Origin of the sequence: Salisediminibacterium halotolerans (genome assembly GCF_003814815.1) — a bacterium.
GTDB classification, from domain to species: Bacteria; Bacillota; Bacilli; order Bacillales; family Salisediminibacteriaceae; genus Salisediminibacterium; species Salisediminibacterium halotolerans.
In genome coordinates, this window is record NZ_RKQQ01000007.1 from 115,343 (window position 1) to 230,685 (window position 115,343).

General features: G+C 46.6%; 111 protein-coding genes, 1 tRNA gene and 1 other annotated feature (2 of these 113 running past the window's edge). Of the genes, 91 read left to right on the forward strand and 21 right to left on the reverse strand.

Features of this window, described 5'->3' with window-relative positions; genetic code table 11:
• On the reverse strand, nt 1-633 hold the 5' portion of the coding sequence (locus EDD67_RS12685) for a Gfo/Idh/MocA family protein (protein WP_242006052.1). The gene continues 357 nt to the left of window position 1, outside the view; only the first 633 of its 990 coding nucleotides appear in the window; it begins with the start codon at nt 631-633; its stop codon lies off the left edge, out of view.
• 22 nt (nt 634-655) lie between these two features.
• Nucleotides 656-1,453, reverse strand: coding sequence for an NAD kinase (locus tag EDD67_RS12690; protein ID WP_121440508.1), 798 nt, complete (start codon nt 1,451-1,453; stop codon nt 656-658).
• Between the two features lie 145 nt (nt 1,454-1,598).
• Between EDD67_RS12690 and sppA the strand changes: the two genes are divergently transcribed.
• From sppA to EDD67_RS12715, 5 genes are all read left to right on the forward strand, one after another.
• Nucleotides 1,599-2,588, forward strand: coding sequence for a signal peptide peptidase SppA (gene sppA / locus EDD67_RS12695; RefSeq protein WP_121440507.1), 990 nt, complete (start codon nt 1,599-1,601; stop codon nt 2,586-2,588).
• A 10-nt stretch (nt 2,589-2,598) separates the two neighbouring features.
• On the forward strand, nt 2,599-3,174 hold the full coding sequence (locus EDD67_RS12700) for an RDD family protein (protein ID WP_121440506.1): 576 nt from the start codon (nt 2,599-2,601) through the stop codon (nt 3,172-3,174).
• A gap of 85 nt (nt 3,175-3,259) precedes the next feature.
• Nucleotides 3,260-3,760 (forward strand): thiol peroxidase, encoded by a 501-nt coding sequence (gene tpx, locus EDD67_RS12705; RefSeq protein WP_093073489.1) that lies wholly within the window; start codon nt 3,260-3,262, stop codon nt 3,758-3,760.
• Nucleotides 3,761-3,831: 71 nt separating this feature from the next.
• Nucleotides 3,832-4,830 carry a class I SAM-dependent methyltransferase gene (locus tag EDD67_RS12710; RefSeq protein WP_121440505.1) on the forward strand — a complete coding sequence of 333 codons (999 nt, stop codon included), beginning with the start codon at nt 3,832-3,834 and terminating at the stop codon, nt 4,828-4,830.
• A 290-nt stretch (nt 4,831-5,120) separates the two neighbouring features.
• A complete protein-coding gene (locus EDD67_RS12715; protein ID WP_121440504.1) occupies nt 5,121-6,314 on the forward strand; it encodes an acetate kinase in 1,194 nt (397 codons plus the stop codon).
• A 49-nt stretch (nt 6,315-6,363) separates the two neighbouring features.
• On the opposite strand, the gene EDD67_RS12720 is transcribed toward EDD67_RS12715, so the two are convergent.
• Nucleotides 6,364-6,684, reverse strand: a complete 321-nt coding sequence (locus EDD67_RS12720) for a hypothetical protein (protein ID WP_121440503.1) — start codon at nt 6,682-6,684, stop codon at nt 6,364-6,366.
• Nucleotides 6,685-6,707: 23 nt separating this feature from the next.
• Complete coding sequence (locus EDD67_RS12725) at nt 6,708-7,172, reverse strand: universal stress protein (RefSeq protein ID WP_093073481.1); 465 nt, start codon at nt 7,170-7,172, stop codon at nt 6,708-6,710.
• A 192-nt stretch (nt 7,173-7,364) separates the two neighbouring features.
• Here EDD67_RS12725 and EDD67_RS12730 point away from each other — a divergent pair, with 192 nt between their 5' ends.
• Both EDD67_RS12730 and EDD67_RS12735 read left to right on the forward strand, forming a co-directional pair.
• The gene (locus EDD67_RS12730) at nt 7,365-8,123 is read left to right on the forward strand and encodes an SDR family oxidoreductase (RefSeq protein WP_121440502.1); all 759 of its coding nucleotides are present in this window, start codon (nt 7,365-7,367) and stop codon (nt 8,121-8,123) included.
• Between the two features lie 77 nt (nt 8,124-8,200).
• Nucleotides 8,201-8,884 (forward strand): metal-dependent hydrolase, encoded by a 684-nt coding sequence (locus EDD67_RS12735; protein WP_121440501.1) that lies wholly within the window; start codon nt 8,201-8,203, stop codon nt 8,882-8,884.
• A 19-nt stretch (nt 8,885-8,903) separates the two neighbouring features.
• Here the strand turns inward: EDD67_RS12735 and EDD67_RS12740 are convergent, their stop codons facing one another.
• Complete coding sequence (locus EDD67_RS12740) at nt 8,904-9,590, reverse strand: hypothetical protein (RefSeq protein ID WP_121440500.1); 687 nt, start codon at nt 9,588-9,590, stop codon at nt 8,904-8,906.
• A 189-nt stretch (nt 9,591-9,779) separates the two neighbouring features.
• Between EDD67_RS12740 and EDD67_RS12745 the strand changes: the two genes are divergently transcribed.
• The gene (locus EDD67_RS12745) at nt 9,780-11,087 is read left to right on the forward strand and encodes a CBS domain-containing protein (protein WP_093073473.1); all 1,308 of its coding nucleotides are present in this window, start codon (nt 9,780-9,782) and stop codon (nt 11,085-11,087) included.
• Here the strand turns inward: EDD67_RS12745 and EDD67_RS12750 are convergent.
• Nucleotides 11,074-11,373 (reverse strand): YtpI family protein, encoded by a 300-nt coding sequence (locus tag EDD67_RS12750; protein WP_093073471.1) that lies wholly within the window; start codon nt 11,371-11,373, stop codon nt 11,074-11,076. The two genes, EDD67_RS12745 and EDD67_RS12750, sit on opposite strands and share 14 nt — an antisense overlap.
• 121 nt (nt 11,374-11,494) lie before the next feature.
• Between EDD67_RS12750 and EDD67_RS12755 the strand changes: the two genes are divergently transcribed.
• The 14 genes from EDD67_RS12755 (at nt 11,495) to EDD67_RS12820 (ending at nt 28,423) form a co-directional block, all read left to right on the forward strand.
• The gene (locus EDD67_RS12755; protein ID WP_121440499.1) at nt 11,495-12,436 is read left to right on the forward strand and encodes a DHH family phosphoesterase; all 942 of its coding nucleotides are present in this window, start codon (nt 11,495-11,497) and stop codon (nt 12,434-12,436) included.
• 140 nt (nt 12,437-12,576) lie between these two features.
• The gene (dnaE, locus tag EDD67_RS12760; protein WP_158638257.1) at nt 12,577-15,957 is read left to right on the forward strand and encodes a DNA polymerase III subunit alpha; all 3,381 of its coding nucleotides are present in this window, start codon (nt 12,577-12,579) and stop codon (nt 15,955-15,957) included.
• An 81-nt stretch (nt 15,958-16,038) separates the two neighbouring features.
• On the forward strand, nt 16,039-17,280 hold the full coding sequence (gene ystJ, locus EDD67_RS12765) for an NADP-dependent malic enzyme (RefSeq protein WP_277872132.1): 1,242 nt from the start codon (nt 16,039-16,041) through the stop codon (nt 17,278-17,280).
• A 68-nt stretch (nt 17,281-17,348) separates the two neighbouring features.
• Nucleotides 17,349-18,011 (forward strand): FadR/GntR family transcriptional regulator, encoded by a 663-nt coding sequence (locus EDD67_RS12770; RefSeq protein WP_093073465.1) that lies wholly within the window; start codon nt 17,349-17,351, stop codon nt 18,009-18,011.
• 83 nt (nt 18,012-18,094) lie between these two features.
• Nucleotides 18,095-18,976 (forward strand): acetyl-CoA carboxylase, carboxyltransferase subunit beta, encoded by an 882-nt coding sequence (gene accD, locus EDD67_RS12775; protein WP_121440497.1) that lies wholly within the window; start codon nt 18,095-18,097, stop codon nt 18,974-18,976.
• On the forward strand, nt 18,969-19,955 hold the full coding sequence (accA, locus tag EDD67_RS12780) for an acetyl-CoA carboxylase carboxyl transferase subunit alpha (RefSeq protein WP_093073461.1): 987 nt from the start codon (nt 18,969-18,971) through the stop codon (nt 19,953-19,955). Before accD ends, accA begins: the two co-directional genes overlap by 8 nt.
• A 137-nt stretch (nt 19,956-20,092) precedes the next feature.
• Entirely contained in the window at nt 20,093-21,052 is a 960-nt protein-coding gene (pfkA, locus tag EDD67_RS12785; RefSeq protein ID WP_093073459.1) for a 6-phosphofructokinase, read from the forward strand.
• 135 nt (nt 21,053-21,187) lie between these two features.
• Nucleotides 21,188-22,942: a pyruvate kinase gene (gene pyk, locus EDD67_RS12790; RefSeq protein WP_121440557.1), complete on the forward strand. Its 1,755-nt coding sequence runs from the start codon at nt 21,188-21,190 to the stop codon at nt 22,940-22,942.
• Nucleotides 22,943-23,027: 85 nt separating this feature from the next.
• A complete protein-coding gene (locus EDD67_RS12795) occupies nt 23,028-23,441 on the forward strand; it encodes an FxsA family protein (protein WP_093073457.1) in 414 nt (137 codons plus the stop codon).
• An 86-nt stretch (nt 23,442-23,527) separates the two neighbouring features.
• Complete coding sequence (locus EDD67_RS12800; RefSeq protein ID WP_093073455.1) at nt 23,528-23,998, forward strand: DUF441 domain-containing protein; 471 nt, start codon at nt 23,528-23,530, stop codon at nt 23,996-23,998.
• 333 nt (nt 23,999-24,331) lie between these two features.
• Nucleotides 24,332-25,450 (forward strand): citrate synthase, encoded by a 1,119-nt coding sequence (gene citZ, locus EDD67_RS12805; RefSeq protein ID WP_121440496.1) that lies wholly within the window; start codon nt 24,332-24,334, stop codon nt 25,448-25,450.
• A gap of 131 nt (nt 25,451-25,581) precedes the next feature.
• Nucleotides 25,582-26,850, forward strand: a complete 1,269-nt coding sequence (gene icd / locus EDD67_RS12810) for an NADP-dependent isocitrate dehydrogenase (protein ID WP_121440495.1) — start codon at nt 25,582-25,584, stop codon at nt 26,848-26,850.
• A 79-nt stretch (nt 26,851-26,929) separates the two neighbouring features.
• The gene (mdh, locus tag EDD67_RS12815; protein ID WP_093073449.1) at nt 26,930-27,865 is read left to right on the forward strand and encodes a malate dehydrogenase; all 936 of its coding nucleotides are present in this window, start codon (nt 26,930-26,932) and stop codon (nt 27,863-27,865) included.
• A gap of 78 nt (nt 27,866-27,943) precedes the next feature.
• Entirely contained in the window at nt 27,944-28,423 is a 480-nt protein-coding gene (locus tag EDD67_RS12820) for a hotdog family protein (RefSeq protein ID WP_121440494.1), read from the forward strand.
• A 531-nt stretch (nt 28,424-28,954) separates the two neighbouring features.
• Here EDD67_RS12820 and EDD67_RS12825 read toward each other — a convergent pair.
• Nucleotides 28,955-29,137, reverse strand: a complete 183-nt coding sequence (locus EDD67_RS12825) for a hypothetical protein (protein WP_121438734.1) — start codon at nt 29,135-29,137, stop codon at nt 28,955-28,957.
• 131 nt (nt 29,138-29,268) lie between these two features.
• Between EDD67_RS12825 and EDD67_RS12830 the strand changes: the two genes are divergently transcribed.
• The 17 genes from EDD67_RS12830 to EDD67_RS12910 all read left to right on the forward strand — a co-directional run bounded on the left by EDD67_RS12830 (nt 29,269) and on the right by EDD67_RS12910 (nt 46,332).
• Entirely contained in the window at nt 29,269-29,985 is a 717-nt protein-coding gene (locus EDD67_RS12830; protein ID WP_121438733.1) for a response regulator transcription factor, read from the forward strand.
• Nucleotides 29,978-31,759 (forward strand): two-component system histidine kinase PnpS, encoded by a 1,782-nt coding sequence (gene pnpS, locus EDD67_RS12835; RefSeq protein ID WP_121438732.1) that lies wholly within the window; start codon nt 29,978-29,980, stop codon nt 31,757-31,759. The genes EDD67_RS12830 and pnpS overlap by 8 nt, the downstream gene beginning before the upstream one ends.
• 79 nt (nt 31,760-31,838) lie before the next feature.
• Nucleotides 31,839-34,469 carry a DNA polymerase I gene (polA, locus tag EDD67_RS12840; protein ID WP_121438731.1) on the forward strand — a complete coding sequence of 877 codons (2,631 nt, stop codon included), beginning with the start codon at nt 31,839-31,841 and terminating at the stop codon, nt 34,467-34,469.
• Nucleotides 34,470-34,483: 14 nt separating this feature from the next.
• On the forward strand, nt 34,484-35,314 hold the full coding sequence (gene mutM / locus EDD67_RS12845) for a DNA-formamidopyrimidine glycosylase (RefSeq protein WP_121438730.1): 831 nt from the start codon (nt 34,484-34,486) through the stop codon (nt 35,312-35,314).
• A 19-nt stretch (nt 35,315-35,333) separates the two neighbouring features.
• Entirely contained in the window at nt 35,334-35,924 is a 591-nt protein-coding gene (coaE, locus tag EDD67_RS12850; protein WP_121438729.1) for a dephospho-CoA kinase, read from the forward strand.
• Between the two features lie 160 nt (nt 35,925-36,084).
• On the forward strand, nt 36,085-36,489 hold the full coding sequence (gene speD / locus EDD67_RS12855; RefSeq protein ID WP_121438728.1) for an adenosylmethionine decarboxylase: 405 nt from the start codon (nt 36,085-36,087) through the stop codon (nt 36,487-36,489).
• A gap of 455 nt (nt 36,490-36,944) precedes the next feature.
• Nucleotides 36,945-37,355: a DUF1499 domain-containing protein gene (locus EDD67_RS12860; RefSeq protein WP_093072885.1), complete on the forward strand. Its 411-nt coding sequence runs from the start codon at nt 36,945-36,947 to the stop codon at nt 37,353-37,355.
• A gap of 37 nt (nt 37,356-37,392) precedes the next feature.
• The gene (nrdR, locus tag EDD67_RS12865) at nt 37,393-37,875 is read left to right on the forward strand and encodes a transcriptional regulator NrdR (protein WP_093072886.1); all 483 of its coding nucleotides are present in this window, start codon (nt 37,393-37,395) and stop codon (nt 37,873-37,875) included.
• A 54-nt stretch (nt 37,876-37,929) separates the two neighbouring features.
• A complete protein-coding gene (locus tag EDD67_RS12870; RefSeq protein ID WP_158638128.1) occupies nt 37,930-39,360 on the forward strand; it encodes a replication initiation and membrane attachment family protein in 1,431 nt (476 codons plus the stop codon).
• Complete coding sequence (gene dnaI / locus EDD67_RS12875; protein ID WP_093072888.1) at nt 39,360-40,304, forward strand: primosomal protein DnaI; 945 nt, start codon at nt 39,360-39,362, stop codon at nt 40,302-40,304. Before EDD67_RS12870 ends, dnaI begins: the two co-directional genes overlap by 1 nt.
• Before the next feature lie 94 nt (nt 40,305-40,398).
• Nucleotides 40,399-41,505: a cyclic dehypoxanthinyl futalosine synthase gene (mqnC, locus tag EDD67_RS12880; RefSeq protein WP_121438726.1), complete on the forward strand. Its 1,107-nt coding sequence runs from the start codon at nt 40,399-40,401 to the stop codon at nt 41,503-41,505.
• A 438-nt stretch (nt 41,506-41,943) separates the two neighbouring features.
• Nucleotides 41,944-43,896 (forward strand): threonine--tRNA ligase, encoded by a 1,953-nt coding sequence (gene thrS / locus EDD67_RS12885; protein WP_121438725.1) that lies wholly within the window; start codon nt 41,944-41,946, stop codon nt 43,894-43,896.
• 55 nt (nt 43,897-43,951) lie between these two features.
• Nucleotides 43,952-44,068, forward strand: a sequence feature (ribosomal protein L20 leader region).
• 90 nt (nt 44,069-44,158) lie between these two features.
• Nucleotides 44,159-44,668: a translation initiation factor IF-3 gene (gene infC, locus EDD67_RS12890; protein WP_121438724.1), complete on the forward strand. Its 510-nt coding sequence runs from the start codon at nt 44,159-44,161 to the stop codon at nt 44,666-44,668.
• A gap of 82 nt (nt 44,669-44,750) precedes the next feature.
• Complete coding sequence (gene rpmI / locus EDD67_RS12895) at nt 44,751-44,942, forward strand: 50S ribosomal protein L35 (RefSeq protein WP_093072892.1); 192 nt, start codon at nt 44,751-44,753, stop codon at nt 44,940-44,942.
• A gap of 41 nt (nt 44,943-44,983) precedes the next feature.
• Complete coding sequence (rplT, locus tag EDD67_RS12900) at nt 44,984-45,340, forward strand: 50S ribosomal protein L20 (protein ID WP_121438723.1); 357 nt, start codon at nt 44,984-44,986, stop codon at nt 45,338-45,340.
• A 91-nt stretch (nt 45,341-45,431) separates the two neighbouring features.
• Complete coding sequence (locus tag EDD67_RS12905) at nt 45,432-45,707, forward strand: DUF1294 domain-containing protein (protein ID WP_121438722.1); 276 nt, start codon at nt 45,432-45,434, stop codon at nt 45,705-45,707.
• Nucleotides 45,708-45,735: 28 nt separating this feature from the next.
• Nucleotides 45,736-46,332, forward strand: a complete 597-nt coding sequence (locus EDD67_RS12910) for a TVP38/TMEM64 family protein (RefSeq protein ID WP_222591963.1) — start codon at nt 45,736-45,738, stop codon at nt 46,330-46,332.
• Nucleotides 46,333-46,417: 85 nt separating this feature from the next.
• Here the strand turns inward: EDD67_RS12910 and EDD67_RS12915 are convergent, their stop codons facing one another.
• On the reverse strand, nt 46,418-46,831 hold the full coding sequence (locus EDD67_RS12915; RefSeq protein WP_093072895.1) for a sigma-w pathway protein ysdB: 414 nt from the start codon (nt 46,829-46,831) through the stop codon (nt 46,418-46,420).
• Between the two features lie 170 nt (nt 46,832-47,001).
• On the opposite strand from EDD67_RS12915, the gene EDD67_RS12920 reads away from it, so the two are divergent.
• From EDD67_RS12920 to pheT, 5 genes are all read left to right on the forward strand, one after another.
• On the forward strand, nt 47,002-47,499 hold the full coding sequence (locus tag EDD67_RS12920) for a dUTP diphosphatase (RefSeq protein ID WP_121438721.1): 498 nt from the start codon (nt 47,002-47,004) through the stop codon (nt 47,497-47,499).
• A 78-nt stretch (nt 47,500-47,577) separates the two neighbouring features.
• Entirely contained in the window at nt 47,578-48,657 is a 1,080-nt protein-coding gene (locus tag EDD67_RS12925; RefSeq protein WP_121438720.1) for a M42 family metallopeptidase, read from the forward strand.
• Nucleotides 48,658-48,768: 111 nt separating this feature from the next.
• The gene (locus EDD67_RS12930; protein WP_121438719.1) at nt 48,769-49,524 is read left to right on the forward strand and encodes a TrmH family RNA methyltransferase; all 756 of its coding nucleotides are present in this window, start codon (nt 48,769-48,771) and stop codon (nt 49,522-49,524) included.
• Nucleotides 49,525-49,867: 343 nt separating this feature from the next.
• On the forward strand, nt 49,868-50,902 hold the full coding sequence (pheS, locus tag EDD67_RS12935) for a phenylalanine--tRNA ligase subunit alpha (protein WP_121438718.1): 1,035 nt from the start codon (nt 49,868-49,870) through the stop codon (nt 50,900-50,902).
• 38 nt (nt 50,903-50,940) lie between these two features.
• Nucleotides 50,941-53,361 (forward strand): phenylalanine--tRNA ligase subunit beta, encoded by a 2,421-nt coding sequence (pheT, locus tag EDD67_RS12940; RefSeq protein ID WP_121438717.1) that lies wholly within the window; start codon nt 50,941-50,943, stop codon nt 53,359-53,361.
• Between the two features lie 222 nt (nt 53,362-53,583).
• Here the strand turns inward: pheT and EDD67_RS12945 are convergent, their stop codons facing one another.
• Nucleotides 53,584-53,805 carry a hypothetical protein gene (locus EDD67_RS12945; protein WP_123875851.1) on the reverse strand — a complete coding sequence of 74 codons (222 nt, stop codon included), beginning with the start codon at nt 53,803-53,805 and terminating at the stop codon, nt 53,584-53,586.
• 50 nt (nt 53,806-53,855) lie between these two features.
• Nucleotides 53,856-54,791, reverse strand: a complete 936-nt coding sequence (gene rnhC, locus EDD67_RS12950) for a ribonuclease HIII (RefSeq protein ID WP_121440556.1) — start codon at nt 54,789-54,791, stop codon at nt 53,856-53,858.
• Nucleotides 54,792-54,947: 156 nt separating this feature from the next.
• Here rnhC and zapA point away from each other — a divergent pair, with 156 nt between their 5' ends.
• The 14 genes from zapA (at nt 54,948) to EDD67_RS13020 (ending at nt 71,532) form a co-directional block, all read left to right on the forward strand.
• Nucleotides 54,948-55,199: a cell division protein ZapA gene (gene zapA / locus EDD67_RS12955; RefSeq protein ID WP_093072902.1), complete on the forward strand. Its 252-nt coding sequence runs from the start codon at nt 54,948-54,950 to the stop codon at nt 55,197-55,199.
• Between the two features lies 1 nt (nt 55,200).
• Nucleotides 55,201-55,743 (forward strand): CvpA family protein, encoded by a 543-nt coding sequence (locus tag EDD67_RS12960; protein WP_093072903.1) that lies wholly within the window; start codon nt 55,201-55,203, stop codon nt 55,741-55,743.
• Between the two features lie 139 nt (nt 55,744-55,882).
• Nucleotides 55,883-57,610, forward strand: coding sequence for a DNA polymerase/3'-5' exonuclease PolX (polX, locus tag EDD67_RS12965; protein WP_121440555.1), 1,728 nt, complete (start codon nt 55,883-55,885; stop codon nt 57,608-57,610).
• An 18-nt stretch (nt 57,611-57,628) separates the two neighbouring features.
• Nucleotides 57,629-59,986, forward strand: coding sequence for an endonuclease MutS2 (locus EDD67_RS12970; RefSeq protein WP_121440554.1), 2,358 nt, complete (start codon nt 57,629-57,631; stop codon nt 59,984-59,986).
• Nucleotides 59,987-60,276: 290 nt separating this feature from the next.
• Entirely contained in the window at nt 60,277-61,989 is a 1,713-nt protein-coding gene (locus EDD67_RS12975; RefSeq protein ID WP_121440553.1) for a long-chain-fatty-acid--CoA ligase, read from the forward strand.
• Between the two features lie 50 nt (nt 61,990-62,039).
• Complete coding sequence (locus EDD67_RS12980; RefSeq protein ID WP_123875852.1) at nt 62,040-62,261, forward strand: hypothetical protein; 222 nt, start codon at nt 62,040-62,042, stop codon at nt 62,259-62,261.
• 323 nt (nt 62,262-62,584) lie between these two features.
• Entirely contained in the window at nt 62,585-64,279 is a 1,695-nt protein-coding gene (locus EDD67_RS12985; protein WP_121438611.1) for an AMP-binding protein, read from the forward strand.
• 125 nt (nt 64,280-64,404) lie between these two features.
• On the forward strand, nt 64,405-65,004 hold the full coding sequence (locus EDD67_RS12990) for a fatty acid metabolism transcriptional regulator FadR (RefSeq protein ID WP_242005903.1): 600 nt from the start codon (nt 64,405-64,407) through the stop codon (nt 65,002-65,004).
• Nucleotides 65,005-65,019: 15 nt separating this feature from the next.
• Nucleotides 65,020-65,796, forward strand: coding sequence for an enoyl-CoA hydratase (locus EDD67_RS12995; protein WP_121438610.1), 777 nt, complete (start codon nt 65,020-65,022; stop codon nt 65,794-65,796).
• Nucleotides 65,797-65,869: 73 nt separating this feature from the next.
• The gene (locus tag EDD67_RS13000) at nt 65,870-66,640 is read left to right on the forward strand and encodes an electron transfer flavoprotein subunit beta/FixA family protein (protein WP_121438609.1); all 771 of its coding nucleotides are present in this window, start codon (nt 65,870-65,872) and stop codon (nt 66,638-66,640) included.
• A gap of 15 nt (nt 66,641-66,655) precedes the next feature.
• Complete coding sequence (locus tag EDD67_RS13005) at nt 66,656-67,624, forward strand: electron transfer flavoprotein subunit alpha/FixB family protein (protein ID WP_121438608.1); 969 nt, start codon at nt 66,656-66,658, stop codon at nt 67,622-67,624.
• A 269-nt stretch (nt 67,625-67,893) separates the two neighbouring features.
• Complete coding sequence (gene trxA / locus EDD67_RS13010; RefSeq protein WP_093072913.1) at nt 67,894-68,211, forward strand: thioredoxin; 318 nt, start codon at nt 67,894-67,896, stop codon at nt 68,209-68,211.
• 130 nt (nt 68,212-68,341) lie between these two features.
• The gene (uvrC, locus tag EDD67_RS13015; RefSeq protein WP_121438607.1) at nt 68,342-70,123 is read left to right on the forward strand and encodes an excinuclease ABC subunit UvrC; all 1,782 of its coding nucleotides are present in this window, start codon (nt 68,342-68,344) and stop codon (nt 70,121-70,123) included.
• Nucleotides 70,124-70,284: 161 nt separating this feature from the next.
• The gene (locus EDD67_RS13020) at nt 70,285-71,532 is read left to right on the forward strand and encodes an aspartate kinase (RefSeq protein ID WP_121438606.1); all 1,248 of its coding nucleotides are present in this window, start codon (nt 70,285-70,287) and stop codon (nt 71,530-71,532) included.
• A 64-nt stretch (nt 71,533-71,596) separates the two neighbouring features.
• Here EDD67_RS13020 and EDD67_RS13025 read toward each other — a convergent pair whose 3' ends face one another.
• Nucleotides 71,597-72,025 (reverse strand): DUF2507 domain-containing protein, encoded by a 429-nt coding sequence (locus EDD67_RS13025; protein WP_158638117.1) that lies wholly within the window; start codon nt 72,023-72,025, stop codon nt 71,597-71,599.
• A 185-nt stretch (nt 72,026-72,210) separates the two neighbouring features.
• Here EDD67_RS13025 and EDD67_RS13030 point away from each other — a divergent pair, with 185 nt between their 5' ends.
• From EDD67_RS13030 to EDD67_RS13095, 14 genes are all read left to right on the forward strand, one after another.
• Entirely contained in the window at nt 72,211-73,560 is a 1,350-nt protein-coding gene (locus EDD67_RS13030; protein ID WP_093072917.1) for a TrkH family potassium uptake protein, read from the forward strand.
• 354 nt (nt 73,561-73,914) lie between these two features.
• On the forward strand, nt 73,915-74,526 hold the full coding sequence (locus EDD67_RS13035; RefSeq protein WP_121438605.1) for a succinate dehydrogenase cytochrome b558 subunit: 612 nt from the start codon (nt 73,915-73,917) through the stop codon (nt 74,524-74,526).
• Nucleotides 74,527-74,548: 22 nt separating this feature from the next.
• Entirely contained in the window at nt 74,549-76,321 is a 1,773-nt protein-coding gene (sdhA, locus tag EDD67_RS13040; RefSeq protein ID WP_121438604.1) for a succinate dehydrogenase flavoprotein subunit, read from the forward strand.
• Nucleotides 76,318-77,082, forward strand: coding sequence for a succinate dehydrogenase iron-sulfur subunit (gene sdhB, locus EDD67_RS13045; protein WP_121438603.1), 765 nt, complete (start codon nt 76,318-76,320; stop codon nt 77,080-77,082). Before sdhA ends, sdhB begins: the two co-directional genes overlap by 4 nt.
• 77 nt (nt 77,083-77,159) lie before the next feature.
• Nucleotides 77,160-77,621: an acyl-CoA thioesterase gene (locus EDD67_RS13050; protein WP_093072921.1), complete on the forward strand. Its 462-nt coding sequence runs from the start codon at nt 77,160-77,162 to the stop codon at nt 77,619-77,621.
• A gap of 59 nt (nt 77,622-77,680) precedes the next feature.
• Nucleotides 77,681-78,526, forward strand: coding sequence for a PRD domain-containing protein (locus EDD67_RS13055; RefSeq protein ID WP_158638116.1), 846 nt, complete (start codon nt 77,681-77,683; stop codon nt 78,524-78,526).
• A gap of 229 nt (nt 78,527-78,755) precedes the next feature.
• Complete coding sequence (locus EDD67_RS13060) at nt 78,756-79,019, forward strand: phosphocarrier protein HPr (RefSeq protein WP_093072923.1); 264 nt, start codon at nt 78,756-78,758, stop codon at nt 79,017-79,019.
• Nucleotides 79,019-80,734 carry a phosphoenolpyruvate--protein phosphotransferase gene (gene ptsP / locus EDD67_RS13065; RefSeq protein ID WP_093072924.1) on the forward strand — a complete coding sequence of 572 codons (1,716 nt, stop codon included), beginning with the start codon at nt 79,019-79,021 and terminating at the stop codon, nt 80,732-80,734. Before EDD67_RS13060 ends, ptsP begins: the two co-directional genes overlap by 1 nt.
• 192 nt (nt 80,735-80,926) lie before the next feature.
• Nucleotides 80,927-81,403, forward strand: a complete 477-nt coding sequence (locus EDD67_RS13070; protein WP_093072925.1) for a MarR family winged helix-turn-helix transcriptional regulator — start codon at nt 80,927-80,929, stop codon at nt 81,401-81,403.
• 31 nt (nt 81,404-81,434) lie between these two features.
• Nucleotides 81,435-82,280 carry a glutamate racemase gene (gene racE, locus EDD67_RS13075; protein WP_093072926.1) on the forward strand — a complete coding sequence of 282 codons (846 nt, stop codon included), beginning with the start codon at nt 81,435-81,437 and terminating at the stop codon, nt 82,278-82,280.
• A gap of 89 nt (nt 82,281-82,369) precedes the next feature.
• Complete coding sequence (gene rph / locus EDD67_RS13080; RefSeq protein ID WP_093072927.1) at nt 82,370-83,164, forward strand: ribonuclease PH; 795 nt, start codon at nt 82,370-82,372, stop codon at nt 83,162-83,164.
• On the forward strand, nt 83,161-83,763 hold the full coding sequence (locus tag EDD67_RS13085; protein WP_093072928.1) for an XTP/dITP diphosphatase: 603 nt from the start codon (nt 83,161-83,163) through the stop codon (nt 83,761-83,763). The genes rph and EDD67_RS13085 overlap by 4 nt, the downstream gene beginning before the upstream one ends.
• Nucleotides 83,760-84,269: a metallophosphoesterase family protein gene (locus EDD67_RS13090; protein WP_121438601.1), complete on the forward strand. Its 510-nt coding sequence runs from the start codon at nt 83,760-83,762 to the stop codon at nt 84,267-84,269. The genes EDD67_RS13085 and EDD67_RS13090 overlap by 4 nt, the downstream gene beginning before the upstream one ends.
• An 86-nt stretch (nt 84,270-84,355) precedes the next feature.
• A tRNA-Arg gene (locus EDD67_RS13095) sits at nt 84,356-84,432 on the forward strand.
• A 63-nt stretch (nt 84,433-84,495) separates the two neighbouring features.
• Here the strand turns inward: EDD67_RS13095 and EDD67_RS13100 are convergent.
• Nucleotides 84,496-84,867 carry a hypothetical protein gene (locus EDD67_RS13100; protein ID WP_093072930.1) on the reverse strand — a complete coding sequence of 124 codons (372 nt, stop codon included), beginning with the start codon at nt 84,865-84,867 and terminating at the stop codon, nt 84,496-84,498.
• A 173-nt stretch (nt 84,868-85,040) separates the two neighbouring features.
• On the opposite strand from EDD67_RS13100, the gene EDD67_RS13105 reads away from it, so the two are divergent.
• From EDD67_RS13105 to EDD67_RS13170, 14 genes are all read left to right on the forward strand, one after another.
• Complete coding sequence (locus tag EDD67_RS13105) at nt 85,041-86,111, forward strand: tetratricopeptide repeat protein (RefSeq protein ID WP_121438600.1); 1,071 nt, start codon at nt 85,041-85,043, stop codon at nt 86,109-86,111.
• A 119-nt stretch (nt 86,112-86,230) separates the two neighbouring features.
• A complete protein-coding gene (tig, locus tag EDD67_RS13110) occupies nt 86,231-87,532 on the forward strand; it encodes a trigger factor (RefSeq protein ID WP_121438599.1) in 1,302 nt (433 codons plus the stop codon).
• A gap of 200 nt (nt 87,533-87,732) precedes the next feature.
• Nucleotides 87,733-89,010 (forward strand): ATP-dependent protease ATP-binding subunit ClpX, encoded by a 1,278-nt coding sequence (clpX, locus tag EDD67_RS13115; protein ID WP_121438598.1) that lies wholly within the window; start codon nt 87,733-87,735, stop codon nt 89,008-89,010.
• A 140-nt stretch (nt 89,011-89,150) separates the two neighbouring features.
• Nucleotides 89,151-91,475 carry an endopeptidase La gene (gene lon, locus EDD67_RS13120; RefSeq protein WP_093072934.1) on the forward strand — a complete coding sequence of 775 codons (2,325 nt, stop codon included), beginning with the start codon at nt 89,151-89,153 and terminating at the stop codon, nt 91,473-91,475.
• A complete protein-coding gene (gene yihA, locus EDD67_RS13125) occupies nt 91,472-92,089 on the forward strand; it encodes a ribosome biogenesis GTP-binding protein YihA/YsxC (RefSeq protein ID WP_093072935.1) in 618 nt (205 codons plus the stop codon). Before lon ends, yihA begins: the two co-directional genes overlap by 4 nt.
• A 71-nt stretch (nt 92,090-92,160) precedes the next feature.
• Nucleotides 92,161-92,886, forward strand: coding sequence for an amino acid ABC transporter ATP-binding protein (locus tag EDD67_RS13130; protein WP_121438613.1), 726 nt, complete (start codon nt 92,161-92,163; stop codon nt 92,884-92,886).
• Nucleotides 92,887-93,025: 139 nt separating this feature from the next.
• Nucleotides 93,026-94,414 (forward strand): glutamyl-tRNA reductase, encoded by a 1,389-nt coding sequence (gene hemA / locus EDD67_RS13135; protein ID WP_093072937.1) that lies wholly within the window; start codon nt 93,026-93,028, stop codon nt 94,412-94,414.
• Between the two features lie 15 nt (nt 94,415-94,429).
• Nucleotides 94,430-95,251, forward strand: coding sequence for a cytochrome C assembly family protein (locus tag EDD67_RS13140; RefSeq protein WP_121438597.1), 822 nt, complete (start codon nt 94,430-94,432; stop codon nt 95,249-95,251).
• Nucleotides 95,252-95,272: 21 nt separating this feature from the next.
• Nucleotides 95,273-96,208, forward strand: a complete 936-nt coding sequence (gene hemC, locus EDD67_RS13145; protein ID WP_093072939.1) for a hydroxymethylbilane synthase — start codon at nt 95,273-95,275, stop codon at nt 96,206-96,208.
• A gap of 25 nt (nt 96,209-96,233) precedes the next feature.
• Nucleotides 96,234-97,043 carry a uroporphyrinogen-III synthase gene (locus EDD67_RS13150; protein WP_121438596.1) on the forward strand — a complete coding sequence of 270 codons (810 nt, stop codon included), beginning with the start codon at nt 96,234-96,236 and terminating at the stop codon, nt 97,041-97,043.
• On the forward strand, nt 97,040-98,017 hold the full coding sequence (gene hemB, locus EDD67_RS13155; RefSeq protein WP_121438595.1) for a porphobilinogen synthase: 978 nt from the start codon (nt 97,040-97,042) through the stop codon (nt 98,015-98,017). The genes EDD67_RS13150 and hemB overlap by 4 nt, the downstream gene beginning before the upstream one ends.
• Before the next feature lie 36 nt (nt 98,018-98,053).
• Nucleotides 98,054-99,340, forward strand: coding sequence for a glutamate-1-semialdehyde 2,1-aminomutase (gene hemL, locus EDD67_RS13160; protein ID WP_121438594.1), 1,287 nt, complete (start codon nt 98,054-98,056; stop codon nt 99,338-99,340).
• Nucleotides 99,341-99,459: 119 nt separating this feature from the next.
• Nucleotides 99,460-100,350: an ABC transporter ATP-binding protein gene (locus EDD67_RS13165; protein WP_121438612.1), complete on the forward strand. Its 891-nt coding sequence runs from the start codon at nt 99,460-99,462 to the stop codon at nt 100,348-100,350.
• Complete coding sequence (locus EDD67_RS13170; RefSeq protein ID WP_121438593.1) at nt 100,343-101,617, forward strand: ABC transporter permease; 1,275 nt, start codon at nt 100,343-100,345, stop codon at nt 101,615-101,617. Before EDD67_RS13165 ends, EDD67_RS13170 begins: the two co-directional genes overlap by 8 nt.
• A gap of 65 nt (nt 101,618-101,682) precedes the next feature.
• Here the strand turns inward: EDD67_RS13170 and EDD67_RS13175 are convergent, their stop codons facing one another.
• Nucleotides 101,683-101,991 carry a TIGR04104 family putative zinc finger protein gene (locus EDD67_RS13175; RefSeq protein WP_121438592.1) on the reverse strand — a complete coding sequence of 103 codons (309 nt, stop codon included), beginning with the start codon at nt 101,989-101,991 and terminating at the stop codon, nt 101,683-101,685.
• Nucleotides 101,992-102,138: 147 nt separating this feature from the next.
• Between EDD67_RS13175 and EDD67_RS13180 the strand changes: the two genes are divergently transcribed.
• The 3 genes from EDD67_RS13180 to EDD67_RS13190 all read left to right on the forward strand — a co-directional run bounded on the left by EDD67_RS13180 (nt 102,139) and on the right by EDD67_RS13190 (nt 106,503).
• Nucleotides 102,139-102,612 carry an NUDIX hydrolase gene (locus tag EDD67_RS13180; protein WP_121438591.1) on the forward strand — a complete coding sequence of 158 codons (474 nt, stop codon included), beginning with the start codon at nt 102,139-102,141 and terminating at the stop codon, nt 102,610-102,612.
• 350 nt (nt 102,613-102,962) lie between these two features.
• On the forward strand, nt 102,963-105,617 hold the full coding sequence (locus EDD67_RS13185) for a valine--tRNA ligase (protein WP_121438590.1): 2,655 nt from the start codon (nt 102,963-102,965) through the stop codon (nt 105,615-105,617).
• A 40-nt stretch (nt 105,618-105,657) separates the two neighbouring features.
• A complete protein-coding gene (locus tag EDD67_RS13190; protein ID WP_121438589.1) occupies nt 105,658-106,503 on the forward strand; it encodes an aminotransferase class IV in 846 nt (281 codons plus the stop codon).
• A gap of 417 nt (nt 106,504-106,920) precedes the next feature.
• On the opposite strand, the gene EDD67_RS14170 is transcribed toward EDD67_RS13190, so the two are convergent.
• Nucleotides 106,921-107,046: a hypothetical protein gene (locus tag EDD67_RS14170; protein WP_277872098.1), complete on the reverse strand. Its 126-nt coding sequence runs from the start codon at nt 107,044-107,046 to the stop codon at nt 106,921-106,923.
• A gap of 131 nt (nt 107,047-107,177) precedes the next feature.
• Between EDD67_RS14170 and EDD67_RS13195 the strand changes: the two genes are divergently transcribed.
• Complete coding sequence (locus EDD67_RS13195; RefSeq protein WP_121438587.1) at nt 107,178-108,521, forward strand: Na+/H+ antiporter family protein; 1,344 nt, start codon at nt 107,178-107,180, stop codon at nt 108,519-108,521.
• 82 nt (nt 108,522-108,603) lie between these two features.
• On the opposite strand, the gene EDD67_RS13200 is transcribed toward EDD67_RS13195, so the two are convergent.
• The 6 genes from EDD67_RS13200 to EDD67_RS13225 all read right to left on the reverse strand — a co-directional run bounded on the left by EDD67_RS13200 (nt 108,604) and on the right by EDD67_RS13225 (nt 113,815).
• Nucleotides 108,604-109,473: a midas domain-containing protein gene (locus EDD67_RS13200; RefSeq protein ID WP_121438586.1), complete on the reverse strand. Its 870-nt coding sequence runs from the start codon at nt 109,471-109,473 to the stop codon at nt 108,604-108,606.
• A gap of 60 nt (nt 109,474-109,533) precedes the next feature.
• On the reverse strand, nt 109,534-110,172 hold the full coding sequence (locus tag EDD67_RS13205; protein ID WP_121438585.1) for a hypothetical protein: 639 nt from the start codon (nt 110,170-110,172) through the stop codon (nt 109,534-109,536).
• 35 nt (nt 110,173-110,207) lie between these two features.
• The gene (locus tag EDD67_RS13210) at nt 110,208-110,726 is read right to left on the reverse strand and encodes a signal peptidase I (RefSeq protein ID WP_242005904.1); all 519 of its coding nucleotides are present in this window, start codon (nt 110,724-110,726) and stop codon (nt 110,208-110,210) included.
• Nucleotides 110,727-110,945: 219 nt separating this feature from the next.
• Entirely contained in the window at nt 110,946-112,028 is a 1,083-nt protein-coding gene (locus tag EDD67_RS13215) for an HD-GYP domain-containing protein (protein WP_158638115.1), read from the reverse strand.
• A 25-nt stretch (nt 112,029-112,053) separates the two neighbouring features.
• The gene (locus EDD67_RS13220) at nt 112,054-112,644 is read right to left on the reverse strand and encodes a LuxR C-terminal-related transcriptional regulator (protein WP_242005902.1); all 591 of its coding nucleotides are present in this window, start codon (nt 112,642-112,644) and stop codon (nt 112,054-112,056) included.
• 43 nt (nt 112,645-112,687) lie between these two features.
• Complete coding sequence (locus EDD67_RS13225) at nt 112,688-113,815, reverse strand: sensor histidine kinase (RefSeq protein ID WP_162843811.1); 1,128 nt, start codon at nt 113,813-113,815, stop codon at nt 112,688-112,690.
• A gap of 356 nt (nt 113,816-114,171) precedes the next feature.
• Between EDD67_RS13225 and EDD67_RS14025 the strand changes: the two genes are divergently transcribed.
• Nucleotides 114,172-114,345 carry a hypothetical protein gene (locus EDD67_RS14025; protein ID WP_154718728.1) on the forward strand — a complete coding sequence of 58 codons (174 nt, stop codon included), beginning with the start codon at nt 114,172-114,174 and terminating at the stop codon, nt 114,343-114,345.
• 248 nt (nt 114,346-114,593) lie between these two features.
• On the opposite strand, the gene EDD67_RS13230 is transcribed toward EDD67_RS14025, so the two are convergent.
• A protein-coding gene (locus EDD67_RS13230; RefSeq protein WP_121438580.1) for a zinc-binding dehydrogenase crosses the window boundary here: on the reverse strand, nt 114,594-115,343 show its 3' portion. The gene runs 246 nt beyond the window's last position; 750 of the gene's 996 nt are visible here — the last part of the coding sequence; the start codon falls outside the window, past its right edge; the stop codon is at nt 114,594-114,596.

Consider the following 115,343-nt stretch of genomic DNA (forward strand, 5'->3'; position numbering starts at 1 on the left):
ACTGAACAGATTGGCTGCATGCCCTTTGATTTCGTGCAGCGGTCCTAATAAGTAATCAAGGAGGTCTAACGTGTGCGCCCCGGTATCGTATATTAACCCGGCGCCGCTGATTGAAGGGTTTACCCGCCAAGGCCACTCGCCGCCGTCATTTTTTTGCACGCTTTTTTGTGTATGCTGAACGGAAACAGAGCAAACGTCGCCAATGAGGCCGTTTTCGATTAATTCTTTGACTTTGTTAAATCGCGGCAGAGACCGTCTGTAATAAGCGACGAACAGCGGAACATTATTCTTTTCGCACGAAGCAATCATGTCAGAACATTCGTTCGCGCTCAGCGCCATCGGTTTTTCTACGTACACCGGCTTGCCTGCTTCAGCAGCCATGATTGTATATTCTTTATGCGAAGAAGGTGGAGTGGCAATGTAGACCGCGTCGACACGGCTGTCAGCTATTAAGTCTTCCGCTTTATCGTACCAAGCCGGCACACCGTGACGCTCCGCGTAGTCTTGAGCTTTAAGTTTATTTCTTCGCATCACAGCCTGCAGCGAACTTCCTTCTGCTAAGTGAAAAGCAGGCCCGCTTTTCACTTCCGTGACGTTCCCGCAGCCGATGATTCCCCAGCGTACAGTCTGCAAAGTTATTCCTCCAGACATTTGATTAAAGAAAGCTTCGTTTTACTTTTTGAAAGAAAAGGTTATCCTTCATCCGCAGTGTTTTGATCGGTTTCTCGGCTACACGCACTTTGATTTCGTGCGAGTGACGGATCCCGAGGGCTTCATTATCCGCGGCGATGATCGGGTGATCATTTCCGTCTTGGACGATCTTTAGCGTGAGTTCGCGCCCGTGGTTTAAAAGAAGCGGCGAACCGAGGGTCCGGTATTGATTATTGTTCAGTGAAGCAATTTCTGTCAGCTGCATGGCCTGAAGTTTAGGATCGACAACAGCTCCGTTCAGGGATTTATTGTAAGATGTGCTTCCGGTCGGTGTCGAGACAACCATGCCGTCGCCGCGAAAGGTTTCGAAATGAAAATCATCAATGTAGACATCGATTGCAAATGTTTTGATGATGTTTGAGCGGACGGAAAGCTCGTTTAAGCATTTAAAGGCTTGCAAGTGATCAACTTCCACTTCCAGTGTCGGATATTTTAAAACTTCAATGTTTTCTGTTTTTAAAGCGTTCTCAATTTTATCTAAATCAGTTGTGTCAAAATCTGTATAAAATCCTAACCGTCCGTCGTTGACACCGACATACAAGGCATCGTCACGAAAGCCGGTTTTACGAACCGCCTGAAGAAACTGGCCGTCACCGCCGAAACTGACGATAATATCGGCGTCTTTAGACTCTTCAACAAGCGAAAAGCCGTGCTTTCTGCCGATTTTGCGAATTTCCTGAACTTTCTTTTCAAGCTCGTCATCTGGTTTGTAAAATAAGTAAACGTTTTTACGATTGTTCATAACGGTGAATCGTCCTTTCTGCATTACATAATTTACCCCTTTTTATTGTACAGGACGGGGCAGTTCCATTTATACTATATATATTCTATCAAAATCAAAATATTCCTGCTTTAAGGAATGCGGAAACGGGAAGGAGAAATGACTTATGACAGGAAAACGCTGGATAGCTTTAGGTGTTGCGGCAGTGCTGTTTTTATTTTCGACAGTCTTCACAGTATTGACGCAGCAACTCGGCAGTGAAGTAGATGACTTTATCGGCGCTCAAGGTATGGGGGTTAATGAAGAAACGATGCATGCAGGAACGGACGCAGGGAAAATTGCAGTCGTACATATTGAAGGCATGCTGCAGGACACAGGCGGAGATGATTTTTTCTCTGTCGGTTATAATCACAGCCGTGTATTGAATCAGCTTGACCGGGCTGCCGAAGACGGCGAGGTTCACGGGGTCGTTTTAAGAGTGAATACACCTGGCGGCGGTGTTGTTGAAAGTGATGAGATACATGATCGGGTGCAAGCCATTCAAGATGATTACGGCAAGCCGGTTTATGTTTCGATGGGATCACAGGCCGCGAGCGGAGGCTATTATATCTCAGCTCCGGCCGAAAAAATATTCGCGAACGGACAAACGTTTACCGGTTCTCTAGGGGTGATCTTACAATCGTTTAATGTTTCCGAACTGGCAGAGGATCTAGGTATCGAGGCTGAAACGTTTACAAGCGGCGAACATAAAGATTTTTTATCTCCGTTCAGCGAATCGAATGAGGGTGAACAGGAGATAGCCGAAAGCATTATTGATGATGCGTATGAACAATTTATCGATGTGATTGATGACGGGCGGGAGAACTTAACGCGCGATGAAGTGTATGAGTTAGCTGATGGGCGCATTTATACCGGGAACCAAGCCGCTGAGAACGGTTTGATTGATGATACCGGTCACTTAGAAGACGCTGTAGATTCTCTGCAAGAGGATCTTGACCGCGGTGATCTCTCAGTTGTGGAATACGTCGGAGGTTCGGGAATGCCGTCACTTTTCGGGTTTGCTCAGCAATTGTTCCCCGGTTCTGAACAGCGGCAGCTCGAATATATTTTACAGGACAATGACGGAGCAGAACTGATGTATTTGTATACGGAATGAGGTGAATAAAATGTCAGAAAATACGAAGCATGACTATGCGGCAGAGGAAAGACAAACAGACGGGCACGAAGAAACGGAACCTGCTCCGAAAGATACAGCAGCGGAAGAGCCGCTTTACTTTGCCGGTTTTTGGATGCGCTTTTGGGCGTATTTATTTGACTTGCTGATTGTCGTCAGTCTCAACGGCATTGTGCTTGGGTTGGGTTATTTTGCCGCGGATTTAGAAGCAGTAACGATCGGGGTATTTACATTGGCAGGAATTTTCACATCAGCTGTTTCGTTCGGTTATTTTACTGTGATGACCAAGCTGATAGGGCAGACACTGGGCAAGATGCTCTTCGGCTTGCGTGTAATAGCTCATGAAGATCGGGAGTTGACTTGGACGGATTGTCTTTTCCGTGAAGTTATCGGGCGCTACATTCACCAATCGCTCGTATTTACGAATTTGCTGTATTTAATCGTCGCATTTTCGCCGGATAAACGGGGGCTGCATGATCGAATCGGACATACGTGTGTTGTATTAGAGCCCCGTAAATCAAAGCGGACGGTCCGTCAAAGTGAAACGGGGGCAGCTCAGCCTGTATAACCGTCCGTTTCAGTCATTGTGAAAAGCGTTGTGAAATGTGATACGATAACAGGTGAAATGAACTTAAACAAGGAGGACATCAAGCATGCCATCGATAACATTTAAAGAAACTCCTGTAACATTAATGGATTCTCCTGTACAAACAGGCGATACAGCACCGGATTTCACGGTTTTAGCGACCGATTTATCAGAGGTGAGCTTATCTGATTTTAAAGGCAAGAAGAAATTGATCAGTGTCGTTCCTTCAATTGATACGGGGGTTTGCGATCAGCAGACACGCAGATTTAATGAAGAAGCTGCTCAGCTGGAAGACGCTGAAGTGATCACAATCAGTGTGGATTTGCCGTTTGCGCAAAGACGCTGGTGCGCAGCAGCGGGAATTGAAAATGCGCACGTATTTTCCGATCACCGCGACCTTGATTTCGGGAAGAAATTCGGGGCAGCAATTAAAGAAATGCGCCTTTTAGCCCGTTCCATTTTTGTGGTTGACCGCAACGGGAAAGTATCCTACACAGAATATGTCCCGGAAGTGACAAATCATCCGGATTATGATGCAGCGATTGAAGCTGTAAAAGCAGCAGAATAACGGCTGAATAAAGGAAAGCATCTGTCAGGTGCTTTTCTTTTTGTGTTACAGAATAAAAAGGAGTGAAAATAATGAGTGAATCGACTGCGACAGAAACGGTCTATTCAGTTTTAGATCGCGGCGCCCAAGAATTGCAAAACATTTACGGAATGCTTTACTTAGAGGCATTGAGCCTGATGGGGGAGAACCTCCGGACCGGCTCTGTTGAACAGCATCTGACTGAAGAGGCAACGAAAAAATTAAACGGATGGCTTACAGAGACAAATGAGTTGTCCGGAGTCACTGCCGAAGAATACCGCAAAGCGATGCAGCTCGCTGTTTTAAAAGGAATGAGAGAAGCGACCCAGCCTAATCATGCGATGACGCCGGATGCAGTCGGCTTGTTCATCGGTTTTCTCACAGAAAAAATTCTCAGTTATGATGCGGCGCAGTCACCGCAGATTACTGATTTAGCTTGCGGTTCGGGAAATTTATTGACCGCAGTCATGAATCAAGTGTCGAAACCGGCGATTGGCACCGGTGTGGAAGCAGATGAAACGCTGGCAAACTTAGCTTATGTGAATGCGCGGCTGCAGGGAAAGCAAGCAGAGATCGTCCATGATGACAGCGTGAAAATGCAGATTGACAGCGAAGCGGACATTGCCGTAGCTGATCTGCCGCTCGGATACTATCCTGATGCTGAGGCAGCGAGCGGATATGAGCTGAAAGCTGAGGACGGACTGTCTTTTGTGCACCACCTGTTAATTGAAAAAAGTATCCGGTCGTTAAAAGCAGGCGGTTTTGCAATATTTCTCGTACCTAACCAGATTTTTCAGGCAGATGAAACAGGTTCTTTGCACAGTTTTGTAAAAAACAGTTCGATGATTTATGCATTTTTGCAGCTTCCGGATACGATGTTTAAGTCAAAAGATCTAGCGAAAAGCATTTTAGTTGTCCGTAAACATCAGCCCGGCATTCAACCGCCTCAGCAAGCTTTGTTGGCTGAATTGCCGTCGTTTTCAAAGGAAGCTTCGCTTCAAGACATGACGCTGCGAATTTCTGCGTGGTTCGATGAGCATTTGAGTTCATAGCAGCTTAAATGAAAAAACATATTGCGGGGGGAAACGAAAAGAATCAGCGGCGAATCGAACGGTTGACAAAAGTCTGTATTACAGTTTATTTGTCCTTTTTGGAACAGATTAGTTCCTTTGATACCCTGTGAAAAAAAGATTTCTTTAAGTATCTAATTTTTTGTTATATAAATAGTTAAAAGATTTGTAGGACAGATCTTGCATTCTTTTTTCGCTAATGGTTTAATTATTAGTGATCAGGAAAAAGAGATATTAAGATAGACGAAAAGAAAAAAGGAGCGAATTATACCATGTCTAAGATTATGGCGATTAATGCAGGCAGTTCCTCGCTTAAATTTCAGCTGTTGCAAATGCCGGAAGAAGAAATTTTAACGAAAGGTATTGTTGAACGGATCGGCATCAGTGATTCGGTTTTCACGATTGAAGTGGATGGCGAGAAAAAGAAAGATGTCCGTGATATTAACGATCATTCAGAAGCAGTCAAGATATTGCTAGATAAACTGACGGAATTCAACATTATTTCCTCGCTGGATGAAATCCAGGGGATCGGTCACCGTGTTGTTCACGGCGGTGAAAAATTCAATCAGTCTGTTTATATTACCGATGATGTGATTAAAGGCATTGAAGAAGTTTCTGAGCTTGCTCCGCTGCATAACCCGGCGAATTTAGTCGGTATTCGCGCCTTTCGTGAAATACTGCCAAATGTCCCGTCTGTCGCTGTTTTTGACACGGCATTTCACCAGACGATGCCTGAAGATTCGTATCTGTACAGTCTGCCTTATGAATATTATGAAAAATACGGCATTCGCAAGTATGGATTCCACGGCACATCGCACAAGTATGTTTCGGAACGCGCCGCTGAAATGCTCGGACGTCCGATTGAAAATTTGCGGCTGATTTCTTGTCACTTAGGTAACGGAGCCAGTATCGCTGCGATTGAAGGCGGTAAATCGATCGATACCTCGATGGGCTTCACCCCGCTTGCCGGGGTGACGATGGGAACACGTTCCGGAAACATCGATCCGGCTCTTATTCCGTTTATCATGCAAAAAGCAGATAAAACGGCTGAAGAAGTGTTGCAAGTTCTGAACAAAGAGAGCGGAATGCTTGCTTTGTCCGGATTTTCCAGCGATTTGCGCGATATCGAATTAAAAGCTGAAGACGGCCACCGCCGTGCGCAGCTTGCATTAAATGTATTCACATCGCGTATTCATAAATACATCGGATCTTATGCGACGCGGATGAATGGTGTAGATGCCGTTATTTTCACAGCAGGAATCGGAGAAAACAGCGATACCATCCGGGCCCGTGTATTGCACGGACTGGAATTTATGGGGATTTACTGGGACCCTGCATTAAATAAAATTCGCGGTCAAGAAGCGTTTATCAATTATCCGCATTCCCCGGTAAAAGTTCTTGTCATTCCGACTGATGAAGAAGTTGTTATCGCCCGCGATACAGTGAAATACGGACTGTCCAACTAGGCAGAACAATAAACAATCTCCCTAGACGAAAACGTCTCGGGAGATTGTTTTAGTTTTTCGCACGTTGTTTTACTTGAATGTTTTCCCCTGTGCGGTACCATATCCATAAATCTGTAATCACAGAAGCGCGCTCAGAGATTTCCTCATTTAAGCGGCAGCTCCGATCAAAATCTGTCTCTTCATAGAGGCGTTGCTGTTTTTCGTTAATTTCTTCTTCGATTTCACGGATGCGTGCAGGAATGTCACCGCGCGAATGTTCCCATTGATAAAGGACCTCTTCTTGTATATCCCGCGGATAAGCATCCCACGAAGCAGATAACGCCGGAATCTGAATTCCTAATCTGAGGTTAAAGTGAAACGGGACGTTCATGAATCTGATCAGCATCCTTCCGCTTAACGGTCTTTTTCACCCTCGGCTGCATCGGAACGGACAATTAATACATCGCAAGCAGCATGACGGGTTATGTGCTCGGAAACACTGCCGATTAAAAATCGCTCTACAGCGTTCAGTCCGGTTGCGCCGGTAACAATTAAGTCAACCTCATATTTTCGTGCTACATCTTTGGCAATTTTCACTTTTGGCGAACCGTAATCCAAAATGAGCGTAACATCAGTCAACCCCTCTTCCAGTGCCTGCTCTTTGTATTCTTCTAGCATCTCTCGGGCGTAATTTTCTGCTTCAGAGAAGATTGTCCGGTCATAATGTTCTACTGAGGCAAAGGTTCGCGTGTCTACCACATGAGTTAATAATAATTTCGCATCATGATCTTTGGCCAATAGAGCTGCTTTTTTGAACGCGCGCTTAGCTTCCTTGGATCCGTCGACGGCTACGAGAATGTTGTTGTAACGAATAGTCATGTGAGGGGCCTCCTTTTATTTAATTAAATGACTTACACTGTCATTATAACAAATTTTCGGAAAAATCACGAGACATCTCAAAAACAGGTCTTTAGAACTACAAGCCGTATGTTTTTACAAATCCGCTTCTGCAAACGTATAATTAAAGCAGTTTCTATCTAAATGCCGAAGTAACAGTAAAGAGGTGATTGTATGCCGCACGCTGTCATCACAGCAGGGGTTAAAGGACTAGGAAAAATGATTTCTGAAGCATTTCTCGAGAACGGGTACGATGTCACGGTTCAATATCGATCAAATGACGGTACAGTTGAAAAGCTTAAAGAAGAATGGATTAATTATGAAACAAATGTTCAGTTTGTCAACGGAGATATCGAACAGAAAGACGATATTCACAAGCTGGCGGAGGAAGCGCAAAAGTTCAGGCCGACGATTGATGTGCTCGTCTGTAATGCAGGTCCGTATATTTTCGAGCGGAAAAAATTGATCGAATACGATGATGAGGAATGGGATCGTATGGTGAACGGGAATTTGTCATCTGCCTTTTATTTATTTCAGGCTTTTATACCGATTATGCGAAAGCAGCAATTTGGACGAATCATCACATTCGGTTTTCAAGAATCCAATCAAACGCCTGCATGGAAGTATCGTTCGGCTTTTGCAGCAGCGAAGACCGGGTTGACGTCTTTAACAAAGACGGTTTCAATTGAAGAAGCCGAAAACGGCATTACAGCAAACATGATATGCCCGGGGAAAATCACGGGAGATATGAAAGAAGCTTCGATTGAAGCAGGGAAGCTGCAGCTTGACAGTGAAACACCGGTCGGACGTCCCGGAACAGGCGGTGATATCGCGAGGACAGTTCTTTTTCTCGCTGATCAGCAAGCGGACCTGATTACAGGGGCGGTTATTGAAGTGACGGGAGGCGTTGATGTTTTGCACCGTTATCGGTAAAAAAGATGAATAACAATCAGCTTGAAAGGGTACACCGACTACGGAACAAATTTTTGATAAAAGGAGCGGAATTGAGAATGAAGCTTTCTTTTCACGGACATTCTGTAGTAAAAGTGATTACAAACGGACAAACGATTTTGATTGATCCCTACTTGACAGGCAACGGTGCAACCGATTTAAATGCGCAAGAGGAAAACCCGGATGTGATTTTACTGACGCACGGGCATAACGATCATGTCGGCGATACCGTTGAAATCGCGAAAAAGAGCGGCGCTCTCGTAGTCGCGCCTTTTGAACTTGCCACGTATCTCGGATGGCAAGGCGTGGATGCTCATCCGATGCATATCGGCGGTTCGCACACATTCGATTTCGGCACAGTTAAATTGACCCAGGCTTTTCACGGGTCTTCGTATACTGAAGCTGATAATGAGAAGATCGTTTATACCGGAATGCCCGCGGGAATCTTATTGATGGCTGAAGGCCAAACTGTTTTCCACGCCGGTGATACAGCGCTCTTTTCAGATATGAAAATGTACGGTGAACAGCATAAGATTGATTTGGCGTTCTTACCAATCGGCGACAATTTTACGATGGGACCGGATGATGCATTGTTGGCAGCAAAGTGGCTCCAAGCGAAGAAAGTTGTTCCGATCCACTACGATACGTTCCCGCTGATTGAACAGGACGGCGAAGCTTTTGCGGCAAAAGTGAACCCGGGAGACGGGATTCCGATGAAAGCCGGAGATGAAATTGAATTATAAAAAACTGTGCCGGAGATCTTTAAGGATCATAGATCTCCGGCACTTCTTCGTCATATTCTTCTTCCATGTAGGTTAAAACTTCTTCATCAAACTCTTGGCGCAGAAAAACGCCGTTTACATAGTCACTGGCCTCCTGCTCGTATTCCTCGAGCAGTGTAGGAATCAGACGCTGCCAAATAACCGTCCGTTCAACATGATCACGATCAAACTCGGTCATGAATTCTTCGATCGTTTTATCAAGCGAAGCGGACATTCCTTTTATAATCGGCGGCATGCTGTCTTGATAGACTTGTACATTGTATTCTGCTTGCTGTTTGATCATCTCCTCAGAAATGGTGACATCGTATTCATCTTCGGCGTATTTGCGCCAAGCTTTTTCATAACTTTGCCGATCAAGAGCCAACTGGAGGATTTCTTCCTCATCCCAATCCTCTTCGAACTCGTGTTTTTGAATATAATAACGGATGAACCATTTTTTTAGTTCATCATCCTCGTTTGCGTCCTCGAGCAGATAAGCGCGGTTATTAAATAACGTGACCGCCCGATCGGTCAAGTCTCGATAATCTTCGGCTGAAAGCGGGGGCTGTTGATCGCTGAATGATGACTCCGGCTGATCCACTTCGACTTCCGGAGGAGTGGGCTCGCTCCCGGAAGTGCATGCTTGAAGCATTAGTAAAAATAAAACAACGGGCAAGAATCGGTGCATCCGGATGAACTCCTCTCAGAAAAATCGTTTCTCTGTTTCATTGTAGATCAGCAGCCGCCTATATGAAATAGTCGCATAGGCAGAATCTGAAAAGAACTTGAAGAATTGGCTGAAGATGATTATACTTGTCTTAGTACAGTGACGGAAAATAGAAGAAACAGTTTAATGAAATGAGGAGTGAATCTGCTTATGACGAAGCATGAGCAAATATTACAGCATATACGCTCACTGGATGTCGGAAACAAAATTTCTGTCAGACACGTTGCGAAAGTGCTTAATGTCAGTGAAGGCACCGCGTACCGGGCGATTAAAGATGCAGAAAATCAGGGTCTCGTCAGCACGATTGAACGTGTCGGGACGATCCGGATTGAGAAAAAGCAAAAAGATAATATCGAGCGCCTGACGTACGCAGAAGTTGTTAATATCGTTGACGGCCATGTCATTGGCGGACGAAATGGGCTTTACAAAACACTGAACAAGTTTGTCATCGGTGCGATGAAAGCCGAGGCGATGATGCGTTATATCGAAGCGGGCAACTTGCTTATCGTCGGCAACCGTGAACAAGTACATAAACTGGCGCTGGAATCCGGCTCAGCTGTGTTAATAACAGGCGGATTTGAAACGAGCGACGATGTCAGGCAGCTGGCAGATGAACTGCAGCTGCCGCTGATTACGACAAGTTACGATACGTTTACTGTGGCGACAATGATTAACCGGGCCATTTACGACCAGCTTATTAAAAAAGAAATTATTTCTGTCGAAGATATTTTAATACCGCTGGAGAGCACAAATTTCTTAAGTCTGGATGACACGGTCGGGCGCTGGCAGGAATTGAATGAAGCAACCGGGCATAACCGCTATCCCGTCATTGACCAGCACGCGAAACTGCACGGCATGATCACAGCAAAAGATGTGATCGGCGTCGATCCGTCGGTCAGTATCGAAAAAGTCATGACAAAACACCCGATTTCGGTGACGAGTCATACGTCAGTAGCCTCGGCAGCGCATATGATGGTGTGGGAAGGGATTGAACTTCTCCCCGTTATTGACAGCTCGAAAAAATTAACCGGCGTGATTAGCCGGCAGGACGTGCTTAAAGCATTGCAGATGATTCAGAGGCAGCCGCACGTCGGCGACACGATTGAAGATCTCGTCACGCGCCATTTTGAAGATGTCTCGAATACACAGGAAAACTGTTTCCAGCTCGAAGTGACGCCGCAAATGACAAATCATTTAGGCACGATCTCTTACGGTGTTTTAACGACGGTCGTAACGGAGTCGGGAAGCCGTGTCCTGCGCAAATATAAAAAAGGGGACCTTGTCGTTGAAAACATTACGATCTTTTTTATCAAGCCGGTGCAAATCGATGCGATCCTTCAAGTCTATCCGCGTGTCTTGGAAGTCAGCCGTAAATTCGGAAAAGTTGATGTCGAAGTGTACCACCAAGGACAAATAGTCGGTAAAGCGATGTTGATGGCCCAGCTTATTGATCGTTAGCCGCAAGCTCCTTTTCAACGTAAGGTTTAAGCTGTTTGAAATTGCGAATACCTAAAAAGATATTTGCGCCGCCGACTGCAACAAACAACAGCAGCACAAACGCAGCCGGTCCTGTTAAATAATACGCAAAGCTGTTGATTCCGAAAGCAGCTAAAAAGACGCCGGCTGCAACGCTGCTTTTGGCAGCATAAGACCGCTTTTCTGCCGGTCCGGAGCTCCTCGTCTGATTAACTTTGAAGTAGACAAACAGCACTAGTGAGATCACAATCGTTGTGATTAAAAACATATCAGCAGACTCCTTCTTTGCTCGGTGCAGGACCGAATTTTTATTGCTGTGTCTATTGTAATCTGAACAAGGCGCCGGGAGCAACTGCCGTCATCAGTGTATAACGAAGGGGATTGAAAAAATGAAGAAAAATATCTTAGAAAAAATCAAAGACTTCGAGACGATTATTATCTTGCGCCACGTGCGTCCGGATCCTGATGCGGTCGGTTCCCAAGCCGCAATGAAGGTTTTGATAAATTCTTTATACCCGGAAAAAGCGGTCTATTTAGGCGGAGAAAATGAATTGTCGCTGGCATTTTTAGCAGAGATGGATGCTGTGCCGGATCATTTGTTTTCCGAAGCGCTGATCATTGTTTGCGATACGGCAAACCGGGCGCGTATCGATGATCAGCGTTATCAGTACGGGAAAGAACTGATTAAAATCGATCATCATCCGATTGTTGATGAGTTCGGAACATTGGCGCTGATTGATGAACAAGCGAGCTCCACATGTGAAATGTTATTTGAACTGTTTTTAGAAGCTGAAAAAGAAGGCGCTGAACTTTCAGCTGAACTCGCGCGTCTATTATATGCCGGGATCGCAGCTGACACGGGCCGTTTTCGTTTCTCCAATACATCGGAGCGAACTTTTTTGGCAGCGGCCCGGTTGGTAAAAGAAGATTTTTCACGGGAAGAACTGTATAACGAGCTGTATAAAACGTCGCTTCCGCTCATGCGTTTGGAAGGTTATGTGCTATCGCAGGCGGAAATCAGCGAAGCTGGAACCGGGCACATTTTTTTACCGAAAGAAAAGCTCGAAGAATTTCAAGTGGGCCCGCAAGAAACGTCGTTAATCATTAACACTTTCTCTGCCTTAGAAGGGCTTAAAGCCTGGGTGTTTTTCGTTGAAGAAGGGGATCTCATTCGTGTGCGTCTTAGATCTAAAGGTCCGGAAATTCATAAGCTGGCGGAAACGTATCGAGGCGGCGGTCATCCGATGGCGTCCGGAGCAACTGTTTATTCATGGGAAGAAGCGGAACAATTGTTAACGGAATTAAAAAAGATGTGCCAAAGCAGCGCATGATCATCCGCAAAACGACGCAAAAAAACACTTCCAACCGAAGTGTTTTTTTATTATTTTCGGACGCTTTTCTTTAGCAAAATTATTAGGCATAATAGGGAAAGAAACATTTGTTCTACTTTATGCGGATGAGGTGTCTAAACATGGCGTATGTTCATTTACATGTACATAGTGAATACAGCTTGCTTCAAAGTACGGCAGCAATTCCGGCACTCGTCCGAAATGCCGCTGAAAAAGGGTTTGCGGCACTTGCATTAACGGACAAAAATGCGATGTACGGAACCGTGCAGTTTTATGAGCAATGCCTGGCATCCGGAATTAAACCGGTTCTCGGAGTGGAACTCACGGTCGTGCCGGCATATGCAGAGAAAGACGGTGAGTATACACTTATACTGCTGGCGAAATCGTATAAAGGGTATAAAAACCTGTTGGCGCTGACAACAGCAGCCAATTTTCACGACGAGGATAAAAAGATCCAGATCACTTATGAAGAGCTGTATCCGAAGTTAGAAGAAGTGATTGTCTTGACGCCGTTTATGAGCGGCGAGATACAGCAGCTTGTTGAAGACGGCGAGGCGGAAAAAGCGGAGAAATTAACCGGACTTTTGCAGAAATATGCCGGCAGCGAGAATGTTTTTATTGAGATTCAAAACCATTGGCAAAAAAAAGAACGGGAGCGTATGCTGGCGATTCATAAATGGATTTTAAGCTCCGGTGTCCGTCCGGTGGCAACGAATCGTGTAGAGATGCTTGAAAAAAATCAAACGGAGGCATTTCAAACGTTAAAGGCGATTCGAAAAGGAACGTCATTGCATGAGCTTTCTGACGCACCGGAAGACAGTGAAACGTATTTAAAAACAGCCGACGAGATGGCGTCGCTGTTTCCGTCTTGGCCGCAAGCTGTTGCGGAAACGGCAGCGATCGCGAAAGAGTGCAGCGTCGAGCTTCCGCTCGGAACAAAAGTGCTGCCGTCTTACCCGGTTCCGAGCAGTCAAACAGCCGAAGAATATTTGCGGGCGTGCTGTATAAAGGGCGTTCATCAAAAATATGCAGATCCGGGAGCAGATGTTTGGGAGCGTCTCGATCACGAACTGTCGATTATTTCGGATATGGATTATGATGATTATTTTTTAATTGTTCACGATTTTATGCGTTATGCGCATAATAACCGCATTTTAACGGGGCCCGGAAGAGGGTCGGCAGCCGGTTCGCTTGTTGCCTTTGTTCTTGATATCACCCAAGTTGATCCGTTGAAATATGATTTGCTTTTTGAGCGTTTTTTAAACCCTGAGCGGGTTTCGATGCCGGATATTGATATCGATTTTTCCGATCGCTCAAGGGAGTCGGTCATTAACTATGTTGCTGAAAAGTACGGTCACGACCGTGTTGCCCAAATCGTCACGTTCGGGACGCTCGCTGCGAAAGCGGCGCTTCGTGATGCGGCGAGAGCTTTAGGGACCGATCCCCGCTTGACCGATGAAGCAGCCAAACAGATACCGTCACGCGCAAGCATTCGGCTCCGCGATGCTGTCAAGGAAGTCCCGGCTTTACAGAGACAGATCAGTCAGCACAGCGAGCTGCAAACATTGTTTCGTGTTGCCGAGGAGATTGAAGGGCTGCCGCGTCACACGTCCGTTCATGCCGCTGGTATCGTTATCAGTGAACACCCTTTGTCAGAGACCGTTCCGCTTGAGAAAGGACACGGGGAGTTGGCACTTACACAGTATCCTATGGGGGATTTGGAAAAGCTCGGTTTATTGAAGATGGATTTTTTAGGTTTGCGAAATTTAAGCCTGATTGAACGGATCATAGAACTCATCAGCGAGGACCGGGGGGAATCGTTGAATGTAGCGGACATTCCGCTCGACAACAGCGCGATGTTTCAAATGTTTGGCCGCGGCGACACAAACGGTATCTTTCAACTGGAGTCGCAAGGAATGAAAAGCGTGCTTAAACGCTTAAAACCGTCGTCGTTCGAGGATATTGTCGCTGTGAATGCCCTTTACCGTCCCGGGCCAATGGAACAAATCCCCGTTTTTATTAATCGGAAAAACGGCGCAGAACCTGTCAGTTACCCTCATCCTGATTTAGAACCGATCCTTAAAAGAACTTACGGCGTGATGATTTATCAAGAGCAAATTATGCAAATTGCCTCTCTGATGGCCGGCTTCTCGCTTGCAGAGGCAGACGTGCTTCGCCGCGCTGTCAGTAAAAAAAAGCACGATGAGTTAGAGCGCGTCCGGTATGATTTTATCCGCGGGGCATTAAGTAACGGATACAGTGAAGAAGAAGCAGCGACCGTTTACGATTTAATCGAGCGCTTTGCGGACTACGGTTTCAACCGCAGTCATGCCGTTGCATACAGTATGATATCTTGTCAGCTAGGCTATTTAAAAGCTGTGTATACCGTTGAATTTTTGACAGCGTTAATGGAGCAGACGATGCATCATGAAGAAAAATTATCCGATTACATCTACGAAGCGAAATCGCGCGGGATCGCTGTCATGCCTCCGTCTGTAAACTCAAGCGGGGCAGGGTTTCATGTCGAAAACGGAGCGGTCAGAGTCGGGCTGTCAGTCATTAAGCATCTCGGTGCACAGACCGTTCGGGCAATTTTGCGGGCCCGCAAAGAAGAAGAGTTTTCCGGCCTGTTTGACTTATATGCCCGCATACCTAAACGCCTCTTGCCAAAACGATCGGCAGAAGCGCTTATCTTCGCGGGGGCGCTTGATGAGTTCGGCCAAGACCGTTCAGTCTTGCTCGCGTCTTTAGATGATGCGCTTGAATACGGAGAACGGATGAATGACGGCGAAACGAGTCTGTTTGCTGTCGAAGACCATCAGCCGTCCTATACTGATGCCGAGAAAATTCCGTTTATCGACCGGTTGAATTATGAAAAAGAGACACTCGGGTTTTACGTATCAGGTCATCCGTTGGAAGAGGCGTCTGCATTGTTGGCCTCTTACAAACGGGAAACCTTGAAGGCAATCATGAACCGGCCGTCTGAAGGGAAAAAGGTGCGCGCAGCCGGAATCATCGAAGATATCCGCACGATTCGTACAAAGAAAAACCAACAAATGGCGTTTCTTCACCTTGTCGATGAATCCGGGGATGCCGAAGTTACCGTCTTTCCGCGGGCTTACGAACAATATAGTTTGAAATTGAAAAAAGGCGAACGCATCTTTATCGAAGCGGCTATGCAGCATCATGATGAGGCATGGAAGCTTGTTTTGCACAAAGCCGCGGCGATTGACGAGCTTTTGCAAAAAGAAAAAGAAAAACAGCAGCCCGTGTTATACTTAAATATCACTGCCTACAGCGAAAAAAAAGGCACTCTGCACGAAGTCAAAACTTGGCTCCAGGATACTCCGGGGGAAATTCCTGTTGTGCTGCATTATGAATCTGCAGGCAAAACGGTGAAACTCTCGGAAATGTGGAATGTTAAGGCGGAGGGAAGGCTGCTTGCAAAACTGGAAGCGCTCCTTGGAAAAAAGAATGTATTTTTGCGGGGTGCAAGGGTGTAACAATATTCGGAATTTGTTATAATAGACAAGGACTTTAAGGTGGTCTGACCACTTCGAAAATTACAAAGGAGAGTGTTGCTCGTGGCTACATTGCGGGAAGAGGCGCTGCATATGCATCGGGAAAAAAAGGGGAAAATTGAAACAAAACCGAAAGTGCCGGTACGGAACAAGGAGGATTTGTCTTTAGCTTATTCTCCTGGGGTGGCTGAACCTTGTAAAGAAATTTTTGAAGATCCGCAGACCGTGTACGATTATACCGTTAAAGGCAATATGGTCGGGGTCGTCAGCGATGGAACAGCAGTTCTCGGATTGGGGAACATTGGACCGGAAGCAGCGATGCCCGTTATGGAAGGTAAAGCAGTGTTATTTAAATCGTTTGCCGGCGTCGATGCTTTTCCTGTCTGTCTAAATTCAAATGACGTCAATACGATTGTCGAAACCGTTAAATTAATGGAACCGACATTCGGGGGAATTAACCTTGAGGACATTGCAGCTCCGAAATGTTTTGAAATTGAAGAGCGGCTGAAACGGGAAATGAACATCCCTGTTTTTCACGATGATCAGCACGGTACAGCAATTGTCACGGCTGCAGGCCTCTTAAATGCGCTGAAGCTTTCCGGAAAAACACTTGCAGAAACGAAAGTTGTCGTGAACGGCGCAGGAGCTGCCGGTATTGCGATCATTAATTTATTGATGAGCATGGGGTGCAAATCGGTGATTCTCTGCGATTCGAAAGGCGCGATTTATGAGGGGCGCCCGTTCGGGATGAACGACTTGAAACATAACATTGCGCTGAAAACGAATCTAGAGAAAAAAGCAGGTACGCTTGAAGAAGTGATCGGTGAGACGGATGTTTTTATCGGCGTCTCAGTCGAAGGCGCGTTAACTAAAGAGATGATCGAACGGATGAATGAAAATCCGATTATTTTTGCGATGGCAAATCCGGTGCCGGAAATTATGCCGGAAGAAGCGAAAGCGGCCGGTGCAAGTGTGATCGGTACCGGACGTTCCGATTTTCCTAACCAAGTAAACAATGTGTTGGCATTTCCGGGGATCTTTCGCGGAGCCCTCGATGTATCAGCGACACATATAAATGAAGAGATGAAAGTAGCGGCCGTAAAAGCTATTGCAGGGTTAATCGCAGAAAAGGACGTTGATCCTGACTATGTAATTCCCGGACCGTTCGATAAACGCGTAGCGCCAGAAGTGGCTCGTCAAGTAGCGATCGCAGCGATGGAAACCGGAGTAGCGAGAAAAAAAGTGGATCCCGACAATGTTCGGCGCAATTGTGAGCAGCTGACGATGATTGATGAAGACGCCTGATTATCACGGGCGGCTGTGTGATCAAACACAGCTGCCCGTTTTCATTTAAAACAAGGAGGTTGCATCATTTGTCAACTGAAGGGAAAGTATACTTAAACATCGTCAAAGAAATTGACCGAATCATTAATCACGATGAACTGGCGCCTGGAGATAAACTCCCCTCGGAAAGAGAGCTGGCCGAACGTCTGCAAGCGGGAAGGTCGTCGGTAAGAGAAGCGCTCCGCGCACTGGAACTGCTTGACTTAATCGAAACCCGCAAAGGTGAAGGGACATTTATTAAGGCAGCAAACAGTCAGCAATTAATTGAGCTTTTGGCAAATTTTTTTCTGCGCGACCCGAAGGCCCGCAAAGACGTAACAGAAACGAGACGTGTGATTGAAACAGAAGCAGTGAGGCTCGGCTGCTCAAGGGCAACAGAGGAACAAAAACAAGGCTTAGCTGAAATTGTTGCTCAATCTTTTGAGAAAATGGCGGACAATGTGATCCCGTATGAAGAAGATTATCAATTTCATAAAGCATTAGTCGAAACGAGCGGGAATCGCCTGTTAATCAATATTTGGCGCCCGCTGCTTGAATATAGTAAAGTGGCCTTAAAAGCTTCGTTAGAACGTGAAGGCCGGATTGAACAGGCGCTGTATGAGCATGAAGAAATCGTGCACGCTATCTTTCGCAATCAGGAAGATACGGCCGTTTCTGCACTGCAGCGCCACTTATCGAACAGTCAGTTTTAATTTTGTTAAGAGCATGGCTGGCGCAGGATCGATCACTGAATTAAAATAATATCTATGAGTTTTTACAACGAAGAGGTGAAACAATGATTAGAGATATCTTTTCAAGAAAAAGGCATTATACGACGATACCGTCAGAAAAAGGTAAGAAAGATGTGCCTGCCGGCTTGATGACAAAGTGCCCCGAATGTAAAACGATAATGTATACAAAAGAGCTTAATCAGAATATGTTCGTGTGTGATCATTGCGGTCATCATCATCGCATCGGCTCGACACTCCGGCTTAAGTACACGCTTGATGAGAACAGTTTTACGGAGTTTAATGAAGGGATGATCTCTCAGGATCCTTTGACATTTCCGGGATACAAAGAAAAATCCGAAAAAGACCGGCAGTCTACGGGTATGAATGAAGCGATCCGAACCGGATACGGGACAATCGGAGGATATAAAGCTGTTATAGCCGTCATGGACGCCGGATTTCGTATGGGCAGCATGGGATCGGTTGTCGGTGAAAAAATCAGCCGGGCGATTGACTGTGCGATTGAGGAGGAAGTTCCTTTTATTTTGTTTTCAGCTTCCGGCGGCGCGAGAATGCAAGAAGGTGTTGTCAGCTTGATGCAAATGGCAAAGACGAGCACATCTTTAAACCGGCTGCATGAAAAAGGTCTGCTCTTTATAAGTGTGATGACTCACCCGACAACAGGCGGCGTTTCCGCGAGCTTTGCCTCGCTTGGCGATGTGAACCTGGCGGAGCCGCAAGCTTTGATAGGGTTTGCCGGACGCAGGATTATCGAACAAACAATCCGTGAACAGCTTCCGGATGACTTTCAATCAGCAGAATTTCTATTAGAGCACGGTCAGCTTGATCAAGTCGTTCACCGTCATGAACTGAAAAAAACACTTTTAACGCTCTTAAAATTACACAATGCACCGCAAGCAAAGAAAAAAGAAGGTGAAGATGATGCCTGAAGAAATGCCGTTTGAAAAGCCGATTATTGAACTTCGCAATAAAATCGCAGAATTAAAATCGTTCACAAACGAGAAGGATATTGACTTGTCCGGGGAAATTACAAAACTTGAGCGGCGTCTCGTGCAGCTGGAAGAAGATATTTATGGAAATATGGCTCCGTGGGATCGTGTGCAACTGGCCCGGCATACGCAGCGTCCGACGACACTCGACTATATCAAAGGTCTGTTTACAGATTTCATGGAATTCCGCGGCGACCGGCTTTATGGAGATGACGAGGCGATTGTCGGCGGTGTCGCTGCGTTTGACAATCAGCCGGTAACGGTGATCGGCCACCAGCGGGGCAAAGATACGAAAGAGAATATTCGCCGGAATTTCGGCATGCCTCACCCGGAAGGTTATCGAAAAGCTTTAAGGCTCATGAAACAGGCGGAAAAATTCGGCCGTCCAATCATTTGTTTTATCGATACGAAAGGGGCGTTCCCCGGGAAGGAAGCCGAAGAGCGGGGACAAAGTGAAGCGATCGCGAGAAATTTGCTGGAGATGTCCGGGTTTAAAGTTCCGGTTGTTTCGATTGTTATCGGTGAAGGAGGAAGCGGAGGCGCGCTGGCCCTAGGGGTTGCCGACCGGATTTACATGTTGGAAAATGCAACATATTCTGTTATTTCACCGGAAGGGGCAGCGACTATTTTATGGAAAGACGCCGCTCATGCGCAAGAAGCAGCAGAAACGATGAAAATTACCGCGCCTGATTTAAAAGAACTCGGAATTATTGATGATGTTATTCCGGAAATTCGCGGCGGCGCGCACAGAAACTTGGAAGCTCAAACGTCTTACATTCGAAATACGCTCAAGCAGGCGATCTATGATTTGAACAAAGAGTCACCTGAAGAGCTCGTTCACAAACGTTTCATAAAATTTAATGCCATCGGCGACTATGGCTATGTAAACGATGCCAATCCCGGCGGTGAGGAAACGTAAGTTCACCGCAGCAGCCGAGGCGAGGTTTGAAACGGTCATGCCTCTATTGTTTTTAAGCGGGGAAAGTGTTATTTTAAACTCATGTGACGCACTTATGCACTATTGAATGAAGTAAATAAACGAGGTGAGAAATTCCTATGAAACGAATTGGTGTATTAACGAGCGGAGGCGATTCTCCGGGAATGAATGCTGCGATTCGCGCTGTTGTTCGCAAAGCGATCTACCACGGCGTTGAAGTTTACGGTATTTATTACGGGTTTGCCGGCTTAATCAACGGAGATATTCATAAGCTGGATGTCGGAGCGGTCGGCGATATTATCCATCGCGGCGGTACGATGCTTTACACAGCCCGCTGTGAAGAGTTTAAGACGGAAGAAGGTCAGAAAAAAGGGATCGAACAGCTCGAAAAATTCGGTATTGAAGGGCTGATCGTGATCGGCGGAGACGGATCTTTCCAAGGTGCGAAAGCATTATCCAACCGCGGTTATCCGGCAATCGGTGTACCGGGGACGATCGACAATGATATCGCCTATACAGATTTCACAATCGGTTTCGATACAGCTTTAAACACGGTGATCGAAGCGATTGACAAAATCCGTGATACGGCTACATCGCATGAACGGACGTATGTGATTGAAGTCATGGGCCGCGATGCCGGCGACCTTGCGCTTTGGGCCGGGCTTGCAGACGGAGCGGAAACGATTATGATTCCGGAAATTGATGACAGCATGTCAGATATTGTGAAGCGGCTCAGACGCGGGCACGACCGCGGGAAAAAACACAGTATTATTGTCGTCGCTGAAGGTGTCGGCTCCGGTGTTGATATCGGAAAAGAAATTCAAGAAAAAACGAATTTAGAAACTCGCGTGACTGTGCTGGGACATATCCAGCGCGGCGGATCGCCGACAGCCCGCGACCGTGTTTTAGCGAGCCGCCTCGGTGCAAAGGCCGTGGATTTGATTCTCGCCGGAGATTCCGGCAAAGTTGTCGGGATTGTCAGCAACGACATTGTATATGACGATATTGATCACGCACTGTCAATGCCTCGCTCAATTGACGAAAGCCTCTATCAGCTGTCAAAAGAGCTGTCTATTTAACTGAAGCAGGGCAGAGCAATCTCTGAAGAGAAATAAAGCTGGGGCAAAACCTTGTCCTGGCTTTCGTTTGGAAACGATGTAAGGCATGTCTGCACATGTCAGCGTATTGAGAAAGAGGAGGATACTAATATGACAATGAGAAAAACAAAAATTGTATCAACTATCGGACCGGCCAGCGAATCACCGGAAATTTTGACGCAGCTGATTGAATCCGGAATGAACGTAGCGAGACTGAATTTCTCGCACGGCGATTATGATGAGCATAAGGCACGCATTGACGGCATTCGTGAAGCTGCGGCAAAAGCCGGCAAAACCGTCGCCTTGCTGCTTGATACGAAAGGACCGGAAATCCGCACGCAAACATTAGAAGCCGGCGCAGTTGATCTGGAAATGGGCAAGACTGTCCGCGTCTCAATGGAAGAAGTTGTCGGCAATGAAGACAAAATATCCGTTACTTACCCAGGTTTGATTAACGATGTGCACGTCGGGTCAAAACTTTTGTTGGACGACGGCTTAATCGAGCTGGAAGTCACGGCAATCGAAGAAAATGAGCTTGTTACCGAAGTTGTTAACAGCGGCACGCTGAAAAATAAAAAAGGCGTCAACGTACCGAATGTCAGTGTAAATCTTCCGGGAATTACCGACAAAGATGCCAATGATATCGTATTCGGAATCGAGCAGGGTGTCGACTTTATCGCAGCATCCTTTGTTCGCCGCGCATCTGACGTTCTGGAGATTCGTGAATTGCTGGAAAAGCATAACGCCGAGCACATTCAAATTATCCCTAAGATTGAAAATCAAGAAGGCGTGGACAATATCGTCGAAATTCTCGAAGTTTCCGACGGTTTAATGGTCGCACGGGGAGATTTAGGCGTAGAAATTCCAGCTGAAGATGTTCCGCTTGTACAAAAAGATTTGATCAAACAATGCAATAAACTAGGGAAACCTGTTATTACAGCAACGCAAATGCTTGATTCGATGCAATGGAACCCGCGTCCGACCCGCGCCGAAGCAAGCGACGTTGCGAATGCCATTTTTGACGGTACAGATGCGATCATGCTCTCGGGTGAAACAGCAGCCGGCGAATACCCTCTTGCTTCCGTTCAAACAATGGCAGGGATCGCTTTAAAAACGGAAACAGCGCTGAAATACCGCGACATCCTGCGTAAGCGTTCGAAAGAAATTGAAACAACAGTGACCGATGCGATCAGCCAATCCGTGTCCCACACAGCGTTGAACTTGAAAGCATCTGCGATTGTCACAGCAACGCAAAGCGGGCATACGGCGCGAATGATTTCGAAATACCGCCCGGAGTGTCCGATCGTCGCGATTACTACAGACGAGCATGTGAACCGGACGTTGTCGCTTGTATGGGGCGTTTATCCGCAAATCGGCTCAGCAGTTGAATCAACCGATGAAATGCTCCGAATTTCTGTCGATGAAGCGAAAAAATCCGGTCTTGTTTCAAACGGTGATCTCGTTGTCATTACCGCCGGTGTACCGATCGGAGAATCCGGCACGACGAACTTGATGAAAGTTCAAATTGTCGGCGAAGTTGCCGCACAAGGACAAGGCATCGGCCGCAAATCAAAAGCCGGCCGGGTTACAGTGGCTAAAAACGGCGCTGAAGCAGTGAGAAAAACAAATCAAGGCGATATTTTAATCACGCCTGTGACAGATAAAGATATGATGGAGGCGTTTGAAAAGGCGTCGGCTGTTATTACAGAACAAGGCGGCCTTACTTCACATGCGGCAGTGGTCGGATTGAACTTGGGCATTCCCGTTATTGTCGGAGTGGAGAACGCAACCGATCTGTTTGAGGACGGAGAATCGATTACCGTTGATGCCCAGCAAGGAAAGATTTACAAAGGTGAAGCATCTATTCTATAATAGAATAAGCAGATGAAGAGAAGGGAATTCATCCCTTCTCTTTTTTTATGAGACTGATCTGCAGTGCGAGGAAAGGAAGATCGATATGGGAAAAATATTTTTGTTGCTGCTGATTATCGTACCGGCACTTGAAATCGGTGTTTTAATTTTGTCAGGGAATACGATCGGTGTCATACCGACGATCTTGCTTATTATATTAACAGGTGTCTTAGGCGCGGCCTTAGCGAAAAAAGAAGGATTGAATGCGCTCCGAACAGCTCAGCTGCAGGCATCACAAGGCCAAGTTCCCGGCAGTGTCCTGTTAGACGGCATATGCATTCTCGTCGGCGGTGTCGTTCTTTTAACGCCGGGATTTATCACCGACGCGATCGGTTTTTTATTGCTCATTCCGCAAACGAGAGCTGTTTTCAAAGGGTTTCTTAAGCGTCTGTTTGAAAAGCTGATGCGCAATGGCCAGATGGTATACGTGTCGCGCAATGCATGGAACCAAAGACGATAATAAGGTGATGGCGGGGCTGATAATCAGCATAACCCCGCCATTTTCAATGAAAGAAAAAATCAGGCAAGGAAGGAAGTAGAGAAGATATGGCTGGCAGTACATTGTTTATGCTTGTATTACTCGGTGTCGGCATTATTGCTAAAAATCAATCACTTATGATTGCAGTCGTTTTTCTGCTCACCGTGAAGTGGGTCGGGTTAGGGGATAAAATCCTCCCGTTTGCGCAAAAAAACGGTATTCATATTGGCGTAACGATCATCACGATCGCTGTTTTGGTTCCGATTGTAACAGGCGAGATCGGGTTTCGTGATCTGCAGGAGGCTTTAAAGTCTTCTTATGCCTGGATTGCGCTTGGCTCCGGGATTTTTGTCGCAGTTATTGCAGCTAACGGAATCAATTTAATGCAAAATGACCCGCATATCACCGTTGCGCTTGTGTTTGGAACGATATTGGCCGTCGCCGTCTTCGGAGGGGTTGCTGTCGGACCGGTAATCGGAGCAGGGATCGCCTATTTAGCGATGCGGATTGTGGAAGTCACCTCATCCTTCTTCGGATGAGCGCTCCGCCCGGCCTTTTCTGATTAATCGGAATATTTGCTTCTTTGCAAATTTTTCGTTCACAAAAATGTGAAAAATGATATAATGAGAACCAAATGATTCGCTCTACATAACAGGCTGTCATTTAATTTTTTGGCTGAAGTGTTTCGAAACCGCTTTCTCGTTTCCGCAGTCAGCAAATGCTGATGAGCATATATGTGAACGAAATCATATTTGCAAAATATAATGATTACTTGAAATGAATGTGTATTCAGCTTTTTTTTCGGGTAATGGAGCGGTAGCAACTTCAGTGTCTAAGGTTCACCCTGATATTTTCTGCAAAGGAGAGGTAGCATGAGTCAAACAAAAGGATTAGAGGGTGTTGTAGCTACGACGTCGAGTGTCAGTTCGATTATTGATGATGTTTTGACGTACAGAGGATACAACATCGATGATTTGGCAAATTACGCAAGTTTTGAAGAAGTGATTTACCTCCTTTGGAATGGCAAGTTGCCGAATGAAACAGAACTGAATACGTTTAAAAAAGATTTAACCGCAGTCTCTTCCGTTCCGGATGAAGTGTTAAACCAATTAAAAACTATTCCGATCGGAGACGTTCATCCGATGGCGGCGCTTCGAACCGCAGTCTCCAATCTGGCGCTTTTTGATGACGAAGCGGATCAGCAGGATGAAGAGGCCAACCGGCGAAAAGCATTGAAACTTCAAGCACAAATGGCGACGATTGTGACAGCATTTGCACGAATCCGCAAAGGAAAAGAGCCGGTTGCACCGAAAGAAGACTTAAGTTTTGCGGGAAACTTTTTGTATATGCTCAACGGCGAAGAACCGGATGAAACGTCCGAAAAAGCGTTCAATAAAGCATTAGTTCTGCACGCGGATCACGAATTGAATGCTTCGACATTTACCGCACGTGTCTGTGTAGCCACCCTCTCGGACATTTATTCCGGGGTGACGTCTGCTATTGGAGCATTGAAGGGCCCGTTGCACGGCGGCGCTAATGAACAGGTAATGGCGATGCTTTCCGAGATCGGTTCACTTGAACATGCGGAATCATACATCAAAGATGCCCTTAACCGTAAAGTTAAAATCATGGGTTTTGGACATCGAGTGTATAAAAACGGCGATCCCCGCGCGAAACACTTGCGTGAAATGTCGCGTCAGCTTACAGAGATTACAGGCGAATCTAAATGGTATGATATGAGTGTTAAAATTGATGAAATCGTTACGAATGAAAAAGGGCTGCTGCCAAATGTGGACTTTTATTCAGCTTCGGTTTATCACAGTTTAGGGATCGATCATGATATCTTCACACCGATCTTTGCTGTCAGCCGCGTATCCGGCTGGATCGCACACATTCTTGAACAATACGAAAACAATCGCTTAATTCGTCCGCGCGCTGAATATGTCGGTGCCGATAAGCAGGACTGGATTCCGATTGATGAGCGGCCGTAACGAGTGAGTGTTTGCGCAAAGAAATTTGCTTTGTAATAGACTGAAAAAGCCGATGGAAAAATCCTTCGGCAGTTTCAGCATGTATAATTGTATCTGTAAAATAAGCAACAATTGATAAACTGGGAGGTTTTATTATGGCAGGAGAAAAAATTTCAATTAATAACGGAGTATTAAACGTACCGAATGAACCGATCATTCCGTATATCGAAGGGGACGGGATCGGACCGGACATTTGGCAGGCCGCTTCCCGCGTCATTGAAGCAGCTGTAGAAAAGGCGTATGACGGGGAAAAAAAGATCCATTGGACAGAAGTTTACGCTGGGCAAAAAGCGAAGGATAAAACAGGCGATTGGCTGCCGGATGAAACATTGGAAACGATCCGCAATTACTTTATTGCTATTAAAGGTCCGTTAACTACGCCGATCGGCGGAGGCTTTCGGTCGCTGAATGTTGCGCTTCGTCAAGAACTCGACCTGTATACTTGTGTGCGTCCGGTGCGGTGGTTCAGCGGTGTGCCGTCCCCGGTAAAACACCCTGAAGATACAGATATGGTTATTTTTCGGGAAAACTCAGAAGATATTTATGCCGGCATTGAATATGAAAAAGGAACGCCGGAAGCGAAAAGAGTGATCGATTTTCTCCAAAACGAAATGGGCGCGGATAAAATCCGCTTCCCGGAAACATCCGGAATCGGAATCAAGCCGGTTTCTGAAGAGGGAACTCACCGCCTTGTGCGGGCGGCGATTCAATACGCGCTGGACGAAGGCCGCAAAAGTGTCACGCTCGTTCATAAAGGCAACATCATGAAGTTCACCGAAGGCGCATTTAAAAATTGGGGATACGAACTGGCGGAAAAAGAATTCGGCGATAAAGTCTTTACCTGGGCGGAATACGACCGAATTGTCGAAGCTGAAGGCAAAGATGCCGCGAACGCAGCAGAGGACAAAGCGGTATCCGAAGGAAAGATTGTCGTTAAAGATGCGATTGCAGACATTTTCTTGCAACAAATCCTCCTGCGTCCGAAAGAGTTCGATGTCGTTGCAACGATGAACTTGAACGGTGACTATATTTCCGATGCTCTTGCTGCGCAAGTCGGCGGTATTGGTATTGCACCGGGGGCCAACATTAACTACGACAGCGGTCATGCTATTTTTGAAGCAACGCACGGAACGGCGCCGAAGTATGCAGGCCAGGATAAAGTCAATCCTTCATCTGTATTGCTCTCAGGTGTATTGATGCTGCGTCACCTCGGCTGGGGCGAAGCGGCCGATATGATTGAAAATTCAATGGACAAAACGATTGGAAGTAAAACTGTCACGTATGATTTTGCTCGGCAAATGGACGGCGCAACAGAAGTGAAATGCTCTGAATTCGGAGATGCCCTGATAAAAAATCTTTAACAGTAAGCGGATTTCCTGCAAGGCAGAAAGATTTCGCTCTGTCTTGCTAGTAAACTAAAATCGAAAGGTCGGGATCAATATGCCAATTAATCGCAGAAAAATTACCGTCGTCGGCGGCGGATTCACAGGAACGACGACCGCTTTAATGACCGCGCAAAAAGAATTAGGCGACGTTGTTCTTGTCGATATTCCGGATATGGAAGATCCGACGAAAGGAAAAGCTCTTGATATGCTTGAAGCCAGCCCGGTCCAAGGATTTGATGCAAATATTACCGGCACTTCCGATTACGCTGATACAGCCGGGTCTGATATCGTTGTGATTACAGCAGGTATTCCCCGAAAACCGGGGATGAGCCGTGATGATTTAATTGCGACAAACGCGAAGATCATGAAAAGTGTCACGAAAGAGATTGTAAAACACTCGCCGGATTGTTACATCCTTGTTTTGACGAATCCGGTCGATGCGATGACGTATTCAGTCTATAAAGAATCAGGCTTCCCGAAAAACCGTGTCATCGGTCAATCCGGTGTGCTTGATACAGCGAGGTTTAACACGTTTGTTGCCGAAGAGCTCGGTGTATCGGTTGAAGATGTAACCGGTTTTGTCCTTGGGGGACACGGCGACGACATGGTGCCGATGCTCAGGTACAGTTTTGCCGGCGGCATTCCGCTGGAGAAACTGATTTCTCCTGACCGTTTGGAAGAAATCGTTGAACGAACCCGCAAAGGCGGCGGCGAAATCGTCAACCTGCTTGGCAGCGGAAGTGCTTACTATGCTCCGGCAGCATCGATTGTAAAAATGGTTGAAGCGATTTTAAAAGACAAAAAGAGAATCCTGCCGGCGATTGCTTACTTGGAAGGCGAGTTCGGTTATCAGGACATGTATCTCGGTGTACCGGTCGTTCTTGGCGGAGACGGGATTGAGAAAGTGATGGAACTGGACTTAAATGAAGAAGAAAAGCAAGCGCTCGATAAGTCAGCGGACAGTGTAAAAAATGTGATGAAATTATTGTAAGACTTCCCCTGCCGTATATTTAAGCGGCAGGGAACTTTAGATTGTCCGTGAAAGCGCTGACAAACAAGGGGGGAGCCGATGTTTCAAAAAATGCGAAAGCTCGGGAAGACGATTGATGAAGTGACTGTCGGGGAAGCGCATCGGGCGGTGAAGACGATTGAAGATAAAGATTTATTGCTGTATCTCGGTCTGTCAGATGATGCGAATCCGGTTTATATTCAGCACGATTACACCGCACGCACACCTTACAAAAAACCGATTGTCCCGCACTTAATGCTGACAGGAATTGTTTCCTCTGAGATATCTGCACATTTGCCCGGCCCGGGCAGCGCCGTATTAAGCCACTCATTGGAATTTCCAAATCCTTTATATCATTATGCTTCCGTCGATGTGATTTTGCGTGTGGAAGAAGTTAACAAAGAAGCAGAGTTTATCGTCCTTTCTGTTTACGGCTCAGACGATGACGGCCGGACGATTTTGGAAGGCAGTGTGCGCGTCCGGCCGGCGTATCCATGGAAGCCGGTTACAAAAGATGCTGAGAACTTCGAAAATTTTTAGGCGGCATGGCTGACATCAAACTAATAGACTCTCTAAACCCCGCCTGTAAAGGCGGGGTTTAGACTGTAGACAAACTATATTTTTATGTCAGCCATGAATCCACTACCCTCCGCTTGCCCCGGGCAAGGACTCAGCTAGGATTCGGCGGTCTGAGGCCGCCGAATCCGGATCTTCGTCGCTTGCTTTCGAGGCTGCTGAAAAAGTAGATGACCAATTGGGTGACTGCATATTTATTCTCCCTTATAGATTGAGAAGTTTTATGAGACTGGAGCAAACTCGACGCCTGCGGGAAAAGCAACTGCCAATGTATTTGCGACGAGTAACCGCAGGAGCAGGAGACCCCACAAGAAGCGATTTCGCTTCTGAGGAGGCTGAGGCGTTGCCCGCGGCAAGCGAGTTTGCGGAGGGCTCATAATATTCTTTATTCTATGCGGCTCATAAATAAACGCCGACTTTGTTTATCCAGCACTTTTTCAGCAGCCTCCTTGCTTTCCCGGAGGCGTCGGAGGAGTGGATGCATGGCTTCTTTTTTTATGAATACACTCCATTCAAAAAAGGAGGATGACCCAGCATCCCGGCTTTCTCCTGCGGGATAGCGAGACAGGCGAGACCCTGCAAGGCATAAGCCTGAAGCGGCTCGGCGCTCGCCCGCGGAAAGAAGCCGGACGATGCGCAGTCATCCGTTCCTTTTAACATGACATCTAACGATGTCATGACTTTGTCAACACTCTGAACCCCCGCCTGTAAAGGCGGGGTTTTAACTGTGTCCATCTGCATGTTTATATAGTATGATTAGAACAGAAATCATTTCAAAATGAAAACTGATGCCTGACAGGAGGATCCCTATGCAACAAAAACTGCTCGTAGTTGACGATGAAGAATCGATCGTAACACTTCTTCAATATAACTTGGAACAAGCCGGGTTTGATGTGTCCGTCGCAATGACAGGTAAACAAGCGGTTGAAAAAGCAGAAGCGGAACCGTTTGATCTCATTGTTTTAGATGTTATGCTTCCGGAGATGGACGGCCTTGAAGTTTGTAAATCGTTGCGCGGGAGCAAAATCATGACGCCGATATTAATGCTGACGGCAAAAGACGATGAATTTGATAAAGTGCTGGGCCTCGAGCTCGGAGCGGATGATTATTTAACCAAACCTTTCAGTCCGCGTGAAGTAGTCGCCCGGGTCAGAGCGATTTTACGCCGGGCAGTATCGGAACGGGCATTGCCGACCAAAAGCGAAGAACCTGAAAAACTGCTTCTCGGCGAAGTGGAAATTTATCCGGAAAATTATGAAGTTTACTATCACGGGGAACAGATCGAGTTGACCCCGAAAGAGTTTGAACTTCTGATTTATTTAATGAACCACAAAGGCCGGGCACTCACGCGAGAACAGCTGTTAAATGCCGTGTGGAACTATGATTTTGTTGGCGATACGAGGATTGTCGATGTTCATATCAGCCATTTGCGCGACAAAATCGAGCCGAACTCGAAAAAGCCTGTTTTCATTAAAACGGTCCGCGGATTAGGATATAAATTAGAAACAGCTGATAAGTATGAATAGTTACCGGTTTCGGCTGCTCGTGCCGCTGTCTTTAATCGTTCTTATTGTTCTGGCAGGATTAGGGTTGCTTCTCGGCCCTTTTTTTAATGAATTTTATGTTGAGCGAATGGAAGACCGGTTAGCGAAAGAAGCAGATACAGCAGCTTATCATCTGGAAAGTTCCGGCGCTTTGGCGGGTGACAACAGCATTGAAACAGCTGCCTCAGAATTGGCTGAGCGCCTTGATATGCGGGTGACCGTTCTTAATACAGACGGGGATGTGACCGCTGAAACGGAAGATGAGGAGGCGTCGATGGACAACCATAGCGACCGGCCGGAAATTATTGAAGCAGCTTCCGAGGGGACGGGCCAGGCAACGAGATACAGCGATACGGTCGGCCGGGAACTTCTTTATTATGCGGTTCAATTAGAAGAAGACGGTGAAGAGGCGGGATTTATTCGGCTTGGAATGGCGACAGATGAATTGCAAGATGTGAATTCTAATATTTGGACGTTTATCGTTATTACATTTTTAATTGCTTTTACGATTATACTTGTGTTTGCGTCTAAACTGACGAATGAACTGATCCGTCCGATTGAAGATGCCCGCCGGGTAGCCAATCAGCTCGCGAAAGGCAATTATCGCTCCCGGACATATGAAGGAGGGCGTTCAGAAACGGGCGAATTGAACCGGTCGCTGAACATGTTGGCGCAAAACTTAACAGAAATTACGAACACGTATGAGAGTCAAAAAGAGCGGCTGGAAACCTTGATTGAAAATATGGGGAGCGGCTTGATTTTGATTGACGAAAAAGGAACGATTTCGCTGCTCAATCGGACGTGCCGGGAAATTTTTGACGAAGATACCGACAGCTGGCAAGGGGAACTTTACTACAATGTCATTACTCACAAAAAGATCAACTCGTTCATTCAAGAAGTTTTTTTGACGGAAGAACGTGAACGCAAACAGCTTAAGATTCCGATCGGCATTTATATTCGTCATTTTGACGTGCATGGGGCTCCGATTATTGCCAAAGACGGGAACTTAAAGGGGATCGTTCTTGTTTTCCATGACATTACGGAATTAAAAAAGCTTGAACAAGCAAGAAAAGATTTTGTAGCTAATGTTTCGCACGAACTAAAAACGCCGGTCACTTCGCTGAAAGGTTTTACGGAAACACTGTTGGGCGGAGCGATGGAAGATCCGGCAATGCGTGAGAAATTCATAAAAATTATTGCTGATGAATCAGACCGTTTAGAAACATTGATTTATGAGCTGCTTGAATTATCGAAAATCGAGGATGACCAATTCCAGCTTGATTGGCAACAAGTCAATTTGCTTGAAGAAGCAGAAGCGACGGTTAATATGCTTTCTGATAAAGCTGAGGCAAAATCGATGAAAATTATTCAAAAGCATGAAGGAGAACCTGTTCTGAGCGGAGATCCGGCAAGGGTGCGGCAGATATTAATGAATCTGATTAACAATGCGATTGTGTACACGCCCGCAAACGGCGAGATAACCGTGCGGATGAAAGAGCAGGCGGATCAAGTGGTGCTTGAAGTCGAAGATACCGGGATCGGGATGAGCAAAAAAGAAATCCCGAGAATTTTTGAACGTTTTTACCGGGTAGATCGGGCCAGGAGCCGAAATTCAGGCGGAACCGGACTCGGGCTTGCGATTGTGAAACATTTGGCTGAAGCCCATCAAGCGAAATTGACTGTCGACAGTAAACCCGGGAAAGGCACGACCTTTCGAATTGCCTTTCAAAAAGCCGATCCGGATGCTGAAGCGTGAGTGCGTGGTTAATCCCGACGATTGAGCTCTTTCGTACTTGCAATAACGAATGAATTTTTAGTGATCGGAGTGTTTGCGGATGAAGAAATTAGTATTAATTGACGGAAACAGCATAGCGTACAGAGCGTTCTTTGCTCTTCCGCTTTTGAACAATGAAAAAGGCGTATATACCAATGCTGTGTACGGATTTACAACGATGATATTGAAAATATTAGAAGAGGAAGATCCGACGCACTTGCTCGTTGCCTTTGATGCCGGCAAAACAACGTTTAGGCATGAAACGTACAAAGAGTATAAAGGGAAACGAGAAAAAACGCCTTCGGAACTGGCGGAACAGCTACCGGTTATGCGTGATTTGCTCGATGCTTTTCAAATCAAATATTACGAAGTGGAGAATTATGAGGCAGACGATATTATCGGCACACTGACGACCGAAGCGGTAAGTAGCGGCGATTTCGAAGTGAAGGTATTCACAGGAGATAAAGACCTGCTTCAGCTCGTCGACGATGGTGTAACGGTTGCGCTGACCCGCAAAGGCATCACGAATGTGGATTTTTATGACCTTGACGCCGTCAAAGACCGCTACGGATTTTTGCCGAAACAGATCATTGATATGAAGGGCTTGATGGGGGACAGTTCTGATAATATTCCCGGCGTTCCGGGTGTCGGCGAAAAAACGGCGTTAAAACTTCTCCATGAACACGGAACGTTAGAAGATGTGTATGCTGCGATCGATACTGTGTCCGGCAAAAAGCTAAAAGAAAAACTGGAAGCCAACCGGGAAAACGCTGTGATGAGTAAAGAGCTGGCAACAATCATGCTGAATGCGCCTGTAGACATCACGTGGGATGATATGGCGAGAAAAACCGCTGATCAAAGCAAACTGTCTGCTTTGTTTCAAGAATTGGAGTTTGCATCTTTATTAGAACGGATCGGCGAAGACACTTCTGCACAATCCGCTGATATAGAAGACTTAGCGTTAACGGTCGTTACGGAAGTAACCGATGAGATGCTCGTTTCGCCGTCAGCGGTTGCCGTTGAAGTGTTGGAGGATAATTATCACAGCGCAGAAATCATCGGCTTGGCGCTGGCAAATAAAAACGGCACGTATTTTTTACCGACGGATACCGCGCTCAACAGCGAAAAATTCAAACAGTTTGCGTCAGATTCGTCCTGTGAAAAATATACCTTTAATGCGAAACGGGCAGTCGTTACGCTCGGGTGGCACGGGATTGAATTAAACGGTGTTGAATTTGATATTCAGATCGCTTCTTATTTAGTTGACCCTTCGGCATCTTCGCATGAGATGGCCGATATCGCCTCGCGAAAAAAGAGCCTGCACGTTCAAACGGATGAAGCTGTTTACGGCAAAGGAAAAAAGCAAGCCGTTCCTGATGAAGCTGTTCTTTCACAGCATATCGGCCGAAAAGCAGCAGCGATTTTAGACTTGAAGCCTGATGTGGAAACGGAGCTGGAAGCAAATCATCAGCTGGAATTGTTTCGCGGACTGGAAATGCCGCTGTCGGTCATTCTTGGACAAATGGAACGCACCGGAATTGCGGTTAACCGTACAGAATTGGAAGAGATGGGGGAGAGGTTGAGCAGTAAGCTGGCTGAATTAGAAGAACAAATTCATGAAAAAGCTGGAACGGCGTTTAACATTAATTCGCCGAAGCAACTCGGCGAAGTTTTGTTTGAAAAACTGCAGCTCCCGGTGATAAAAAAAACCAAAACCGGCTATTCAACATCAGCGGATATTTTAGAAAAGCTGAAAGACCAGCACGAAATCATCCCGATGATCCTTCACTATCGTCAATTGGGAAAGCTGAATTCAACGTATATTGAAGGTTTGTTAAAAGTTATTCACCCTAAAACCGGGAAGATTCATACAATATTTAATCAGTCGATTACCCAAACAGGCCGGCTCTCATCGACAGAACCGAATTTGCAAAACATTCCGGTCCGTCTTGAAGAAGGCCGGAAAATAAGGCAAGCCTTTATCCCGGACCGTGAGAACGGCTCGATTTTCGCTGCGGATTACTCGCAAATTGAACTTCGTGTCTTGGCGCATATTTCCGGCGACGAAAATCTGATCGAGGCTTTTCGCGAAGGCAGAGACATTCACACGAAAACAGCAGCTGATGTGTTTGATGTGAATGAAGACAGTGTCACAACAGAAATGCGCCGCACGGCTAAAGCGGTTAATTTTGGGATTGTTTACGGGATAAGTGATTACGGTTTGTCGCAAAATCTCGGAATAACGCGGAAAGAGGCGCAATCGTTTATTGAGACGTATTTCAAAAGTTATCCCGGGGTGAAAAAGTATATGGAAGATATCGTCGAACAAGCACGTGAAAACGGCTATGTCACAACATTGCTGAATCGCCGGCGTTACTTGCCGGAAATTACAAGCCGCAATTTTAACCAGCGCAGTTTCGCAGAAAGAACGGCGATGAATACACCAATTCAGGGAAGTGCCGCAGATATTATAAAAAAAGCGATGGTCGAAATGGCAACCGTGCTTGAACGGGAAGGCTTCCGCTCGAACATGCTGGTTCAAGTGCATGACGAATTGATTTTTGATGTTCCGAACGAAGAAATTGAGGCGATGAAAGAACGCGTCACAGACATTATGGAGAATGCGATTAAACTCGATGTTCCGCTCGTGGCGGAAACAGCGCACGGACAGACGTGGTATGATGCAAAGTAAACGAGGTGAACAAAATGCCGGAATTGCCTGAAGTAGAAACGGTCCGCCGAACACTGGAAAAATTAATTGTCGGCGAAACGATCGCGGCCATATCGGTCGGCTGGCCGAAAATGATCAAAAAACCGGATGATGTTCACGCATTTAAAGCGAGAGCGGAGGGACAGTCGATTTCTGCTGTGCGCAGACAAGGGAAATTTCTGTTGATTGATCTCGAGGACGATGTGCTCGTGTCCCATTTACGCATGGAAGGAAAGTTCGCAGTAAAGGCAGCTGAAGAGGAAATTGACCCGCATGTACATGCGAGGTTCACGTTTTTATCCGGGCAAGAACTGCGATATAAAGACGTCCGGAAATTCGGAACGCTGCACCTGTTTGCTTCCGGAGAAGAAGTCGGTAATGCTCCGTTGAATAAGCTTGGCCCTGAACCGTTTGACCTTGAATTCACGGCGGATTACTTGCTGAAAGCTTTGAACAAAACATCCCGGGCTGTAAAAAATGCCTTGCTTGATCAAGCATTAGTGGCAGGTCTCGGCAATATTTACGTCGATGAATCGTTATTTCATGCCCAAATACATCCACAAAGACGCGGGACTACGATTACAGCCGATGAAGCCGCCGCTTTGCACGCTGCTGTCAAAGCCACGCTTCAGCAAGCGCTCGATATGGGAGGCACGTCGATTCGGTCTTATTTAAACGGAGCGGGCGAAATCGGGTATTTTCAGCAGTTTCTGCACGTCTATGGACGGGTAAATGAAAATTGCCGGGTTTGCGGAACAGCGATCGAACGCTCCGTTGTCGGCGGACGCGGGACGCATACGTGTCCGGTCTGTCAGCCTGGCCTTTAATAAAAGGAGGCCGAAATTCATGATACTCGGACTGACCGGGGGAATAGCATCAGGAAAAAGCACAGTCGGAAACATGATGAAAGAATACGGGATCCCGGTTATTGATGCGGATGAAATTTCCCGCGCAGTCGTCGCTCCTGGCGAAGAGACGCTTGAACAGATCAAAACGCATTTCGGTCAGCGCGTCATTCATTCAGACGGGACATTGAACCGTGAAGAGCTTGGCACAATTGTTTTTTCCCGCCCGGAAGAGCGGGAGACGCTGAATGAACTTATTCATCCTGCAGTTCGCAAGCGTATGCAGGACATGGCGGAGGCAAAAAAACAAGCAGGCTACCAACTGATCGTTTTGGATATCCCGCTGCTTGTAGAAAACAATTTATTTTATTTAGTTGATGAAACAGTTGTTGTCTACGCCTCGCGGGAGATACAGAAAGCCCGCCTCATGGCGCGAAACGGCTATAATGAAGAGGAAGCGGAACAGCGGCTCGCTGCACAAATGCCGATCGACGAAAAGCGATCCTTTGCCGATCATATTATCGATAACAGCGGTTCGCTCGCAGAGACAAAAAATCAAGTCGATCAGCTTATCCGGGCGTGTTTAGATTAAACAGCTTATTGCATCAAAGACATTTCCTCCGTATACTGTTATACGGTATAATAACCTTAGCCGTTAATGTGCAGATTTTACAGAAGGTTCTCAAGCGATGGATCCCCCAGAAAATTTGCGCAGCAACTATGGAATTATCTTGTTTGAAGGGGGACTTAGTATGGATACGATGGGCCGACATGTCATTGCTGAATTATGGGAGTGCAATGAAGACAAATTAAACGATGTGCAGTCATTAGAGAAACTGTTTGTTGATGCGGCGCTTAAAGCTGGCGCTGAAGTGCGCGAAGCTGCTTTTCATAAGTTCGCGCCGCAGGGTGTGAGCGGTGTTGTGATCATCAGCGAATCGCATTTAACGGTTCACAGTTTTCCGGAGCACGGGTACGCGAGTATCGATGTGTTTACGTGCGGAGGTACGATTGATCCGCACACAGCAAGTGACTTTATCACTGCAGAGCTCGAAGCGGGACGTTCTGAAATTATCGAGCTTCCGAGAGGAATGGGCCCGGTTCATATTCAAAACCGTGATTCAAAAGAAATGAACAAAGCACCGTCATCATCATGACGGAAAACCCTCCTTCTGTGTATAGGAGGGTTTCAGTTTGTCAATCGTCGTTCAGACTGTAGACAGACTATATTTTTATGTCAGCCATGAATCCACTACTCTCCGCTTGCCCCGGGCAAGGACTCAGCTAGGATTCGGCGGCCTGAGGCCGCCGAATCCGGATCTTCGTCTCTTGCTTTCCCGGAGGCGTCGAAGGAGTGGATGCATGGCTTCTTTTTTATGAATACACCCGCTTCAAAAAAGAGGATGTCGCAGTGATACTTTCAGGTGAAAGAATCCGGACGATGCGGAGTCATCCGTTCCTTTTAATAGGACATCGATCGATGTCCTGACCTTGTCAACACTCTGAATACTCCTGCTTGGTGCAGGAGTGTTTTTGCTGATAAAATTAATTACGTTAGATTGCTTAAGGGCGCAATTATTGCTATGCTGAAAGGTAATAAGGTGGGATGAGAATGGGCATGAAAGAGACGCTAAAAAAAATATTTTCAACTTCTGCAGAAACGGGCGAAAAACACCCGGAGGAAAAATATCGCACGCGCTACTATAAAATCATGAAAGATAAAGCAATGCAAGAAATTCAAACGGTGATAAATAATAAATCGGGATACGACGTTACCTCGGTTTCTGAAGATCACGGGGAAATTATCGTAAATTTAAAAAAAGGCAAAAAAGCGTTTGTCGTTATTACTGTCATTATGGTGCGTCCGTACCGGACAGCCGTCGATGTGTCAGTATCAACGGAAACCGTATTTTTTTCGGATTTTGGGTTCAGCCGTAAAGTGATTGAAGATATTTATAATGAATTGGATCAGAAGATGACGTTTGTCGGCACAGGGCTGAGCGATGAATTAAACCCGATGTAACAACGATGGAACCGAGCAGATTGGAGATGAAGGAACAATGAAATGTCCGAGTTGTCAGCATAATGGAACGCGTGTGCTCGATTCACGGCCGAGTGATGAAGGGCGTTCGATTCGAAGGCGCCGCGAATGTGAGGAATGCGGGCATCGGTTCACGACTTTTGAACGGGTGGAAGAAACGCCTTTAATTGTCGTGAAGAAAGATGGGAACAGAGAGGAATTCAGCCGCGACAAGCTGTTGCGCGGGCTTGTGCGGGCATGTGAGAAACGTCCTGTACCGCTCGAGAAGCTTGAATGGATTACCGATGAAGTTGAACGGATCACAAGAAATCAAGGCGTGTCGGAAGTGAGCAGTACAGATATCGGCGAGAAAGTTATGGCGCATTTGGCAGATGTAGATGAAGTGGCTTACGTACGTTTCGCTTCAGTGTACCGTCAATTTAAAGATTTGAGTGTGTTTGTCGACGAATTAAAAGAACTGCTTGATCGCGAGAATGGCGGGAACGGATCTAAAAACGACTGATGAGAAACGTGTAAGTTTGTTTAGCAGCTGAATGAAAAGAACGGGTGAATGACGATGGAACATTGGAAAGAAATTCTCCCGGCGAATTATTACCGGGCTTATATAAACAGAAAACTTCATCCGGAAGACATCGAAGTCTTGACGCTGTTGTATCAGCCGCTTGTCGGCGCTGTTGCCTACAGCTTGTATATGACGCTTGTAACGGATGTTTCAAAACAATCGTCCCTCAGTGCAGAACGTTCACATAAATCGTTAATGTTTTTTACGGGACAAAACTTGAATGTTTTATTTGAAGAACGTAAAAAACTTGAAGCGATCGGTCTGCTTAGAGTATATCAAGAGAAAAGAGACGGAGAATGGCAGTTATACTACCGGCTTATGGCGCCGAAGACACCTGCGGCCTTTTTTGCCGATGAGCTTTATCCGGTTTTTTTATATAATAAACTGGGCAATAAAGAACAATACCGTGAGCTGCTGGAATATTTTCGTACGGAGCCGCCCGATATCAGCGGAGCGGATGAAATTACAAAAGGAATTGACGAGGTCTTTCAATCGCTGCAGCCTTCAGAAATGAAACGAAGCACTTCTGATATGCTTTCCTCCGAAGTCTCTTCGGTTCATCTGCCGAATAAAGAAGGAGAAGCGATGTATGCGTTTAAACATCCGAGCGCGTTTAATATTGAGAAAATGTTGGCGTTTTTACCGTCGTTTATAGATAGGGAGGCGCTTGAACAGCCGGACTCCCAGCGTTTAATTGAACAGCTGGCGTTTTTGTATAAATTGAGCAACGAAGAGATGGCTCAAGTGATTCAAGATTCAATGCTTCACAGCTCGACGTTTTCCGAAGATGAATTGAAAAAACAAGCCAAACGCAGATATCTTATGCACGAGGGCGAAAAGCCGCCCCGGCTTGGACTTAGAACACAGCCTGAAGAGTTCAGAACCGTCACCTCTCCTCCGCAAACGAAAGAGGAAAAACATATTCAATATTTAGAGACAACGTCCCCGATCGAATTTTTGGAGGATATGCAGCAAGGCGGAAAAGTGTATGAAGGTGAAATGGCGTTTGTTGAACAGCTGATTTTTGATTACGGATTGAACCCGGGCGTTGTCAATGCGCTGTTGGATTATATATTTATGGTCAACGATATGAAGCTGTCAAAACCGATGGCTTCGACGATTGCGGGCCACTGGAAGCGCAAAAAAGTTTCGACCGTCAAAGAAGCGATGGATCTCGCACGGCAAGAATACGAAAAACGCCAAGAATATAAACAAAAAAGTTCTTCAGCGCCGAAAGGGTCGGCAGGGCAGTTTTCCCGCAAACAAACGCCGGTTAAAGAAGAACCGCTGCCAAAATGGATGAAAGATGACTCTTGGAAACAAACGGATGAATCCGAAGAAGATATGACGAAAGCGAAACAAAAAGCAGCAGAGTATCGCGAACTGCTGAAAAAACGAAAACAGCAGCGAAAGGAGGACCATTAATGGATTCCTTAAATGCGTCATTTCGGCAGTTTAACGACGGCCGTTTTGAAGAGCGCTGGGAAGCCTTGCGGGAAGAGACGCTGAACGATCCGCGGGTCCGGTCGTTTTTAAACGCGAATCCGGAACTAAAAGGAACGCCGGCAGAAAACCGGCTGAACGAGCTTTACCAGTATAAAAATCAATGGCTCAATTGCGACCAGTGTCCGGGACTGGAAGCCTGTCCGAACTTAATTCAAGGTTATCAGCCGGAGCTGAAGATTTACCGCGGTGATATTCAGCTGCAGTATCATCCTTGTTCGCTGAAGCGAAAAGCCGATGAGCAAAAACGTCAAGCTTCATTCATTCAAAGTCTCTACATTCCTAAAGAAATGACAGAAGTCAGCTTTGACGATTTTCATGAAGATAACCAATCCCGCATGAAAGCTTATACGAGCGCGATGCAATTTTGTGCGGAAGTTGATCCCGGCAACAACGGCCGGGGCCTTTATATACACGGACCGTTCGGCGTCGGGAAGACTTTTCTTGTCGGAGCGATCGCCAATGAACTCGCTGATGCAGAAATTACGACGATGATCGTTTATGCGCCGGATTTTTTCCGCGAATTGAAAAACGGGATATCTGACGGTTCGTACCAGGATAAGCTCGATCATGTAAAGCGGGCGCCGCTTTTAATCTTGGATGATATCGGTGCAGAAACAATGTCAAACTGGGTGCGCGATGATATTCTCGGAGCGATGCTCCAATTTAGAATGATGGAGAAACTCCCGACGATTTTTACGTCAAATTTTGACCTTGATGAACTGGAAATGCATTTTGCCTCGACGCAGCGGGGCGGCGTGGAAAAAGTTGATCAGTTAAAAGCGAAGCGAATTATGGAGCGGATCCGCCATTTAAACGATGTTATTGATATGGCCGGAGAAAATAAGCGCGAGTTAAACAACTAAAACGTTGTGAAACTTTGCAAAATGTAAGCGAAAAAATTGCCGGATATGTTACGATGATGTGGAAGCCTTAACCGATAGAATGGGGGAAGACATAATGAGTATTGATCACATTCTCGATCGGGCCCGCCGAGGAGAGCGGATCACGGTCGATGATGCCATTGAACTTTACAAAAGTGACGAAGTGGAAAAAATCGGGGAAGTTGCGAATGAAAAAATGCTGGAATGGCACCCTGAGCCTGTGACAACCTTTGTCATCGGACGGAATGTTAACTATTCGAATCAGTGCGATACGTACTGCCGCTTCTGTGCGTTTTACCGGGCGCCGAATGCCGAAGACGGTTATGTACTCGATAATGAAGAGATTTTTAAGAAGATACAGGAAACGAAGGATGTTGAAGGAACAGAGATTTTAATGCAAGGAGGCACGAATCCGAATCTGCCGTTCGATTATTATACGAACCTTTTGCGTGAAATTAAAGAACGCTTCGATATTACCATGCACTCGTTTTCTCCCGCAGAAATATACAAAATGGCTGAAGTATCCGGCAAATCCTTAGAGCAAGTATTAATCGAACTGAAAGAAGCCGGCCTCGACTCGATACCGGGCGGCGGAGCAGAAATTTTGGATAATCGAACGAGACGCCGGATCAGCAGGTTAAAAGGGACGTGGCAAGAGTGGATTGACTGCATGAAGACCGCGAAAAAAGTCGGTTTGCACGGTACGGCTACGATGGTCATCGGGTTTGGTGAAACATATGAAGAGCGGGCGCTTCATTTGCAGCGCGTCCGGGATGCACAAGATGATGCGGCGCCGTTTCTCGCGTTCATCTCGTGGAAGTTTCAGCCGGATAACACGAACATGAAGGGCGAGCATATCACTCCCCGCGAGTATTTGAAAAACCTGGCGATTTCACGGATATTCCTTGATAATATTGCGAATTTCCAATCCTCATGGGTGACGATGGGTGCAGAAACCGGCAAACAATCTCTGCACTACGGATGCAATGATTTTGGCAGCACAATGATTGAAGAAAATGTCGTCTCTTCAGCCGGAGCGACAAATAAAGTTGATACGAAACTCATTCTTCGTCTCATCCGCGAGGCAGGAAAGACACCGGCACAGCGTGACACAAAATACAATACGCTCCGTGTGTTCGAAGGCGACGAGACCGTTGAAAATGATTTCGTCATGCAAAACTGACTGATGACTGAACCGGACTCTGCAGGGTCCGGTTTTTATTTGGCATCTTTTTTATAAAAAAGAAAATGTCTTGATTTTAACTGTGCGATTCGTTATAATTCTGTCTAGAATAATGAAGCGAATGCCATGAGACGGACAAGGGTCGCTGTGTGCAGCCTGTCAGAGAAGGGGATCAACGGCTGAAAATCCCCTGGCCAGCGCAATGATTCACCACCGTTTCGCAGCGCGGCGGAACATGTTCAAATGACCAGTATGCCGGGCCGTTTTTCCGCGTTAAGGATCGAATGAAGCTGTCTGCTGTCTTCAAACCGGACAGAAATCAGGGTGGAACCGCGATGTATTGCACTCGTCCCTCGTATACGAGGGACGGGTGTTTTTTTATTGCTTCAATCCAAAACTGTTTAAATGCGAAAGGAAACAAATAAAGGAGTGGAATTTATGACAAATCAAGACGGAAACGTCGTGCTGAGCTTTCCGGACGGAAGCGAACAAACATACGAAAAAGGCGTGACAACCGAAGAAATTGCGCAAAAAATATCGCCCGGCTTAAAGAAAAATGCTGTTGCCGGAAAATTAAACGGCGACCATATCGATCTTCGCACGCCGATTAACGAAGACGGTAAAATTGAGATTTTAACTTATGATTCAGACGAGGGATTATACGTGCTTCGTCACAGCACGGCTCATTTGATGGCGCAGGCGGTTAAGCGTCTTTTCAGCGATGTCAAACTCGGCGTCGGTCCCGTGATTGAAGAAGGCTTTTACTATGATATTGACATGCCGCACACACTGACGCCGGAAGATTTCCCGGCTATTGAAAAAGAAATGAAAAAAATCATTGATGAAAACTTGGAAATTAAACGTACAGAAGAAACACGCGAAGATGTTATCGCCCGCTATGAAGCGATCGGCGATGATTTAAAACTGGAATTGTTAGAAGAAATTCCGGCCGGCGAAACGATCAGCATTTATGAACAGGGCGAATTTTTTGATTTATGCCGCGGTGTCCATGTCCCGCAAACGAGCAAATTAAAGAAATTTAAACTGCTTTCGATTGCCGGCGCATATTGGCGCGGCGACAGCAATAATAAAATGCTCCAGCGCATTTACGGCACAGCCTTCCCGAAACAGCAGCAAGTGGATGATTATTTGCAGCTGTTGGAAGAACGAAAAGAGCGTGATCACCGAAAACTCGGGAAAGAACTCGGAATATTTGCTGTAAACCAGCAAGTCGGGCAAGGACTTCCGCTTTGGCTTCCTAACGGCGCCACAATCCGCCGGATTATCGAGCGGTATATTGTCGATATTGAAGAAAAACTCGGTTACGACCATGTTTATACACCGGTACTCGGCACTGTTGACCTTTATAAAACCTCGGGACACTGGGATCATTATCAAGATGATATGTTCCCGGTGATGGAAATGGACAATGAAGATTTTGTTCTTCGTCCGATGAACTGCCCGCATCATATGATGCTGTATAAAAACGAAAAGCACAGTTATCGTAATCTGCCGCTTCGAATCGCCGAACTCGGCACGATGCACCGAAACGAAATGTCCGGCGCGCTTGCCGGGCTGCAGCGTGTCCGGGCGATGACGCTCAATGATGCGCATATTTTCTGCCGGCCGGATCAATTAAAAGCGGAATTCATCCGGGTTGTCGAGCTGATCCAAGCTGTTTATGAAGACTTTCAAATTAACGATTATTATTTCCGGCTCTCTTACCGCGATCCTGAAGATAAAGAAAAATATGTCGATAACGATGAAATGTGGGAAAAAGCACAAAAGATGCTGAAAGAAGCGGTCGATGAAACCGGAATAGAGTATGTTGAGGCTGACGGCGAAGCGGCGTTTTACGGCCCGAAACTCGACGTGCAGGTAAAAACAGCGCTCGGAAAAGATGAAACGCTGTCAACGGTGCAGCTCGATTTTCATTTGCCGAACCGTTTTGATTTAACGTATGTCGGTGAAGACGGTCAAGATCACCGCCCGGTTGTAATTCACCGCGGGGTTGTATCTACAATGGAACGGTTCGTCGCCTTCTTGCTCGAAGAATATAAAGGCGCGTTTCCGACATGGCTTGCACCGGTACAGACAGAAATTATTCCGGTAAGCGACGTGCATCTTGACTACGTCGAGCACGTGAAAGAGCGTCTTACAAGAGCCGGTATCCGCGTGCATACAGATTTGCGCGACGAGAAACTCGGTTATAAAATAAGAGAAGCGCAAGTGAAGAAAATCCCTTACGTGCTTGTACTTGGCGATAAAGAACGTGATTCTGAGAGCGTGAATGTCCGCCGCTACAGTGAACAAGAAACAGAAGAAGTTCCGCTCGATTCGTTTGCAGAGCGGCTGCAGGAGGAAATACAGACGTACGGTAAAAAACAATGATTGACATGCTGCAGTAATGCGTGATATCTTGTTTAAGTGAACGTTATATCGGATTAAAAGCAAGAAGAAGCGCCCGCTTCTCACCTGACTGACTCAAGTTGGCAGGTTACGACCATTTTTTAAATGCAATCGAAGTGTGGGCGCACGTATGTGCCCGCACTTTTTTTACGTGTCGTGATGCTCGCCGGACCTATGCCAATCCGGCAAAACATCTTGCTTTGATCCAAAAAGATCATGGAGGTGGCTCAATATCAGTAAAGACATGTTTGTGAATGAAAACATTCGTGCGCGTGAAGTTCGTTTAATCGGACCGGACGGTGATCAAATCGGTGTAAAATCCAAGCAGGAAGCGCTGGAAATGGCGCAAAATGCAGATCTCGATTTGGTAATGGTGGCTCCGAATGCGAAACCGCCAGTTTGCCGTATTATGGATTACGGGAAGTATCGTTTTGAACAGCAAAAGAAAGAAAAAGAAGCCCGTAAAAAACAAAAGGTGATCACGGTTAAAGAAGTACGCCTCAGTCCGAATATTGAAGAACACGACTTTAACACAAAATTAAAAAATGCCCGTAAATTTCTTGAGAAGGGCGATAAAGTTAAAGCCGCTATTCGTTTTCGCGGACGCGCCATCACGCACTCAGAACTCGGAAGAGATGTTTTGATGCGTTTTGCCAATGAGTGTGAAGATCTTTCCACAATCGAACAAAAACCGAAAATGGAAGGCCGCAGCATGTTTTTGATGCTTGCACCGAAAACAGACGACAAAAAATAAGTTAATAGCACCATTTCATTTCGGCCGCAACGGCCGCACCTGACAACAACAACGATTACTACTGGACAGGAGGAAATTCATTATGCCTAAAATGAAAAGCCACAGCGGCGCTGAAAAGCGCTTTAAGCGTACAGGATCCGGCCGGTTGAAGCGTTCTCACGGTTTTACCAGCCACTTGAAACGCAACCAGTCACAAAAGCAAAAGCGCAAATTGCGTAAATCAGCACTTGTGAGCAAAAGTGATCAAAAACGAATTGACGACTTAGTTCAATAAACATCACGACCTATCAAATTGATTGAAGAGGAGGGATTACGATGGCAAGAGTAAAAGGCGGATACACTACCCGTCGTCGTCGTAAAAAAGAGTTAAAACTCGCTAAAGGATATACAGGTTCGAAGCACCGTTTGTTTAAAACAGCACGCGCGCAGGTCATGAAGTCTTATCAATATGCTTACCGTGACCGCCGTCAGAAAAAACGTGAATTCCGTAAGCTGTGGATTGCACGTATTAATGCGGCTGCCCGTATGAACGGTCTTTCATACAACCGAATGATGCACGGTCTGAAGCAGGCGGGAATCGATATGAACCGAAAAATGCTCGCTGATTTAGCAGTGCACGACGAGAAAGGCTTTGCTGAACTCGCAGAAAAAGCTAAAGCGAATTTAAAATAAGCGATCAAATACGGGCGGCGTCAAGCTGGGAAATACCTGCTTGACAGCCGTCCGTTTTACATAGCTGATTGACAAGAGAGCAGGTGAGGTCATGGTCATTGCGGTTACGGCCCTCTATGCAGGCTTTGTGAGTGTTATCGGGATCATTTTTATGATCGTCGACAAACGCAGAGCGGTCCGAAAGCACAAAAACCGAATTTCTGAACGAACGTTGTTGCTAACAGCTGCTTGCGGCGCTGCAATGGCTATGTGGTTAACAGGCCGGCAAATTCGTCATAAAACGAAGAAGCCTTTGTTTCGCTGGGGATTGCCGATTTTGAGCGGGGTGCATCTCGCAGCCGCCGGGACAGTTTATTTCAGCGGATAAGAATAAAGGATGAAAGGGGGAAAGAGATATGGATGAAATGAATCAATCGCTGCTCCAGTTTGTCGATGAGGCGGGCTGGCTGGCTCCGGTTATATTTATTCTGCTGCACGTATTTCGTCCGCTTCTCATGCTTCCGATCATCGTGTTATATATTTCCGGCGGCTTTTTCTTCGGGTTCATTCAAGGGACGGTTTATACGATGACAGGTTTGGCATTAATGAATGCGCTCTTTTATTTTTTCATCATGAAATTCCCCCGATTTCGGGCTTACTTGCGCAAGTTGAAAAAAAGCGTGTTTAACGACCGGAAAATGACGATCGGTCAAGTTAATATTTTGCGGATGATGCCGTTTATCCATTTTCAGCTTCTTTCGATGTACTTGCTGGAAATGACCTCTTCCTTTCGCGAATTTATGCAGTATTCCGTATACGGTGTCATCGCTCCGTCTGTGATATATACGGCATTCGGGGGCGTCTTAACAGATATGCCTTGGTATGTCAGCGGCAGTTTTTTCGCTGTTCTGCTCTTTATATTTTGGCTGTTTGGCAAAGAAGGGGAGTATCATCAACGGATCCCCGGCTGGTTTAACCGTTGGCAGGATGCCATGGCGGCACGCTTTCGCTGAAGATTTTCGATTGGCAATAACCGCGGGGCAATTATAACTATAAGAAACAGGGACGGCTGTCACACTGACAGACCGTCCCTGTTTCTTATGATTCCGGCGGATTTTTTTGCTGCAACCGTTTGACCCATTCTTTGACAGGGCTGCGCCATTGAATTTGCGCTTTTGGATACCGAAGCATCAACTCTTTTTCAATGAATGAAAAATCACGGATATTCATGCCGTGCAGCTCATCTACATCATCTGTCCACACCATGATCGTTGTCACTTCAAACGTATCGCCGGCAGTGCCGAGAAATTTTTCACCTTCAAATATGGCGCGGTTGTAAGTTAACAGCAAGTTCTTTCGAATATTATCTGGGTCATCGAGCACAAAGAAATCCCCTTGATTTCGCGCTTTTTCTAATTTGCGCGCAGGGTCAGCAAAGTATTTGACAATGCTGTATATTATGATCGAAACGGCAATGAACAGGACAAGGCGAAACAAGATAATATGGAACATGTATAACCTCTCCTTCAAAAGGATTTACGCGCCGGATATTCGTACAAGCGGTCATCTCTTACACTTACGTATCAGAATAACGATAAGTTTCAAAAATAAAACTAGCAAAAAATGTTTATTTTCAGTATAATGACCGAGTTAGATGAATTTCAAGAAGAAGGTGTTTTGTGATGAATGTACAAAAATTATTTACGATGCAAAAAGAACTTGATACTTCAATCCAACAAGGAAGAAATTTAGCAGGCGAGCCGCTTCTTGAGCGAAAACTGCTTGCGTTTCACGTTGAAACGTGTGAACTTGCCAATGAAACCCGCTGCTTTAAATTTTGGAGCAGCAAACCGTCCGCTGATCGTTCTGTCATTCTCGAAGAATACGTGGACGGGCTCCATTTCCTCCTCAGTGTCGGCTTGGAGTTAGGGTTTCAAGATGCTGTTACAGAAAGCAGTCAGCGTGTTCAAACAGCTGAAAAGCCGGTAACGAGTTATTTTCACACAGTAATCGATAAAATTGTTCAACTCCGTCAAGATCAGACTGCCGACACGTATGAGGAACTTTTTACCGCGTATTCAGCTTTAGCCGAGGCGCTTGGTTTTTCGCCGGACGACATCGAAGCGGCTTACTTCGACAAAAATAAAGTCAATTACCGCAGGCAAGAAGAAGGGTACTGAACTTTTATTGAGAAGTGCGCAATATTTTATTAAAATGAAACAAGAAGCGATCGATACGTAATAAGGAGGTCTTCGTTAATGGATGAAACGCTGAAGATGTTAAAAGAGCTGACAGATGCGAACGGTACACCGGGCAACGAGCGGGAACCGCGGCAAGTCATGCAGAAGCATATCGCTCCGTTTGCTGATCACGTGGAAACGGATCATCTCGGGAGTTTAATCGCGAAAAAAACCGGGGCTGCTGATGATGCACCTAAAATTATGGTCGCAGGACACTTAGATGAAATAGGCTTCATGGTGACGACGATTGATGAGAACGGCTTCATCAAATTTCAGCCGCTCGGCGGATGGTGGGAGCAAGTCATGCTCGCGCAGCGTGTGACGGTAATGGGGAAAAATGGAAACATCCCAGGCGTAATCGGTTCCAAGCCGCCGCATGTATTGGCTCCGGAAGCAAGAAAGAAAGCGATCGAAAAAAAGGATATGTTTATTGATGTCGGCGCGTCAAGTAAAGAAGAAGCGGAATCGTTCGGAATCAGACCCGGTGATTCTGTCGTGCCGGTGTGCGATTTTACAGTTATGAAAAATGAAAAGTACTTAATGGCGAAAGCATGGGATAACCGGATTGGCTGTGCGATTGCTGTAGATGTGTTACGGGCGTTAGCCGACGAATCTCACCCGAATACGGTTTACGGTGTCGGAACGGTTCAAGAAGAAGTCGGGTTGCGCGGCGCAAGAACATCAGCCCACCGTATTCAGCCGGATATCGGCTTTGGTGTGGATGTCGGAATCGCCGGAGATACGCCGGGGATTACCGCAAATGATGCGCAATCAAAAATGGGAGCAGGTCCGTCGATCATTATGTACGACGCTTCGATGATTTCGCATAAAGGTTTGCGCGATTTTGTCACGGAAACGGCTGATGAAAAAGAGATTCCTTATCAGTACGATGCGATGGCCGGAGGCGGAACGGATTCAGGTTCGATTCATTTAACAGCGGACGGCGTGCCGGCTTTATCGATTACGGTGCCGACGCGTTACATTCACACCCATGCGGCGATTTTGCACCGCGACGACTATGAGCATGCGGTGAAATTAATTACCGAAGTGATCAAAAAACTTGACCGGGACACGATTACACAACTGACATTTGATTGATCTTCGAGCCGCGCCGCTTATTCAGGCGCGGCTTTTTAATGATTAGGCATTTGCAAATATCTTTGGTATAGTTAGATTAGAAACGAAGCTCTCTTAAAAAGGAGTCTGCTTATGGAACGAATTGAATCAGTGCAAAATGCAAAAATAAAATCATGGAAAAAGCTTCACACGAAACGCGGGCGCGATAAATCAGGGCTTTTTTTAATCGAGGGGCGTCATCTCGTCGAAGAAGGATTAAAATCAAATGCCGTTGTTAAAGAATTGGTTATTAGAGATGACGAAGAAATCCCTCCGGAATGGTCGGCAGCCGGCGTGCCGGTTGTTTACGTGACGCCGAAAGTGATGCAGGAACTGTCAGAAACAGAGACACCGCAAGGGTTTGCAGCTGTTTGTGAACAGCCGAAAGCTGTCAACGTGACCTTTGAACAAGGACGTTTTTTACTGATTGACGGTATTCAGGATCCGGGAAACCTCGGGACGATGATCCGCACAGCCGATGCTGCCGGGTTAACAGCGGTGATTTTAGGCGAGGGAACAGCCGATCCGTATAACGGCAAAGTCATCCGCTCGACGCAAGGGTCGCTTTTTCATATCCCTTTGCAAACGATGAACTTGTTTGACGCGATTGAACGATGCAAAGACGAGCATATTCCCGTATTCGGTTCGAGTATCGATGGGAGCACTTACAGTGTGATAGCTCCGCAGGATAATTTTGCCCTGTTGGCAGGCAACGAAGCGAAAGGTATTCAAAAGGAACTGTTGAATAAAACAGATCAAAACCTTTATATTCCGATTTACGGAGCGGCGGAATCTTTGAATGTAGCTGTTGCTGCCGGCATATTGCTCTACCATTTACGCAACGCTTGAAGTAAATAAGGATTGAAATTGGTCCGGCGAGCCGCTATAATAAAAAACAGATTTTCATCATAGCCAAGAAATACTGAGAAGGAGATCAGTATGCCGGGTAAATTTATGTCAGGGACAAAGGGCCGAAGACTGAAAGCCTTTTGCTAAATGACGGCAGAATTCACTCCAGAGCAGACACCGGGACAGCCTTTTAATAAGGTTTAAAGGTGATCCGGCAGACACCGTTATCCGTCGTTTGAGTGAATAAAGTGCAAACTTTATTAACAAGGGTGGTAACGCGAGCTTTCGTCCCTTTTTGGGGGGAAGGCTTTTTTATATGGAATAATGAAGGAGGATGAGAGGCATGCTTGAGCGTTTGCAGGAACTGTATGATGAAGCGGCAAAAAAAGTCGATGATGCTGTCACGCTGCAGCAATTGAATGATGTCCGGGTAGCTTACTTAGGAAAAAAGGGGCCGATCACGGAACTGATGAAAGGGATGGGCAGCCTTTCTGCCGATGAACGCCCGAAAGTCGGTCAAAAGGCAAATGAAGTCAGAGAATCGCTGACGAAAAAAATCGAAGAAAAAGAAGCGGTGCTGGAAAAAGAGGAATTGAATAATAAACTGAAAAATGAACAAATCGATGTCACGCTCCCGGGCCGCCCCGTGCCTAAAGGCGCCCGCCATCCGTTAACGTCGGTCGTGGAAACGATCGAAGATGTTTTTATCGGCATGGGCTTTACGGTCGCCGAAGGACCGGAAGTGGAGACGGATTATTATAATTTTGAATCGCTGAACCTTCCGAAACATCACCCGGCAAGAGATATGCAGGATACCTTTTTTATAACATCCGACCTGCTGTTACGGACGCAAACGTCGCCGGTGCAAACGCGGTCGATGGAAAAACACCGCGGACAAGGTCCGGTAAAGATCATCTGCCCCGGCAAAGTTTACCGGCGTGATGAAGACGATGCGACCCATTCGCATCAGTTTATGCAAATCGAGGGCCTTGTCGTAGACGAAGGTATACGCATGAGCGATTTAAAAGGAATCTTTGCGACGTTTGTTAAGCAGTATTTCGGCGAAGACCGTGATATTCGGCTGCGTCCGAGCTTTTTCCCGTTCACAGAACCGTCCGCGGAACTCGATATTTCTTGCGCGATGTGTAACGGCGAAGGGTGCCGGACGTGTAAACACACCGGCTGGATTGAGGTGCTCGGTGCAGGGATGGTTCATCCGAATGTATTGGAAATGGGCGGATTTGATCCGGAAAAATATACCGGCTTTGCCTTTGGCATGGGGGTTGAGCGTTTTGCGATGCTGAAATACGGCATCGATGATATTCGGCATTTTTATACAAACGATGCCCGCTTTTTGCGGCAGTTTGCCCGCGAATAAACGGTAATGTATTTCGGAAAGAAAAAGGAGGCTTCAACGTGTTAGTATCTTACCAATGGTTGCAAAAATATGTGGATTTAACGGATTTAACAGCGGAAGAAACAGCGGAAAAACTGACGCGCAGCGGTGTAGAAGTTGACGCTATGACGAACTTGTCTGAAGAAATTGACGGGCTTACAGCCGGTTATGTCGAAGCGTGCGAGCCGCACCCGGATGCGGATAAATTGAGTATATGCCGCGTGGATATCGGTGAGGATGCCCCGGCCCAAATTGTCTGCGGCGCAGACAATGTTGCCGGCGGCCAATATGTCGCTGTTGCAAAAGTCGGCGGGACGCTGCCCGGCGGGATGAAAATCAAGCGGGCGAAATTGCGCGGGCAAACGTCGGAAGGGATGATTTGCTCTTTGCAAGAACTCGGCTTTGAGAGCAAATTGATTCCAAAAAAATACAGCGAAGGGATCTTTGTTTTTCCTGAACCGGTCACGCCCGGAAGCGATGCACTGTCCCTGCTAGGTTTAAACGATACCGTTTTTGAATTGGATCTCACGCCGAACCGTTCGGACTGTCTCAGTATGTTAGGCGTTGCCTATGAAACGGCCGCGATTCTCGGCCGGAGCGTAAAGAAGCCGGAGATGCCGGTGACAGAAAGCAGCGAGCCGTCCGAAAGCCGCGTGCGTGTCGACGTTGCCGCTGCTGAGGCGAATCCTTATTACGGAGCGACGGTTATCGAAAATATTACGATAAAGGAATCTCCTTTATGGTTGCAGATGACATTGATGGCTGCCGGCATCAGACCGCTAAATAATGTAGTCGACATAACGAACTACGTGCTGCTGGAATACGGTCAGCCTTTGCATGCGTTTGACTTCGACCGGTTTAACTCAGACGAAGTGCTCGTCCGTTATGCCGAAAACGGCGAACAAATGACGACCCTTGATGAGGAAACAAGAGTTATGCAAGCAGACCATTTACTGATTACAAACGGAAAGACGCCGGTTGCGATGGCAGGCGTTATGGGAGGTGCGACGTCCGAAGTTCAAAATGACACAAAAAATATTCTGTTGGAAGCAGCGTACTTTGATCCGGTTACAGTGCGCAAAGCATCACGTGACCACGGGCTGCGCAGTGATTCCAGCGTGCGTTTTGAAAAAGGTGTTGATCCTCAGCGTGTCCGGGACGCCGGTAAACGCGCGGCTTCATTGATCGAAGAACTTGCCGGAGGGCGCGTGCTGTTGCCGCCGGAAGAATTTGATCAGCTTGACCGCTCTGAACGGCAGATCCGCGTCTCGCTGACACAAATTAACGGCTTGCTTGGAACGGATTTAACGGTTGAGGATGCTGCCGATGTCTTCAGACGGCTGCAGTTTACGTTCGAAATCAGCGACGAAACGTTTGCCGTAGACGTCCCGACACGCCGGCAAGATATTTTTATTGAAGCGGATTTGATTGAGGAAGTTGCCCGTCTTTACGGTTATGACCGGATTCCTGTGACGCTCCCCAACTCAGCAACGACGCCGGGCAAATTATCAGATAGGCAAAAGAAACAGCGTCAAACCCGGCGTTTTTTTGAAAACACGGGTATGCACGAGGCGGTCAGTTATTCGCTGACATCAGCGGCAAAAGAAGCCCGAATCGGGATTGATCAGCAAATGCCGCGTGTCGATGTCGCGCTTCCGATGTCTGAAGAGCGCAGTGCGCTGCGCACGACGCTGCTGCCTCACTTGCTTGACGCATTGGAATATAATAAAAACCGCAATGAATACAACGTGCACTTATACGAATTAGGTTCAGTATTTTTGACAGAACAAACCGCGATCAACGAACAGCCGGATGAAAAAACGTATATTTCCGGCGCTTTTATGGGCCGGTGGTTTGAACATGCTTGGCAAAAAGAAAATCGCGACGTTGACTTCTTTGCCGTTAAAGGAGTGCTTGAAGGCTTGTTTGCCGAATTAAACACGTCTGAACGCATCGCGTTTGTGCAAACAGAAAAAGAAGGCTTTCATCCGGGGCAAACCGCAGCAATTATGGCTGACGGGATAGAAATCGGTTTTGTCGCACAGCTTCACCCTTCCGTTGCAAAAACATGGTCGCTCCCTGCCGTGTTCGTATTTGAAATCGACTTTGATGAATTAATCAAAGGTGAAATGCCGATGTCGTATCAGCCGGTTCCGCGTTTTCCTGCGATTGACCGCGACATAGCTCTTATTGTAGATAAAACCGTCAGTGCCGAAGAAGTTGCCGATGTGATTCGCCGGGAAGGCGGCTCAATCTTAACCAATGTGGCGCTGTTTGATGTTTATGAAGGAGAGCATATAGAGAGCGGGAAAAAATCGCTCGCTTTTTCCCTGCGGTATCTGGACCCGGAAAAAACGCTTAAAGAAGAAGATGTCACAGACGTGCATGAAACGATATTAAAAGCTTTGTACACAGCGCTCGGCGCTGAATTGCGGCAATAAATACCAAATAAAAGCGGACTGGTGAATATCCAGTCCGCTCAGAGTGTAGACAAACTATATTTTTATGTCAGCCATGAATCCACTACCCTCCGCTTGCCCCGGGCAAGGACTCAGCTAGGATTCGGCGGTCTGAGGCCGCCGAATCCGGATCTTCGTCTCTTGCTTTCCCGGAGGCGTCGGAGGAGTGGATGCATGGCTTCTTTTTTTATGAATACATTCCATTCAAAAAAGGAGGATGACCCAGCATCCCGGCTTTCTCCTGCGGGACAGCGAGACAGACGAGACCCTGCAGGGCCAAGCCCGAAGCGGCTTGGCGCTCGCCCGCGGACTAGTAAGACACGGCGAAGTCTTTTTGAGCCGATGTCGCAGTGATACCTTCAGGTGAAAGAAGCCGGACGATGCGTCGTCATCCGTTCCTTTTAACATGACATCTAACGATGTCATGACTTTGTTAACACTCTAAGCGGACTGGTGAATATCCAGTCCGCTTTTATTTAGTTCAAAGCTTTATTCGTGTTGTTAAAATGCCATTTCGTGACCGATTTTAACGTATCAGTTCCGTATAGGCGGATGAATTCGTTTGCGGCTTTATCAACCGGCGGTCCGGCGCCTTTCGGCAGCGTGATGCCGTAATGAACGCTCAATTGATCGATTTCCTGAATAAACGCGTACCTTGCAATAATCGAGGCGCATGCAACCGCCGGGTGCATTGCCTCTGCTTTCGTAGCGAAATACAGCGGGATGTCCGGTATTTGCAAGCCGCCGCTTTTTCGCAAATAAGTGAAATACGTTTCCGGTTTAACGAATTGATCGATTAACACCGCTTCAGCTTCCGTTTGTTCAGACTGGAGCTTGGCATGAACATTATTGATTGCCTGCTGGTGAAGCATCGCTTTCATTTGCCCTTGATTCATCCCGCTTTCCTGGAGCTGATTGTATTTTTTATTGTGCAAGGTCATTAAGCTGTACGTACAGCGGTTAACAATGTCAGGCGCGATCGTTTTAATTCTTGTATCCGTCAATGTTTTCGAATCACGCACGCCAAGAGCTTCGATATTTTTAATCTCATCGGTCTGAATATAACAGGCAGCGACTGTGATCGGGCCGAAGTAATCGCCTGTTCCGGTTTCGTCACTGCCGATAACATTCATCTCAGCAATTGTTTTCGGCGGGGCATACGAATGTTTTCCGACATCTGCCGGCTTCGTTTTTTTCTCCGTCTGCCGGGTGCCTTTTGCTTTGGCCGCTTCCTCTTCGGCGTTTTTTCCTTGAAACAGCACTTTGCCGCTTTTATATCCGGTGATGGTACATTGATCAACCTTGGCTTGAAAGAGAGCTCCTTGGGGAGGAGGTTCGATAAGCGACCGGCTGTAACGGGCTTTAATCGTTCGCATTTGTTGCTCGGTTGCTTTTACAACAGCGTGACTCATGCAGATTCCTTCCTTTCACAATACAGTGTCTGTTAAAGTATAGCAGATCTCTCGTTTATGTGAATGAAACGCTCCTTTTTTCGCGTAAAGATTTTCACAGCATACCGGACGTGTTATGATACTAATCAGGATTGCAAGAAGAATGGAGGCTCACAGATGGCGGATGATCAGCGCAAAACGAAAAAAACAGTCACCATCTACGGTCAACAGTATAAAGTTGTCGGGGATGAGAGCGAAGAACATGTTGAAGAGGTCGCCCGGCTTGTCGATGAAAAAATGAATGAACTGCATAAGCTGAATCCATATATGGACACAACGAAATTGGCTGTTTTAACTGCGGTCAATATGGGGCATGAGTACGTGAGTCTGAAAAATCTATCTTATGAACAGAAAGAAGAGGAAGAATAACATGGTAAGTTTGCTTTTAATCATTATTTTACTTATGAGTCTGATCTCCGGTTACCGGCGGGGATTGATTTTACAGCTCGTGTATCTTGCCGGTGTTGTCATCTCGTTTATCGTCGCTTATTTATTTTACAAAGATGTTGCCGAATGGCTCCAGCTGATCATTCCGTTTCCGCAGCTTTCTGACGATGCTGACTACGGGCTTTTGCTCGATGTGCTGGGAAATGAAACCGTCTATTATAACGGGCTTGCTTTTATCGGGCTGTTTATTGTAACGAAAATTGTCACGCACATTATCGGTTCGATGTTTCAGTTTCTTGCCCACCTGCCAGTGCTCAATCTGCTCAATCGCTGGGCGGGCGCAGCGATCGGCTTTTTAGAAGGTATTGTTATTCTTGTCATTGTTGTTCACTTAGCGGCATTAATTCAATGGGATTTTATTCAGGCAGCCTTGCAAAGTTCTGCTGTCGCGCAGTGGATTTTTGCTTATACACCTGTTCTTTCGGAACTGCTGATCGAATGGTTTGAAGAAAGCTGGAACAATTAATTTAATATCAGTTTTATGTGCCCGGTCCGCCTTTGGCAGGAGCCGGGCGTTCGTGCGTAACAGATACGCCGGAACAGTTGCAGGCAGAACCTGCTGTTAGCTAAGATAAAAGAGATTCCTATAAAAGGTGGCGAACGCTATGGCAGCAATCGATAAAAAATCCGTCATTCAAGAACTGGAGCGGATTGCGGTTTATTTGGAAATTAAAGGCGAAAATGCGTTTCGTGTTTCCGCCTACCGAAAAGCAGCTCAGGCTCTTGAACAGGACGAAAGAAGCTTGGCAGAACTTGAAGATCCGTCGGTTTTAAACGGAGTCGGCAAAGGAACGGCCGGGATCATCGATGATTTAGTCAAGACCGGATCAACGGAACTTCTCGATCAATTAAAAGCAGAGATTCCTGAAGGATTAATTCCGTTATTGAAATTGCCGGGACTCGGCGGGAAAAAAATCGGCAAACTTTACCAAGAGTTAAACATCACGAGTGCGGCCGATCTGAAAAAAGCCTGTGAGGAAAAACAAGTTCGCGACTTGTCCGGTTTCGGCGCGAAAACGGAAGAAAAAATATATCAGGAACTCGAAGACATGGGTAAACGTCCTGAGCGCCTGCCGGTCAGCGCAGTGTTACCTGCGGTTGCGGATCTGAACAGCGCCTTAGATGCGATCGAAGAAGTGGACCGCTTTGAACTTGCGGGCAGTTTTCGGCGGGGGCGCGAGACAGTGAAAGACCTTGATTATATTATATCCACCGAGTACCCGGGGGAAGTCGGCGAACGTCTGTTATCGATGGAAAAGGTCAGCGCAGTCATCAGCAGCGGCGAAACAAAAATAAGCCTAGAATTGCAATATGATGACGTGATCGTGCCGGTTGATTTCCGCATGGTTCAAGATGAGTCGTTTGCCACGATTTTGCATCATTTCACCGGTTCGAAAGATCACAACGTTTTGATGCGCCAACGGGCGAAAAATAACGGCGGAAAAATCAGCGAATACGGGGTTGAGATCGAAGCGACAGGCGAAATGCTGCATTTTGCTTCGGAAGCGGAATTTTTCAGCCATTTCGATCTGCCGTGGATCCCTCCGGAAGTTCGCAACGGCACGACCGAGCTGGAAGAAGCGGAAACTTACGTTGATCTCGTTTCGATCAATGATATTCAAGCAGATTTGCACATGCACACGACTTGGAGCGACGGAGCCCAATCGATTGAAGAAATGGTTGAAGCCTGCCGAAACCGGGGCTACAGTTTCATGGCTATTACCGATCACGGCAAGTTTTTGAAGGTTGCCAACGGTTTGTCAGATGAACGCCTGCAGCGTCAGCATGAAGAAATTCGTCAATTACGGACAGCTTACGATGATTTCGATGTCTTTACCGGTATCGAAATGGATATTTTGCCGGACGGTACGCTGGATTATTCTGATGATGTTTTAAAAAACATCGATTTTGTGATTGCATCAATCCATTCCTCATTTAATCAAGATGAAAATACGATCATGGCACGTTTGGAAGCAGCATGCAATCATCCGCAAGTTGCGATGATTGCTCATCCTACCGGCAGATTGATCGAGAAACGGCCGGGGTACCGCGTCGATGTGGATCGGCTGATTCAAAAAGCCTTTGAGACAGGAACGATTCTTGAAATCAATGCAAATCCGAACCGTTTGGACTTATCAGCTGAATGGGCGGAAAAAGCACAAGCCGCCGGGGTTAAAATTGCGGTCAATACCGATGCCCACAGATACGAGATGCTCGATCATATGGAGCTGGGCGTTAAAACAGCGCGGCGCGCCAAATTAAAAAAAGAAAATGTCGTAAACACGTGGACAGCTTCACAGCTCAAAGCGTGGTTGACATCAACCGACGAATAACAGGTGGAGGTGCCTTATTTGCAGGACAGAGTTCGCCGTATTCTTGAATACGATAAAATGAAAGACCAGCTTATCCAACACGCCGGTTCGAGTCTCGGAAAAAACAGGGTGAAAGAATTAATGCCTTACGTGTCGCTGGAGGACGTGCAGAATGCTCAACAGCGAACGCAGGAAGCAGCCAAAGTCATTCGTTTGAAAGGTCAGGCGCCGCTCGGGGGTCTTCGCGATATCCGCGCAGCGATGAAACGCTCAGAAATCGGCGGTCAATTAAACGAGCAAGAACTGATCGATGTTTCTTCCACGATTTACAGCAGCCGCCGCTTTAAATTATTTGTGGAGAATATGGTTGAAGATGACATCGATTTGACTGTCTTGCCAGAGCTCGTGCAGGCAATGGAACCGCCGGCAGAGCTGGAGAAAGAAATCAATCAGGCGATTGATGAGAACGGCGGAGTGCTTGATTCCGCGAGCCAGACGCTGCGGACGATTCGGCAACAAATACGCTCTTATGAATCGGCGGTCAGGTCGAAATTAGAGAACGTCACCCGCTCGCAAAGCGGCCAGAAAATGCTCTCCGATGCGATCATTACAATTCGCAACGACCGGTTTGTTTTGCCGGTTAAAGCGGAGTACCGGAGCCATTTCGGCGGTATTGTCCACGATCAATCAGCATCCGGGCAGACGCTGTTTATCGAACCTGAATCCGTTGTCGATACGAATAATCAGCTCCGTGAAGCGCGCGTCAGTGAAAAACGGGAGATTGAACGGATTTTACAAGCCTTGTCAGCAATCGTCGCCGAGCATACTGACGCGCTGGGTGTAATCGTCGAAACGATGACAGAAGCGGATTTCATGTTTGCCAAGGCCTTTTACAGCCATGCTATCCATGCAACGGAACCGGATTTGAACAGCGACGGTCATATTGATTTCCGCGAAGCGCGCCATCCGCTGATACCTTCGGAGGAAGTCGTTGCGATTGACATTTCGCTCGGCGACGGCGTTCAGTCACTTGTTATTACCGGACCGAATACAGGCGGAAAAACCGTGACACTGAAGACGGTCGGTTTGCTGTCGATGATGGCGCAATCCGGATTGCATATACCTTGTCAGGAAGGTTCCACGGCATCGGTATTTCAAAATGTATTTGCAGACATCGGCGATGAACAATCAATTGAACAGAGTCTCTCAACTTTCAGTTCGCACATGACGACGATTGTCGATATGATGGCGCGCGTCGATCATCAATCGCTCGTACTTCTAGATGAGCTTGGCGCAGGCACGGATCCGACAGAGGGAGCTGCTTTGGCGGTTTCGATTCTTGATCACCTGTACAATATCGGTGCAAAAGTGATCGCAACGACGCACTACAGCGAGCTGAAAGGATATGCTTACAACCGTGAAGGCGTCAGCAACGCGAGTGTCGAGTTTGACGTTGAAACACTTCAGCCGACGTACCGGCTTTTAATGGGTGTTCCGGGCCGAAGCAATGCTTTTGCGATCAGCACGCGGCTCGGTTTGCAGGAAGAGATTATCGAAGCTGCGAAGGCGCAGCTTTCCCAAGATACAAACAAAATGGAGCACATGATCTCGTCGCTTGAAGACAGTCAAAAACAATACGAGCGGGAACTGGACGAAGCGGAGCGTCTAAGAGAAGAAGCAGAAGCGATCCACAGCGAGTTGACAAAGAAAATGGAACGATTTGAAGAACAAAAAGAAAAAGCGATGGCGAAAGCAGAAGAAAAAGCCGCGAAAGAATTGGAAAAAACGAAAACCGAAGCGGAACTGATTATCGCTGAATTGCGGGAAAAGCAGCAGCAAAACCCCGCGATTAAGGATCATGAATTGATCGATGCGAAAAAACGGCTCAGCGACGCGGAGCCGAAATTGGCTAAAAAACCGCAAAAGAAGCAAGCGAAGCCGGCTAAAACCGAAGAACTGAAACCGGGCGATGAAGTGAAAGTTATCAGTTTTGATCAAAAAGGCCAGATCGTTGAAAAAGTGAATGATAAAGAATTTTATGTTCAATTGGGCGTAATGAAAATGAAAGTGAAAAACAGTGATCTCGAATATTTAAACCGCCCTCAACCGGTTCAAGAGAAGCCACTGGCTGCTGTGCGCGGCCGGGATGCGCACGTAAAAACGGAGCTGGATCTTCGCGGCGAACGGTATGAGAGCGCGATAATGGAAGTAGAAAAATACCTTGATGATGCTGTTCTCGCCGGTTACCACCAAGTATCGATTATCCACGGTAAAGGAACCGGGGCATTGCGAAAAGGCGTTCAAGAGTATTTGCAAAATCATAAAAATGTCCAAGAGACGCGAATGGGTACGCAGGGCGAAGGCGGATCAGGTGTGACGGTCGTCGTGCTGAAATAAACGGACGAGTTATGTTTACAAGAGAGGATGATGCAATGAAGACGTTGGCCAATGTTCTAATCGTATTATGCGCGCTGTTTGTGATCGGCGGAATCATTTTCGTTCTCGTTTTCTGATCTGAGCCGCCGGGTTTTATTCCCGGCGGCTTTTTGCAAGGTTTTTTGAAAAAAGTCAATAAATCTTCAAATAATTGTTTCATTTTGTATGCGGTTTCATTAAAATGGAAGTGAGAGGGAAATGCTTGCTGTTTGATGACGAGGAGAGTCAGGAAGTAAAGGGAGGTCTTGCATATGCAAAAGACATTAACAGAGAAACCGTGGCTCGCTCATTATCCGCAAGAAATACCGGAGTCGATCGATTATGATGAACAGACGCTGCAAAGTTATTTGCAACGAGCGGCAGAATTGTACCCGGAAAAGAAAGCTTTTCACTTCATGGGTAATGAAATGACGTACAAAGAAGTTTATGCTGAGGCACTGAAATTGGCCAACCAGCTGCGCTCACTCGGGATTGAAAAAGGGGATCGGGTCTCGATCATGCTTGCAAACACACCGCAAGCGGTGATCTCTTATTACGGCGCACTGCTTGCCGGAGGTGTCGTTGTTCAGACGAACCCGCTTTATGTCGAACGGGAAATTGAGCATCAAATGATTGATTCCGGAGCCAAAATCATGATCTGTTTAGACTTGGTTTATCCCCGGGTCGCAAATGTCCGCGAAAAAACAGAGCTGGAGCATGTGATTGTCACCGGGATTAAAGATTTTCTTCCTTTTCCTAAAAACCTCGTTTACCCGATGATTCAAAAGAAGAACACGGGGATGAAAGTAGAGATTGCGTACAATGAAAAAACGCATTCGTTTAATGAACTCGTGAAAAACGGATCGAAAGAGCCGATTGATTTGGACGTTGATCCGAAAAACGATCTCGCTTTGCTCCAGTACACCGGGGGAACGACAGGACCGGCTAAAGGCGTGATGCTGACGCATTACAATCTGGTTGTTAATACGCAGCAATGTGAAAAATGGATGTACAAATTGGTCCCTGGGGAAGAGGTGATCATGGCAGCCCTTCCATTTTTCCATGTATACGGCATGACGACCGTGATGAATTTAAGCATTCGCCTCGGCTATAAAATGATTATTATACCAAAATTTGATCCGAAAAGTATTTTAAAAGCGATTGAGAAACATAAAGCGACGCTTTACCCGGGTGCACCGACGATGTACATCGGTCTGCTGAACCATCCGGATATCAAAAAGCATGACCTTTCCTCTATTAAGGCGTGTATCAGCGGATCGGCTCCGCTGCCGATTGAAGTGCAGTCCAACTTTGAAGAAGCGACGAACGGACGCTTAGTCGAAGGTTACGGTTTGACCGAGACCTCGCCGGTAGCTGTTGCGAATTTAATCTGGGGTCACCGCAAACCCGGATCGATCGGGCTTCCGTGGCCGGATACCGATGTTGCGATATTATCTGCCGAAACAGGCGAACCGGCCGGTCCGAATGAAGTCGGTGAAATTATTATCCGCGGACCGCAAGTGATGAAAGGTTATTGGAATCTGCCAGAAGCGACGCAAGCGTCATTTCGGGAGGATTGGTTCCTCTCCGGCGATATGGGGTACATGGATGAAGAAGGTTTTTTCTATATCGTTGATCGCAAAAAAGATATGATTATCGCGGGCGGATTCAATATTTATCCAAGAGAAGTGGAAGAAATATTTTATGAGCATGAGGCTGTCCAGGAAATTTGTGTAATCGGCGTTCCTGATCCTTACCGGGGAGAGACGGTCAAAGCTTTTGTCGTATTAAAAGACGGCGCAAATGTCACCGAAGACCAATTAGATGAGTTCGCCCGAAAGCACCTTGCATCATTTAAAGTGCCGAAAATGTACGAGTTCCGAGATGAGCTGCCGAAAACCATGGTAGGGAAAATTCTTCGGCGCGTACTTGTCGATGAGGAAAGAGCTAAGCATAAAGAAACGCAGAACGGAAATAACAAATAACCTTTAAACCGCACAGCTCTGCTGTGCGGATCTAGAGTGTTGACAAAGTCATGACATCGATCGATGTCCTATTAAAAGGAACGGATGACGACGCATCGTCCGGCTTCTTTCACCTGAAGGTATCACTGCGACATCGGCTCAAAAAGACTTCGCCGTGTCTTACTAGTCCGCGGGCGAGCGCCGAGCCGCTTCGGGCTGACGCCCTGCAGGGTCTCGCCTATCTCGCTATCCCGCAGGAGAAAGCCGGGATGCTGGGTCATCCTCTTTTTTGAAGCGAGTGTGTTGATAAAAAAGAAGCCATGCATCCACTCCTCCGACGCCTCCGGGAAAGCAAGAGACGAAGATCCGGATTCGGCGGCCTCGGGCTGCCGAATACTAGCTGAGTCCTTGCCCGGGGCAAGCGGAGGGTAGTGGATTCATGGCTGACATCAAAATATAGTTTGTCTACAGTCTGAAACCGCACAGCTCTGCTGTGCGGTTTTCTGATTTAATAAAAAATTTCCTGTCAAAAAGTATTCACATATGGAGGCGCTTTCATTAGAATGGAAGAGAGAGGAAAAATTTTTGATGAAGGGGAGCGAGGAGGAATGGTTTAATGAAAACAGAAATAATCCGTCCATGGCTTGAACAGTACCCGGAAGAAGTTCCAGCTTCATTACATTATGAACATCGGCCTTTGCAAGACTATTTGCGCGAAGGAGCAATCGAAGAACCCGATAAAGTATTGTTACACTTCATGGGTAAAGAGATGACGTTTAATGAAGTTTATGAACAAGCGCTGTCGTTTGCAAATGCGTTAATTGAAAAAGGAATTAAACGAGGCGATCGGGTGGCTGTCATGCTCGCGAATACGCCTCAATCGGTTATCAGTTATTACGGAGCCTTGTTTGCCGGAGCGGTAGTTGTGCAGACAAATCCGCTCTATGTTGAGCGGGAATTAGAGCACCAATTGATTGATTCCGGGGCCAAAGCAATTATTTGTCTTGATTTGGTTTATCCCCGAGTGATGAATGTTTATAATCAAACAGAGTTAGACTTTGTGATTGTCACAACAATTAAAGAGTATCTGCCGTTCCCGAAAAATGTTGTTTACCCTTTTATTCAAAAGAAAAATACTGGATTGACGGTGAAAGTGTCGTACAATGACTGGACACACCGGTTTTCTGATTTAGTCAACAACTACCCTGCAAAAGAAACAGCCGTGCATATTGATCCGGCAGAAGACCTTGCGCTCTTGCAGTATACCGGCGGGACAACAGGCGTCGCCAAAGGAGTGAAATTAACGCACCGCAATCTAGTTGCCAATACAACGCAATGTATCCGTTGGATGTATAAAATAGATCACGGCAATGAAGTGTTGCTTTGTGCTCTGCCTTTTTTCCATGTTTACGGAATGACTGTCGGGATGAATTTTTCCGTTATGGATCGCAATAAAATGGTTATTTTGCCGAAATTTGATCCCAAGCAGGCGCTTAAAACGATTCACAAACAAAAGCCGACAATTTTTCCCGGAGCACCTACGATGTACATCGGTTTAATCAATGATTCGCAAATTGATAAATACGATTTGTCATCTATTGATGTCAGCATTAGCGGATCAGCGCCGCTGCCTTTAGAAGTTCAAAAAACATTCGAAGAAAAAACAGGCGGGAAACTGTCGGAAGGCTTCGGATTAACAGAGTCATCCCCGGTAACGCATTTTAATTTAATGTGGGGAAAACGTCCGGATGGAAGCATCGGACTCCCGTGGCCGGATACGGATGTTGCGATTTTATCTGCAGAGACCGGCGAACCGGCTGATCCGGGTGAAGTCGGCGAGCTGATGATCCGCGGGCCGCAAGTGATGCGAGGGTATTGGAATCGTCCTGAAGAAACCGAAGCCACATTTAATAATGAGTGGCTTTTGACAGGCGACATGGGTTACATGGATCAAGAAGGATTCTTTTACATCGTCGACCGCAAAAAAGATATGATTATTGCCGGCGGATTTAACATTTATCCGCGTGAAATTGAAGAAGTGCTGTTTGAACATGAGGCTGTGCAAGAAGCCGTTGCAATCGGCATACCGGATCCTTACCGGGGCGAAACTGTCAAGGTTTTCGTTGTTAAAAAAGAAGGTGTTGACGTGACGGGGGAAGATTTGGATAAACATTGCCGCAAGTATTTGTCAGCCTATAAAGTTCCGCGTTATTACGAATTCAGAGAAGAACTTCCGAAAACAATGGTCGGTAAGGTGCTTCGCCGGGCTTTGCTCGATGAAGAAAAAGAAAAACAGAAGCAGCTGTCTTAAGCAGTCGTTTCCGGTGATGTTTGCCGACGAATGCACGGCGGGCGAATTGACACAACACGACGTTTCTTCTACAATGTAAATATGAATGAATGATCATTCATTTTCATGGAGAAGGAGTGGTGAACGTGAGCAAAAAAAGAGGCGAAAAATACGATCAAATAATTGATGCAGCAGTGAAGGTTATTGCAGAAAACGGCTATCATCACTCACAAGTATCGAAGATCGCCCGCGAAGCCGGAGTCGCCGACGGAACGATTTATTTATACTTTAAAAATAAAGAAGATATTTTGATATCGATGTTTGAAGAAAAAATGGGCCGTTTTGTCGAGAAGATTCAGGAACGTCTGAATGGCGTTGAAAATACTGAAGAAAAAATGCGGATTTTGATCGAAATGCATTTTTCACAGCTTGAGCATGATCATGACATGGCGATTGTCACCCAGCTGGAATTACGGCAGTCAAATATTGCAATCCGTCATAAAGTCAACGAAGTGCTGAAAGGTTACCTGACACTGGTTGATGAGCTTTTGCAAGAAGGTATTGAAACGGGCTTTTTTGACCCGCAAATGGACAGGCGTATTGCCAGGCAGATGATTTTCGGCGCTCTTGATGAAATCGTGACGAATTGGGTCATGAAAGATCATCGTTATGAGCTGACACCTTTAGTGCCGACAGTAAATGAGATGCTGTTAAACGGGATCTCTTGTAAACAAAAAACGAGCTGAAAAGGGTGATTTGTATTGGGTGAATCATTTCTGAACGTGACAACTGAAAACGAAATAGGGGTGATCACGATCAGCCGCCCGCCTGCGAATGTGATAAACCATCAGTTGCTGCAAGAATTAGAAACAGCCGTTGATGATTTCGCCGAAAACGACGCGATTCGTGCAGTCATTATTCTCGGCGAGGGAAAATATTTTGCTTCCGGTGCAGACATTAAAGAATTTACGGAGATTAGCCATGCAAATCAATATCGTGAACAGGCAAGAGTCGGACAAAAAATTTTCCGTAAAATTGAATTGCTGCCAAAACCGGTGATAGCAGCTGTTCACGGCGCGGCCCTTGGCGGAGGGTTGGAACTGATTATGGCCTGTCATTTGCGTCTAGTTACAAAAGATGCCAAATTAGGGCTTCCCGAATTAAAGCTGGGGCTGATCCCCGGTTTTGGCGGGACGCAGCGACTGCCGAATTTAGTCGGCAAATCCAAAGCGGTGGAGATGATGTTAAGTTCTGATCCGATTACCGGCGAGGAAGCCGTTCAATGGGGATTAGCTAATCGTACGGCCGATGAAAGCACGCTGTATGAAGAAGCGCTCGCATTTGCAACGAAGCTGACGCGGAAATCGAAAGACAGCATAAGAGCGGTGTTGGAACTTGCCAATGAAGCGGAGAAAGAACCGATCGAACGCGGTCAGGAGAAAGAGTCGGTTTATTTCGGGGATATTGCCGAATCCAAAAATGGTCAGGAAGGAATACACGCCTTTTTAGAAAAACGGGAACCGCAGTTTTACAGCTGATCGGCAGATGATTAAATAAATGTACGCAAATTTGAAAGCGGTTTAATTGATTACGATCACGGGAGGGAACATTATGAACATTTATGTCATTATGAAGCGGACGTTTGACACCGAAGAAAAAATCCAAATCGAGAACGGAAACATTGTCGAAGACGGTGCCGAATTCATCATTAACCCTTATGATGAATACGCGATTGAAGAAGCGATTCAGCTGCGGGATGAACACGGCGGAGAAGTGACGTTGGTGACTGTCGGCGAAGACGAAGCTGAAAAACAAATCCGAACCGGACTTGCGATGGGAGCAGACAAAGCCGTTTTAATTGAAGATGAAGATGTCGAAGACGGTGATCCTTATTCAACAGAACGAATTTTAGGAGCCTATTTTGCAGGGAAAGACGTCGACATCATTCTCGCAGGAAATGTTGCTGTTGACGGCGGATCCGGCCAAGTCGGTCCCCGCTTGGCGGAAAGGCTCGGCATCAATCACGTAACGTCAGTCGTTGATATTAGTATAGAGGACGGAAAAGCAACGATTGAAAAGGATGTCGAAGGCGACCAAGAATTTATCGAAATCCCGGTTCCGCTTTTAATTACAGCTCAGCAAGGGCTGAATGACCCGCGTTATCCTTCGCTTCCGGGCATTATGAAAGCGAAGAAAAAACCGCTGGAAGAGATGGACTTGGATGATCTGGACCTTGAGGAAGAGGAAGCGGAAGGAAAAACAAAGATTGTCTCCCGCTATTTACCGCCGGAAAAAGAAGCGGGCCGGATTCTCGAAGGCGAGGTTGATGAGCAGGTCGCAGAACTTGTATCTGTGTTGAAAAATGAAGCGAAAGTGATATAAGGGGAGGTAAACAATATGTTAAATAAAGTACTCGTATTTGGCGAAATCCGCGATGGTGAATTCCGGAACGTAGCGTTTGAATCTTTGGCAGCGGCAAAACAGATTGCTCCCGACGGAGAGATCGTCGGTGTTGTTGCCGGAGAAGAAGTGCAAGCAGAAGGCAAGAAGCTGTTTCATTACGGCGCTGACCGTGTGACAGCCGTTGAGCATACGAACTTGGCGCACTTCACACCTGAAGGTTATACGCAGGCTTTAAAAGCAGCGATTGATGCTGAAGCCCCTGACGCTGTCATTATGGGGCATACCGCCTTAGGCAGGGATTTATCTGCGAAACTTGCCGGAAGACTAAACGCCGGACTCGTCTCTGATGCTGTCGCAATCGAAATGAAAGACGGTCCGGTGTTTACCCGCCCGATTTATTCCGGCAAGGCTTTTGAGCAAGTTACGGTGAAAGACGGATTGCTGATGGCGACAATTCGGCCGAACAATATTCCGGCGCTTGAAGCTGACATGGGACGCGAAGGCGAAGTCGCCTCGCTGGATGCAGAAATTGAAAACTTACAGACGGTGATTAAAAATGTCGTGAAAAATACCGCAACCGGCATTGATCTTTCTGAAGCTTCCGTCATTGTCGCCGGCGGAAGAGGTCTGAAAGGTGAAGAACATTTTAAAATGCTGGATGAATTAGCTGATGTGCTTGGCGGGGCTGTCGGCGCGTCGCGCGGGGCATGCGACGCAGAGTATTGTGACTATGCATTGCAAATCGGTCAAACCGGCAAAGTTGTAACACCAGATCTTTATATTGCTGTCGGTTTGAGCGGGGCGATCCAGCACGTAGCGGGAATGTCGAACTCGAAAGTGATTGTCGCAATTAATAAAGATCCGGAAGCGGAAATTTTTCAGATCGCTGATTACGGCATCGTCGGCGACTTGTTTGATATTGTGCCGAAGTTGAAAGAAGAATTTAAAAAAGTTGTCGTATAAACGAACTGTCGAAAGCGGAAGGTCGAGGCCTTCCGCTTTTTTGGTAAAAACGGATTTTTTGCGTAATTGATTTCAATTCGGTATGATGGGATTAAATCATTTTGCCTTAGCCATCAAACTGCAACTGAGGTTCATGATTCAGCTTCTGCCCGAAGCGTTTGTAAGCATTTTGTTCGATGGGGATTAAATGACTTGGCAAATGATCGTTCATCCGGTATAATACCCTAAGGGGTAATAACCCGGCGAATATTTAGAGGAGGTATGAAATTATGGCTATTGTAAAAGCAGATGATCAAACTTTTGCGCAGGAAACAAATAACGGGGTTGTATTGGCAGATTTTTGGGCACCTTGGTGCGGCCCGTGTAAAATGATTGCACCGGTATTGGAAGAGCTCGACTCTGAAATGGGCGATCAAGTGAAAATCGTCAAGCTCGATGTCGATGAAAACCAAGAAACGGCCGGCCAATACGGAGTGATGAGCATTCCGACATTGCTTGTATTTAAAGACGGTGAAGTCGTCGATCAAATCGTAGGTTTTCAGCCGAAAGAATCACTGCAAAACACGTTGAATAAACATTTATCCTAAGTAATTAAAACCCTTCGCTGTGCATAAGCACAGCGAAGGGTTTTTGTTTTCAGCGTCCTAAAAGACCTGCGGCGGCTTCCGTGATACAATGGCCGTGTTCATATTTCACACGCAAAGGAGCAGGCAATAGATGGGTGATTTAAAAGAAAAGCTGAATTCTTTGCCCGCTCAGCCGGGCTGTTATTTAATGAAAAACCGGCATGGAACGGTAATATATGCCGGTAAAGCGAAAGTGCTGAGAAATCGGGTCCGATCCTATTTTACGGGCTCTCACGATATGAAAACACAGCGTCTCGTCAATGAGATTGACGATTTTGAATATATAGTTACCGGATCGGAGGTTGAAGCGCTTCTTCTTGAACAAAATTTAATAAAAAAATATGAACCGCGTTACAATGTTTTGTTAAAAGATGATAAGACGTACCCGTTTTTAAAAATAACAAACGAAGAGCACCCGCGCTTGATAACAACGCGAAAAGTATTAAAGGACGGCGCGAAATATTTCGGCCCTTATCCGAATGCGCAAGCAGCTAATGAAACGAAAAAGCTGCTTGACAGACTGTATCCGCTCCGTAAATGCCGCACGCTCCCGGATCGGGTTTGCTTGTATTATCATATCGGCCAGTGTCTTGCGCCGTGTGAATTCCCTGTCGCTGAAGAGACAAATAAGCGTATGGTTAGTGAAATGACCAAGTTTTTACAGGGCGGACATCCGAAAGTGAAAGAAGAGATCGAGGAAAAAATGTACGCCGCTTCGGAAGAAATGAATTTTGAACGGGCTAAAGAACTGCGGGATCAAATTCGTCATATCGAAGCAGTGATGGAAAAACAAAAGATTACGATGACCGATCAGGCTGACCGGGATGTTTTCAGTTACAGTGTCGAGAAAGGCTGGATGTGTGTACAGGTTTTCTTTATCAGGCAAGGGCAGCTGATTGAGCGGGATGTGTCGCTTTTTCCTACGTATCAAGATCCGATTGATGATTTTTACACGTTTATCGGTCAATTTTATCTCGAAGAGCACCATAAAAAACCGCGTGAGATTTTTGTTCCCTCAGGCATGAACACCGACATGCTCAGTGAATTTCTCAACGTGAAAACGATTGAACCGAAACGGGGGCAAAAAAAAGAGCTGGTCGATATGGCGACAAAGAATGCAGCGCTCGCTTTAAAAGAGAAGTTCGATATGATTGAACGCAATGAGCAAAAAACCGTCCGTGCTGCTGAAAAGTTAGGCGAAGCGCTGAATATTGATGCCCCGTACCGTATTGAAGCTTTTGACAATTCCAATATTCAAGGGACAGATCCGGTTTCGGCGATGGTTTCGTTTGTTGACGGCAAGCCGGACAAACAAAATTACCGCAAATACAAAGTGAAAACCGTCGACGGTCCGGATGACTATGAATCGATGCGCGAAGTCATCAGACGACGCTATTTACGGCTCTTAAAAGAAGAAGCGGCCTTGCCGGATCTTATCGTCATCGACGGCGGCAAAGGGCAAATATCGGCTGCGCAGGAAGTGTTGGAAGAAGAGCTGAGCCTGACGATCCCGGTTTGCGGTCTCGTTAAAGATGACAAGCATAAAACATCGCAGCTAATGATCGGCGATCCGCCAGAGTTGGTAGCGCTGAAGAAAACGAGTGAAGAATTTTATCTCTTGCAGCGAATACAAGATGAAGTGCATCGTTTTGCGATCACCTTCCATCGTAAAGTACGTAAAAAAACGCAATTTTCTTCGGCGTTGGACGATGTGCAAGGGATCGGCGAGAAACGCAAAAGACTGTTATTAAAGGAATTCGGCTCCTTAAAACGGATGAAGGCCGCGTCTGTGGAAGATATCGAGCGCGTAGGAATTCCTCAGCAGGTTGCTCAAGCGTTAAAGAACGAGATCAACAGTGAAGAGGAAAAATGAGGATAGAGCCAAATTGCGATTCCCGCAGGTGTTTGTTACGCTTAGAGATGTATTTTGCCGGTTTCAAGGCCGGTGCGGCACAGCGAAAAACTAGCAGCTGTGCTGCAGGATGAAATTTCGAAATTTTCCGTAAAATGAATACATCAGAGGAGGAATCGACATTGGCTACAGTTGTGCAAAAGTTTGGGGGCACTTCAGTCGGCGATACCGACAAAATTAAACGGGTCGCTGAAAGAATCCGCGCTCGAATGGAAGAAGGCGATCAAGTCGTAACTGTCGTATCGGCGATGGGGAAATCGACGGATAAGCTGGTTGATCTCGCAAATGATATTACCGATTCCCCTGATCCGCGTGAAATGGATATGCTGCTTACAACCGGAGAACAAGTAACCATTTCCTTAGTTGTCATGGCATTGAAAGAATTGGGAGTCGAAGCTGTTTCATTAACCGGTTGGCAAGCAGGGATCCGAACTGAACCGGTTCACCAAGATGCAAGAATAACCGATATCGATCCTTCGTTTGTTCAAGACTATTTAAATGAAGGGAAAGCGGTGCTCGTCGCGGGCTTTCAGGGCGTCAGCGATGGCGGAGATATTACCACCCTCGGAAGAGGCGGCTCAGATACAACGGCTGTTGCTCTCGCTGCCGCTTTACAAGCAGACAGCTGTTCTATTTTCACAGATGTCACCGGCGTATACACAGCCGATCCGCGGTACGTCGACGGCGCCCGTCAATTAGACAGTGTTTCTTACGATGAAATGCTGGAATTAGCTAACCTCGGCGCTGGAGTGCTCCATCCGCGGGCTGTCGAATTCGCGAAAAATTACAGCGTCCCGCTGATCGTCCGCTCCAGTTTGGAAGATGTTCCCGGAACACTCGTAGAGGAGGAAGTATCCATGGAAGAAAATTTAATTGTTCGCGGCTTAGCATTTGAAAAAGATATCACGAAAATCTCCATCGAACGTTTACCGAATCAATACGAAACGATGTCTGAAGTGTTTGCCATTCTGGCCGCAGAAGGGATCAATGTCGATTTGATTATTCAGCAGACAACCTCCGATCATGCTTTGAACGTGTCGTTTTCGGTAGATACGGACAAATTGGATCGGGCGCTGGAACTGCTGGAAGAGAATAAAGTCCATCTCTGCTACAGCATCGTCCGCCATGAAAGCTTGCTGGCAAAAGTATCGATTGTCGGTTCGGGAATGATTTCAAACCCGGGTGTTGCAGCCGATATGTTCCGTGTTCTTTCTGAGGAAGAAGTAGAAATTAAGATGGTCAGCACCTCAGAAATCGGTGTCTCTGCGATCGTGCCCGAAGAAGCGATGATTCGTGCGGCGAATGCCCTTCATGCTCAATTTGAGCTGGGTCAGAAGGATAAAGAAAAGGTTGAGGCGCTGCAGGCTTGAATGAACCGATTCAGCGTTTAAAACAGCCGCCGGCATCGACTGTGCCGGCGGCTTCGTTTAACGTTCAGCTTTCCCGCGGATCTTTGCGGTCTGTTTTTACATAGATATGAACCAATTGCGGATTTGTCTCTTTCACTTCATACGTTGCTTCGGTTACATGACCGGTCTCGTTCTCTGTGACTTGCGCTAAAAAGCCTGTTTCAAGCGCGAACGATGTGTCACTTGCCGCAAAATCTACTGAAAGCACATACGTTTTTCTGTTGGCCTTCGTTTTGAGTTCATCCAAAAGTCCCCAACCGGCTTCTTGAAAGAAAATCGGCACCCCGTTTTCCCGCCAATTGTCTGCGTGTTTGCGGGCTAAAGTGCGGCCGATATAATATAAAATAACCGATTCGTCTTCACCTAATAATTCCGGCAGAACGTCGTTGCGTAAAAGTTTATAACTGAAAGCCGGCACATCCGCCGGTTCTTCGTGTTTCTTTTTGTTAAACATGTTTATCCTCATCCTTTTTCTCACGGTTTTACAGCGGTACGTCTTCATCTTATCATAAACGGCCGTACAAAAAGAAAGGTAATCTTTTCCTTCCTTTATTTCGCCGAAAAGCGTGATTTGCTTGGTGACCTGGTTATTCTTGGCATGGTATACTGTTTGGCGAATAGTCTGCAGGAGGTTACGCAATGAAATTCGGCATGAACAAACTGCTCACCCCGTTTCGAATTATTGTCCTGTCTTACATTATTGCGATGGCTGTTTTCAGCATACTTTTATACTTGCCGGTTTCATCGCTTCCGGGAGAAGCGGTGTCCTATCAGGAGGCGCTTTTCACCGCGGTCAGCGCCGTCAGCGTGACCGGCCTGACCGTCGTTAATGTTTCAGAGACATACAGCGGTGCAGGAGTCTTTTTCTTAGCACTGGCGATTCAGCTAGGCGGAATCGGTGTAATGACATTGGGAACTTTCGTCTGGATGGTTCTCGGCCAAAAAATTCCCCTTTCCCGCCGCATGCTGATCATGGTTGACCAAAATCAAATATCCTTTGCCGGGATGGTTAAACTGATGCGCGGAATTCTTTTTGTTGCGATCGGCATCGAAGTCGTCGGGGCGCTGATTCTCGGTACATATTACATGAATTTTTTCGATACCGCCCAAGAAGCTTATTATCAAGGGGCATTCGGAGCATTATCAGCATTTACAAATGCCGGGTTTGATGTCACCGGACAGTCGCTCGTTCCGTTTGCGGATGATTATTTCGTACAGCTCGTCAACATTTTGCTGATCTTTGCCGGGGCGATCGGATTTCCTGTTTTGCTGGAAATTCGCGAATATTTTAATCCGGAGAATAAACAGTTTCGCTTCAGCCTGTTTACGAAAATTTCCGTGTCGACATATTTCATCGTGTTTGTGATCGGTGCGGCCGGTTTATGGCTGATGGAGATCGGCGCCTATTATGAAGGGATGCCTTGGCATCAGCAGCTGTTTTTCTCAATGTTTAATTCGGCTACGGCCAGAAGCGGCGGCTTGTCGACAATGGACGTGTCCGATTTGACGCTGGCAAGCTTGTTGTTTTTGTCAGGCTTGATGATCATCGGCGCAAGCCCTTCAAGTGTCGGCGGCGGGATCCGCACGACGACACTGGCCGTGATGTTTTTGACGATTCGAAGCTTCATCCTCGGCCGCAGCGATGTAAAGGCGTTCGGACGGGAAATTCATCAGGAAGATAGACAGAAAGCATTTATCGTCTTGTCTGTATTTATGGTCGGTTTATTTTTCGCTGTTATTTTAATAGCTGTTTTTGAACAGGCGAATGACATCGCCTTGATGGCGATCGTCTTCGATGCCAGCTCGGCTTTCGGGACGGTCGGACTCTCGATGGGAATCACGGATGAACTGACTTTCGCCAGTCAATCGATCCTCATGACGTTAATGCTGATCGGCCGGGTCGGACTGGTAGCTTTTCTGTTTTCGATCCGTGCTCAGGATAAGAAAACCCCGTATAAGCATCCGACCGAGCGGATTATTATCGGCTAGTGGAACGAGAGGAGAAATGGTATACTGAAAAAATATTGCAGGAGATCAGCCCGGGGAAGCAGCCAAGCTGGCTTCCCCGCAAATTTGCTGAGCTGTCATGAAAAAATTTCGTGAATTTTTAATCAGAAAATTTGCAAGATTGTGCCGATCTCAAGGCGTTTCTGTTAAAATGAACCTGTATCCGCTTTCTTGACGGAGGGGTGGGAGAGGCGTAGAATTAAGATGACACATTTTATTCACAAATTCACGTTTTCTTATTCTTGCCAAAAAACAGCAACGCTAAAAGGGGGCTGAAGCATTCAAATGGGAATTCAGCAAGTCTCCGAACATTTTAAATTATAGGGGGAGAAAGGTATGTCGAACAATCGTGAATTTTTTTACAGAAAGCTGCACTCATTGCTGGGTGTCATTCCTGTCGGCGCGTTTTTAATTGTTCATTTGACGGTGAATTATTTCGCTGTCAGAGGTCCGGAAGCTTACAATCAAGCCGTGGCCGTGATGGAAGGTCTTCCGTACCGGTATTTTATGGAGCTGACACTGATTTTTATCCCGATTATTTTTCACGCGGTTTACGGATTGTATATCGCTTTTCAAGCTCGAAATAACACTGCTACATACGGCTATTTCCGCAATTGGATGTTCCGTCTTCAACGGATTTCCGGTGTGCTCGTATTGATTTTTGTGACGTGGCATGTGTGGGAAACAAGACTGGCGGCTGCGTTTGGAGCGGAAGTGAACTTCAACATGATGGTGGAGATCGTTGAAAATCCGGTTGCACTTATTGCGTATATTATTGGTATAACAGCGACGACGTTCCACTTTGCGAACGGGCTGTGGTCGTTTGCGATCACTTGGGGGATTACAGTCACCCCGCGTTCTCAGAAAGTTATGCAGTATATTGCCTTAGCCGTTTTCCTTGGACTGACTTTTGTCGGTATCCGGTCCATTTTGGCTTTTGTAGGATAGATCAAACGAAGGAGTGTTTTCGATGAGTAAAGGAAAAATCATCGTTGTCGGCGGCGGTCTGGCCGGTTTAATGGCAACGATTAAAGCAGCAGAAGCAGGCAAGGAAGTGGATCTCTTTTCCGTTGTGCCCGTAAAACGTTCACACTCTGTTTGTGCACAGGGCGGCATTAACGGCGCATTAAATACAATGGGCGAAGGCGATTCGACGTGGGAGCATTTCGATGATTCGGTTTACGGCGGAGATTTTCTGGCCAATCAGCCGCCGGTGAAAGCGATGACCGATGCTGCGCCGAGCATAATTCATTTGCTTGACCGCATGGGTGTGATGTTTAATCGTACTGCAGAAGGCATTTTATCCCTCCGCCGCTTCGGCGGCACACAGCATCACCGCACCGCTTACGCGGGAGCGACAACCGGGCAGCAGCTCTTGTATGCATTGGATGAGCAAGTCCGCCGTCATGAAGTCGACGGGCTCGTTAATAAATACGAAGGCTGGGAGTTTTTGCACGCTGTATTGGATGATGACGGTGTATGCCGCGGCATGACGGCACAAAACCTGAATACGATGGAAATGGCGTCGTTTCGCGGCGATGCCGTGATTTTAGCAACCGGCGGACCGGGGATAGTTTTCGGGAAATCAACGAATTCGATGATCAATACCGGCTATGCTGCTGCCGCTGTCTATGAGCAGGGAGCTTATTACGCTAACGGCGAGTTTATTCAAATCCATCCGACGGCGATTCCCGGCGATGATAAATTGCGGTTAATGAGTGAATCGGCACGCGGTGAAGGAGGCCGGGTTTGGACGTACGATGCAAACGGCGAACCTTGGTATTTTCTCGAAGAAAAATACCCGGCCTACGGCAATCTCGTCCCGCGCGATATAGCGACGAGAGAAATTTTCGACGTCTGCGTGAACCAAAAACTCGGAATTAACGGCGAAAACATGGTTTATCTGGACTTATCTCATAAAGATTCCAAAGAGCTCGATGTTAAACTCGGCGGGATTATGGAAATTTACGAGAAGTTTATGGGCGACGACCCGCGAAAAGTGCCGATGAAAATCTTCCCGGCAGTACACTATTCGATGGGCGGTCTTTGGGTCGATTACGACCAAATGACAAACATCCCCGGGCTGTTTGCTGCCGGCGAGGTTGACTATTCGATTCACGGCGCAAACCGCCTCGGCGCTAATTCGCTTTTGTCTTCGATTTACGGCGGCATGGTCGCCGGTCCGAAATCTGTTGAATATATTAATGAGCTTGATACGCATGCTGAAGATATGTCGGAAGACGTATTCACTAAACAATTGGCAGCAGATAAAGACGAGTTCGAACGGATTTTAAACATGAAAGGCGACGAAAATGCATTCCGTTTGCATCAAGAGCTCGGATCTTGGATGACAGAGAACGTAACGGTTGTTCGTGAGAACGATAAATTAGCGCAAACCGACGAAGCTTTGCAGCAGCTGCTTGAACGTTACGAGAACATCAGCATTGATGATACGTCCCAGTGGTCGAATCAAAGCGCTGCGTTTATTCGCCAGCTAAAGTCGATGATCAATCTCGGCAGAGTCATTACGCTCGGCGCCTATAACCGAAATGAAAGCCGCGGAGCCCATTACAAACCGGAATATCCTGATCGAAATGATGAACAGTGGCTGAAAACGACAAAAGCGAAGTACAATCCTGAAACCGGTCACCCTGAATTTGAATACGAAAATGTCGATGTTTCCTTAATTACACCGCGAAAGCGTGATTATACATCTACGAAAAAGGCTGGTGGAAAAGCATGAGCGAACAAACCATCCAATTGATTGTGAAGCGTCAAAAAGACCAGGACAGCAAATCATATGAAGAGCGGTTTGAATTGCCGTACCGCCCGAATATGAACGTGATTTCTGCACTGATGGAAATCCGCCGCAATCCGGTGAATGCAAATGGCGAAGAAACAACGTCAGTCGCTTGGGACGCGAGCTGCCTTGAGGAAGTATGCGGAGCCTGTTCAATGGTGATTAACGGCAAAGCACGACAGTCATGCACAGCATTAATCGACCAGCTTGAGCAGCCGATCCGCTTGGAGCCGATGGACACGTTCCCGGTTGTACGCGATCTGTTAATCGACCGCAGTCAAATGTTCGAGTCGTTAAAACGCGTCAAAGCCTGGGTGCCGATTGACGGTACGTACGATCTTGGACCGGGGCCGCGGATGCCGGAAGCGAAACGGCAATGGGCCTACGAATTGTCTAAATGCATGACTTGCGGTGTATGTTTGCAAGCCTGTCCAAACGTGAATGATAAGTCTGAATTTATCGGTCCGGCAGCGATTTCGCAAGTTCGTCTGTTTAATGCGCATCCGACCGGTGCGATGCATAAAGCGGAGCGTTTGGAAACGTTGATGGACGGTGAAGGCGGGCTGGCCAGTTGCGGAAATTCGCAAAATTGCGTCGAGGCTTGTCCGAAAGAAATCCCGTTGACGACCTCGATTGCGGCGATGAACCGCGCGACAACGTTGCAGTCGTTCAAAAACTTCTTCGGTACAGATAACACAGCTTAATAAAGAGGGGGCTTTCCCCTCTTTATTGTTTAAAAAATATTGAATGAACAATCATTCATAAAAAGGGGCGAGGCCGAATGAAACAGCCTGCTTATATCGATGTTATGGAAAATTGGCGGGAAGAGTTTACGTTTTTTCATGCACGCACGGTTCGTTTTTCTGATTTAGATATGTTCGGTCACTTAAATAACACAAAAGTGTTCAGCTTCTTTGAAGATGCCAGGCTTGAGTTTTTAAAGGAAGCCGGCTTTATGACGGGGTGGATGAATCAACAATCCGAACAGATTATCGTCACAGCGGATTTACAAGCGGATTACCTCCGGCAAGTGTATTTTGACGAACAATTGCGGGTCGGCGTCAAGGTGGCCGGAGTAGGTTCCAGTTCACTCGACCTTCATTACGTTATTTTAAACGGCCGAAACGATATGTGCGTTACCGGTCGGGGCGCGATTGTGCAGATTAATTCCAAAACCGGATCAGCAGAACCATTGGAAGAAGAACAGCGCCGCCATCTGCTTAAAATCTCTTCTTTCAGTTGACGGCTCTTCGTTACCCTATATATGATAGTGTCAGTGTCACAATACGAGGGGTGCCGTCAGTGAAAAATGAGGGATACAAGGTACAAAAACCGTTGAATAATAATGTTGTTATTGCAGAGAACCATGCCGGAAACGAGGTTATGTTTATCGGCAAGGGTATCGGATTCGGAATGAAGCAAGGCGATCCGTTTGAGGCGACATCTTATGACAAGGTATATTCATTAATAGATGTTGATGAGCAGGAAAAATACAGACATCTACTTGCTAAAGAATCAGAAGAGACGCTGCTCATCATTCACGAATCGATTGCGAATATTCAAGATGAGGTCGGGTTTCAGCTTGACGAATCCGTTCATTTTGCTCTGACGCAGCATTTGGCATTGGCCCTGCAGCGAACAAGAGACGCAACGGATATTCAAAACCCCTTTTTAACAGAAACGAAATGGCTTTATTATGATACGTACCAAATTGCCGAGAGAGCAGTCGCGTTCATTGCTGACAAAACGGGGATGCGCCTTCCGGAAGCGGAAGTCGGGTTTGTCACGCTTCACATCCAAAGTTCAATGCACCGCGAAACGTCCTCTCAAAGCCAGGAACAAGAGATTATCTCGCGTTCGCTCGCGTATATAGAAGAGAAATTAGCGCTGACGATCAATGAGTATAACCCGGCATTAAGAAGGGTTGTCCAGCACTTGAAACAAATGATTGATGATCCGCTGCCGCAAGGCGATCAATGCGCGGCGAAGGAATATATTTCCGTCTTGAAAGAAGAAGTTCCCTTATGCTATAATGTAACCCGTAACATCATGAGAATGATCGAGAAAACGATGGGTACGTCCTTGTCTGAATGGGAAGCGGTGCAGTTTATCCTTTATTTAAAGATATTGACCGATGTAAGCAACTGACTCAATTTACGTGTAACTGACAAGATCAGGCATGAGTAAAGAGAAGTGTTTAGGAGACAGATATACCGGTAAAGGTCGCCGGACTTCTCCGCATGCATTTTCTTTACTCATGCTTTTTTTATTGCAGTTGACACCGCTTTCTGCATACAATCAGACTAGGGAGGGCAGATAACAAACGTTTCTCCCCGATCCATCGTAAAAATTAATTAAAATCAAGGAGTGTTTTACCATGGCAGAGAAAAATTACACAATCACAGCAGACACAGGAATTCACGCACGACCGGCTACACAGCTCGTGAACAAAGCGGGACAGTTTGAATCTGAAGTAACACTTGAATACAACGGAAAATCTGTTAACTTGAAATCGATCATGGGCGTCATGTCTCTCGGCGTTGGTCAAGGCGGCGAAGTGACAATTAAAGCAGAAGGTCCGGATGCTGAAGAAGCACTCGGTTCCCTTGATGAGATTATGCAGGAAAGTTTGGCTAAATAATGAGCAAACAACTGACAGGAATCGCCGCTTCGTCAGGAATTGCGATTGCTAAGGCCTTTCGTGCAGAAACGCCCGATTTAACTGTAACGAAAGAGTCTATTACAAATCCTGACGAACAAATCAAAACGCTCGAACAAGCGCTTGACCAATCAATGAATGAGCTTGAAGCTATTCGGGAAAAAACGTTGAAGGATCTCGGCGAAGAGCATGCTGAAATTTTTTCCGCGCACTTGCTCGTCTTGAAAGATCCGGAACTCGTTGATCCGATTAAACAGAAAATCCAAGATGATCACGTTAATGCGTCTTTTGCTTTAAAAGAAGTAACAGATCAATTCGTGACGATGTTTGAATCGATGGACAATGAATACATGAAAGAACGCGCCGCAGACATTCGCGATGTGTCAAAGCGGGTTCTCGCTCACGTTCTTGGTGAGCCGATTGCTTCATTAGCGGAAGTGGATGAAGAAGTCATTATTGTCGCAGATGATCTAACGCCGTCGGACACAGCGCAGCTGAATAAAAAGTATGTCCAAGGCTTCGTGACCGATATCGGCGGACGCACATCGCATTCAGCGATTATGGCGCGTTCGATGGAAATCCCTGCTGTCGTCGGCACAAAGGAAGTGACATCCGAGGTTGAGGCCGGGACGATGATGATTATTGACGGGCTTTCTGGTGAGGTTGTTATCGACCCGTCCGAAGACGAGCTGAAGCAGTACCGTCAAAAACAAGCTGATTTTGAAGAACAGAAAAAAGAATGGGCGAAACTGAAAAACGAACCGTCTAAAACAAAAGACGGCGTTCAAGTGGAGCTTGTGGCAAATATCGGCACGCCCGACGATGTCGAAGGTGTTGAAAATAACGGAAGTGAAGGCGTCGGCTTATACCGGACCGAATTCCTTTACATGGGCCGGGAAGACTTGCCGTCGGAAGACGAGCAGTTTGAAGCCTATAAAAAAGTCGTCGAGCAAATGGGTGAACGCCCGGTTGTCATCCGCACGCTGGATGTCGGCGGAGATAAAGAGCTTCCTTACTTGAACTTGCCGGATGAAATGAATCCTTTCCTCGGTTTCCGGGCGATCCGTCTTTGTTTGGAAAAAGACGATATATTCCGCACCCAGCTGCGGGCGCTATTGCGCGCCTCTGTTTACGGCAACTTAAAAATCATGTTCCCGATGATTGCTACGCTTGATGAATTCAGACAAGCGAAACAAATGCTTGAAGAAGAAAAGAATCAGCTGCAGGCAGAGCAAGTAAATGTCGGCGAAGAGATCGAAGTCGGTATCATGGTAGAAATTCCGTCAACAGCTGTCATGGCGCCGCAATTTGCCAAGGAAGTCGACTTTTTCAGTATCGGCACGAACGATTTAATTCAGTATACGATGGCGGCCGACCGCATGAACGAACAAGTGTCCTATTTATACCAGCCGTACAATCCGGCGATTTTACGCCTTGTCAAAATGGTAATTGACGCCTCACATGCAGAAGGTAAATGGACAGGCATGTGCGGTGAAATGGCGGGAGATGAGGTAGCGGTTCCGCTGTTATTAGGGCTCGGACTGGATGAATTCAGTATGAGTGCAACGTCCGTTCTTCCGGCGCGAAGCCAGTTGAGTAAACTGACGAAAGCGGAAGCAGTAAAAACGGCGGAAAAAGCGCTTGAAATGAATTCCGCTGACGAGGTGGAAGCGCTCGTTCGTGAACAATACCTTTAATGGCACGGCCTTTAACCGATAACAGCTTGATTACGGCTGTTATCGGTTTTTTTACATATCTTCTTATTTGATACGATATTTACCTGTCGGGAGAAGCAAACCGGCTTAAGTTATGTTAAAATACAAACCGTAAGTTGCTCGTCTGAATCAATTAGGCGGGTTAACGTTTGCAGTTTAGAAAGGAGCACGGCAATGACGGAGCAGAGAAATGAAACGATTGACCGGAATCAAGTCGGATCAATAGAACGGACCTTGCGGATGGTTGCCGATATTGTTAAACAAAAAGGCCGTGAAATTTTAAATGAATTTCCGATTACCCCGCCGCAGTTTGTTGCTTTGCAATGGCTCCATGAATACGGTGATATGACGATCGGAGAACTGTCGGCGAAAATGTATCTCGCATACAGTACGACAACGGATTTAATTGACCGAATGGAGAAAAATGATCTTGTTGAACGCGTGAAAGATGAGAACGACCGCCGTGTTGTGCGGATCCATTTGCAAGACAAAGGGACAACGATTATCCGCGAAGTGATTAATCAGCGCGAAGCTTACTTACAAGATGTATTAGAGAATTTTTCAAAAGACGAAGTCGATTTTTTGGAAAACAGTTTATCGCAGCTTTTTGAAGAAATGAAGCGCGACGCAGAAACGTGGAAATCATTTTGACTGTTAGAAAATAACATAAAGGAAGATGAATGTGGATAAACCAATAGGCGTTATTGATTCGGGGATCGGCGGGCTGACTGTCGCTTCTGAAATTATCCGCCAGCTCCCGAAAGAAGAAATTTTATATATCGGCGATACAAAACGCTGTCCGTATGGACCGCGTGATGAGGCGGAAGTCCGTACCTTTACGTGGGAAATGATCGATTATTTAATGTCGTTTGAGATTAAATTACTGGTGATCGCCTGCAATACGGCTTCTGCTGTCGTTTTGGAAGAAGCGGCTGAACAATTGCCGATTCCGGTGCTCGGCGTGATTCACCCCGGTGCGGTTGCTGCGTTAAAAGCAACGAAAAATAAGGAAATCGGCGTGATTGGAACGGAAGGCACTATTTCGAGCGGTGCTTATTACGACGAACTGCGTTCGATTAACGGCGAGGTGAAAGTTGTCAGTGCCGCTTGTCCGACGCTTGTCCCATTGGTAGAAGCAGGGGACTATTTCAGCAGTCAGGCGCTTAAAACAATTGAGTCTGCGCTGGAACCGATGTTAATGTACAGTATAGACAGTTTAATTTTAGGCTGCACTCATTATCCGATGATTGAAAAACAAGTGAAAGATGTGATGGGGACGGATGTTGAAATCATTTGTTCCGGAGATGAAACGGCCCGGGAAGTCAGTTCGTTAATGTATCATAAGAATATGCTTTATGTTGGTGACCGGCCGCCGCAACACATTTTTTACACAACAGGCGGGATGCCTAAGTTTCGCGACATGGCGGAAAATTGGCTCGGAATGCCTGATATCGTTGTAAAACAGACTGATCTCGGTTTGACGGCAGGCGGGCAATTTCAACCTGCTTCTGCCAACCGCAACGAATAAGGCAAGCGGGAAGAGGCAGCGGTGCGGCTGCGTCTTCTTTTTCAATGCCGTTTTGTCATGCGTCAGTTCATTTTAAGGAGAGATTTGTAATGCGAGATGAAGAACGATTGAATGATCAGCTTCGGCATGTAAAAGTCGAAACCGAATATATTAAGCACCCGGAAGGGTCCGTGCTGATTTCGTTCGGTGATACGAAAGTTATTTGTTCAGCGAGTGTTGAAGACCGGGTACCGCCGTTTATGCGCGGCCAAGGTAAAGGCTGGATTACAGCGGAATATGCGATGCTTCCCCGAGCAACGGAACAGCGGACAATTCGAGAATCTTCTAAAGGTAAGGTGGCAGGCCGCACAATGGAGATTCAGCGTTTAATCGGCCGCGCGCTGCGCTCTGTTGTTGATTTAGATCAATTGGGCGAACGGACAGTTTGGATTGACTGTGATGTGATTCAAGCTGACGGCGGCACGCGCACAGCCTCGATTACCGGTGCATTTATTGCCGTCGGTCTCGCATTTGAGACACTGATGAATAATGAGAAACTTCAGGTGAATCCTTTAAAAGGGTTTCTTGCTGCTATTTCCGTCGGGGTAGATACAGAAGGTCAAATTATGCTCGATCTTGACTATAATGAAGATTCTCAAGCGGACGTTGATATGAACGTCGTGATGACTGATAACGGCGATATCGTTGAGATTCAAGGAACAGGTGAAGAAGCTACATTTACGCGTAAACAACTGAATACGATGTTGGATTATGCAGAAATCGGTGTTCATAAGCTTGTTCAGATTCAAAAAGAGTCGCTCGGCAGTTTTGCTGAAACCGTTGGGCAAGTTCAGAATATGCATGCCGGCGCCGGTCTTGACAGCTCAGAAGGAGGGCGCTCATGAAGACGGTCGTGATTGCCACGAATAATCGAGGGAAAATTGCTGAATTTGAACATTTCTTTGCTGCGAGAGATATAACTGTCCGTTCACTGAAAGAGTTTTCCGAGCTGCCGGACATTATCGAAGACGGTGCAACGTTTGAAGCGAACGCGATTAAAAAAGCGACGACTCTCGGCCGATACCTGAATCAGATCGTGATCGCCGATGATTCCGGGCTCGCCGTTGAAGCTCTTGACGGAAGGCCGGGGATTTATTCAGCGCGTTATGCCGGTGCGGATAAAGATGACGATGCGAACAACGAAAAATTGTTGGAAGAACTGGCGGAAAAAACGAACAGACAAGCATCGTTTATTTGCGTCATAGCGGTTTACTTTCCAAACGGAACAGTGAAAACGGTTCGAGGGAGTGTCACAGGAGAGATTGCTTCGGAACTTTCAGGCACCGAAGGGTTCGGCTATGATCCGCTCTTTTATTATCCGCCGCTCGGCAAAACGTTTGCTCATTTAACAAAAGATGAGAAAAATAACGTCAGCCACCGGGCGGATGCGCTAAAAAAAATGACAGAAGCATGGGATACGTGGTTAAAGGAGGCTCAACAATGAAAACATTAATAATGAGTGACAGTCACGGATGGACCGAAGCCGTAAAGCGCGTCGCTGATCGGCATCGTGCCGAAGTGGATTTGATTCTCCATTGCGGTGATTCAGAGCTTGCGGCGGATCACGAAGCGCTCGACGGGATTGTTACGGTGAAAGGAAATTGTGATTTAGGAGACGAATTTCCGGAGGAGACTGTTGAAGAAGTAAATAACAGCGTGTTTTTTGCTGGACACGGACATTTATTAAATGTGAAAATGACGGATCAAACGCTTCTGTATAAAGGGGAAGAAGCAGGCGCGGATGTTGTATGTTACGGCCATACACACTTCCCGGCAGCTGCAGAAAAAAACGGCATTCTGTTAATCAATCCCGGGAGTTTAAGACAGCCGCGCGGCTATCCGGTCGGTTCTTATGCTGTTGTCGAGTTGACAGAAAAGCAAAAAACCGTCACTTTTTTTGATCTTGACGGGAACGAGCTTGCCGATTTGAGCGGGCATTTTTCAAAATAGACAGTTGACATACTTTGCGGAATTGTTTATATTGAATACTGTCGCATTTGCGTCAGCCGATACATATAAACGTATTCCGCAACTGTGTCCCAGTAGCTCAGCTGGATAGAGCAACGGCCTTCTAAGCCGTAGGTCGCAGGTTCGAATCCTGCCTGGGATGCCATTTTTAAAATATACCGCAAACCCCTTGCTGACAAGAGGTTTGCGTTTTTTTTTTCGGCCTGATTTATTCCAGCTGCCATTCAGCAACGACCGGATTGTCCTCTAAAAATGACTTAATTTCATTCAGCCGTAAACTGTTCTCGTCTTCCTGTTCGAGCTCGCCGCTCATTTCAACCAGTCCCTGCATTTTTTGATATTCGATAAATTCCGGGGTAACAACCTCGATATGGACCGACTTGACGGCGGATTGTACGTCTTTTTCGCTGTGCAGCAGATGAAGCTTGTACTGATGGTCAGACTCTGCAACTTGAATCAATTCGGTTTCATTGAACTCGATGCCTTCTGTGCGGAGTGTTTCTGCGATCATTTGCGAAATACCCTGGAGCATATCACCCTCGGCAGCATCATGAAAATGGACGGATCCCTCTGTGATCATTTAACGAGCCTCCAATCGAAAATAAAAAGTTGTTCTGCTATCCTGTTCACGCCTTAGTGCTTCGCTAAACATCGGCTGATCTTTTTCGATCCTGCTGAAATTGCGCAATTGTATTTCTGGAAGGAAATTGATAAGATTAATGGATACAATGTCAGATAAGGAGGTGAAAATATATGAGCAGCAAGTCGCACGATCCGTCAGAAAACGATAACGTTATTTTATTTCCCGGGCTGGTCCAAAAGCTTTCGGAAAAGGGAATGACAGCGTTGAAAGAACAGAAGTATTACGATGCGTTAACGTATTTCAACCAGTCAACGGAATTAGATCCCGAACACGCTCAGGCGCGTTACGGTCTGGTGATCACAAACATTGAACTTAACCGGCTGGACGAAGCAAAAAAATATTGTGAATCGATGCTTAAAGAAGGCATTGGCGATTATTACGAAGTGCTGCAAGTCTATGTATCGCTTCTAGTTCAGCTTGGAGCATATGATGAAGTTGTTGATTTGCTTGAAGTTGTCATTCAAGAAGACAAACTCCCGTCAGAAATGGCCGAAACGTTTTACCAACTGCTCGATTTCTCCAGGCAAATGACCGATGAGTATGGAGCGCCGAGCGACGATACTTTGATGGAAGAACAAGCATTAATGCCCCCGCCTGCAGAGCTGATAAACGACCTTGAAAAGGGCAATCCTGATCAACAGTGGGGAGCGATTCAGCAGCTGAGCCACCATAAATTAGCGGATGTCGAAGATGCTTACAGAGATTTTTTGAAATCAAAAGATCAGCACCCGGTTTTAAAAAGTTACATTTTACAGTTGTTAAAGGAAATGGACAGCACCGGCACGTTTGTTGTACATAAATTCGGCGAATCTTTCACGATCGAACTACATAAAGAAGATCTGTTCCACGAAACGTTCGGCATGCAAGTAATTGACCGATTGGAAAAAGAATTAGCCGATGATAATCCAACGTTGTTCGATATCGTTCAGCAAGTTTGGTGGCATTATTTATTCGCGCTGTATCCGAAAAAGCCCGAGCCGGCTGATATTGACATATGGGCATGCGCGCTCCATGAAACAGGCAGGCATTTACTTAGTGACGGAGAAGAATTCATTTCGTTATCAGCGCATTATGGCACCGATGAATCGGATGTCACAATGTGTACAGAACATATTAAAGAGATTGAACAGCTTCTTTTTTCGATGAATGAAATGAGCGCATACCGAGAAGGTGAACAGTAATTTATAATAATCCTCGCGGGAATTCATTTACATCGATTGAAATGAATGACGGCTGTGTTATAATATAAGGGTTGCGAAAAAACGTACAAGTTTGATTTTATATTGGAGGGAACGTACCTATGACTGCTAATTGGGAAAAACAAGAAGGTAACACTGGCGTTTTGACTGTAGAGGTGGACAGCGAGCGTTTTAATAAAGCATTGGACGAAGCGTTTAAAAAAGTTGTTAAAGACGTAAATATTCCAGGATTTCGTAAAGGCCGTGTACCGCGGCAGATTTTCGAACAGCGCTTCGGCGTCGAAAGCCTCTATCAAGATGCTGTCGACATCGTATTGCCGCAAGCATACTCTGAGGCAGTCGAAGAAGCAGGGATCGAGCCGGTCGATCAACCGCAAATCGACATTGAAGAAATTGAAAAAGGTTCGCCTTTGAAGTTTAAAGCAACCGTAACGGTGAAACCAGAAGTTGAACTGGGCCAATATAAAGGATTGGCTGTCGATGCGCAAGACACCGAAGTGACAGCGGAAGAGATTGATCAGGAAATTGAACAGCTTCGTGAACAGCATGCAGACCTTGCAGCCGTTGAAGACGGGGAAGTACAATCCGGCGACACGGTCGTGATGGATTTTGAAGGATTTGTTGACGGGGAAGCCTTCGAAGGCGGCCAGGCAGAAAACTACACGCTTGAGATCGGTTCCGGCCAATTCATCCCTGGATTTGAAGAAGAGCTGATCGGTGCGAAATCAGGCGAGGAAACCGAAGTAAATGTTGAATTCCCTGAAGAGTATCATGCAGAAGAACTTGCCGGCAAACCGGCTGTGTTCAAAGTGAAAGTGCATGACATTAAACGTAAAGATCTTCCGGAGCTTGACGACGAATTTGCCAAAGACGTCAACGAAGAACATGAATCGTTCGAAGATTTGAAGCAAGAAGTTACAGATCGTCTGAAGAAACAAAAAGAAGACGACGCCGAAATGGCGAAAAAAGATGCGCTTGTTGAGCAGGCGACAGAAAATACAACGATTGACCTGCCTGATGCCATGATCGACACAGAAGCCGACCGTATGCTCGAAGAATTCGGCCAGCGTTTGCAGCAGCAAGGCATGTCGCTCGATATGTATTACCAATTTGCTCAAACCGATGCGGAAGGAATGAAAGAGCAATTCAAAGAGGATGCTGAAAAACGCGTCCGCATGAATTTGACGCTCGAAGCGATCTCTGAAGCGGAAAATATCGAGGTATCAGAAGAAGATATTGATGCAGAAATCGAAAAAATGGCAGAAATGTACCAGCGTCCTGCTGAAGAAATAAAACAGATTCTCAGCATGCAAGGCGGTACCGATACACTGAAAAACGACTTGAAAGTTCGCAAAGCGATCGAACTGCTCGTTGAAAACAGTGAAGAAAAAGCAGCTGAATAATCAGTTCTTAATTTGCCAGAACAAAAGCAAGGCGCGGATAAACCGTGCCTTGCTCTTTCTACATAATTGTTGATCATTGTCATTAAACCATAAGTGTTTTCTTATTAATCAGCATTGCAAGTATGATACAATGCTTTTGAAGGTTGGCAGAAAATCCTGCTCCCGGACCGAAACCGAAATTACGCCTGAGGGGTGAAACAATGTTTAAGTTTAATGAAGAAAAAGGACAGCTGAAATGTTCTTTTTGCGGTAAAACACAAGATCAAGTTCGAAAATTAGTAGCCGGACCGGGTGTGTATATATGCGATGAGTGTATTGAACTGTGTAACGAAATTGTCGAAGAAGAGCTCGGAACCGAAGAAGAAGTGGAAATGGAAGATATCCCGAAACCGCATGAAATCCGGGGAATTTTAAACGATTATGTAATCGGTCAGGAACAGGCGAAAAAGACTCTGTCCGTCGCTGTTTACAACCATTATAAGCGTGTCAACGCGACATCGGGAAGCGGCAGTGACGACGTCGAGCTTGCTAAAAGCAACATTTGCTTAATCGGCCCGACAGGAAGCGGTAAAACACTCTTGGCGCAGACTTTAGCGCGTATTCTGAACGTGCCGTTTGCGATGGCTGATGCTACCTCGCTTACAGAGGCCGGCTACGTCGGCGAAGATGTGGAAAATATCTTGCTTAAGCTCATCCAAGCGGCCGATTACGACACGGAAAAAGCTGAACGCGGGATTATTTATATTGACGAAATCGATAAGGTTGCCCGCAAGTCGGAAAATCCGTCAATCACTCGTGATGTTTCCGGCGAGGGAGTGCAGCAGGCTCTTTTGAAAATTTTGGAAGGGACGACAGCCAGCGTTCCGCCGCAAGGCGGCCGGAAACATCCGCATCAAGAATTTATTCAAATTGACACGACGAATGTCTTGTTTATTCTTGGCGGAGCGTTCGACGGTATTGATCAAATTATTAAGCGCCGTCTCGGCAAAAAAGTAATCGGCTTCGGCGCAGAGAGTGAAAAAGTTGACGATGAAGAAGAAAAAACACTCTCCAAAATATTGCCGGAAGATTTACTGCGCTACGGGTTAATACCGGAGTTTATCGGACGTATTCCGGTCATCGCCTACCTCGAACAGCTTGATGAAGAAGCGCTGATTGAAATATTGACTGCGCCGAAAAATGCGCTTGTTAAGCAGTACCAAAAACTGCTTGATTTAGATAACGTTGAGCTGGAATTTACTGAAGACGCGCTTCGCGAAGTGGCTCGCAAAGCGATTGAACGCAACACTGGAGCCCGTGGGTTACGTTCAATTATCGAAACGATGATGCTTGATGTTATGTATGATCTTCCGGCACGGGAAGACATTTCAAAATGTGTCATAACGGATGAAACAGTGCGCGAAAGCAAGCAGCCCCGCTTGTTGAATAATGAAGGGGAAACGATCGAAGGATCGGAAGAACCGAAAGAAAGCGCATAAATTTCGGACAAGAAAAAGGGCTGTCTCGGGAGAGGCAGCCCTTTTCTCGCCTGAATCAATGTTTAACCAACCTTCATAGACGGGAATATGGCAGTGCTGACGTTGCAGGCGGATGATTTATAAAGAGGAGTTGACTACATATGAGTGAAAATCAGCATAAAACGGTTCCTTTGCTGCCGTTGCGCGGTATGATCGTCTTTCCGACGATGGTGCTTCATTTAGATGTCGGGCGCGACCGCTCGGTTAAAGCGCTCGAAAAAGCAATGGTCGAAGGAGAAGAAGTGTTTCTTACGACACAGCAAGAAGTGGCGACAGATGAACCGGATGAAGATGATATTTATGAAATCGGAACCGTCGCCAAAGTCAATCAAATGCTGAAGCTCCCGAACGGAACGATACGCGTTCTCGTCGAAGGTCTTCAGCGCGGAAAGATTGATCATTATGTTGAATACGATGATCATGCTGAAGTAGAATTAACAATGATTGGCGAACGGCAAGAACCGACAGTTGAAGAACAAGCGATTATGCGCAATGTACTTGAACAGTTCGAACAATACATTCAAATGTCGAAAAAAATCACTCAAGAGACATTTGCCTCTGTTTCGGATATTGTTGAACCCGGAAGACTGGCTGATATCATCACTTCTCATCTTCCGCTCAAAATTGTGCAAAAGCAAGAGATTCTGGAAACGCTTCCCGTCGAAGATCGGCTTCGGCGCATTTTAGATGTATTGACAAACGAAAAAGAAGTGCTCGGTCTTGAAAAAAAGATCGGCCAAGAAGTTAAAAAATCGATGGAAAAGACGCAAAAAGAATATTATTTGCGCGAACAAATGAAGGCGATTCAAAAAGAGCTCGGCGAACGCGAAGGCAAAGAGAGCGAAGTGGAAGAACTGCGTGAAAAAGTCCGTCAAGCGGAAATGCCGGACAATATCGAAGAAAAAGCGCTGAAAGAACTGAAGCGCTACGAGCGGATGCCGGCGAGTTCAGCAGAAAGCTCTGTCATCCGCAATTATATTGAATGGCTCGTACAAATCCCGTGGACCGATGAAACGGAAGATGTGCTTGATATTCACCGCTCGGAAAAAATACTTGATGAAGATCATCACGGCTTGGAAAAAGTTAAAGAGCGTGTACTTGAGTATCTCGCTGTTCAACAGCTGACCAATCGATTAAAGGGGCCGATTCTTTGTTTAACAGGTCCCCCGGGAGTCGGAAAAACTTCCTTAGCCCGTTCAGTAGCTCGATCGTTAAACCGCAATTTTGTCCGGATGTCACTCGGAGGCGTCCGCGACGAAGCGGAAATTCGCGGCCACCGCCGCACGTACGTCGGTTCGATGCCCGGGCGGATCGTCCAGGGGATGTATAAAGCGGGCACAGTAAACCCGGTCTTTTTACTCGATGAAATTGATAAAATGGCGCATGATTTTCGCGGCGATCCTTCGTCTGCTCTTCTCGAAGTGCTTGATCCGGAGCAAAATAATACATTCAGCGACCACTTCATTGAAGAACCGTACGATTTGTCTAAGGTGATGTTTATCACAACAGCAAATAATATTTCGCAAATTCCTGCACCTCTCCAAGACAGAATGGAAATGATTCACATTCCCGGTTATACCGAGGTCGAAAAGATGGAAATTGCGAAAGGGTATTTACTGCCAAAACAAATTAAAGAACACGGCTTATCAAAAGGCAAGATTCAAGTAAAGGATGAAGCGGTGTTGAAAGTAATCCGTCACTACACCCGTGAAGCAGGTGTGAGAAGCTTGGAACGGCAAATGGCGATGATTTGCCGAAAAGCTGCCAAAATGATCGTTTCCGGTGACAAGAAACGGGTCATCGTGACAGAAAATACTGTCGAAGACTTGCTTGGCAAACCGCAATACCGTTACGGAAAAGCGGAAACGCAAGATCAAGTCGGTGCAGCGACCGGACTAGCTTACACATCGGCAGGGGGCGATACGCTGACGATCGAAGTTTCCGTCTCCCCGGGCAAAGGCAAACTGACACTGACCGGAAAGCTCGGCGATGTGATGAAAGAATCTGCTCAAGCAGCTTTCAGTTATATTCGTTCAAAATCGGATGAACTCAACATTGATCCAAGCTTCAATGAAGATAACGATATTCACATTCATGTTCCGGAAGGGGCGATTCCTAAAGACGGTCCGTCTGCCGGAATAACGATGGCGACAGCGTTAATTTCCGCATTAACCGGACGCCCGGTTAAACGGGAAGTCGGAATGACCGGTGAAATCACACTTCGCGGCCGAGTGCTACCGATCGGCGGTTTGAAGGAAAAAGCGATGAGCGCTCACAGAGCCGGACTGACGCACATTATTATGCCGAAAGAAAATGAGAAGGACCTGGAAGATATTCCGAAAAGTGTACGGGACGGTCTGACGTTTATTGCCGTTTCGCACTTGGATGAAGTGTTAAAACATGCTTTGACAGGTGAACGGTCATGAAAATTAACCAAGCAGAAATTGTCATGAGCGCAGCGAGAGAAGCGCAGTTTCCCCAGGCGCCCTTTCCGGAGATCGCCCTTTCCGGCCGGTCCAATGTCGGAAAATCATCGTTTATTAATAAAGTGTTAACGAGAAAAAACCTGGCGAGAACATCGCAGAAGCCGGGGAAAACCCAAACATTAAATTTTTATTTGATTAACAACCGTTTTCACTTTGTCGATGTTCCTGGTTACGGCTATGCGAAAGTGTCGAAAAAAGAACGGGAAGCATGGGGAAAATTGCTTGAACACTATTTTCAGACCCGCGAACAACTCCGCGGAGTTGTTCAGCTTGTTGACAGCCGTCACGAGCCGACAAAAGACGATGTTGCCATGTACAATTGGTTTAAGCATCATGAGATTCCGGTTATTATTATCGGCACAAAGGCGGATAAAATCCCGAAAGGCAAATGGCAAAAGCATAAAAAGCAGATCAACGAAACACTCGGTGTCATCAACAGCGATACAGTCATTTTGTTTTCGGCTGAAACAGGCCTTGGAAAAGATGACGCTTGGAAAGCAATGACCGGCTTGCTGTTTTCAAGTCAGCCGGAGCCAAAGACGGATAACGAATAACGATCATTGTTCCGGAGTGCGTGAATTCGTGCTCCGGATTTTTGAAAGGAGCTGTAAACGCATTGGCAAACATATTGGAAGTCCGCGGATTGGCAAAATCTTTCGGACATACGTCTGTCTTAAATAATATTGATTTAGATGTACAAGAAGGCGGTGTTCTTTGTTTGATCGGTGCCAGCGGTTCGGGAAAAAGCACATTGCTGCGCTGTTTAAATTTTCTCGAATTAAAAGACAGCGGAACAATCCGTATCCACGGGGAAGCGATTGAAGCAAAAACACATAACCTCAATAAAATCCGTCAAAAGATGGGGATGGTCTTTCAACATTTTTATTTATTCCCTCATAAAACGGTGCTGGAAAATGTCATCGAAGCCCCGATTCAAGTGAAAGGTAAAAATAAAGCCGATGCGGTAAACGAAGGCAACGTGCTGCTGGAAAAAGTCGGTCTTGCCGAGAAAGCGGACGAATACCCTTCGACCTTGTCCGGCGGACAAAAACAGCGTGTCGCTATCGCCCGTGCGCTCGCGATGCAGCCGGAGATTATGCTGTTCGATGAGCCGACCTCGGCGCTCGATCCCGAGCTCGTCGGGGAAGTGCTCGAAACGATGAAAGATTTGGCCCGTGAGGGAATGACGATGATCGTCGTCACTCATGAAATGGGCTTTGCAAAAGAAGTGGCTAATGAAACGATGTATATGCATAACGGTGAAATCATTGAGCGCAACGATTCGGCAACGTTTTTTGCATCGCCGAAAGAAGAACGGACGAAAGAATTTTTAAGCAAAGTTTTAACGTAAACGAAGCATCTGAGTAACACAAGCAGTTTGTAAATGTTATAATGTATATTGATATGCGAAAAGAAGATACGCAGGCAATTGTTACATAAGCGCAAACGAGATAAAATAGAGACAGATTTGGTAGGTAGGGGGGAAAGAGATGCACATCCTGGCGGTCAGTTTAAATTATAAAACCGCTCCGGTTGAAATAAGAGAAAAATTTCAATTTCAAAATGACCTCAACGGAGCTTTACATACGCTTCGGGACAGTAAGAGCATTTTGGAAAATGTGATTGTTTCTACATGCAACCGGACAGAAATTTACGTTGTTGCGGATCAGCTGCATACCGGGCGTTATTATACGAAGGTGTTTCTCTCTGAATGGTTCGGTATCGCGAAAGAAGAATTCAGCCATTATTTGCAAATCCGTGAAGATGAGCACGCGATTGAGCATCTTCTCCGCGTGAGTTGCGGGCTTGACTCAATGGTGTTGGGTGAAACACAGATTCTCGGCCAAGTGCGGGAAAGTTTCTTTGCTGCGCAAAATGCTGAAACGACCGGTACGATTTTCAACCATTTATTTCGTCAATCGATCACATTAGCCAAACGTGCACATTCAGAAACCTCAATCGGTGAAAATGCCGTGTCGGTCAGTTATGCTGCCGTTGAACTCGGTAAAAAAATATTCGGCGATTTTTCCGGCAAAGATGTTTTAGTCATGGGTGCGGGGAAAATGAGTGAATTAACAGCGAAGCATTTAGCTTCAAGCGGTGTTAACAACGTCTCGGTCATTAACCGGACAAAAGAAAAAGCAGATGAACTGGCGGAAAAATTCGCCGGTGTGTCAAAGCCGATCGAAGACTTGCATGCAAGCTTGGTCACATCAGATATTTTAATCAGTTCAACGGGGTCAAACGAGTATATTATCCATGAAGAGGAAGTCGACGCGTTGATGAAAAAACGCAACGGCCGGCCGCTGTTTCTCGTCGACATTGCCGTTCCGCGGGATTTAGATCCTGATTTAGCAAAATTGGATAATGTTTATTTGTACGATATCGATGATCTGCAAGAGATTGTATCGGCGAACTTGGAAGAACGCAAAGCAGAGGCGGAGAAAATCGAACTGATGATTGAAGAGGAGCTCGTGCATTTTGGCGAATGGCTCGATACGTTAGGTGTGATCCCGGTCATCACTGCGCTTCGCAAAAAAGCTGCCGGAATACAAGAAGAGACGATGGCCAGTTTAGAAAATAAGCTCTCAGAACTGTCCGAGCGGGATAAAAAAATCATTCGCAAGCATATGAAGAGTATCATCAACCAAATGCTGCGTGATCCGATTACAGCAATGAAAGAAATACCGAATGAAGAAGATCCGGATGAACTGCTGGACTATATGACGAAAGTTTTTGCGCTGGAGGACAACCTTGAAGAAGGGGAGCCGCGCATAACCAGCAATATTAATATTAATCGAGCTGAACGGGAGTGGAATATCGCCAAAAAGAAAAACGCTCTTGTCGCTAAAAGTGAAGCAATCATCCGCTCTTTTTAGAGAGGGGAATGACAAATGGAAACGATCAATCTGCTTTATGTGATGATCATTCTCTTTTACTGCCTGAGTGTATTAGGCTATTTCATCGATTTTATGCAAAACAGCCAGAAGGTGAACCGCGCAGCCTTCTGGTTGCTTTCTATTGTATGGGTATTGCAGCTTGTTTTTTTAATTATCCGCTACATACAATTTGACCGCTTGCCGATTATGACACTGTTCGAAGGCATGTTTTTTTATGCGTGGATTATTGTTACGATCTCACTCGTCGTCAATCGGCTGTACCGGACGGATTTTTTAGTGTTTGTGATAAACATTATCGGTTTCTCGGTAATGGCCATCAGCATGCTTACTCCGGCAGGGGATGTGTCAGAACGATTGGCGGAGCTGTTTATATTTGAACTGCTCGTCATTCATGTCGTTGTTCTTATGCTCTCGTACGGGGTGTTTACGCTAGGGTTTGCTTTTTCGATTTTGTATGTTTTGCAGCATCAGATGTTAAAGCAAAAGAAATGGAATAACCGAATGGTGCGTACCGGCAATTTACTCACACTGTTAAAAGGGTCGTACGTATGCTCTTTAATCGGCTTTCCGCTTATGCTTATCGGACTTATCCTTGGGCTCGTCTATGCATGGGTATCAATGGAAGCTGTTCCGTTTACAGATATGAAAGTGATCAGTTCGTTTTTCGTATTGCTTGTTTACGGTGTGTATTTATTTTATTACAAAGTTAAAGACATGCGCGGATATCAAATGGCGCTTTTTCATATCGGAGCTTTTTTAATCTTGCTGATAAACTATTTACTGTCAAGTACGTTTTCGCAATTTCATTTTTGGTAAGAAAACTGTCAGGAGGCTGCTATGCGAAAGGTTATTATTGGTTCACGGCGAAGCAATTTAGCAATGACTCAGACGCGTGAAATCATCGAGCGTTTGAAGGAATTGAATTTGCCGTATGAATTTGAAATAAAAGAAATTGTCACAAAAGGCGATCAAATCCTTGACCGGACGCTTTCAAAAGTCGGCGGAAAAGGACTGTTTGTCAAAGAAATTGAGCAGGCCATGTACAACGGGGAAATTGACCTGGCTGTTCACAGCATGAAAGACATCCCTTCCGGAATGGCTGAAGGGCTAGTTATGGGAGCTGTTCCGAAACGCATTGATCCGCGTGATGCATTCATTTCAAACAGCGGTGAAGGGTTAATGGAGCTTCCCGCTGGCGCAGTGGTCGGTACGAGCAGCTTGCGACGCAAAGCGCAAGTGCTGGCTAAGCGGCCGGATTTGGAGATTAAATGGATTCGCGGAAATATCGACACCCGCATTCGCAAGTGCCGTGAAGAAGATTACGATGCGATTGTCCTCGCAGCAGCCGGACTCGAACGTGTCGGCTGGTCTGATGAGATTGTGACCGAATTCCTTGCTCCTAAATTGTGCCTTCCGGCTGTCGGACAGGGCGCTCTCGGAATTGAGTGCCGGGAAGATGACGAAGATATTATCAACCTGTTAAATCACATTCATGATCCGGAAACGGCCCGTACGGTAACAGCTGAGCGAGCTTTTCTTCATACTGTCGAAGGCGGGTGCGAAGTGCCGATCGCAGGGCATGCCGTCTTGCATGATGATCAGCAGGTCACGTTGACGGCGCTCGTTTCGTCACCGGACGGAAAACAAGTGTTTAAAGAAGTAATCACAGGTGATGACCCTCACTTAATCGGTGTACAGGCGGCAGAAAAGATGCTTGAAGAGGGCGCTAAAAAGGTCCTTGACGATGTGAAAGACGAACTGGACCGTTCTTAATTCATAAAGGTGATGATCTAAACTCATGAATGATCTAAGCGGCTTGAAACTCATGAACACGCGCGCAGCTCATCAAGCTGGTCCGCTCTCCGAAGCGGTCAGAACCCGCGGCGGTCAAGTGAAAGAAATTCCGCTGATCCGGATCGCGCCCGAAGAACGTCGCGAGGTCAAAGCCAGAGCATTTCAAGCTTTTTTAAATGCAGATTGGGCTGTGTTTACGAGCGCCAACAGTATTGATGTTACTGTCGATCTTTTGCGTGAGTACTCGGATAAATCGCTGAAGGAATTGTTTGCAGGCAAAAAAACGGCGGCAGTCGGTGAAAAAACAAAGAAGAAGCTGGAAGACTTCGGACTTGTTGCCGATCTTTTGCCTGATACGTTTGATGCGGAGCATCTCGCATCTTTATTAGTGAACGATATGTCATCCGGTCAAACAGTTTTTTATCCCAAAAGTAAACAGGCGCGTACAGTGCTGCAAGACCGTTTAACGAAAGCGCAAGTAAAAGTCCTTGCCGCCGAACTGTATGATACGGTTCCGGAACAGCGCTCAGAAAATGCTTTAGAACGAAGTTTGCTTCACAGGGAAATCGATGCCGTTATGTTTGCCAGTCCATCTGCCGTGCACAGCTTCTACAGGTTATCATCAGTTAAAGCGCGAGCACGTTTTGAGGAGCGCGGCTGTTACGCGGTGATCGGTCCTGTGACGTTAGAGGCATTAAGAACATACGGGGCAACGGCGATTGCCGTCCCTGATAAGTATACGATCGAAGGGATGCTTGACAGCATTTCGCAATACAAACCGGATTCAGACACTGAAATGGGGGCTGAAAAATGAACGGAGAATCCTTCCGCCGGCACCGCCGATTGCGCACATCAGCCGGCATCCGTAATATGGTCAGAGAAACACACGTTCAAAAAGAAGATTTAATTGCACCGCTTTTTGTCAAAGAGGGAGAGGGCATCCAAACGGAAGTGCCTTCGATGCCCGGTGTCTATCAATGGTCGCTTGATTTGTTAGACGAGGAAGCAGATGAAATTGTCGCTCTTGGAATACAAGCACTGATTGTCTTCGGCATCCCGTCGTCTAAAGACAGCTGCGGTTCGCCCGCTTACGATGATAACGGGATCGTCCAGCGCGCGGTTGCGCAAATTAAAGAGCGACATCCCGATTTGACAGTGATTGCCGATACATGCCTTTGTCAATTTACCGATCACGGTCATTGCGGTGTTGTTGACAACGGGATCATCGCTAATGATCCCTCGCTTGAATTATTGGCAAAGACAGCTGTCTCACAAGCAAAAGCCGGAGCAGATATCATTGCGCCGTCCAACATGATGGACGGCTTCGTCCAAGCGATACGAAGCGCTTTGGATGAAGCAGGTTTTGTTCATGTGCCGATTATGAGTTATGCCGTTAAATATGCGTCGGCCTTTTACGGTCCTTTTCGCGATGCCGCTCACAGCGCTCCTTCAAAAGGAGACCGGAAAACGTATCAAATGGACCCGGCGAACCGGTTAGAAGCACAGCGCGAAGCAGCTTCGGATGAAGAAGAAGGGGCGGATTTTCTGATCGTTAAACCGGCGCTATCGTATTTGGATATTATTCGCGATATTCGCAATCACCATCGTTTGCCGATCGTTGCTTACAATGTCAGCGGTGAGTATGCGATGATTAAAGCCGCTGCAGCAAATGGCTGGATTGATGAAGAAGCTGTTGTTTATGAAAAAATGCTCAGCATGAAACGGGCCGGTGCCGACTTGATTTTGACGTATTTTGCGAAAGATATCGCTCGTTCGTTAACACGTTAAATGTTATACTGACAGTGTTGAAAGGAGTGAACGTTAATGAACTGGAACAAATCGAAAGAAGCGTTTAAACAGGCAGAACCGTTGATGCCAGGCGGTGTAAACAGTCCAGTGCGCGCATTTAAATCTGTCGGAATGGATCCGATTTATATGGAAAAAGGAAAAGGTTCACATATTTGGGATATCGACGGCAACGAATATATTGATTACGTCATGTCATGGGGGCCGCTTGTACACGGTCATGCCGACGAACAAGTCGTTGACGCTTTAAAAGATGTTGCCGAAAAGGGGACGAGTTTCGGAGCGCCGCATGAAATGGAAACAAAGCTGGCCGAACTGGTCATTGAACGAGTGCCGTCGATTGAAGTGGTTCGAATGGTAAACTCAGGTACCGAAGCGACGATGAGCGCTTTGCGCCTCGCACGCGGTTATACCGGAAAGAATAAAATCCTTAAATTTGAGGGCTGTTATCACGGACACGGAGATTCACTGTTAATTAAGGCCGGTTCCGGCGTTGCGACGCTCGGCTTGCCGGACAGCCCGGGGGTGCCGGAAGCAACGGCATCGAGCACATTGACCGTTCCGTATAATGATTTAGAAAGTTTAAAGCTTGCATTTGAAAAATTCGGCGATGACATTGCCGCAGTTATTTTAGAACCTGTAGCAGGCAATATGGGCGTTGTTCCGCCCAAAGACGGCTTTCTTGAAGGTGTCCGTTCCGTGACAGAAGAGCATCAATCATTGCTCATTTTTGATGAGGTGATGACTGGTTTTCGTGTAGGGTACCATTGTGCTCAAGGGGAACTGGGTGTGACACCGGACTTAACTTGTCTTGGAAAAGTCATCGGCGGAGGCCTCCCGGTCGGAGCCTTTGGCGGCAAACGTGAAATTATGGAGCGGATCGCACCGGCTGGAGATATTTATCAATCCGGTACACTTTCGGGCAATCCATTGGCGATGACCGCCGGTTTTGAAACAATTTCGCAATTGACACCGGAGAGTTATCAGCATTTTGCTGAACTCGGCAAACGTCTTGAAGACGGCTTGCACGAAGCTGCTGAAAAACACGGGATTCCCCATCACATTAACCGTGCGGGATCGATGATCGGCTTCTTCTTTACCGATCAGCCGGTTGAAAATTTTGAAACCGCCGCCTCCAGTGATTTGGACTTGTTTAAAGGGTACTTCCGAGAAATGATTAAACAGGGAATATCGATCGCTCCGTCTCAGTTCGAAGGCATGTTCCTCTCGACGAAACATACCGAACGAGAGATAGACAAAACCATTGAAGCCGCGGACAAAGCATTTGCTGCTATCGGTCAATAAAAATCGTTCATCCCTGCATTGTGAAAATGCAGGGATGTTTTAACAAATGAACAAATAAACCGGTAGTGAGCGGAGAACATCTTTACATCTAAGAGGAGGTCCCGACTGTGGCACTGGAAATGATCAATTTACATAAACGGTTCGGCAGTCACGAAGCTGTCGGCGGGTTAGACGCCCGAATTGCACCAGGCGAAATGTTCGGCATGCTCGGTGCGAATGGTGCGGGGAAGACGACGACATTTCGGATGATCATCGGTTTATTGGATCCCTCAAATGGATCAGTGACTTGGCAAGGAGAGCGCTTAAATTACAGGCGCACGCACCTTGTCGGCTACTTGCCGGAAGAGCGCGGGCTGTTTCCGAAACTGACTGTCAAAGAACAGCTCGTTTATTTAATGAGATTAAACCGGATGAGCAAAACGGCGATATTAAGCGAATTGGACCGCTGGCTCGACAGATTTCAAATAGCTCATTATAAAAATAAAAAAATCGAAGAATTATCGAAAGGTAATCAACAAAAAATTCAATTTATGGCAGCGGTTTTGCACCGCCCTGAATTGCTTATTCTCGATGAACCGTTCAGCGGCCTCGATCCGGTCAATGCTGACATGCTGAAAGAAGCCGTGCTCGATTTGCAAAAAGCCGGGGCGACGATCGTTTTTTCCAGCCATCAAATGCATAATGTTGAAGAGCTGTGCGAAGAAATGATCATGCTTAAAAACGGAAAAGCGGTGCTTCAAGGTCACTTGAAAGACATTAAACGCTCTTACGGAATGAAAAGTTTAGCGGTTAAAGCGGATTACGACTTATCATTTCTGCAAACAGAAGCAGGTGTGCTCGACTGGCGCGAGGTTAAAGACGGCGCTCATTTACAAATTAAAGATGAAGAAACAGCGGAAAGACTGTTTCAAATTTTAGCGGCGCGCGGATTTGTGCGTAAATTCGAAGTTGAAGAACCTTCTTTGCATGATATATTTATTGATCAGGTTGGAGGAAGCACACATGCGTAATTATATTATCACCATACAACATACGGTTATCCGCCGCGTGAAATCGAAGGCGTTTATATTTACGGCTCTCATCATGAGCGTGTTGATTCTCGGGATGTTTGCTTTAAGCTATTTCTTAGGAGAAAGCGGACCGGCCGATGACAGCGCAGAAAACAGCCCCGGCTCTGTCATGACTGTGAACGTGCTGGATGATACGGAGACAGACGGCTATTTTGCAGAACAGTTATCAGCCTACGATGATGGCCATATGACATTTGCCGAACAAACAGGTTCCTTTTCTGAAACACGCGAAGAGGCGAGCGAAGACGGTGAATACGTTTTGCGTTTGTCAGGAAGCTTAGCGGAGTTAGAGGCATCATTGTATCACGATGAACAGGGGTTTGAAGGTGCCGGTCCTGAGCGGGAAGTGCAAGGATATGTTGAAAGGGCCAAAGAAGATTTAATCGCAGAGGAAATGAATTTATCTGAGGAACAGCGAGCCTTATTATTCGATCCGCTTGTTGTTTCCGGTCAGCCGCTTGATCAGTCTGAAGGAGCACCGTCAGACGAAGCGTTTATGCAGTCGTATTGGATGGTGTACGGACTTGTCTTCGCGATTTATCTTATTGTCATCATGTTTGGCTCAATGATCGCGACAGAAGTCGCTACCGAAAAATCATCGCGCGTGATGGAACTGATCGTTTCCAGCGTTAATCCGGTCACGCAAATGCTCGGGAAAATTACCGGGATCGGGATTGTCGGCTTTTTAAATCTGGCGGTGATCGCCGCTGCTGTCAGTGCAGGCTCGCTTTTGACAGGGGAGCATTTTCTCACACAAGTTGTCACGGAAATGATTGATTATTCGCTCCTCGTCTACGCGCTGATTTTTATTTTGTTCGGGTACTTGATTTACGGCGGCTCAGCTGCGATGCTCGGTGCGCTTGTGAGCCGCTCTGAAGAAGTCAATCAAGCGATCCAGCCGCTGATTTTCCTCGCTATGATCGCGTTTTTTATTTCGATTTTCGGGTTGAATGCGCCGGACTTAACGATGATCCGCGTGTTGTCCTATATACCGTTTTTCACGCCGCAGCTTCTGTTTTTGCGAATCGGAATGACCTCCGTTCCCGTTTGGGAAATTGCCCTGATTATGACGCTCCTGGTGATCAGCGCTGTGCTGATTCTCTTGCTGGCGGCACGGATTTATAAAGGCGGTGTTTTGATGTACGGCAAATTCTCTTATAAAGAAGGGATTAAACAAGCTTTATCGATCTCTAAAAAAGAAGCATAGCGTTTATAAAAAATCACCGTCGTTTATTACGGCAGCGAGTTTTAGTGTCACCGCGTCTGGTGTAATTATTTCCGTTGATGGTCGGTAATGCTGTTTAATGTCAGTCTAAACGGGAAAAATACCGGTGCTAACAGTGAAGCGCCAATCATTACTAAAATCGCGAACAGCAGGCTCCAGAGCGGTCCGAACGCAGCGGTGTAAGCGCCGGTAAAGACCGCTGGAGCCAGAACAGCTGACGAAAAAAACAGTCGGGCGGCAGCGGACAGCTCATGTTTCGTCCGGCAGTTATGGCATTCGACCGGGGTTAACCGCCACTGGGCCGCATATGCTTGCTTCCATGAAAACGCACGTCCGCATTCTTCACAAGTTCTCATTACGCACCTCCGTCAAATGTTCACTGATTTCATTATACAGCGAAAAGTTTTTTTTGGAAATCACTTGAAATTAGCTCGATGCTTTTCACGCCGGATGACACAGCTGTTGACGGAAAACATGGAGCTGACGATTGGAGAGGCTATTTTATGAGTTATTATCAAATGTTAAGAGCGTACGCCGGGCAAGAAACGTTGATTCTTCCGGGGGCGTCAGTGATCATTTACGATGAAGCGAAAAACGTATTGCTGCAAAAGCGCAGTGATGGAGATTGGGGATTGCCGGGCGGTTTGATGGAACCCGGCGAAAGCTTTAAAGAAACGGTCTGCCGAGAAACAGAAGAAGAAACAGGTTTGACGCCGGCAGCCGATGCGACGATTCTGTTTGACGTATTTTCAGGTGACGCCTATTATGTCGAGGCGCCGAACGGCGATCCTTATTACGCCGTGACAGCCCTATATACCTGCAGCCGGACCGAAGGAACATTATCATCCGGGGATGAAGAAACACTCGATTTGGCATGGTTTCAACTTGATGAATTGCCGGAGAGGCTCCGTTCTTCGCATCGGTATTTTTTGCAGCTGTTTGAGAAAAGCAGTCAGTTTGGAGATGATTCTGCTTGAAAGAACAAACGCCGAGTAGTAAAATGAACAGTAACTGAAAAAGCATGAAACGTTGACAGGGAGGAGTACATCCCGGAGCCGTCAGAGAGAAAAACCGGCTTATGTAAGCCGCTGCGAGGTTTTTCCGGAACGAACGGATGGAAGGTCGCCCTTGAGTTTTGCAGGCGAACAGAGAAGCGGAGTCTGCAACGGTTCGATACCGTTATCATCGCCGAGGTGTACAGATACGAAGCGGCAGCTGTATCTGTAAACAAAGGTGGTCCCGCGATAGCTTTCGAGCTCCCTTCGTCCTTTGATGGATGGAAGGGGGCTTTTTGTATGGAGAAAATGAAAACAGGAGGCAGTAATGTATGACAGATCAACAGTGGCTCAAAGACACAGAAATGCCGTCAAAATACGATCCGCAGGCAACGGAAGCGAAATGGTACCCTTATTGGGTAGAGAATAAATTTTTTGAAGCAGGAAAAGATAAAACGAAAACGCCGTACACGATTGTGATTCCGCCGCCCAACGTCACCGGCCGGCTTCATCTTGGTCACGCTTGGGATACAACGCTGCAGGATATTATTATCCGGATGAAGCGGATGCAAGGATACGATGCGCTATGGCTTCCGGGGATGGATCATGCCGGGATCGCAACGCAGGCGAAAGTAGAGGGAAAACTTCGTGAAGACGGCATCACCCGTCATGATTTAGGCCGCGAAAAATTCTTGGAGAAGTCGTGGGATTGGAAAGAAGAATACGCTTCATTCATCCGTGAACAGTGGGCGAAGCTCGGTCTTTCAGTTGATTATTCCCGCGAACGTTTCACGCTCGATGACGGGCTTTCGACAGCTGTGCGGGAAGTGTTTGTCCGCTTGTATGAAGAGGGGCTTATTTACCGCGGCGAGTATATCATCAACTGGGATCCGGAAACGAAAACAGCGCTGTCGGATATTGAAGTCGAATACCAGGATGTTCAAGGCGCCTTTTATCATATGGCGTACCCGATCAAAGGAGAAGATCACTCGATTGAGATCGCGACTACCCGTCCGGAAACGATGCTCGGCGATACAGCTGTCGCGGTTCACCCCGACGATTCCCGTTACAGTCATTTGATCGGAAAAACGGTGATTCTGCCGGTTATCGGCCGGGAGATTGAGATCGTTGCCGACGATTACGTCGATATGGAGTTCGGTTCCGGAGCGGTGAAAATCACTCCCGCTCATGACCCGAACGACTTTGAGATCGGCAACCGGCATGACTTGGAACGTATTCTGATTATGGACGAGGGCGGGATCATGAATGAAAACGCCGGAAAATACGAAGGCTTGAGCCGGTTTGACTGCCGCAAACAGCTTGTGAAGGATCTTCAAGCGGAAGGAACGCTGTTTAAAATAGAAGAACACTGGCACAGCGTCGGCCATTCTGAACGAAGCGGAGCTGTCGTTGAACCGTATTTATCGACGCAATGGTTTGTAAAAATGGGGCCGCTTGCGGATGAAGCGATCGAATTGCAAAACAGTGATGAAAAAGTTCACTTTGTTCCGGACAGATTTGAAAAAACGTATATGCACTGGATTGAAAACATCCGTGATTGGTGCATTTCCCGGCAGCTTTGGTGGGGACACCGCATTCCGGCTTGGTACCATAAAGAAACGGGCGAATTGTATGTCGGGCGTGAAACACCGGCTGATCCGGAAAACTGGGTTCAAGATGAAGATGTGTTAGATACGTGGTTCAGCTCTGCGCTTTGGCCGTTTTCGACGATGGGCTGGCCGGATGAAGGCGCTGCTGATTTCAACCGTTACTACCCGACCGATGCACTCGTGACCGGGTACGACATTATTTATTTCTGGGTTGCGCGGATGATTTTTCAAGGCAAGCATTTTACGAATGAACGCCCGTTTAAAGATGTGCTGATTCACGGACTCGTGCGTGACTCGGAAGGACAGAAAATGAGCAAATCGCTCGGCAACGGCGTCGATCCGATGGATGTCATCGATAAGTACGGGGCGGATGCGCTGCGCTTTTTCCTCAGCACCGGGTCCACTCCGGGTCAGGATTTGCGCTTTTTCTGGGAAAAAGTTGAAGCGAACTGGAATTTCGGCAATAAAATTTGGAATGCTTCCCGGTTTGCGCTCATGAATATGGGCGAGATCACTTACGAACAAATTGATTTATCCGGAGAAAAGACGATCGCCGATCAATGGATTCTCACCCGGCTGCAAGAAACGATCGAGCATGTGACAAAGTTTGCCGATGCGTATGAATTCGGCGAAGTCGGCCGTGCGTTGTATAACTTCATTTGGGATGACGTCTGTGATTGGTACATTGAAATGGCTAAGCTGCCGCTTTACGGCGATGATGACAAAGCGCGCCACACAGCAAGATCTGTTTTGGCTTATGTTTTGGACCGCACGATGCGGCTTTTGCACCCGTTCATGCCGTTTATAACCGAAGAAGTTTGGCAGCATCTCCCGCATGAAGGCGACTCGATTACCGTTGCTCCTTGGCCGGAAAAAGATGCTGAACTGATGTTCAATCAGTCGGTGAAAGATATGGAGCTGTTAAAAGAAATTATCCGCAGTGTCCGCAACACTAGAGCTGAATTAAATGTGGCACCGTCCAAGGAAATCGATTTACAGATTAAAGCCGGAGACTCCGAGGTGCTTAAACAGTTAGAGCGCGGGCGGCAATATTTAGAAAGTTTCTGTCATCCGAAAGATTTAACCGTTGCGGAAGATCTTGCTGCACCGGAAAAGTCGGTCAGCTCTGTTCTTTCGGGAGTGGAACTGTATATGCCGTTAGCCGGGATGATTGACCTTGATGCCGAAATCGAGCGATTGGAAAAGGAACTCAAGCGACTCGACGGCGAAGTCGAGCGGGTGCAGAAAAAACTCGCCAATGAAGGATTTACCGCAAAAGCGCCCGAGCATGTTGTCGAAGAAGAACGCGGAAAAGAAAAAGATTACTCGCAGCAAAGAGAAAAAGTAAAAGCGCGAATTGCTGAATTGAAAGAGTAAGTGAATGATAGAGATCAACGATTCATCGGAGGGATGATCTATGCCGGAAACAGCTTATTACGAAGACCGGTTTGTCGAACCGGGTGCGCGCGTCGTTCCGCTCGAAGACCGCGGCCATCAATTCGGCGACGGGATATATGAAGTGATCCGCGTTTACAACGGCGTTCCGTTTTTACTGGACGAACATTTGGCCCGCCTGCACGTGAGCGCTGATGCGATTGACTTGGAGCTGCCGTATTCCATTGCTGAGGTCCGCGCAATCTGTGAAAAAAGTCTTGAACGGGCTCAGCTGCCGGATGCGGAAATCTATATCCAGGTTACGCGCGGGTCGTCTCCGCGTGCGCATGCATTTCCGGAAAATGTGCGCGGCATATTGATGGTCGCTGTTAAACATGCCCGCACTGTTTCGGAAGAAAAACGGCAATCAGGCGTACCAGTGATGAGCATTGAAGAGAACCGCTGGAAATTTTGCTATATTAAGTCGCTTAATCTGTTGCCGAATGTTCTCGCAAAAGAAAAAGCAAAAAGGTATCAATGTCATGAAGCCGTGTACGTGGATGAAGGAATTATCAAAGAGGGCTCGTCGAGCAATATCTTTGCCGTTAAAGACGGGGTGGTTTACACGTATCCGCCAGAACCGTCGATTCTACACGGTATATCGCGGCAATTGGTGATCGATTTGGCTTTGCGGCTCGGGATGGAAGTAAAAGAAGAAAAGAAAAGCTTGTCTTTTTTCAAATCGGCCGATGAACTGTTTCTCACGAGTACGACGATGGAAATTTTAGCAGTATCCTCTTTTGATGATACGGACTATTCAGAGCGGCGGCCGATTACGCGCAAACTTGCCGCCGAATTCCGCGCGGAAGTTGAAAGACGGACAACATAAAGCAGAGATCCGCCTAAAAGGGCGGATCTCAGACTGCAGACAAACTAGTATTTTGACGTAAGCCGCGCAGCCGGATCTTCGTCACTTGCTTTCAAGGCTGCTGAAAAAGTAGATGACCAATTGGGTGACTGCATATTTATTCTCCCTTATAGATTGAGAAGTTTTATGAGACTGGAGCAAACTCGACGCCTGCGGGAAAAGCAACTGCCGAAGACCCCGCAAGAAGCGGTTTCGCTTCTGAGGAGGCTGAGGCGTTGCCCGCGGCAAGCGAGTTTGCGGAGGGCTCATAATATTATATATTCAATGCGGCTCATAAATAAACGCCTAATTTGTTTATCCAGCACTTTTTCAGCAGCCTCCTTGCTTTCCCGGAGGCGTCGGAGGAGCAGCTGCGCGGCTTTCTTACTATGCAAAGCACTATGGAAACCGCGCGGTTTGAAGCGAAGAAGATGATCCAAGCACCCCGGCGCTCGCCCGCAGCACATAAGCCGGATAATGCGTCGTCATCCAGTCTTTAAACAAGTTGATATTTAACAATGTCATGACTTTATCAACAATCTGAGATCCGCCTGAAACGGCGGATCTTTTTGTACGGATTGACGTATTAATTTTATCGTGATAAAGTGATAAAGGTTTTTTACTTATCATGAATTATTTTATAAAGGGGAATCATTATGAATGCTGTCATTGTCGCTGTATTGATTATGATTGCACTGAGTATGGCGCGTGTTCACGTCGTTATCGCGCTTTTAATTGGTGCAGTTGCCGGAGGATTGACGGCCGGTTTTTCATTAACGGAAACGGTTGAAATTTTCAGTGAAGGTCTCGGGGCAAACGCTCCGATTGCGCTCAGTTACGGACTGTTAGGCGCATTTGCTTTAGCGATTACTTATACGGGATTGCCGAACTTGATGGTTCAAGGCGCGATCAAAATCGTCGGCAAAGAAGATGAAACGCGGAATAAAACGATGACGAAGGTGCTTTTGCTGTTTATATTGGCGATTGTTGCTTCGTTTTCGCAAAACGTCATTCCTGTACATATCGCGTTTATTCCGATTTTAATTCCCCCGCTGTTAATCGTGTTTAACGAATTGGCGCTTGATCGCCGGGCAGCGGCGGTATCACTGACATTCGGTTTAAAAGCGCCGTACATTTTACTTCCTTTTGGTTACGGAGCGATCTTTCACGACACGATTGCGACCAACATGGAGGAAAGCGGTTTGGCCATTGCCGCTGCTGATATTCCGCAAGCGGTATTGTTACCGGTAATAGGCATGGTTATCGGGCTCGCCGTTGCATTGCTCTATACGTACCGCAAGTCACGCAATTACGAGAATCTCCCTCTGCAAGATCAGCCGGAAGAAGAGCAAAACGGCTATACACCGGTCGGGATTATCGTCGGCTTTGTGTCGGTTGTTGTAGTGCTTGTTACGCAAGTTATCACAGAACAAATGTTTTTCGGAGCATTAAGCGGTTTGGTCGTCTTGTATTTATATTTTGCGGTATTGCACTTTCAAAATACCTTTTCCTTGCAAAAAACGGATGAACTGATGACAAACGGGATGAAAATGCTCGCATTCATCGGGTTTGTCATGATCACTGCCGGCGGTTTCGCTGAAGTGATCCGTGAAAGCGGACATGTCGAACAGCTTGTCGGCTGGACGTCTGTCTGGTTTGGCGATCAGTTAGGACTCGCGGCTGTGGCGATGCTGATTATCGGACTGTTTATTACTATCGGTATCGGCTCTTCGTTTGCAACGATTCCGATCATTGCTGCGATTTTTGTTCCGATGGCGGCGTCGCTCGGGTTTTCGCCGATGGCGACGATTGCGTTAATCGGAACGGCCGGGGCGCTTGGTGATGCCGGTTCGCCTGTGTCTGATTCGACGCTCGGACCGACAGCCGGTCTGAATGCGGATGGACAGCATAATCATATTTGGGATACCGTTGTGCCGACATTTATTCACTTCAACATTCCGCTGATCATTTTCGGTTGGCTGGCTGCGATGGTATTGTAAAGTTTGACTTGGACCTCTTTGTGCAACGAAGAAGTCCAAAGTGTTCTGAAATGATAAGTATAATAAAGAAGGAACAGGAAGATCATTCATCTTCCTGTTCCTTTTCTTCATCTATATTTCCTTCTTCGGCTGCTTTGTCAGATTCTTCTCTTACGGCGTCTTCCTCGGCGTTTGAATCTGCTTGCTTATTTGGAGCGTCCTCCGATTTGTCCTCGCCGCTTTTAGCAGAGATATCCTCGTTTTTCGAAGAAGTTTGCTCGTCATTGTCATTCTCGCCGGTTGGATCTTCATCGTCCGCAGTGCCTTCATTGTCTGAGTCAGCGTTCTCATTTGGAGCGTCCTTCGGTTTATCCTCGTCGCTTTTAGCAGAGATATCCTCGTTTTTTGAAGAAGCTGGCTCGTCATCGGCGTCTGTGCCGTTTTCTTCTTGATCGTCAGCGCTGTCTGCAACATCTGAATTTTTCTCTTCAGAAGAATGATCCGATTTTCCTTCGTTTTTCTTTTCCGTTTCGTTAGCAGTTTTGTCTTGCTTACGTTCGAAAAAAATCATTTCAGGATCAATCGAGATGCTCAATGTTTCTTGAATATATCCGCCGGCGAAAGCCGTCACATGAAGATCAAGATTATCCGGTTCGTTTTCTTCTGAAAAAGTTATATCACGGCTGACGGTGTGCGACTCTTCACCGCCGAGCTTGAATTCATCCTCATCTGCTGTAACCGGATAGCTGACGGAAGTTTCGTTGTGAAACGTTGTGTTGATCGTGACTTTTCCTTCCGTGTCTTCGCTGTAGTCTATGTCGGTTGAAGTTGTAAGAATGTCAGAAGAAGACGGAGTAGCAAAGCTTCCGACAGACGTTGACGTGCTGCCGTGGAATCCGGCTGCGGCCGGAGTTGCAACGAGCAGCGAAGCAGTGACAATACAGCTGATGCTGAGAAGAGTAGTTTTTTTCATTGCAACCGTCCCTTTCCTGCACGAAAAACCGGAGGGATACTCCGGTTTTTCGTGTGTTAATTAGTCGATTTCAGCTTCGTTGTTTTGCTCATATTTCAGGTAGAATTCAGCGCCGAAATCTTTCCCCTGAAATTCATTTCCTGCTTCTTCATCCAAGGTAACATCCAAAGCAATTTCCATTGATTCGCCCGGAAGCAGCGTCGTGTGGAATGGCGGTGGTGTACTTCCTCTGTATTGCCCTTTTTCTAACGCATTGCTTAAGTAACTCGACCCGTAATTTTCGCTCATCGTCGTTTTTTCGCCTTCAATATCAAACGTGAAGTCCATATTCAAAAGCTCATCAGCGCCGTCAACCTCAAGGATCGATCCAGAGAAATTAAACTGTGATTCATTCGTGCTGTAGCCATTGTCAGAAAGGTTGCCGACGGTAATGGCTCGGTCTCCGTCGTTACTGATCGTGAAAGGTTCAGCACTCCAAGTTTCACCCGGCAATAAGTGATCGAGCCCGTCTTCATGGTCCACTAAGCTGACCGCTTCGCCAGAGTCAACATTGACATCCATCTCCGCTGTCTCGACAGTTACATCTGAATCGCCTGCAGTAGCGTCGCCTGTAAATGTTGAATATGTACCGAATCCTACTGTAGCGACTAATGTTGCGGAAAGTGCCGTTCCTACGAGTGCTTTTTGTGTTTTGTTCATGAATCATCTCTCCCTTTTTAAAATATAAAATTGATTTAAGCGGACGTACATTTCTCAACGGATGAGTTGTTTCTTCTGTTTTTCCTGTTTCCGGTTTTGCGCAGGATTTCGATCAGGCCGACGCCTGCAATCGGTACAGCAATAAGAGAAATGAATCCGGCCGGTGATGTCAGAAAGTCGATAACATAACCGAAACGCGGAATCGTACCGGAATGAACGCCGCGTATATCCTGCGGAGCAGCAAGCTGGCTGTCTTTGATCTCATTGTTGTCTCCTTGCGTTTCGTACATGCCGTCTGTTTCGCCGATAAGACGATGGGTGACGAGCTCGTTCGTTCGTTCGATTGTGACAACGTCTCCGATCTGCGGTTCTGCATTTCTGTTGATAATGATCAGATCTTGCTTCTCAAATTCGGGGATCATGCTGTTCGATAAGACTGTTAAAGCTTCATACCCGAAAAGCGAAGGATTGTCGTGACTGTCATTCAAGATATACAGAGGCCATAAAAGGAATATGCCTGAAAGCAATAGAGCGGTGATCATCCAGCTGATCACTTGTTTCAATTATGTTCACCTCCTTTCTGAACTCTGAATATATCGTAGCGTCATTTCCTGCAATTTCCTATCGTCGGTCAGGTTGAATCCTCCACTCCGTCAGAATGAGACCTTTCTCATTCTTGAGGATGAGGAGCAGGCATTGAACGGACGGATCGATCATAAAAATGCCGGAAACAGGCAGTGAAAAATGATGGGACAAAAAAACAGCCGTCCTTTTCAGGACGGCTGTTCATTGAATGGAATGGTTGTTTGTACAGTTGTCCAGGTTGACTTTGATTTGAGCACGCAGTGGAGCGCATCAACGATTTCAGGGTCAAAACGTCTTCCTTTTTCTTCAGTGAGGATGGCGAGAGCTTCATTCTGAGAGTAAGCTTTTCGATAGGCACGGGGCTGACGCATAGACATATAAGATTCGACCAGGCCGAGAAGCTGCGCGTGCACATCCGGAGAAGATGTGCCGGCGGGATAACCGGTGCCGTCGAGCCGCTCGTGATGCGAAAGAAGCATCGTTCGTATCCTCTCAAGTTCGCTGCCGGAAGGAACGAGATCGTGTCCAAAATAACAATGCCAATGCATCACTTTGACTTCAGATGATGAAAGCGGAGTTGTTTTGCAATAGACATGATCCGGCAATTGCATCCGGCTGATGTAATGCGCCATCGAAACGAGCTCGGCTTCCCATTCCCGCAGCTGCAGCTGCGATGCTTTGGCAGTGCGCTGGAGAAGATCGGTCATCTCATCGATTTCACTGCGCGGAATGCGTGTTTTCATTTCTACAACAGGAAGCATTTTGTCGAACATTGACAATGTATACTGGTGCTTTTCTCTTGCAACAAATTTATCAGCTGCATTCCTTACTTCTTGAACACGTTTAATGAGAAGCAAAGATATTAAAAAACTGATGCCAAGGAGGAGGGCGTACTCCATTCGAAAAAGATAAGCGCTGGTGACGGCTGTGTAGAAGAAATAGTAAGGAATAAACGCTGTAAACCAAAGGACAAACTGTTTACGGCCGGTGCCAAGTGCAAGGACGACAGGATAGACGAGCAAATAGATCCATAAGTTTTCATAGCCGAAGGGATTCAGCTGCGTAACCGTGATGAAATATAATAGCAGCATTCCTGGAAAGGCCGTGTCGGCTGCTCGGGTTCCGGATACGGAAAATTGATAGAGGAAATGCAACAACCAACCAATCACTGCATAACTGATAACCCATAATGTAAAGGCTGGCCCGACATCCGTTCGAAAAACGTGCTCAGCATAATACATAAGGCTAGCAATCGTTAGAATCGCAGACATCCAGAGGAATATTCTTTCTCTGGTTTTAGTCAAAGGCATTTGCATATTTCTTAACCTCCGCGGCAAACCAACCCTGCTGTAAAGCATATACAACAGCCTGTGCCCGATTTGGCTGTCCGGTTTTTCGTAAAATACTGCTCACGTGAGTTTTTACGGTCGGTTCGGAAATAAATAGGTTATCTGCAATTTCTTGGTTGCTTTTGTTGTTTACTAAACATGCATACACATCCCACTCGCGAGCAGTCAACCCAGACACGTCCGCCGGGACGGTCTCGGTGTATGCTGCTTTTAAGTTTACTTTCGGCTGAAAGCAGGTAAACCCTTTTCTAACCATATCCAGCGTGGACACAATCTGTTCTGGATTGGTATCTTTCATAATATAGCCGTCAATACCGGCCTGCATGGCCTTATAAATATCTTCATGATCATCGTAAGCAGTTAAGACAAGAATCTTTACAGCTGGTTCGACCGCTTTCAATTCAGAGGCGGTATCCAGAATTGAGGCTCCGGGCATTTTTAAATCCGAAAGGATCATCTCCGGTTTTTCCGCAACTGCCCGGGTATAAAGAGAGTCTCCGTCTTCACATTCACCGCTGACAGTAAAATGATTTTCCATTTCTATAATCATTTTCAGACCGTCGCGGACAATTTTATGGTCATCAGCCAGAAATACGCTCGTCATACGGTGTCACCTCTCCTCTTGGTATCGTTATCGTCGTTTTCAGGCCCTGTTCCTTTCTTTCGCTGAAAGAAATAGATCCTTTGATTTGCTCGAGTCGGGATTGAATGCTTTGCATTCCGAGTTGTTCCGTATCTGTATCCAATTCAGGAAAGGTCCCGTCTCCGTCATCAGTCAACACAATTTGCCACTCAATTGGGTTTATATGCATATAGACGTCGATACGGCTGATGTTTCCGTGCTTGATTGCATTGCTCGTTAATTCTTCGATAACACGGTAAATGGATTCTTCTACTTTCACTGTTTCGGAAATGATCATCCCGTCTGCATGTAACCTCGCTTTTATATTAAAGCCGGCTGACAAACGCTTTATCATTTGCTCAATCGCTTGAAAAAGGCTGAGGTTCGCGTCATCCGCTTTCAAATAAGCGATGTAGCTGCGCGTATTCACTTGGAAGTCTTGAATGGATTCTTCTAATTTGTTGAGCTGTTCGCGGAATTGAACTGGATCACAGTTAAGCAAACGCTTCAACTGGTATGTTTGCGCGGACAGAAAAAACAGCTGTTGAGCCGTACTGTCATGCAGATCTTGGCCGAAAGAGGCTTTCAGTTCTTTCGTGAGCTGTTTTTTTTCTTTTTGCAGGGTTTGCAGCTCGTTCAATTTTAGATAGATAAGGTCGGCAGTGCGTCTTAGCCATGTCCTTCTATAGAAATAAAGCCGGGTGGAACGGCAGGGGGGTGTAACTGCAGCCCCGAGTTTTTCACCGTCAGGCGGAAAAGGGATCACCAGTCTGTCGGCAGCTTTGCCTGTAACTTCATGAAAAGAGACAACCGCCGGACCGTTTTCCCAATCAAGTCTGGCGCTGCGTAACTGTCTTTCAATCAGGTCTCTCGTCTGAAAAACCGGGTAAAACAAATACAACCGCAACTGTGCATCATCGAGCAAAACTTTGCAGTAATCTTCTGCGAGCGGGCGAATCGATGTGACATCCTCGGCTCCGGCAAGATCGGAGCGGAATTTTTCAAAACGGGCTTCCATCGTCTTACGATCGTTTACGAATAGCTGATATGCGTGGAAAGACGCTGCGGCAAAAGGTAACAAAACCATCAATAAGGCGCCGGCAAACAATACCGCAGGGCCCGTAGCCGTCCAAAAAAGAGCAAAAAAAGCTGTCACAAAGCAAACGAAGCCGAACGCTGCCCATTTCTCCCGGGAGCGTTTATGTATCAGCATATACAGACAGGCAACAGTGCTCATGATTCCCGCCATAAGAATGAGTATGAATACGATTAAATTGGGCGACCAGGAATATAGACTTAAAAAAGAAAGCGGAACGAGATCATTCACGGTGATTTTCCTTTCAAAAAAAACTTTAGACTCATGGTAAAATAGATGAAAAGCCTATGCAACCGATTCGACAAATTTTTACAATCACTTGCCTTTTTTAAAGCTGTGTTGACGTTATGACATCGATAGATGTCCTATTAAAAGGAATGGATGACTACGCATCGTCCGGCTTCTTTCCGCGGGCGAGCCGCTTCGGGCTTGCCCTGCAGGGTCTCGCCTATCTCGCTTTCCCGCAGGAAAAAGCCGGGATGCTGGGTCATCCTCCTTCTTTGAATCGAGTGTATTCATAAAAAAGAAGCCATGGATCCACTCCTCCGACGCCTCCGGGAAAGCAAGAGACGAAGATCCGGATTCGGCGGCCACGGGCCGCCGAATACTAGCTGAGTCCTTGCCCGGGGCAAGCGGAGGGTAGTGGATTCATGGCTTACGTCAAAATAATAATTTGTCTACAATCTTAAGCGGCGACATCAAATGATGTCGCCGCTCGGATTATCCGTAATCGGTCAGTTTGAGTTACGTTGCGCTACGTGTTTTCATGTTATTTTGAAATATTTAAGCTGATCTTGCCGAACTGTTTCGCTTCTTCAAGCCGCTTGAAAGCTTTATGAGCCTCGTCAAGCGGGAACGATGTATCCATTACCGGCCGAATCTCGTGCCGTTCAATAAACGCGAGCATCTCCTGCAGTTCATCCCGGCTTCCCATCGTTGTGCCGAGCAGATTATATTGGCCGTAGAAAAATGCCCGAATATCGAGTTCAACTTTATCACCGGCGGAGGCACCGAATGTCGTCATTGTTCCGCCTTTACGGAGAACGGCGAGCGTTTTATTGAAGGTTGCGGCTCCGACGGTCTCAACAGCTACATCAATCGTCTCGTCTTTTAAAACATCGGCCCAATCGCTGTTTGAATCAATGACACGGTCGGCGCCGAGTTTCAGCGCTTCTTCACGTTTTTCAGCAGAGCGGGAGCTTGCAATTACGCGCGCGCCGGCAACTTTGGCAAATTGCACCATAAATGTGACAGCACCGCTGCCGACACCGGGAAGAAAAACGGTTTCACCGGCTTGAAGATTCGAACGGGTGAAAAGGGCCCGAAAAGCAGTAAGGGCGGCAAGCGATAATACCCCGGCTTCTTCCCACGTCAGATGAGCAGGTTTTGGTTCGAGCTGGTCTTCACTGATCGTAATCGTTTCGGCGAAGGTACCGTGGTCGGGAAGTCCGAGCACCCGGAAATCGTCAGGCGGAGCGTCGCTTTTCTCAAACCAGCGCATACTCGGATTAATCACAAC

Coding starts and splice junctions, on each gene's coding strand:
- ptsP (WP_093072924.1), top strand. CDS start 79,019: ATGAGCAAACAACTGACAGGAATCGCCGCTTCGTCAGGAATTGCGATT.
- speD (WP_121438728.1), top strand. CDS start 36,085: ATGGATACGATGGGCCGACATGTCATTGCTGAATTATGGGAGTGCAAT.
- EDD67_RS12930 (WP_121438719.1), top strand. CDS start 48,769: ATGGAACGAATTGAATCAGTGCAAAATGCAAAAATAAAATCATGGAAA.
- accA (WP_093073461.1), top strand. CDS start 18,969: ATGCCTGAAGAAATGCCGTTTGAAAAGCCGATTATTGAACTTCGCAAT.
- hemB (WP_121438595.1), top strand. CDS start 97,040: ATGAACGGAGAATCCTTCCGCCGGCACCGCCGATTGCGCACATCAGCC.
- EDD67_RS13150 (WP_121438596.1), top strand. CDS start 96,234: ATGAATGATCTAAGCGGCTTGAAACTCATGAACACGCGCGCAGCTCAT.
- EDD67_RS12905 (WP_121438722.1), top strand. CDS start 45,432: ATGGTCATTGCGGTTACGGCCCTCTATGCAGGCTTTGTGAGTGTTATC.
- mutM (WP_121438730.1), top strand. CDS start 34,484: ATGCCGGAATTGCCTGAAGTAGAAACGGTCCGCCGAACACTGGAAAAA.
- citZ (WP_121440496.1), top strand. CDS start 24,332: ATGAGTCAAACAAAAGGATTAGAGGGTGTTGTAGCTACGACGTCGAGT.
- sppA (WP_121440507.1), top strand. CDS start 1,599: ATGACAGGAAAACGCTGGATAGCTTTAGGTGTTGCGGCAGTGCTGTTT.
- EDD67_RS12690 (WP_121440508.1), bottom strand. CDS start 1,453: ATGAACAATCGTAAAAACGTTTACTTATTTTACAAACCAGATGACGAG.
- EDD67_RS14025 (WP_154718728.1), top strand. CDS start 114,172: ATGACATCGATAGATGTCCTATTAAAAGGAATGGATGACTACGCATCG.
- EDD67_RS12820 (WP_121440494.1), top strand. CDS start 27,944: ATGTTTCAAAAAATGCGAAAGCTCGGGAAGACGATTGATGAAGTGACT.
- hemL (WP_121438594.1), top strand. CDS start 98,054: ATGAACTGGAACAAATCGAAAGAAGCGTTTAAACAGGCAGAACCGTTG.
- EDD67_RS13030 (WP_093072917.1), top strand. CDS start 72,211: ATGAAATTCGGCATGAACAAACTGCTCACCCCGTTTCGAATTATTGTC.
- infC (WP_121438724.1), top strand. CDS start 44,159: ATGTTTGTGAATGAAAACATTCGTGCGCGTGAAGTTCGTTTAATCGGA.
- EDD67_RS13060 (WP_093072923.1), top strand. CDS start 78,756: ATGGCAGAGAAAAATTACACAATCACAGCAGACACAGGAATTCACGCA.
- pyk (WP_121440557.1), top strand. CDS start 21,188: ATGAGAAAAACAAAAATTGTATCAACTATCGGACCGGCCAGCGAATCA.
- rpmI (WP_093072892.1), top strand. CDS start 44,751: ATGCCTAAAATGAAAAGCCACAGCGGCGCTGAAAAGCGCTTTAAGCGT.
- EDD67_RS14170 (WP_277872098.1), bottom strand. CDS start 107,046: ATGACATTGTTAAATATCAACTTGTTTAAAGACTGGATGACGACGCAT.
- trxA (WP_093072913.1), top strand. CDS start 67,894: ATGGCTATTGTAAAAGCAGATGATCAAACTTTTGCGCAGGAAACAAAT.
- EDD67_RS13090 (WP_121438601.1), top strand. CDS start 83,760: ATGAAAACATTAATAATGAGTGACAGTCACGGATGGACCGAAGCCGTA.
- EDD67_RS12700 (WP_121440506.1), top strand. CDS start 2,599: ATGTCAGAAAATACGAAGCATGACTATGCGGCAGAGGAAAGACAAACA.
- EDD67_RS12915 (WP_093072895.1), bottom strand. CDS start 46,831: ATGTTCCATATTATCTTGTTTCGCCTTGTCCTGTTCATTGCCGTTTCG.
- EDD67_RS13190 (WP_121438589.1), top strand. CDS start 105,658: ATGCCGGAAACAGCTTATTACGAAGACCGGTTTGTCGAACCGGGTGCG.
- EDD67_RS13050 (WP_093072921.1), top strand. CDS start 77,160: ATGAAACAGCCTGCTTATATCGATGTTATGGAAAATTGGCGGGAAGAG.
- mdh (WP_093073449.1), top strand. CDS start 26,930: ATGCCAATTAATCGCAGAAAAATTACCGTCGTCGGCGGCGGATTCACA.
- EDD67_RS13180 (WP_121438591.1), top strand. CDS start 102,139: ATGAGTTATTATCAAATGTTAAGAGCGTACGCCGGGCAAGAAACGTTG.
- EDD67_RS13200 (WP_121438586.1), bottom strand. CDS start 109,473: ATGAAAAAAACTACTCTTCTCAGCATCAGCTGTATTGTCACTGCTTCG.
- EDD67_RS13025 (WP_158638117.1), bottom strand. CDS start 72,025: ATGTTTAACAAAAAGAAACACGAAGAACCGGCGGATGTGCCGGCTTTC.
- polX (WP_121440555.1), top strand. CDS start 55,883: ATGGCAGCAATCGATAAAAAATCCGTCATTCAAGAACTGGAGCGGATT.
- EDD67_RS12985 (WP_121438611.1), top strand. CDS start 62,585: ATGAAAACAGAAATAATCCGTCCATGGCTTGAACAGTACCCGGAAGAA.
- EDD67_RS12920 (WP_121438721.1), top strand. CDS start 47,002: ATGAATGTACAAAAATTATTTACGATGCAAAAAGAACTTGATACTTCA.
- EDD67_RS12735 (WP_121440501.1), top strand. CDS start 8,201: ATGAAGCTTTCTTTTCACGGACATTCTGTAGTAAAAGTGATTACAAAC.
- EDD67_RS12945 (WP_123875851.1), bottom strand. CDS start 53,805: ATGACATCGTTAGATGTCATGTTAAAAGGAACGGATGACGACGCATCG.
- polA (WP_121438731.1), top strand. CDS start 31,839: ATGAAGAAATTAGTATTAATTGACGGAAACAGCATAGCGTACAGAGCG.
- pnpS (WP_121438732.1), top strand. CDS start 29,978: ATGAATAGTTACCGGTTTCGGCTGCTCGTGCCGCTGTCTTTAATCGTT.
- sdhA (WP_121438604.1), top strand. CDS start 74,549: ATGAGTAAAGGAAAAATCATCGTTGTCGGCGGCGGTCTGGCCGGTTTA.
- accD (WP_121440497.1), top strand. CDS start 18,095: ATGATTAGAGATATCTTTTCAAGAAAAAGGCATTATACGACGATACCG.
- EDD67_RS12795 (WP_093073457.1), top strand. CDS start 23,028: ATGGGAAAAATATTTTTGTTGCTGCTGATTATCGTACCGGCACTTGAA.
- EDD67_RS13195 (WP_121438587.1), top strand. CDS start 107,178: ATGAATGCTGTCATTGTCGCTGTATTGATTATGATTGCACTGAGTATG.
- tig (WP_121438599.1), top strand. CDS start 86,231: ATGACTGCTAATTGGGAAAAACAAGAAGGTAACACTGGCGTTTTGACT.
- thrS (WP_121438725.1), top strand. CDS start 41,944: ATGACAAATCAAGACGGAAACGTCGTGCTGAGCTTTCCGGACGGAAGC.
- pheS (WP_121438718.1), top strand. CDS start 49,868: ATGCTTGAGCGTTTGCAGGAACTGTATGATGAAGCGGCAAAAAAAGTC.
- EDD67_RS13215 (WP_158638115.1), bottom strand. CDS start 112,028: ATGTCTGCGATTCTAACGATTGCTAGCCTTATGTATTATGCTGAGCAC.
- EDD67_RS12725 (WP_093073481.1), bottom strand. CDS start 7,172: ATGACTATTCGTTACAACAACATTCTCGTAGCCGTCGACGGATCCAAG.
- EDD67_RS12825 (WP_121438734.1), bottom strand. CDS start 29,137: ATGACATCGTTAGATGTCATGTTAAAAGGAACGGATGACTGCGCATCG.
- EDD67_RS12715 (WP_121440504.1), top strand. CDS start 5,121: ATGTCTAAGATTATGGCGATTAATGCAGGCAGTTCCTCGCTTAAATTT.
- EDD67_RS12860 (WP_093072885.1), top strand. CDS start 36,945: ATGGGCATGAAAGAGACGCTAAAAAAAATATTTTCAACTTCTGCAGAA.
- EDD67_RS12710 (WP_121440505.1), top strand. CDS start 3,832: ATGAGTGAATCGACTGCGACAGAAACGGTCTATTCAGTTTTAGATCGC.
- EDD67_RS13100 (WP_093072930.1), bottom strand. CDS start 84,867: ATGATCACAGAGGGATCCGTCCATTTTCATGATGCTGCCGAGGGTGAT.
- EDD67_RS13165 (WP_121438612.1), top strand. CDS start 99,460: ATGATCAATTTACATAAACGGTTCGGCAGTCACGAAGCTGTCGGCGGG.
- EDD67_RS12745 (WP_093073473.1), top strand. CDS start 9,780: ATGACGAAGCATGAGCAAATATTACAGCATATACGCTCACTGGATGTC.
- coaE (WP_121438729.1), top strand. CDS start 35,334: ATGATACTCGGACTGACCGGGGGAATAGCATCAGGAAAAAGCACAGTC.
- pfkA (WP_093073459.1), top strand. CDS start 20,093: ATGAAACGAATTGGTGTATTAACGAGCGGAGGCGATTCTCCGGGAATG.
- rph (WP_093072927.1), top strand. CDS start 82,370: ATGCGAGATGAAGAACGATTGAATGATCAGCTTCGGCATGTAAAAGTC.
- uvrC (WP_121438607.1), top strand. CDS start 68,342: ATGGGTGATTTAAAAGAAAAGCTGAATTCTTTGCCCGCTCAGCCGGGC.
- EDD67_RS13085 (WP_093072928.1), top strand. CDS start 83,161: ATGAAGACGGTCGTGATTGCCACGAATAATCGAGGGAAAATTGCTGAA.
- nrdR (WP_093072886.1), top strand. CDS start 37,393: ATGAAATGTCCGAGTTGTCAGCATAATGGAACGCGTGTGCTCGATTCA.
- EDD67_RS12755 (WP_121440499.1), top strand. CDS start 11,495: ATGAAGAAAAATATCTTAGAAAAAATCAAAGACTTCGAGACGATTATT.
- rplT (WP_121438723.1), top strand. CDS start 44,984: ATGGCAAGAGTAAAAGGCGGATACACTACCCGTCGTCGTCGTAAAAAA.
- EDD67_RS13000 (WP_121438609.1), top strand. CDS start 65,870: ATGAACATTTATGTCATTATGAAGCGGACGTTTGACACCGAAGAAAAA.
- EDD67_RS12960 (WP_093072903.1), top strand. CDS start 55,201: ATGGTAAGTTTGCTTTTAATCATTATTTTACTTATGAGTCTGATCTCC.
- EDD67_RS13185 (WP_121438590.1), top strand. CDS start 102,963: ATGACAGATCAACAGTGGCTCAAAGACACAGAAATGCCGTCAAAATAC.
- zapA (WP_093072902.1), top strand. CDS start 54,948: ATGGCGGATGATCAGCGCAAAACGAAAAAAACAGTCACCATCTACGGT.
- rnhC (WP_121440556.1), bottom strand. CDS start 54,791: ATGAGTCACGCTGTTGTAAAAGCAACCGAGCAACAAATGCGAACGATT.
- dnaI (WP_093072888.1), top strand. CDS start 39,360: ATGGATTCCTTAAATGCGTCATTTCGGCAGTTTAACGACGGCCGTTTT.
- EDD67_RS13170 (WP_121438593.1), top strand. CDS start 100,343: ATGCGTAATTATATTATCACCATACAACATACGGTTATCCGCCGCGTG.
- EDD67_RS12750 (WP_093073471.1), bottom strand. CDS start 11,373: ATGTTTTTAATCACAACGATTGTGATCTCACTAGTGCTGTTTGTCTAC.
- EDD67_RS12910 (WP_222591963.1), top strand. CDS start 45,736: ATGGATGAAATGAATCAATCGCTGCTCCAGTTTGTCGATGAGGCGGGC.
- EDD67_RS13175 (WP_121438592.1), bottom strand. CDS start 101,991: ATGAGAACTTGTGAAGAATGCGGACGTGCGTTTTCATGGAAGCAAGCA.
- EDD67_RS13005 (WP_121438608.1), top strand. CDS start 66,656: ATGTTAAATAAAGTACTCGTATTTGGCGAAATCCGCGATGGTGAATTC.
- EDD67_RS13105 (WP_121438600.1), top strand. CDS start 85,041: ATGAGCAGCAAGTCGCACGATCCGTCAGAAAACGATAACGTTATTTTA.
- hemC (WP_093072939.1), top strand. CDS start 95,273: ATGCGAAAGGTTATTATTGGTTCACGGCGAAGCAATTTAGCAATGACT.
- EDD67_RS12830 (WP_121438733.1), top strand. CDS start 29,269: ATGCAACAAAAACTGCTCGTAGTTGACGATGAAGAATCGATCGTAACA.
- hemA (WP_093072937.1), top strand. CDS start 93,026: ATGCACATCCTGGCGGTCAGTTTAAATTATAAAACCGCTCCGGTTGAA.
- clpX (WP_121438598.1), top strand. CDS start 87,733: ATGTTTAAGTTTAATGAAGAAAAAGGACAGCTGAAATGTTCTTTTTGC.
- EDD67_RS13140 (WP_121438597.1), top strand. CDS start 94,430: ATGGAAACGATCAATCTGCTTTATGTGATGATCATTCTCTTTTACTGC.
- yihA (WP_093072935.1), top strand. CDS start 91,472: ATGAAAATTAACCAAGCAGAAATTGTCATGAGCGCAGCGAGAGAAGCG.
- EDD67_RS12730 (WP_121440502.1), top strand. CDS start 7,365: ATGCCGCACGCTGTCATCACAGCAGGGGTTAAAGGACTAGGAAAAATG.
- EDD67_RS12720 (WP_121440503.1), bottom strand. CDS start 6,684: ATGAACGTCCCGTTTCACTTTAACCTCAGATTAGGAATTCAGATTCCG.
- EDD67_RS12975 (WP_121440553.1), top strand. CDS start 60,277: ATGCAAAAGACATTAACAGAGAAACCGTGGCTCGCTCATTATCCGCAA.
- EDD67_RS13070 (WP_093072925.1), top strand. CDS start 80,927: ATGACGGAGCAGAGAAATGAAACGATTGACCGGAATCAAGTCGGATCA.
- EDD67_RS13205 (WP_121438585.1), bottom strand. CDS start 110,172: ATGAACAAAACACAAAAAGCACTCGTAGGAACGGCACTTTCCGCAACA.
- dnaE (WP_158638257.1), top strand. CDS start 12,577: ATGGCGTATGTTCATTTACATGTACATAGTGAATACAGCTTGCTTCAA.
- EDD67_RS13035 (WP_121438605.1), top strand. CDS start 73,915: ATGTCGAACAATCGTGAATTTTTTTACAGAAAGCTGCACTCATTGCTG.
- EDD67_RS12800 (WP_093073455.1), top strand. CDS start 23,528: ATGGCTGGCAGTACATTGTTTATGCTTGTATTACTCGGTGTCGGCATT.
- EDD67_RS13225 (WP_162843811.1), bottom strand. CDS start 113,815: ATGGTTTTGTTACCTTTTGCCGCAGCGTCTTTCCACGCATATCAGCTA.
- EDD67_RS12740 (WP_121440500.1), bottom strand. CDS start 9,590: ATGCACCGATTCTTGCCCGTTGTTTTATTTTTACTAATGCTTCAAGCA.
- EDD67_RS13220 (WP_242005902.1), bottom strand. CDS start 112,644: ATGGAAAATCATTTTACTGTCAGCGGTGAATGTGAAGACGGAGACTCT.
- lon (WP_093072934.1), top strand. CDS start 89,151: ATGAGTGAAAATCAGCATAAAACGGTTCCTTTGCTGCCGTTGCGCGGT.
- EDD67_RS12925 (WP_121438720.1), top strand. CDS start 47,578: ATGGATGAAACGCTGAAGATGTTAAAAGAGCTGACAGATGCGAACGGT.
- sdhB (WP_121438603.1), top strand. CDS start 76,318: ATGAGCGAACAAACCATCCAATTGATTGTGAAGCGTCAAAAAGACCAG.
- mqnC (WP_121438726.1), top strand. CDS start 40,399: ATGAGTATTGATCACATTCTCGATCGGGCCCGCCGAGGAGAGCGGATC.
- EDD67_RS12870 (WP_158638128.1), top strand. CDS start 37,930: ATGGAACATTGGAAAGAAATTCTCCCGGCGAATTATTACCGGGCTTAT.
- tpx (WP_093073489.1), top strand. CDS start 3,260: ATGCCATCGATAACATTTAAAGAAACTCCTGTAACATTAATGGATTCT.
- EDD67_RS12980 (WP_123875852.1), top strand. CDS start 62,040: ATGACATCGATCGATGTCCTATTAAAAGGAACGGATGACGACGCATCG.